This is a genomic window from Sphingopyxis sp. 550A (genome assembly GCF_053569535.1).
Map to the genome: position 1 here is coordinate 4582687 of NZ_CM131615.1, position 89865 is coordinate 4672551.

At 65.8% G+C, this 89865-nt stretch carries 84 protein-coding genes and 2 pseudogenes (1 of these 86 only partly in view); 34 read left to right on the forward strand and 52 right to left on the reverse strand.

What is annotated here, in order from left to right; translation table 11 throughout:
- From ACVENA_RS22190 to ACVENA_RS22215, 6 genes are all read right to left on the reverse strand, one after another.
- Positions 1-11: the 5' portion of an efflux RND transporter permease subunit gene (locus tag ACVENA_RS22190; RefSeq protein WP_016747685.1), read on the reverse strand. Its footprint begins 3061 nt before the window's first position; only the first 11 of its 3072 coding nucleotides appear in the window; it begins with the start codon at positions 9-11; its stop codon lies off the left edge, out of view.
- Between the two features lie 7 nt (positions 12-18).
- The gene (locus ACVENA_RS22195) at positions 19-1131 is read right to left on the reverse strand and encodes an efflux RND transporter periplasmic adaptor subunit (protein WP_016747686.1); all 1113 of its coding nucleotides are present in this window, start codon (positions 1129-1131) and stop codon (positions 19-21) included.
- Between the two features lie 57 nt (positions 1132-1188).
- Positions 1189-2205: a sensor histidine kinase gene (locus ACVENA_RS22200; protein WP_012049899.1), complete on the reverse strand. Its 1017-nt coding sequence runs from the start codon at positions 2203-2205 to the stop codon at positions 1189-1191.
- Entirely contained in the window at positions 2202-2879 is a 678-nt protein-coding gene (locus ACVENA_RS22205; RefSeq protein ID WP_029549116.1) for a winged helix-turn-helix domain-containing protein, read from the reverse strand. The genes ACVENA_RS22200 and ACVENA_RS22205 overlap by 4 nt, the downstream gene beginning before the upstream one ends.
- A gap of 75 nt (positions 2880-2954) precedes the next feature.
- Entirely contained in the window at positions 2955-3644 is a 690-nt protein-coding gene (locus tag ACVENA_RS22210; RefSeq protein ID WP_012049901.1) for a cytochrome b/b6 domain-containing protein, read from the reverse strand.
- Between the two features lie 71 nt (positions 3645-3715).
- Positions 3716-4417 (reverse strand): VIT1/CCC1 transporter family protein, encoded by a 702-nt coding sequence (locus ACVENA_RS22215; protein ID WP_449327089.1) that lies wholly within the window; start codon positions 4415-4417, stop codon positions 3716-3718.
- A gap of 167 nt (positions 4418-4584) precedes the next feature.
- Between ACVENA_RS22215 and ACVENA_RS22220 the strand changes: the two genes are divergently transcribed.
- The gene (locus ACVENA_RS22220) at positions 4585-4974 is read left to right on the forward strand and encodes a hypothetical protein (RefSeq protein WP_146001582.1); all 390 of its coding nucleotides are present in this window, start codon (positions 4585-4587) and stop codon (positions 4972-4974) included.
- Between the two features lie 306 nt (positions 4975-5280).
- Here ACVENA_RS22220 and ACVENA_RS22225 read toward each other — a convergent pair whose 3' ends face one another.
- The 3 genes from ACVENA_RS22225 to ACVENA_RS22235 are packed head-to-tail and all read right to left on the reverse strand — an operon-like array spanning position 5281 to position 8050.
- The gene (locus tag ACVENA_RS22225) at positions 5281-6513 is read right to left on the reverse strand and encodes a TolC family outer membrane protein (protein WP_449327090.1); all 1233 of its coding nucleotides are present in this window, start codon (positions 6511-6513) and stop codon (positions 5281-5283) included.
- Between the two features lie 29 nt (positions 6514-6542).
- The gene (locus ACVENA_RS22230; RefSeq protein ID WP_012049905.1) at positions 6543-6746 is read right to left on the reverse strand and encodes a YgaP family membrane protein; all 204 of its coding nucleotides are present in this window, start codon (positions 6744-6746) and stop codon (positions 6543-6545) included.
- 26 nt (positions 6747-6772) lie between these two features.
- Positions 6773-8050, reverse strand: a complete 1278-nt coding sequence (locus ACVENA_RS22235) for an NAD(P)/FAD-dependent oxidoreductase (protein ID WP_029549117.1) — start codon at positions 8048-8050, stop codon at positions 6773-6775.
- Between the two features lie 82 nt (positions 8051-8132).
- Between ACVENA_RS22235 and ACVENA_RS22240 the strand changes: the two genes are divergently transcribed.
- From ACVENA_RS22240 to ACVENA_RS22265, 6 genes are read left to right on the forward strand one after another with little or no spacing between them, the layout of a single operon-like run.
- Positions 8133-8471 carry a rhodanese-like domain-containing protein gene (locus ACVENA_RS22240; RefSeq protein ID WP_012049907.1) on the forward strand — a complete coding sequence of 113 codons (339 nt, stop codon included), beginning with the start codon at positions 8133-8135 and terminating at the stop codon, positions 8469-8471.
- Positions 8472-8495: 24 nt separating this feature from the next.
- A complete protein-coding gene (locus ACVENA_RS22245; RefSeq protein ID WP_029549118.1) occupies positions 8496-9572 on the forward strand; it encodes an efflux RND transporter periplasmic adaptor subunit in 1077 nt (358 codons plus the stop codon).
- The gene (locus ACVENA_RS22250; protein WP_012049909.1) at positions 9569-12787 is read left to right on the forward strand and encodes an efflux RND transporter permease subunit; all 3219 of its coding nucleotides are present in this window, start codon (positions 9569-9571) and stop codon (positions 12785-12787) included. The genes ACVENA_RS22245 and ACVENA_RS22250 overlap by 4 nt, the downstream gene beginning before the upstream one ends.
- The gene (locus ACVENA_RS22255; protein WP_012049910.1) at positions 12784-13107 is read left to right on the forward strand and encodes an ArsR/SmtB family transcription factor; all 324 of its coding nucleotides are present in this window, start codon (positions 12784-12786) and stop codon (positions 13105-13107) included. Before ACVENA_RS22250 ends, ACVENA_RS22255 begins: the two co-directional genes overlap by 4 nt.
- A gap of 9 nt (positions 13108-13116) precedes the next feature.
- Positions 13117-13728, forward strand: coding sequence for a Tll0287-like domain-containing protein (locus tag ACVENA_RS22260; protein WP_012049911.1), 612 nt, complete (start codon positions 13117-13119; stop codon positions 13726-13728).
- 50 nt (positions 13729-13778) lie between these two features.
- Positions 13779-14489 (forward strand): hypothetical protein, encoded by a 711-nt coding sequence (locus tag ACVENA_RS22265; RefSeq protein ID WP_226948756.1) that lies wholly within the window; start codon positions 13779-13781, stop codon positions 14487-14489.
- Between the two features lie 36 nt (positions 14490-14525).
- Here the strand turns inward: ACVENA_RS22265 and ACVENA_RS22270 are convergent, their stop codons facing one another.
- Positions 14526-14846, reverse strand: coding sequence for a hypothetical protein (locus ACVENA_RS22270; protein ID WP_016747690.1), 321 nt, complete (start codon positions 14844-14846; stop codon positions 14526-14528).
- Positions 14847-14897: 51 nt separating this feature from the next.
- Positions 14898-15317: a ferritin-like domain-containing protein gene (locus ACVENA_RS22275; RefSeq protein ID WP_012049913.1), complete on the reverse strand. Its 420-nt coding sequence runs from the start codon at positions 15315-15317 to the stop codon at positions 14898-14900.
- A 155-nt stretch (positions 15318-15472) separates the two neighbouring features.
- Between ACVENA_RS22275 and ACVENA_RS22280 the strand changes: the two genes are divergently transcribed.
- Positions 15473-16993, forward strand: coding sequence for a catalase (locus tag ACVENA_RS22280; RefSeq protein ID WP_012049914.1), 1521 nt, complete (start codon positions 15473-15475; stop codon positions 16991-16993).
- Between the two features lie 71 nt (positions 16994-17064).
- Here the strand turns inward: ACVENA_RS22280 and ACVENA_RS22285 are convergent, their stop codons facing one another.
- From ACVENA_RS22285 to ACVENA_RS22310, 6 genes are all read right to left on the reverse strand, one after another.
- On the reverse strand, positions 17065-17253 hold the full coding sequence (locus ACVENA_RS22285; protein ID WP_012049915.1) for a YgaP family membrane protein: 189 nt from the start codon (positions 17251-17253) through the stop codon (positions 17065-17067).
- Positions 17254-17333: 80 nt separating this feature from the next.
- Positions 17334-17813, reverse strand: coding sequence for a Dps family protein (locus ACVENA_RS22290; protein ID WP_449327091.1), 480 nt, complete (start codon positions 17811-17813; stop codon positions 17334-17336).
- Between the two features lie 20 nt (positions 17814-17833).
- The gene (locus ACVENA_RS22295; protein ID WP_012049917.1) at positions 17834-18622 is read right to left on the reverse strand and encodes a TlpA disulfide reductase family protein; all 789 of its coding nucleotides are present in this window, start codon (positions 18620-18622) and stop codon (positions 17834-17836) included.
- 11 nt (positions 18623-18633) lie between these two features.
- Complete coding sequence (gene cydX, locus ACVENA_RS22300; protein ID WP_012049918.1) at positions 18634-18744, reverse strand: cytochrome bd-I oxidase subunit CydX; 111 nt, start codon at positions 18742-18744, stop codon at positions 18634-18636.
- 14 nt (positions 18745-18758) lie between these two features.
- Positions 18759-19907 carry a cytochrome d ubiquinol oxidase subunit II gene (cydB, locus tag ACVENA_RS22305; protein WP_012049919.1) on the reverse strand — a complete coding sequence of 383 codons (1149 nt, stop codon included), beginning with the start codon at positions 19905-19907 and terminating at the stop codon, positions 18759-18761.
- A 12-nt stretch (positions 19908-19919) separates the two neighbouring features.
- Positions 19920-21506 carry a cytochrome ubiquinol oxidase subunit I gene (locus tag ACVENA_RS22310; RefSeq protein WP_012049920.1) on the reverse strand — a complete coding sequence of 529 codons (1587 nt, stop codon included), beginning with the start codon at positions 21504-21506 and terminating at the stop codon, positions 19920-19922.
- Between the two features lie 159 nt (positions 21507-21665).
- Here ACVENA_RS22310 and cydD point away from each other — a divergent pair, with 159 nt between their 5' ends.
- Positions 21666-23177, forward strand: coding sequence for a thiol reductant ABC exporter subunit CydD (cydD, locus tag ACVENA_RS22315; RefSeq protein WP_244858135.1), 1512 nt, complete (start codon positions 21666-21668; stop codon positions 23175-23177).
- The gene (locus ACVENA_RS22320; protein WP_012049922.1) at positions 23174-24808 is read left to right on the forward strand and encodes an amino acid ABC transporter ATP-binding/permease protein; all 1635 of its coding nucleotides are present in this window, start codon (positions 23174-23176) and stop codon (positions 24806-24808) included. Before cydD ends, ACVENA_RS22320 begins: the two co-directional genes overlap by 4 nt.
- Here ACVENA_RS22320 and ACVENA_RS22325 read toward each other — a convergent pair.
- The 4 genes from ACVENA_RS22325 to ACVENA_RS22340 all read right to left on the reverse strand — a co-directional run bounded on the left by ACVENA_RS22325 (position 24793) and on the right by ACVENA_RS22340 (position 27853).
- The gene (locus tag ACVENA_RS22325) at positions 24793-26541 is read right to left on the reverse strand and encodes a chloride channel protein (protein ID WP_012049923.1); all 1749 of its coding nucleotides are present in this window, start codon (positions 26539-26541) and stop codon (positions 24793-24795) included. The two genes, ACVENA_RS22320 and ACVENA_RS22325, sit on opposite strands and share 16 nt — an antisense overlap.
- 3 nt (positions 26542-26544) lie before the next feature.
- The gene (locus tag ACVENA_RS22330; protein ID WP_053555252.1) at positions 26545-26739 is read right to left on the reverse strand and encodes a hypothetical protein; all 195 of its coding nucleotides are present in this window, start codon (positions 26737-26739) and stop codon (positions 26545-26547) included.
- A gap of 77 nt (positions 26740-26816) precedes the next feature.
- A complete protein-coding gene (locus tag ACVENA_RS22335; RefSeq protein WP_012049924.1) occupies positions 26817-27191 on the reverse strand; it encodes an ArsR/SmtB family transcription factor in 375 nt (124 codons plus the stop codon).
- Positions 27188-27853 carry a peroxiredoxin gene (locus ACVENA_RS22340; RefSeq protein ID WP_012049925.1) on the reverse strand — a complete coding sequence of 222 codons (666 nt, stop codon included), beginning with the start codon at positions 27851-27853 and terminating at the stop codon, positions 27188-27190. The genes ACVENA_RS22335 and ACVENA_RS22340 overlap by 4 nt, the downstream gene beginning before the upstream one ends.
- Before the next feature lie 106 nt (positions 27854-27959).
- Between ACVENA_RS22340 and trxC the strand changes: the two genes are divergently transcribed.
- The 6 genes from trxC to ACVENA_RS22370 all read left to right on the forward strand — a co-directional run bounded on the left by trxC (position 27960) and on the right by ACVENA_RS22370 (position 32217).
- Positions 27960-28403, forward strand: a complete 444-nt coding sequence (trxC, locus tag ACVENA_RS22345; RefSeq protein WP_012049926.1) for a thioredoxin TrxC — start codon at positions 27960-27962, stop codon at positions 28401-28403.
- 209 nt (positions 28404-28612) lie between these two features.
- Positions 28613-29257 (forward strand): peroxiredoxin, encoded by a 645-nt coding sequence (locus tag ACVENA_RS22350; protein ID WP_012049927.1) that lies wholly within the window; start codon positions 28613-28615, stop codon positions 29255-29257.
- Positions 29258-29337: 80 nt separating this feature from the next.
- Positions 29338-30258 carry an MBL fold metallo-hydrolase gene (locus ACVENA_RS22355; protein ID WP_012049928.1) on the forward strand — a complete coding sequence of 307 codons (921 nt, stop codon included), beginning with the start codon at positions 29338-29340 and terminating at the stop codon, positions 30256-30258.
- 4 nt (positions 30259-30262) lie between these two features.
- Positions 30263-31051 carry a sulfite exporter TauE/SafE family protein gene (locus ACVENA_RS22360; protein WP_012049929.1) on the forward strand — a complete coding sequence of 263 codons (789 nt, stop codon included), beginning with the start codon at positions 30263-30265 and terminating at the stop codon, positions 31049-31051.
- A 29-nt stretch (positions 31052-31080) separates the two neighbouring features.
- Positions 31081-31941 carry a class I SAM-dependent methyltransferase gene (locus tag ACVENA_RS22365; RefSeq protein WP_012049930.1) on the forward strand — a complete coding sequence of 287 codons (861 nt, stop codon included), beginning with the start codon at positions 31081-31083 and terminating at the stop codon, positions 31939-31941.
- A gap of 27 nt (positions 31942-31968) precedes the next feature.
- Positions 31969-32217: a hypothetical protein gene (locus ACVENA_RS22370; RefSeq protein WP_012049931.1), complete on the forward strand. Its 249-nt coding sequence runs from the start codon at positions 31969-31971 to the stop codon at positions 32215-32217.
- Here ACVENA_RS22370 and ACVENA_RS22375 read toward each other — a convergent pair.
- The 5 genes from ACVENA_RS22375 to ACVENA_RS22395 form a co-directional block, all read right to left on the reverse strand.
- Complete coding sequence (locus tag ACVENA_RS22375) at positions 32211-32555, reverse strand: energy transducer TonB family protein (RefSeq protein WP_161628993.1); 345 nt, start codon at positions 32553-32555, stop codon at positions 32211-32213. The genes ACVENA_RS22370 and ACVENA_RS22375 overlap by 7 nt on opposite strands.
- 377 nt (positions 32556-32932) lie before the next feature.
- Complete coding sequence (locus ACVENA_RS22380) at positions 32933-35158, reverse strand: TonB-dependent receptor (RefSeq protein WP_012049934.1); 2226 nt, start codon at positions 35156-35158, stop codon at positions 32933-32935.
- 65 nt (positions 35159-35223) lie between these two features.
- Entirely contained in the window at positions 35224-35622 is a 399-nt protein-coding gene (locus ACVENA_RS22385; protein WP_226948734.1) for a hypothetical protein, read from the reverse strand.
- Between the two features lie 145 nt (positions 35623-35767).
- Positions 35768-37036 (reverse strand): tyrosine-type recombinase/integrase, encoded by a 1269-nt coding sequence (locus tag ACVENA_RS22390; RefSeq protein WP_012049936.1) that lies wholly within the window; start codon positions 37034-37036, stop codon positions 35768-35770.
- A 323-nt stretch (positions 37037-37359) separates the two neighbouring features.
- Positions 37360-38454, reverse strand: coding sequence for a YeiH family protein (locus ACVENA_RS22395; RefSeq protein ID WP_449327092.1), 1095 nt, complete (start codon positions 38452-38454; stop codon positions 37360-37362).
- A gap of 246 nt (positions 38455-38700) precedes the next feature.
- On the opposite strand from ACVENA_RS22395, the gene ACVENA_RS22400 reads away from it, so the two are divergent.
- Positions 38701-39570, forward strand: coding sequence for a LysR substrate-binding domain-containing protein (locus tag ACVENA_RS22400; protein WP_257551577.1), 870 nt, complete (start codon positions 38701-38703; stop codon positions 39568-39570).
- 11 nt (positions 39571-39581) lie between these two features.
- Here ACVENA_RS22400 and ACVENA_RS22405 read toward each other — a convergent pair whose 3' ends face one another.
- From ACVENA_RS22405 to ACVENA_RS22445, 9 genes are all read right to left on the reverse strand, one after another.
- Positions 39582-40985 carry an efflux transporter outer membrane subunit gene (locus tag ACVENA_RS22405; RefSeq protein ID WP_449327093.1) on the reverse strand — a complete coding sequence of 468 codons (1404 nt, stop codon included), beginning with the start codon at positions 40983-40985 and terminating at the stop codon, positions 39582-39584.
- 10 nt (positions 40986-40995) lie between these two features.
- A complete protein-coding gene (locus tag ACVENA_RS22410; protein WP_449327094.1) occupies positions 40996-44178 on the reverse strand; it encodes an efflux RND transporter permease subunit in 3183 nt (1060 codons plus the stop codon).
- 161 nt (positions 44179-44339) lie between these two features.
- Positions 44340-45605, reverse strand: coding sequence for an efflux RND transporter periplasmic adaptor subunit (locus ACVENA_RS22415; RefSeq protein WP_449327095.1), 1266 nt, complete (start codon positions 45603-45605; stop codon positions 44340-44342).
- Between the two features lie 4 nt (positions 45606-45609).
- Complete coding sequence (locus tag ACVENA_RS22420) at positions 45610-46020, reverse strand: hypothetical protein (RefSeq protein ID WP_257547237.1); 411 nt, start codon at positions 46018-46020, stop codon at positions 45610-45612.
- A gap of 365 nt (positions 46021-46385) precedes the next feature.
- Positions 46386-46997: a TetR/AcrR family transcriptional regulator gene (locus tag ACVENA_RS22425; protein WP_257547239.1), complete on the reverse strand. Its 612-nt coding sequence runs from the start codon at positions 46995-46997 to the stop codon at positions 46386-46388.
- Positions 46998-47267: 270 nt separating this feature from the next.
- The gene (locus ACVENA_RS22430) at positions 47268-48728 is read right to left on the reverse strand and encodes a S41 family peptidase (RefSeq protein ID WP_449327096.1); all 1461 of its coding nucleotides are present in this window, start codon (positions 48726-48728) and stop codon (positions 47268-47270) included.
- Between the two features lie 247 nt (positions 48729-48975).
- A complete protein-coding gene (locus tag ACVENA_RS22435) occupies positions 48976-49686 on the reverse strand; it encodes an RlmE family RNA methyltransferase (RefSeq protein ID WP_449327097.1) in 711 nt (236 codons plus the stop codon).
- Positions 49683-50786 (reverse strand): Ppx/GppA phosphatase family protein, encoded by a 1104-nt coding sequence (locus ACVENA_RS22440; protein ID WP_449327098.1) that lies wholly within the window; start codon positions 50784-50786, stop codon positions 49683-49685. The genes ACVENA_RS22435 and ACVENA_RS22440 overlap by 4 nt, the downstream gene beginning before the upstream one ends.
- Before the next feature lie 220 nt (positions 50787-51006).
- Positions 51007-51402 (reverse strand): glycine zipper 2TM domain-containing protein, encoded by a 396-nt coding sequence (locus tag ACVENA_RS22445; protein ID WP_449327099.1) that lies wholly within the window; start codon positions 51400-51402, stop codon positions 51007-51009.
- Between the two features lie 164 nt (positions 51403-51566).
- Between ACVENA_RS22445 and ACVENA_RS22450 the strand changes: the two genes are divergently transcribed.
- Positions 51567-52553 carry an esterase-like activity of phytase family protein gene (locus ACVENA_RS22450; RefSeq protein WP_449327100.1) on the forward strand — a complete coding sequence of 329 codons (987 nt, stop codon included), beginning with the start codon at positions 51567-51569 and terminating at the stop codon, positions 52551-52553.
- Positions 52554-52590: 37 nt separating this feature from the next.
- Here the strand turns inward: ACVENA_RS22450 and rpmB are convergent, their stop codons facing one another.
- Positions 52591-52884 (reverse strand): 50S ribosomal protein L28, encoded by a 294-nt coding sequence (gene rpmB / locus ACVENA_RS22455; protein ID WP_257547249.1) that lies wholly within the window; start codon positions 52882-52884, stop codon positions 52591-52593.
- 128 nt (positions 52885-53012) lie between these two features.
- On the opposite strand from rpmB, the gene tadA reads away from it, so the two are divergent.
- The gene (gene tadA / locus ACVENA_RS22460; RefSeq protein ID WP_449327101.1) at positions 53013-53468 is read left to right on the forward strand and encodes a tRNA adenosine(34) deaminase TadA; all 456 of its coding nucleotides are present in this window, start codon (positions 53013-53015) and stop codon (positions 53466-53468) included.
- Between the two features lie 5 nt (positions 53469-53473).
- Here tadA and ACVENA_RS22465 read toward each other — a convergent pair whose 3' ends face one another.
- Complete coding sequence (locus tag ACVENA_RS22465; RefSeq protein ID WP_449327102.1) at positions 53474-54178, reverse strand: NAD-dependent deacylase; 705 nt, start codon at positions 54176-54178, stop codon at positions 53474-53476.
- Between the two features lie 161 nt (positions 54179-54339).
- Here ACVENA_RS22465 and dapB point away from each other — a divergent pair, with 161 nt between their 5' ends.
- The 4 genes from dapB to ACVENA_RS22485 all read left to right on the forward strand — a co-directional run bounded on the left by dapB (position 54340) and on the right by ACVENA_RS22485 (position 58587).
- Positions 54340-55065 (forward strand): 4-hydroxy-tetrahydrodipicolinate reductase, encoded by a 726-nt coding sequence (gene dapB, locus ACVENA_RS22470; protein ID WP_449327103.1) that lies wholly within the window; start codon positions 54340-54342, stop codon positions 55063-55065.
- A gap of 26 nt (positions 55066-55091) precedes the next feature.
- Positions 55092-56270 carry a M48 family metallopeptidase gene (locus ACVENA_RS22475; protein WP_449327104.1) on the forward strand — a complete coding sequence of 393 codons (1179 nt, stop codon included), beginning with the start codon at positions 55092-55094 and terminating at the stop codon, positions 56268-56270.
- Positions 56267-56923 (forward strand): endonuclease III, encoded by a 657-nt coding sequence (gene nth / locus ACVENA_RS22480; protein ID WP_449327105.1) that lies wholly within the window; start codon positions 56267-56269, stop codon positions 56921-56923. Before ACVENA_RS22475 ends, nth begins: the two co-directional genes overlap by 4 nt.
- A gap of 293 nt (positions 56924-57216) precedes the next feature.
- Positions 57217-58587 carry a M20/M25/M40 family metallo-hydrolase gene (locus tag ACVENA_RS22485; protein WP_449327106.1) on the forward strand — a complete coding sequence of 457 codons (1371 nt, stop codon included), beginning with the start codon at positions 57217-57219 and terminating at the stop codon, positions 58585-58587.
- Positions 58588-58699: 112 nt separating this feature from the next.
- Here ACVENA_RS22485 and ACVENA_RS22490 read toward each other — a convergent pair whose 3' ends face one another.
- The gene (locus ACVENA_RS22490) at positions 58700-59293 is read right to left on the reverse strand and encodes a TetR/AcrR family transcriptional regulator (protein WP_449327107.1); all 594 of its coding nucleotides are present in this window, start codon (positions 59291-59293) and stop codon (positions 58700-58702) included.
- Positions 59294-59326: 33 nt separating this feature from the next.
- Between ACVENA_RS22490 and ACVENA_RS22495 the strand changes: the two genes are divergently transcribed.
- The 3 genes from ACVENA_RS22495 to ACVENA_RS22505 are packed head-to-tail and all read left to right on the forward strand — an operon-like array spanning position 59327 to position 63311.
- On the forward strand, positions 59327-60493 hold the full coding sequence (locus ACVENA_RS22495) for an aromatic ring-hydroxylating oxygenase subunit alpha (RefSeq protein WP_449327108.1): 1167 nt from the start codon (positions 59327-59329) through the stop codon (positions 60491-60493).
- On the forward strand, positions 60490-61710 hold the full coding sequence (locus tag ACVENA_RS22500; protein WP_449327109.1) for an FAD-dependent oxidoreductase: 1221 nt from the start codon (positions 60490-60492) through the stop codon (positions 61708-61710). Before ACVENA_RS22495 ends, ACVENA_RS22500 begins: the two co-directional genes overlap by 4 nt.
- Positions 61707-63311 carry a phytoene desaturase family protein gene (locus ACVENA_RS22505; protein WP_449327110.1) on the forward strand — a complete coding sequence of 535 codons (1605 nt, stop codon included), beginning with the start codon at positions 61707-61709 and terminating at the stop codon, positions 63309-63311. Before ACVENA_RS22500 ends, ACVENA_RS22505 begins: the two co-directional genes overlap by 4 nt.
- On the opposite strand, the gene ACVENA_RS22510 is transcribed toward ACVENA_RS22505, so the two are convergent.
- From ACVENA_RS22510 to ACVENA_RS22535, 6 genes are all read right to left on the reverse strand, one after another.
- Complete coding sequence (locus ACVENA_RS22510) at positions 63273-64583, reverse strand: APC family permease (protein WP_449327111.1); 1311 nt, start codon at positions 64581-64583, stop codon at positions 63273-63275. The genes ACVENA_RS22505 and ACVENA_RS22510 overlap by 39 nt on opposite strands.
- Positions 64584-64587: 4 nt before the next feature.
- Complete coding sequence (locus tag ACVENA_RS22515) at positions 64588-67107, reverse strand: TonB-dependent receptor (protein WP_449327112.1); 2520 nt, start codon at positions 67105-67107, stop codon at positions 64588-64590.
- Between the two features lie 149 nt (positions 67108-67256).
- On the reverse strand, positions 67257-68852 hold the full coding sequence (locus tag ACVENA_RS22520; RefSeq protein ID WP_449327113.1) for a sulfotransferase: 1596 nt from the start codon (positions 68850-68852) through the stop codon (positions 67257-67259).
- 2 nt (positions 68853-68854) lie between these two features.
- Positions 68855-70441: a DsbA family protein gene (locus ACVENA_RS22525; protein ID WP_449327114.1), complete on the reverse strand. Its 1587-nt coding sequence runs from the start codon at positions 70439-70441 to the stop codon at positions 68855-68857.
- Positions 70442-70497: 56 nt separating this feature from the next.
- Positions 70498-71901, reverse strand: a complete 1404-nt coding sequence (locus tag ACVENA_RS22530; RefSeq protein WP_449327115.1) for a M48 family metalloprotease — start codon at positions 71899-71901, stop codon at positions 70498-70500.
- A gap of 216 nt (positions 71902-72117) precedes the next feature.
- Positions 72118-74760 carry an Rne/Rng family ribonuclease gene (locus ACVENA_RS22535; protein ID WP_449327116.1) on the reverse strand — a complete coding sequence of 881 codons (2643 nt, stop codon included), beginning with the start codon at positions 74758-74760 and terminating at the stop codon, positions 72118-72120.
- Between ACVENA_RS22535 and ACVENA_RS22540 the strand changes: the two genes are divergently transcribed.
- The 6 genes and pseudogenes from ACVENA_RS22540 (at position 74747) to ACVENA_RS22565 (ending at position 82014) form a co-directional block, all read left to right on the forward strand.
- Positions 74747-74971, forward strand: a complete 225-nt coding sequence (locus ACVENA_RS22540) for a hypothetical protein (RefSeq protein WP_449327117.1) — start codon at positions 74747-74749, stop codon at positions 74969-74971. The genes ACVENA_RS22535 and ACVENA_RS22540 overlap by 14 nt on opposite strands.
- Positions 74972-75445: 474 nt before the next feature.
- Positions 75446-76333 (forward strand): annotated as a pseudogene (locus tag ACVENA_RS22545) (N-acetylmuramoyl-L-alanine amidase family protein); the annotation flags it as partial.
- A gap of 4 nt (positions 76334-76337) precedes the next feature.
- Positions 76338-77483, forward strand: a complete 1146-nt coding sequence (locus tag ACVENA_RS22550) for a DSD1 family PLP-dependent enzyme (protein WP_449327118.1) — start codon at positions 76338-76340, stop codon at positions 77481-77483.
- A gap of 117 nt (positions 77484-77600) precedes the next feature.
- Positions 77601-80102 carry a penicillin-binding protein 1A gene (locus tag ACVENA_RS22555; protein WP_449327119.1) on the forward strand — a complete coding sequence of 834 codons (2502 nt, stop codon included), beginning with the start codon at positions 77601-77603 and terminating at the stop codon, positions 80100-80102.
- A 62-nt stretch (positions 80103-80164) separates the two neighbouring features.
- Positions 80165-81292: a peptide chain release factor 2 gene (gene prfB, locus ACVENA_RS22560; RefSeq protein WP_449327120.1), complete on the forward strand. Its 1128-nt coding sequence runs from the start codon at positions 80165-80167 to the stop codon at positions 81290-81292.
- Positions 81292-82014 carry a class I SAM-dependent methyltransferase gene (locus tag ACVENA_RS22565; protein WP_257547293.1) on the forward strand — a complete coding sequence of 241 codons (723 nt, stop codon included), beginning with the start codon at positions 81292-81294 and terminating at the stop codon, positions 82012-82014. The genes prfB and ACVENA_RS22565 overlap by 1 nt, the downstream gene beginning before the upstream one ends.
- 31 nt (positions 82015-82045) lie before the next feature.
- Here the strand turns inward: ACVENA_RS22565 and ACVENA_RS22570 are convergent, their stop codons facing one another.
- The 8 genes and pseudogenes from ACVENA_RS22570 to ACVENA_RS22605 all read right to left on the reverse strand — a co-directional run bounded on the left by ACVENA_RS22570 (position 82046) and on the right by ACVENA_RS22605 (position 88028).
- The gene (locus ACVENA_RS22570) at positions 82046-82411 is read right to left on the reverse strand and encodes a DsrE family protein (RefSeq protein WP_449328985.1); all 366 of its coding nucleotides are present in this window, start codon (positions 82409-82411) and stop codon (positions 82046-82048) included.
- On the reverse strand, positions 82399-83148 hold the full coding sequence (locus tag ACVENA_RS22575; protein WP_449327121.1) for a HesA/MoeB/ThiF family protein: 750 nt from the start codon (positions 83146-83148) through the stop codon (positions 82399-82401). The genes ACVENA_RS22570 and ACVENA_RS22575 overlap by 13 nt, the downstream gene beginning before the upstream one ends.
- Before the next feature lie 93 nt (positions 83149-83241).
- A pseudogene (gene dut / locus ACVENA_RS22580) lies at positions 83242-83673 on the reverse strand (dUTP diphosphatase); the annotation flags it as partial.
- Positions 83666-85015 (reverse strand): bifunctional phosphopantothenoylcysteine decarboxylase/phosphopantothenate synthase, encoded by a 1350-nt coding sequence (locus ACVENA_RS22585; RefSeq protein WP_449327122.1) that lies wholly within the window; start codon positions 85013-85015, stop codon positions 83666-83668. The pseudogene dut and the gene ACVENA_RS22585, both read right to left, overlap by 8 nt.
- Positions 85016-85017: 2 nt before the next feature.
- The gene (locus ACVENA_RS22590; RefSeq protein ID WP_257547299.1) at positions 85018-85314 is read right to left on the reverse strand and encodes a CcdB family protein; all 297 of its coding nucleotides are present in this window, start codon (positions 85312-85314) and stop codon (positions 85018-85020) included.
- Positions 85314-85559: a type II toxin-antitoxin system CcdA family antitoxin gene (locus ACVENA_RS22595; protein WP_257547301.1), complete on the reverse strand. Its 246-nt coding sequence runs from the start codon at positions 85557-85559 to the stop codon at positions 85314-85316. The genes ACVENA_RS22590 and ACVENA_RS22595 overlap by 1 nt, the downstream gene beginning before the upstream one ends.
- Before the next feature lie 44 nt (positions 85560-85603).
- Positions 85604-87148 (reverse strand): 2-polyprenylphenol 6-hydroxylase, encoded by a 1545-nt coding sequence (ubiB, locus tag ACVENA_RS22600; RefSeq protein WP_449327123.1) that lies wholly within the window; start codon positions 87146-87148, stop codon positions 85604-85606.
- A gap of 142 nt (positions 87149-87290) precedes the next feature.
- Positions 87291-88028, reverse strand: coding sequence for a class I SAM-dependent methyltransferase (locus ACVENA_RS22605; protein WP_449327124.1), 738 nt, complete (start codon positions 88026-88028; stop codon positions 87291-87293).
- 93 nt (positions 88029-88121) lie between these two features.
- Here ACVENA_RS22605 and mutM point away from each other — a divergent pair, with 93 nt between their 5' ends.
- Together mutM and rpsT are read left to right on the forward strand one after the other, a co-directional pair.
- Positions 88122-88934, forward strand: a complete 813-nt coding sequence (gene mutM, locus ACVENA_RS22610) for a bifunctional DNA-formamidopyrimidine glycosylase/DNA-(apurinic or apyrimidinic site) lyase (RefSeq protein ID WP_449328986.1) — start codon at positions 88122-88124, stop codon at positions 88932-88934.
- A 189-nt stretch (positions 88935-89123) separates the two neighbouring features.
- Positions 89124-89387 carry a 30S ribosomal protein S20 gene (gene rpsT, locus ACVENA_RS22615; RefSeq protein ID WP_257547308.1) on the forward strand — a complete coding sequence of 88 codons (264 nt, stop codon included), beginning with the start codon at positions 89124-89126 and terminating at the stop codon, positions 89385-89387.
- The last annotated feature ends 478 nt before the right edge of the window (positions 89388-89865 follow it).

Consider the following 89865-nt stretch of genomic DNA (forward strand, 5'->3'; position numbering starts at 1 on the left):
GAACGCAGCATGGTGGACCTACTGCGCCGAGGCGAGCGCCTTCAGCGCGCTCGTACCAGAGATCACCACCGGCTCACCTGGGCTGACTCCGGAGAGCAGCACGGTGCGGCCGTTACTGCTCCCCCCGCTTGTGACGGACCGGGCCACGAAGCCGCCGCGCACGGCGACGAACACCGCCGCTTTGCCGCCAATCATGGTGACGGCGGCATCGGGCACGCTCGCCGCGTCCGCTGGCGCGGGGCCAGCGATCACGATGCTGGTGGCCCGGCCCGCGACCATGCCGGGGCCACCGGGGATCTCCGCCTTGAGGCTCGCCGAGCGGGTGGTCGGATCGATCGTCGATCCCACCGCAATGATCCGGCCCACAAGATCGGGAAGCAGCCGCACGCTCATGCCGGGGCGGACTTGTCCAATCAGCCGCTCCGGCAATTGCCCGACCACCTCATAGCGATCCGCCGCGTCGATCACATAGGGCGCGGTGGTGCCGTCGACCGGATTGCCCGCCTGGATCGCGGCACTGGTAACGCGCCCCGCGATGGGGGCGGTGAGCGTATAAGAACCGTTGCCGCCATGGCCATTCACCAGCGCCAGGATGCGCGATTTCTCCGAAACGTCGGCGCGTGCCTCGGCAGCGACGGCATTGGCTTCATCCGCGCGAGCGCCGGCGATGATGCCTTCGCGGCTGAGCTGCGACAATCGCGCCGCATTGGCCTGTGCCACGCCGCTGCGCGCATGGGCCCGGCTGAGATCAGCGCCGATCGTCAGCACGTCGCGGCTCGCGATGATGGCGAGCGGCTGCCCGCGTTTCACGCTGTCACCTTCGACCACGAGGGTTCGCACCACCGTACCAGGAAAGGTTGCCGCCACCGCCACACGGGCATTGGCGGGGGGCTGAATCATCGCGGGTATGGTAGCGAGCGGCGCTTCCTCGGCCGCTGTCGCTGGAGCAATGCGGATTCCCATTTGCGTCGCGCGACGGGCATCCACGGCCAGAACCCCGCTTTCAGACCGGGCAGCGCTCTCCGTCGCCGGGAGGTTCGATCCGTTGGGTCGTGCGGCAAGCCACCACAAGCCAGTCAGGATCAAGGCAAGCGTGGCGCCGCCGGAAAGCAGGATCGTTCGTCTGGACATGACGCCCGGCTAAGGAACGTCCCTGACCGAATCCTGACACGATGCTGACGGGAATGGTCAGGGTTCGGGAAAGCGCAGAGCCAATTCGTGCAAGGTAGGATCGGTCGTGAGCGTACCGCCGTGGGCAGCCATGATCCGCTCGACAATGGCAAGGCCGAGGCCTGCGCCGGTCTTGCTCGCATGATCGGCGCGGCGGTGGCGTTGCACGAGGTCGCTGAGCCGATCCGGCGTCAGTCCCGGCCCCTCATCGCGTACCGCCAATATGGCGCCAGGGCCAACCCGGACCTGGATCGTCCCGCCGACAGGGGTAACGCGCGCGGCATTTTCGATCAGGTTGCGTAGGGCCGCGGCGACCGCCTCGCGGCGGATATTCACGATCGGCGGATGATCGCCGGTATCCAGCTCAATTGTCTTGGCGTCGGCGATGATGCCAGGGGCAACGGCTCCAACGACCTGAGTCGCGATCTCGGTGAGAGGCACCGGCTCCAGCGGCGTCTGGGCCGCCGCAGCAGCATCGATCTGCGCCAGCAGCATGAGCTGGTCGATCAGCCGGCGCATCGAGGCGACATCGTTCTTGAGGCGTGCGGCGTCCTCATGATCGAGCCGGTCGAGTTCGAGCGACAAGAGCGCCAGCGGTGTGCGCAGTTCGTGTGCGACATCGGCCGCGAACGCCTCCTGCCGCATTACGGCGTCATCGAGGCGCACGAGCAGATCATTGACGGCATCGGTGAAGGGCAAGGCCTCGGCAGGCATATGCGAGGCGTCAATCCGAAAACCCCGTTCATGCCCGCGCGCCGCTTCGATCTCGGCGGCGGCTTCCTCCAGAGGCAGGAATGCCTGGCGGATCACTCGTTGCACCATGATGGTGACCGGCACCAGCAGCACGACCAGCGGCAGCGCGACATGCTCCAGCATCTCCTTGATCGCGCGTAGTATCGCTGCTTGCGGATCGAGATGGGTGAAGGTGAAGCTGTAAAAGAACGCGACCGCTGCCAGCAGCAGCACGGTGCCGATTAGACCGATCAGACCCAGTCCGCGCCGCAAACGCCGGGAAACCGATCGGCGCCGCGTCATGCCGGGCCGTCCTTCAGCATATAGCCAACACCCCGAACGGTATGGAGCGTGCCCGGCATCGCCGCCTCGTCCAGCTTGCGGCGCAGACGCGAGACAGCGGCTTCCACTGCATTGGGAGTTACCGGATCGTTGAAGCTGTAGAGGGCGTTTTCAATGACATCGCGATGCACCACTGTTCCCGCCCGGCGCATCAGCAGTTCCAGCAAATCGGCCTCGCGGCGGGAGAGATCGACATTGCGATCCGCGATGCTTGCTGAGCGGCTTGCAGTGTCGAAGCAAAGCGTGCCGACTTCAATGACGGGTTGCGTCCTAACGCCAGGGCGGCGCAGGAGGGCGCGGATGCGCGCGGCGAGTTCATCGACCTCGACCGGCTTGACGACATAGTCGTCCGCACCTGCATCGAGGCCGGTGACGCGATCCTCGAGCGCGCCGCGAGCGGTCTGGATGATCGCGGGCGGCATCTGCTGATATTTGCGACGACCGGCGAGCCAGTCGATGCCGTCGCCATCGGGGAGGCCAAGATCGAGCACGATCGCGTCATATTGCGCGCCGGCCATTGCGTCGTCGGCTTGGGCAAGATCCAGCGCGATGTCGCACACGAAGCCTCGGCGTCGGAGGCCGTCGGCGATCAGTGCCGCCATCCGGTCATTATCTTCGACGACGAGCAGGCGCATGTCTTTTGAGGGCTTTCCCATGTGGGTGATGAAGGTGGGCCATAGCGTCTTCTATCAGGTCATCCCCGCAAGTCGTTAGTCGCGTTCGCCAGGGACGCCATGATGCGCCTCGCGGTGCTGAGGCGAGAAGGCCATCGGCTCCATCTTGAGAATCGCGATACTTGTCAGGACGATCGCCACGACTCCCAGCAGCATCGCAAAGATGCCCGGTGCCCGCGCGTCCTGCGCTCCGGGATGGAGGGCGCGTTTCTTGCGGCCGCCGATCATGGCGCGAACCAGATTCTCGCGGGTAACCGCCGACATCAGCAACACAGCACCGACATGGATGCCGATGAGGGCGAGCAGGCCATAGGCAAGGGCTTCGTGGAGATCCTCGTCCATACCACCTGCCGCGACGGCAATCCCGCTCCATAGAACGACCCCTGTGAGGCCGATAAGAGCGATCACTGCGATCGCGCCCAAGGGATTGTGCCCGATGGCGCGCTCGGGTCGGCCCGCCAGTAGTTCGCGGATGTGCCCGGCGATCGCTGAGGGTCTGATGAAATCCACAAAGCGGGCGTGCTCGCCGCCGACCAAGCCCCAGATCAGTCGGAAAGCGATCAACACCGCCGCGCTCCATCCTGCCACCATGTGCCAGGCCGCGATCGGGCTATCGCTTTCGGACGACAGGAAGGCGATCGTGATTGCCGCAACCAGCAGCCAGTGGAACAGCCGCAGCGGGGCATCCCAAACCTTGAATGTCTCTGCGCGATCAGAATGTGCCATGATGATCACCTTTCCAGGCGATGAGCTAGGAGCATAGGCTGACCGAATCCTGACGACATTTGGCGGGATATCTACACGACCGTTCCGAACAGCCGTCCGATACCGGCGGTCGCCGCCAGCGCCAGCGCCCCCCAGAAGGTGACCCGCAGCACCGATCGCGTGGGCGGCGCGCCTCCGGTCCAGGCCCCAAGCGCACCGAGAATGGCCAGAAACAACAGAGTTGCGACCATCTCGATCGGCACAAGGTTGGCTTGCGGCGCGATGGAGACGAGAAGCAGCGGCATGAGCGCGCCAGCGCTGAAGGTCAGCGCCGAAGTCAAAGCGGCCTGGAGCGGGCGCGCGCTCACCACCTCGGAAATCCCCAGCTCATCGCGCGCGTGGGCGCTTAGCGCATCGTGGGCCATAAGCTGATCAGCGACCTGCAGGGCCAGATTCTCGTCTAACCCGCGCGCGACATAGATGTCTGTCAACTCCTGGCGTTCGAAATCAGGCTGATCGACAAGTTCACCCGTCTCGCGTGCGAGATCGGCCTTCTCCGTATCAGCCTGAGAGCTGACAGAAACATATTCGCCGGCGGCCATCGACATGGCGCCCGCCACCAGCGCGGCGGTGCCCGCCACATAAATGCTGGTCTTGTCGGCTCCAGAAGCCGCGACGCCGACGATCAGGCTCGCGGTAGAGACGATGCCGTCATTGGCGCCCAGCACTGCCGCGCGCAGCCAGCCGATGCGGGACACCGCATGGCGCTCAGGATGGGCTCTCAATCGGCTCATATGCCCCTCATGGAAAGCAGCAACCTCGTCAACCTTTGCTGACAAAACCCTGACGACGAGTATATTGCATCTCTCTCACCCATCTTGGCTTATCGCTCATCTATTTGTTATTTCAGGATGATTATGACGTCCTGCCTCACCCTTTTTCTGGCTGTCTTGGGGGGTGGTTGCCGCAGAAACAGAAGCGCAATCTTGCCGCTGCGGGTGAGGCTCCGGTGGCGCGGCAGAGCAACATAATTCTTGGTCTGGGGCTGTTTGCTCTTTCGTCGCTGCCTTTCGCGCAATTGTTTGCCGCGGCGGGGCTGGCGCGTGTGCGCCTGCTGAATTTTACCGCAGCGTTCTTTGCGGGAGGTCTCGTTTCCTATTCCCTCTACGCAGCAAGCGCCAAGGAGGGGTTGCGCGGAACGAGCCTCGGCGACGCTTTTGCGAGCACGTTGAAAAGCTCATGTGGTATCGCTCTGCAAATCGGGATGATTCTCCTTCTGATACGGTTCATGCAAATTGATTGGAGCCGGTTCCTGCCCAGGACTGCTGATCAGGCTACGTCGAAAACATAGAATTGAACAATGCTCGCCGTTCGTTGCACGAGGACGTAGGTTCTGCCCACGAAACTCAGATTCGATCTTTCTCAAATTGATCGAAGGCTTCGGCGGCCTGTGCGGCATACATGAGGCTGGGACCGGCGCCCATGTAGAGTGCCATCCCCATCGTCTCCATTACCTCGTCGCGAGTGGCGCCCTATTTGACTGCCGTCTTGGCATGGAAAAGCTACACAGCCATTGCAGCGTATTGCCACGGAGATTGCGAGGGCGATGAGCTCCTTTTGGACCAATCCTTGTGCAAAGTGTCTCCCGTGCGAAAATTCAGCGCCCGAGGAGGGCGAGCAGCCGGTAGGCTGCAACGATGCGATCGCCTTGCGCCCGGGCCTCGCTCACGGCGGCCGCGATGGCTTCGCGTTCGGCATCAAGCAGATCGAGCTGCGGCTTCATGCCGACGCGGACCTCATGGCGAACGCTGTCCCGTGCCTGCGCAGCGGCAAGGGCTTGTTGACCAGCGGCGGTTTCGACCAGCACGGCGGATCGAACGCCCTGAAAGGCGCTGATCGTCTGTTCATCGACGGCGGACCGCGCCGCACGCTCGCGCGCATCGGCAGCTCTAACCGCGCTGTCGGTTTCGGTGATCTTCGCCGAGACGCGCCCACCGGAGAATAATTGCCAGCGCGCCCGCACGCCGACCGTGGCGCCGTCGGCACGATAGTCGGGGAAGAACTGGTCGCGGATCGTGGAGCCTTCCGCGAATGCCCCGACCGTGGGCAAGCGTTCCGCTCGCGCGCCTCTCGCGCCAGCGCGCGCGGCCTCCAATGCGGCTTCGGCCTGGGCGAGAGCAGGGTTGTTCGCCCGCGCAATGTCGAGCGCTTCATCGAGCGATCCCGGCATGGCCGGGTTTGCCGGAAGGGGCTGCAAATCCTGCGGCGCCAGGCCGGTCAGATTGGTGAACCGCGCATCGGCCGAGACGGCAACGCCGCGCGCAGCTTCAAGCGCGGCCTGGGCTTCGGCAAGACGGGCCGCGGCCTGGGCGACATCGGTGCTGGGGCTTTCCCCGGCCTTGAAGCGAAGTCGAGCCTGGCGCTGGATCTCCTCCATCTGGCCGACCATCTGTTCGTAGAGCACGACCATGCGGTGCGTGGTCAGCACGTCCCCATAGGCCTGGACCGTCGCGACGACGATTTGGCTTCGCGTCATGCTTTCGCCCGCGTGCGCGGCCTCGCTCCCGGCTTTCGCCTGCGCGATCCCGGCGCTGACCCTGCCGCCCATGAACAAAGGTTGCTCGATGGTGAGCTGCGCAGCGCGGGGGGTGACGTTCGCAGCCGGAAGCCCGAAATAGCCCTGCGGATCGAGGCGGCCATAGCCGATCGTCCCGCTCAGCGTCGCGCTGGGAAGGCCCTGGCCTCTGGCTTCCTTGATCCGGGCATCGGCGGCATCCGCGTCAGCACGGGCCGCTTCTATTTCGGGCGCATGGTTCATGGCGGCCGCGATCGCCTCTTCCAGCGTCGTCGCCTGGGCCGGCATGGCGACGCTCGCGAGCAGGCAGGCCAAGAGGGGGCGGGGGAGCGCCCTCTTGCGGATCATTTGAAGGCGGTCCCCGGACGGACGCCCAGCGCCTTGAATACCATCGCGGCGGGGCAGAAGCCGGTGAAGCTGGCCTGTATCATGTTGAGGCCGGCGAAAGCGGTGAGCGCGATCCACCACGGATGCACGGTCAGCGACAGGACGACACCCAGCAACACGACACATCCGGCGAACGCCATCACGGCACGATCGAGAGTCATCTTTGCACTCCTTCGCTAAATGACGATCAGAAACGCAGCTTGCGGATGCCCATGACGTGCATCGCCAGCTTTTCGTAGAAAGGCTCGCTCTCGCCCTTGCGGACTTTGCGCAGGAAATATTTCTCGAAGCCGATCTTGGCCAAATGGACCCACTTGCCGCTGGATGCCCAATTGACGTTGCGCGGCGGAATCTGGGGCTGGGCGACGAAAGCCACGCCGCCATCGCCGAAGTCGGCAAGGCAGACGGCGTTCCATGTCGCTTCGGCGGTCGGCTCCCTGCCCTCGAGGATCAAAGCGAGGTTGGCGGCGATCGCCGTCACCATGGATTCGATCATGAAGCCGGTCTTGGGCACGCCCACCGGCACCGGGGTCGGTCCGGTCGGCGGAATGGCGACGCAAACACCGAGCGCGAATATTTCCGGAAACGCCGGATTGCGCTGGTGCTTGTCGATGATGATGAAGCCGCGGGGATTAGTCAGCCCCTCGATATTGCTGACCGCGGGAACGCCGCGGAAGGCCGGGAGCATCATCGAATAGCCGAAGGGCAGATCATGCGCCTTCTTGACCGAGCCATCATCGTTCACTTCCTCGACGTGCATGAGGCCGGCGTCGACCTTGGCGACGCGCGCATTGGTGATCCATTTGATATGACGGTCGCGCAGCTCGCTTTCGAGCAGGCTCTTGGTGTCGCCGACGCCATCGAGGCCGAGATGTCCGATATAGGGTTCGGCGGTGACGAAGGTCATCGGCACCTTGTCACGGATCTTGCGCCGGCGCAGCTCGGTGTCGAGGATCAGCGCAAATTCATAGGCCGGGCCGTAGCAGGACGCGCCCTGGACCGCGCCGACGACGATCGGGCCGGGATTTTCCACGAAGGCGTCGAAGGCATCGGCCGCGTCGGCGGCATGTGCGGTCTGACAGACGGAGACGGTATGGCCTTGCGGCCCCAGCCCTTCGATCTCGTTAAAGGCCAGATCGGGGCCGGTCGCGATTACAAGATAATCGTAAGTGATTGATGTTCCGTCATTGAGTTCGAGTCGCTTTTCGCTCGCATGGAGTCGCTTGGCGCCGACCGAGGTAAAGCCGATCTTCTTTTTCGCGAACACCGGGGGGAGATGGACCTGAATCGCCTCCGGCTCGCGCCAGCGCACGGCGACCCACGGATTGGAGGGGATGAAGCTATAGGTATCCGTGTCGGATACGGTCATCACGTCGGCGCGGCCTTTGACGGCGGCCTTGATCTCATAGGAGGCGATCGTGCCTCCCAGACCTGCGCCCAATACCACGATCAACGGCTTGCCCATCTGCGATCCTTCCTCATTCAATGACATTGACTAATATAATCATTACACGTTATATGCAATCCACAAATTGAAAGAGGCAACCATGTTCGGATTCAAGAAACGTGATGCTCACCGCGAGATCGGCCCCGCCGAGCTGGACGCCATGCTGAAGGACGGCAAAGCGCTGCTGATCGACGTGCGCGAGGCCGGCGAGTTTGCGACCGGCCACATCGCAGGCGCAGTAAACATGCCGCTGTCGGGCTTTTCACCTCGTAACATCCCTGATCCCGAAGGACGGACGGTCGTGCTGCAATGCGCGGGCGGGCGGCGTTCCGGGCAGGCGCTCGACCAGTGCGCGCAGGCCCAGAGCGCGATCGACACGCATCTCGCCGGCGGCATCGGCGCATGGAAAGACGCCGGTTTGCCGGTGCTCGGCGGCTAAGGGCGAAAGAGGGGAATGAGCGGCATGATGAGCGGCAGGGGCAAGTGGCTCTGGTTGGCAAGCGCCGCGTTGGCGTTATCGGCGTGCGGCAGTCAGCCGGAGCAGGACGAGGCGTCGGCGACATTGCCCGCAGGCGACATGGTGCGACTCGTCCCCAAGGAGATCGCGGATATGAAGGCAGTTGGTGCGGAGATCGCCACCCGCGACCAGGCCGAAGTCCTCGCCCGCATCCCCGGCATATTGACCTCCCTTTCGGTGCGCGCCGGGGATACGGTGCAGAAGGGCCAGCGCATCGGCATGATCGTCGACTCGCGGCTTGGCTACGAGACGAGCGCCTACGGTGCGCAGGCGGCCGCCGCTCAGGCGGAAGCGGCGCGTGCCAATGCGGACCTCGCGCGCATCCGCGACCTCTACAACAACGGCGTCTATGCGAAGGCGCGTCTGGATCAGGCCGTCGCCGCCGCCCGCGCGGCCGACGCGCAGGTTGCCGCAGCGCGGGCGCAGCAGGGCGCCAGTGCCAGCGTCGCGGGGCAGGGGGCGGTGATCGCCCCGGCAAGCGGGCGTGTGCTGCGCGCCGATATTCCCGCAGGCGCGCCGGTCGCGCCGGGCATGTCGATCGCGACCGTCACCGCAGGCCCGCCCGTCCTACGCTTGATGCTGCCAGAATCCGTTGCCGGACAGATCCGACCCGGCGCGCGCGTGATCGTTGACGATCCAGCATTGAATGATGGCGGACAAAATAATGCAGGGGTGCCTTCTGGGTCGCGCCAGGGCAGCGTGACGCAGGTCTATCCTGCGATCACCGGAGGCCAGGTTCGTGTCGATGCGACGCTGCCTGGCCTCTCAACGCAATTCGTCGGCCGCCGCGTGAGCGCATCGGTCGAGATCGGCACGCGCAAGGCACTGGTGGTGCCGCGCACATTCGTCACCACGCGCTACGGGATAGATCAGGTTCAGGTTGTGAGCGAAGGCAAGCGGCTTAGCATGGTGCCGGTCCAGATCGCGCCGACGGCCGACCCCGCCATGGTCGAGATCTTGAGCGGTGTGTCTGCCGGCGACACGTTGTTCTCCCCCGGCAAGCCCAAGGCTACGCGCCCATGAATCTCGGCATTTCCGGTCGCCTCACCAGGGCCACCATTGCCTCGCCCTTGACGCCGCTGTTTCTCCTCGCGGCGATCGCCGTTGGTCTGCTGGCTCTTCTTTCCATCCCCCGGGAGGAGGAGCCGCAGATCAGCGTGCCGATGGTGGACATTCAGGTGATGGCCCCAGGCCTCTCCGCCGCCGACGCGACCGAACTGGTCGGCATCCCATTGGAGACGATCGTCAAGAGCGTAGATGGCGTGGAGCATGTCTATACGCAGGCGCAAGACGACGGGGTGATGGTGACGGCCCGCTTCCTCGTCGGATCGAACCCCGAGGACGCGGCGATCCGGATCGAGGAAAAGCTGCGCGCCAATTGGGACAGGAAGCCCGTCGGCATCCCCGATCCCAAGGTGACGGTGCGCGGCATCAATGATGTGCCGGCTGTCGTCCTGACCCTTACACCCAAGCCCGGAGCCGCAGGCCAGTGGAACGACGCGAGCCTCTACGAGCTGGCCTTCAAGCTGCGCACCGAGATCGCCAAGGTCGATAATGTCGGCATCAGCTTCCTTGTCGGCGGACGCCCCGAGGAAATCCGCATCGCGCCCGATCCGACGAAGCTGCGCCAATATGGCGTGCCGCTGGGCAGCGTGATCGAGGCCGCGAGCCAGGCCAATCGCAGCTTCCCGCTGGGCAATATCCGCGAGGATGGCAAGGCGGTCGGCGTGACCGCGGGCCGCACGCTGTCGTCGGCGCAGGAAGTGGGATTGCTTACCGTGCGGTCCGGCGCTGGCGCCCCTGTCTATCTGCGCGACGTTGCCAGCGTCACGCAGGGGCCGCGCGAGGATCAGGCCCGCGCGTGGCGCTGGTCGAAGTCGGACAATGGGGCCGAGAACGGCAAATGGCATTCCGCGCCTGCCGTCAGCATCGCTTTCGCCAAGCGGGCCGGGGCCAATGCCGTTGTCGTTTCCGACGCCATCCTTGAGCGCGTCGACAGCCTGAAAGGCAAGCTGATCCCCGATGACGTCACGGTCGCGGTCACGCGCAACTATGGCGAGACGGCGAACGAGAAGGCAAACGAGCTGCTGTTCCATCTGGCGCTGGCGACCGTTTCGATCGTGGTGCTGATCGGCTTCGCGATCGGGTGGCGCGAGGCCGGTGTGACCGCCGTGGTCATCCCGACGACGATCCTGCTCACCATGTTCGCGTCGAACTTGATGGGCTACACGATCAACCGCGTCAGCCTGTTCGCGCTCATCTTCTCCATCGGCATCCTCGTGGACGACGCGATCGTCATGATCGAGAATATCGCCCGCCATTGGGCGATGGACGATGACCGCAGCCGCGCCCAGGCGGCGATCGAGGCGGTGGCCGAAGTCGGCAATCCGACCGTGGTCGCCACCTTGACCGTGGTCGCGGCGCTGCTTCCGATGCTGTTCGTGTCGGGATTGATGGGGCCGTATATGGCGCCGATCCCGGTCAACGCTTCGGCCGCGATGATCTTCTCGTTCTTCGTCGCGGTCGTGATCGCGCCGTGGCTGATGATCCGCTTTGCCCGCAAGACGCTGGCAGCGGGCCACGGCCACGATGAAAGCGGCGGCAAGCTGGGGCAGCTCTATGCCCGCGTCGCGCATCGCGTGATCGACACACGCACGTCCGCGCGCAACTTCCTGATCGGCGTCGGTGTGGCGACGCTGGTCGCCTGTTCGATGTTCTACTTCAAGGCTGTGACCGTGAAGCTACTTCCCTTCGACAACAAGTCGGAGGTTCAGGTGGTGGTCGACATGCCGGAAGGCACCGCGCTCGAAAATACGGGCCGCGTGCTGGAAGACGTTGCCGGCATCGTGCGCGGCCTGCCCGAAGCAACGTCTATGGAGGCCTATGTCGGCACATCGGCGCCGTTCAACTTCAACGGCCTTGTCCGGCACTATTTCCTGCGTTCGCAGCCCGAACAGGGCGACGTCATGGTGACGCTGCTGCCCAAGGGCGAGCGCAGCCGGTCGAGCCACCAGATCGCGCTTGACCTGCGCCAGCGGTTGAAGGCGCTGAAGCTCCCTGAAACCGCGTCGATCAAGGTGGTCGAGACGCCTCCGGGGCCGCCCGTGCTCGCGACCTTGCTCGCCGAGGTCTATGGCCCCGATGCGGCCACGCGCGAAAAAACGGCGACGGAGCTTGAGAAAATTTTCAAATCCGTCCCCTTCATCGTCGACGTCGACAACAGTTTTGGAACGCCGCGGCCCAAGTTGCGTCTCGACATCCAGCGCGACCGCATCGACTATTATGGCCTCTCGCAGCGCCAGATCGCCGACAGCATCGGAATGCTCATGGGGAGCCAGACGGTCGGCTATGCGCCGCGCGGCGATGGCCGCACGCCGCTTCCGATCACCATCGCGCTCGAACAGAAGGACCGGAGCTGGACGCAGGCCTTGTCGAGCACACCCGTCGCGCAAACGCCGGGCGGCCAGCTCATCGACCTGGGCGCGGTCGTCGATGCTCGCACCGAGACGGGAAGCCCCGCCATCTTCCGCCGCGATGGTCGCTATGCCGACATGGTGACGGCCGAGCTTGCCGGGGCCTATGAAGCGCCGATCTACGGCATGTTGGCCGTCGATCGCGCCGTGGACGACCATGATTGGGCGGCCCAGGGGCTGGTGAAGCCGCAAATCCGCCTCAATGGGCAACCCGAGGATGAAAGCGTGCCGTCGATGCTCTGGGACGGCGAATGGGAGATCACCTGGGTCACATTCCGCGACATGGGCGGGGCCTTCATGGTCGCCTTGCTGGGGATCTACATACTCGTCGTCGCGCAGTTCAGGAGCTTCCGCCTGCCGCTGGTCATCTTGACTCCGGTGCCGCTGACCCTTGTCGGCATCGTCATCGGGCATATGCTGTTCCGCGCGCCGTTCACCGCGACGTCGATGATCGGCTTCATCGCGCTCGCCGGCATCATCGTGCGAAACTCTATCCTGCTGGTCGACTTCATCAGGCATTCGGCAACGCCCGACAAATCCCTGCGCGATGTCCTGCTCGAAGCGGGAACGATCCGGTTCAAGCCGATCGTCCTCACCGCCGCCGCGGCAATGATCGGCGCGGCCGTCATCCTGACCGACCCGATCTTTCAGGGGCTCGCTATTTCGCTGCTGTTCGGCCTTGCGTCCTCGACGCTGCTGACCGTGCTGGTTATTCCGGCCATTTACATTGTGCTCCGAGATGATGGGAAGCCTGCAACCAGATGATGCCGCTCGATACGCCCTTCGCGCTCCTCGCTCAGCACGCCGCCCAAGCGGCGAGCGTGCTGAAGCTGCTCGCCAATGAACAGCGCTTGCTGATTCTGTGCCGGTTGACGCAGGGTGAATTTGCCGTTGGGCAGATGGTGGAGCTGTGCGAGCAATCGCAGTCCAGCGTTTCGCAGCACCTTGGAAAGCTGCGTGAAGGTGGCCTAGTCAAGACCCGCCGAGACGGCACGACCATCTACTACAGCCTTGCCGACGAGGACGTTCGCAAGCTGATCGACATGCTGTGCGACCGCTTCGGGCCGGCTGCTGGGCAGTCCTGAGAAATCCCGATGCGCCGCGTGGTCCTTCCGTTGCTCTCTGGTCTGGCGTTATCGGCCTGTGCGCCGCACGAGCTGGGTGACGATCGGGCAAGGATGGCCGAGGAAGCGCAAGCACGATCCGAGATCCTGGCCGATCGTTTCCAGAAGGAATTGCTGAGCGCGCTTACGGCCGCGATGGCGGCCGAGGGGCCGCAAGGTGCTATCGGCGTCTGTTCGAGCATCGCCCCGGCACTTGCGGCGCAGCTCTCGGAGGAAAGTGGAGCGAGTGTGCGACGCACCGCGCTCAAGACCCGCAACCCCGCCGCCAAGGCCGATGCGGCGGAGCAGCGCGTCATGGCGAGCTGGGCCGCCGCGCCGATCGACGATGAAGGTCGACCCAAGCGCTGGACGGCACGGGAGGGCGGCGAATATCGTTATATGCGCGCCATACCCACCATGCCGATGTGCCTTGCCTGTCATGGCGAAAACATCGCGCCCGAAGTGACGGCGGCGATCCGCGCGCATTATCCCGAAGATCAGGCAACGGGCTTTGCACCGGGCCAGCTTCGCGGAGCCTTTTCGATTCGGTGGGAGGATGCCGCCCTGGCGCGCGCGATCAGGAACGGGGGTGGAGGCCAATGAGGTCAGGCGCTCTTGTCCGTCTGTCGGCGCTTATCCTTGCCGGCCTTCCCGTGACGGCCGCGGCCGAACCGACCGATCTTGTCATTCGCGTCATCAGCGAAGGCGGCAAATTCGTCGGCACGTCGATGGGCGGGGCCGAGATCATCCTCCGCGACGTGCGAAGCGGCGAAGTGCTCGCACACGGCCGCACGGCGGGATCGACCGGCGACACGGCCCGGATCATGACGGGAGGCCCGCGCGGCACGCCGCTTGCCGACGAGGCATCGGCCGCCTTCAGGACGCGGATCGACATCGACGAACCGAGGTTGGTCGAAGTCGTGGCTTATGGCCCGCTCGCACAGCCACAGGCAGCGGTGCGCGTCACCGCCCAGCGCTGGATCGTGCCGGGACGACCCGCGACGCAGGGCGATGGTTGGGTTCTCGAACTGCCCGGCCTCGTGGTCGATCTTGTCGAACCGGCTGCGCACCAGCGCGGCGGCGTAGGCGCGAGCGTGCGGCTCGCGGCCAACGTCGCCTTGATGTGCGGTTGTCCGATCGAGCCTGGCGGTATCTGGGATGCGGCGCGCTATGACGTGCGGGCCACTATCCGGCACGACGGTCGGCCCGCCGGCGAGGTCCGCCTGTCCTATGGCGGCCGAACCGGCTATTTCACCGGCGCATTCCCTGCTGACATGGCTGGCGCCTATGCCGTTACCGTGACGGCCATCGACACCAAGACCGGCGCGACCGGCGTCGACGCGAGCAGTATCCTCGTTCCCTGATCCCGCCGATCCGACGCCACCACCGGCCAGCGAGGCTCACTTCCAGTCGGTAAGTGCTTCGAGCCTGTCAAAGTCGATCCCGCCATGCCAGTCCCCTCGGGTCTGACGCCAGCAGCAGTATCCAAGGAAAAACTCTTCGCGCGTCTCGAATAGAAAATGTGCCCAACTGATACTCAGAACGTCTTCTGACATTTCGCCAAACGCACCGCCAAGGGCCAGGTCGCCCCAATGCGCCAGTTCCGGATATAGGACACGGAGCTTCGCGATTTCGGCGCGGGTTTCGTCGGAATACTCGCCGGGGTCTGTTTCATGCCCGGGCCGCACAAAGATCGACGCATCAAAAACAAACTTGGTCACACTTCATTCCTTCAGGCCCTCGCTCTCGACGCTACGAGGAGCTTCCTTGTATCACACGCGGCCTCGATCTTGTTCGCGTTCCAGGCATCGCTTGAACGCCGGAAGGTGGCGCTCGCGCGAGGCGGCTTGCAGATTTTCCATGACCTGTCGCGCGGCAGGATCGTCGATCATTGGAATCAGCCGATCGTAGAGCGCTATATTTTCGATCTCGCCTTCGACGGCGCTTTCGCAAGCCTCTTTCAACGTCGCCGGCGCCGATACCTTTCCGGTCCACGGATTTGGCGGAACGGTCAGCCCAAGGCGCCGGAGCTGGCGTTCGAGCGCCGAAGCGTGGCGTTGTTCGGCCTCAATGATGTTGGAGAAGGGCCGCACCGGGCCGAACTTGTCGATTACGGCCGCATAGCTCGCCTCTGCCTTCCGCTCATCATCGAGCGCATCGAGCAGGATCTTCGCCAGCTCTATCGAAGCCATCGCCTTGTCCTTTCTGCCGTTGGAGATTCGGGCGTCAGTCTATCATGCTTACACAATTATTCTATATTTGTATTGAGGCTTGGCCGATTCAGCGTATGATTGATTGTTCGCAGGGAGTCGGCGGACGGCGGCCCTGCCGGAGAGGGAGAGCAGCCATGCCAGATACCAAGAATGCTACCGGATCGACGATGAGCACCGGCGCGCCGGCGCCAAGCGACCGCAATTCCCTGACCATCGGGGCCGATGGCCCGATCCTCTTGCACGACGTCCATTTCCTTGAGCAGATGGCGCACTTCAACCGCGAGAAGGTTCCTGAGCGCCAGCCCCACGCCAAGGGATCGGGCGCCTTCGGTGTGCTCGAGACGACCGAGGACGTATCCGCCTATACGCACGCGGCTCTGTTCCAGAAGGGCGCTTCGACTGAAATGCTCGCGCGCTTCTCGACCGTCGCGGGCGAGGCGGGCAGTCCCGACACCTGGCGCGACGTGCGCGGTTTCAGCCTTAAATTCTACACCAGCGAGGGCAATTACGATCTCGTCGGCAATAACACGCCGGTCTTCTTCATCCGCGACACTATGAAGTTTCCGCACTTCATCCGCAGCCAGAAGCGCCTTCCCGATTGTGGGCTGCGCGACAACCATATGCAATGGGACTTCTGGACGCTGAACCCGGAATCGGCCCACCAAGTCACCTATCTCATGGGCGACCGCGGTCTGCCGCGCACCTGGCGCAACATGAACGGATACGGCTCGCATACCTATATGTGGATCAACGCCCAGGGCGAGAAATTCTGGGTCAAGTATCACTTCATCAGCAATCAGGGCACGGCCGAGTTCACCAATGCCGAAGCCGCGACGATGGCCGGCGCCGATGCCGACTATCACCGCCGCGATCTATTCGAGGCGATCGCGCGCGGCGATCATCCGAGCTGGACGCTGTTCGTGCAGGCGATGCCCTATGCCGAAGCAAAGACCTACCGGATCAACCCGTTCGATCTCACCAAAACCTGGTCGCACAAGGATTATCCGCTCATCAAGGTCGGCACGATGACCTTGAATCGGAATCCCGATAATTTCTTCGCGCAGATCGAGCAGGCGGCCTTCTCGCCGGGGAACACGGTGCCGGGCATCGGCCTTTCGCCGGACAAGATGCTGCTGGGCCGCGCGTTCGCTTACAATGACGCGCAGCGTAACCGGATCGGGACGAACTTCCACCAGCTCCCCGTCAACCAGCCCAAGGTGCCGGTGAATACCTATATGTTCGATGGGCAGATGGCCTATCAGCACAGCGGCAATGCCCCTGTCTATGCGCCCAACAGCGGCGGACGGAGCTGGGCCGACGAAACCGGCCCTGCTGCCGATGGCTGGGAAACCGATGGCGACATGGTGCGGCAGGCCTACACGCTTCGGCCCGACGATGACGATTTCACGCAGCCCGGCATCTTGGTGCGTGAAGTCTTCAATGACGCGCAACGCGATCGGCTCGTGGAGACGGTCGCCGGCAGCTTGCTGGGCGGTGTCCGCTCGCCGGTGCTCGAACGCGCCATCGACTATTGGAAAAGCGTCGATGCCGATGTGGGCCGCCGCATCGAGGAATGCGTGCGCGCTGGCGCAGCTCCTGCGCCCGCGCAAGGAATGGGCGAGGGCTCCGAGCAACACGCCGCCCCGGTGTCCTGATCCAGCGAAAGCCCTGGCCGCTCGTATCGTGGCGGCCAGGGTTTCATTTCATGCGATGAGGACCGTTTTTGTCAGCGTCTCGGGCAAGTGTTGATGCCGAGCAACGAATAGATCGGGCACATGCCCACAAGCCCGGTCAGCAACGGAACGACGCCGATCCACCCCCACGCAGAGCGTGGCCCGACGAATACCAGCGCGATCAGAACAAGGCCGACGATCACCCTCAACAGTCGGTCTATGGTGCCTTCATTTCGGGACATTCCAATTCCTCCTTCTCATTGCGGGAGATCGGGTGCGGCCGCGATCGTGCGCGCGGTCACGCCCTGTCGCCCATTCCGCCTCAGTCTTCGAGCAGGGCGCGGAGCATCCAGGCGGTTTGCTCATGCTGCGCGATTCTCCGGGTAAGCAGATCCGCGGTCGGCTCGTCGCTCGCCTTTTCGACCAGCGGGAACAGGGCGCGCGCCGTGCGGGCCGCCGCTTCGTGGCCCTTGGCGAGAATATCCACCATGTCGAGCGCCTTGGGCGGAGATTCCGGCGCGTCAGGCAGGGAGCTGAGCTTGGCGAACTGCGCATAGGAACCCGGTGCGGGCTGACCCAGCGAGCGGATACGTTCGGCGATCGGGTCGATCGCGTTCCACAGCTCGGTATATTGCGTCATGAACATGGTATGGAGGCTGTTGAACATCGTCCCCGTCACGTTCCAGTGGAAGTTGTGGGACGTCAGATAGAGGGTGTAGGTGTCCGCCAGCAGGCGGCTCAGGCCTTCGGAGATCGCAATCCGATCTTCCTCGCCGATCCCGATATTCACTTGTCTGGTCATGGGTTTCTCCTTGGTCAAAATTAATCCAGTTCCCGCAATCCCGCGAGCAGGGCGGCGCGGGAGATTTCGCCAACATGCAGCTCACGAATGACGCCCTTGCTGTCGACGAACAGCGTCGCGGGAAGACCCGCGGACCCGATCGCGGCGGCGGCGCTTTGATCGCTATCCAAGAGGATATGCGCCGAGGTCAGGCGTTGGCCGTCCAGCCAGGTCCGCACCTTCGTCGCGTCCTCGCCCTGGTTGGCGAGCAGGATCGGCACAGGCGAGCGCGCGGCCTCTTCGATCAGCATAGGCATCTCGCGCCGGCAGGGCGGGCACCAGCTCGCCCAGAGATTGATGACGAACGGCTTGCCCTTCCGATCGTCGAGCGCGCTTGCTTCGCCTGCAAGCGAGTGGAGGACCAAGCCTTGCGGCAATGGCCTCTGCGAAGAGGCGAGGAACAGCGACGTGGCGATGAGCGCGGCCGCGGCGCTGCCAACGAAGGCCATGCCCGTAGGGAACAGCGCGGGCGATCGGCGCAGCGACAGCACCAGCGAAATCGCGGCGGCCGCCAGACCCGCGAGAGGGAAGAAACCGCCTTGCCAGACATAGAATATGCTCAGAGGCTCGACCGCAAAGGCGGACCAGTTCTGGCCCACAAACCCCGCGCGGGCGGCGACGAGGCCGACGAGCAGGGCGCGCCATGCGGCCTTATCGCTGTCCTTGCCATGGCGACGGCCGATCCAGCTCGCCGCCGCCATGAAGGCAACAATTCCGAGGACCGCGAACAGCCGCTCCAACGCCAGCGCGAGAGGGCCGACGCTAATCATCAGATCGACCTTCAGGCGGCCGCGTCGTCATCGGGGTCGGAATGAAATTCGTGCCACATGCCGTTGAGGATGCCGAAGCCGACGGCGAGGCCGACACCCAATACCCAACTGAAATACCACATCGGAGTCATCCCTATCAGTAGAAGTCGGGGTTGGTGTCGACGTCGCGCAGCGTGATGCGGCCGAACAGCACCTTATAGACCCAAGCCGTATAGATGAGCACGATCGGCAGGAACACGACCGTCACCGCCAGCATGATGAACAGCGTCACATGGCTGGACGAGGCGTTCCACACCGTTAGGCTCGAGGCCGGGTCGATCGAGCTGGGCAGGATGAACGGAAACATCGACAGGCCCACCGTCGCGATGATGCCCACGGCACCGAGCGACGAGCCGCCGAACGCCAGCGCCTCGCGGCCCTTGCGGATGCCGATCCATGCCAGCAGCGGCCCCACGAAACCGAGGATCGGTGCGATCAGCATCCACGGATATGCCCGGTAATTATCGAGCCACGCCCCCGGCGCCGCAACCGTTCCCGACAGCAGCGGGTTGGAGGGACCGAGCGGATTGGCCCCATGCGTCAGGCGGAAGCCATAGCCCATGGTGGCGATCATCACTCCGCCGAGCGCGAACAGCAGGATCGAGGCACCCGCCGCGACCTGTCCAAAGGTGCGGGCGCGATCGTGGACTGCGCCGCGTTCGATCTTGATCGCGAGCCAGCTCGCGCCGTGCAGCACGATCATCGCTACCGAGAGCAGCCCGGCGACCAGCGAGAACGGATGGAACAGGCCGAGCAGGCTCCCCTCATAGAAAGAGCGCAGATCGGTATCGAGGCGGAAGGGGATGCCGGTCAGCACGTTGCCGACCGCGACCCCGAACACCAGCGCGGGAACGAACCCGCCCACGAACAGCGCCCAATCCCAGCGCGAGCGCCAGGCCGCATCGGGTTTCTTCGAGCGATATTTGAACCCCACGGGCCGCAGGATGAGCGCGGCGAGGACGAGGAACATGGCGAGGTAGAAGCCGGAGAAGCTGACCGCATAGACGAATGGCCAGGCCGCGAAGATCGCACCGCCGCCGAGGATGAACCACACCTGGTTCCCCTCCCACGTCGCGCCGATCGAGTTGATGACCATGCGGCGTTCGGCATCGGTCTTGGCGACGAACGGCAGGAGGGCGGCGGTGCCGAGATCGAAGCCGTCCGTCAGGGTGAAGCCGATCAGGAGGACACCCATCAGGAGCCACCAGATCACTCGGAGCGTTTCATAGTCGATGGGAGGTGCCATGACCTGTTCTCCTTATTCGGCAGGAATGGGCGCGTAGCCGTTCGGCGACGCTGGTGCCGGCGCAGGCGCGCGATGCTCGTCAGGCCCCTTGCGGATCGCCGCGATCATCAGGCGGACTTCGATCACGGCGAGGGCGCCATAGAGCAGCGTGAAGCCGACGATCGTCGTCCAGAGCTGCGCGACGGTCAGGCTCGAGGCGGCGAGGAAGGTCGGCAGCACGCCGTCGATCGCCCAGGGCTGGCGGCCGATTTCGGCCAAAATCCAGCCAAATTCGATCGCGATCCACGGCAAGGGCATGATCCAGACCGCCGCGCGCATGAAGGTGCGGCAGAACCCGTTGTCGCAGCCGAAGCGCCGCACCGACGCCATCCAGAAGGCGGCAGCGAAGAAGGCGATGAAGAAGAAGCCGATGCCAGCCATCACGCGGAAGACCCAGAACATGACCGGGACATTGGGCACGGTCGACCATGCGGCCTTCTCGATTTGCTCAGGCGTCGCCTGTCGCGGATCGGCAACGAAGCGCTTGAGCAGCAGGGCATAGCCGAGATCGGCCTTGGCTTCCTCGAACTGCGCTCGCGCGGCCATGTCGTTCTGATTGACCTTCAGCCGCTCCACCGCGTCATAGGCCTTGATGCCATGTTCGATGCGACCTTGCGCCTTGGCGACCAGCTCGAAAATGCCGGAGACTTCGCCCGTCAGGCTGCGCGTGGAGATCAGGCCCAATACATAGGGGATCTTCACTTCATAGCGGGTTTCGCGCCCTTCCAGGCTTGGGATGCCGAAGATCGCGATACCCGCAGGAGCCGGCTCAGTGTGCCACATGGCTTCGAGCGAAGCGAGTTTCATCTTCTGGTTGTCGGTGAGGGCATAGCCGCTCTCGTCACCCAGCACGACGACCGACAGCGAGGAGGCAAGGCCGAAGGCGGCCGCCACGGTGAAGCTGCGCTTTGCGACGGCGACCCACTTGCCCTTGAGCAGATACCAGGCCGAAATGCCGAGCACGAAGATCGAGGCGCAGACGTAGCCGGCGCTGACCGTATGCACGAATTTGGCCTGTGCGACGGGGTTGAACAGCACCGCCATGAAGTCGGAGACTTCCATCCGCATCGTCGCGGGATTGAAGCGGGCGCCGGTCGGATGTTGCATCCAGCCATTGGCGATCAGAATCCACAGCGCCGAGAGGTTCGATCCCAGGGCGACCATGAAGGTGGTGAAGAGGTGGGCCTGTTTGGACAATTTGTCCCACCCGAAGAACATGAGGCCGACGAAGGTCGCTTCGAGGAAGAAGGCCATCAGCCCTTCGATAGCGAGCGGCGCGCCGAAGATGTCGCCGACATAGTGGGAATAATAGGACCAGTTGGTGCCGAACTGGAATTCCATCGTGATGCCGGTGGCGACGCCGAGCACGAAATTGATGCCGAACAGCTTGCCCCAGAAGCGCGTGACGGTGCGCCAGATCTCCCGGCCCGTCATCACATAGATGCTCTCCATGATGACCAGCATGAAGGAGAGGCCAAGGGTCAACGGGACGAATAGAAAGTGGTAGAGTGCCGTCAGCGCGAATTGCAGCCGGGAGAGTTCGATCACGGCCATGTCCATGGCAAGACTCCTTGCATTCCGGCCCGGCTTCCATGGTTGCCTTGAGTCGGTTGAAAAGATTATGATTAGCCATTACTCGTAACTGAGTATATGAGCAACCAATTTGATCGACAGGGCGCGGCCCTTTTCTGGACCGCCGATAGCGGCGCGGCAATCCTTATGGCGGGCGCGCTTGCTGCCGGTGTGGCGGCGGCCGCGCGCGGCGATCATGGCAATGTGCTGGTCGCCGTCGCCGGATTGATCGCAGCCAGCTTGCTTCGCGCCGCGATACAGATCGGTGCAACCGACGCCGGCGAGATCGGGGCAGTCTGCGCCAAGACGAGCTGGAGGAACCGGGTCTATCCCCGAATCCTTGTCGCGGCGCCGGGAGATCGCCGGATGCTGGGCGAGGCGGTAGCCGATGCTGTCGACCGGATCGAAGACCTGGGCGGCTTCCATGCCCGCTTCCAGCCTCTCCGCCGCGCGGCGGTCCTGTCGCCCCTCGTCATTGCGGTTGCCGCCGCGTTCGGAAGCTGGGTAGCCGGTGCGATCATGCTTGCGACGCTCATGCCGTTCGCGCTTGGCATGGCGCTCGCCGGTAGCGCGGCCGCCCGCGCCGCTGCCCGCCAGCTCGACGCATTGAGCCGCCTGTCCGGTCTGTTCGTCGACCGCGTGCGTGCGCTCCCGGTGATCGTCGGGTTCGGCGCGCAGGACCGCATCGGCCGCCATCTTGCCGACGCCACCCGCGAGGTGGCGACCCGCACGGTCGACGTGCTGAAGATCGCTTTCGTCTCGAGCGCCATCATCGAATTCTTTGCCGCGCTGTCGGTGGCGCTGGTCGCGCTCTATTGCGGCTTCAACCTGCTGGGCATCCTGCCTTTCCCCGCACCTGAGACGCTGACCCTTGGACAAGCCCTGTTCGTCCTCGTCCTCGCGCCCGAATTCTACCTCCCCATGCGCCGCCTCGCAGCCGCCTATCATGACAAGCAGGTCGGAGAGGCCGCGGTCGAACGCCTGGAAAAGATCGCTCCCCCGTCCCCGGCTTCCTCCCCTCGCGCGATCGAGGCTCCGCCCGCGCTGCGCTTCGACGGCGTGGTCATCGACTATGGCGAGACGGCTATCGGTCCGTTCACGCTGGACGTCGCGGCAGGCACCACTTTCGCGCTGCGCGGAGCTACCGGCATCGGCAAGTCCAGCCTGCTGCACGCGCTGCTAGGGCTTGCGCCCATCGGCAGGGGACGGATTCTCATCGACGGCCGAGACGCGGCAACCGTCGCGCTTCCCGGCCATATAGGCTGGGCGGGACAATCGGTCGCGTTCATCCCCGGAACGCTCGCCGACAACATCCGCCTTGCGCGCCCGGAGGCCGACGACTCCGAAGTTGAAGCTGCTGCCCGTTCTGCCGGGCTTGGACCGATGATCGAGGCGCGCGGGCAAGGCATGTCCCTGCCGCTCGACCACCGTGGATCGGGTCTGTCGGGAGGCGAGCGCCGCCGCGTCGGCGTCGCAAGAGTGCTTCTGAAAGACGCGCCGCTCTGGCTGCTCGACGAACCGACGGCGGATCTCGATGCGAGGTCGGCGGCTGACATTGCCGGGATATTGGCTTCGGCCGCCACGGGCCGCACGGTCCTCATGGTGACGCACAGCGCCGAGCTGGCCGCGATCGCCGATAGCGAAATGGTGCTGGCATGAGCCGCGCGGATATGGACCGGCTACTGGCCGAAGCCATCGCCCCCGAGCGCCGCGCTTTCCGCATCGCCGGCGCGCTCGCCGCCGCCGCGACGATCGCCGCGGTCCTGCTGCTGGGCCTGTCGGGATGGTTCATCACCGGCGCCGCGCTTGCCGGCCTTGGCGGGGTGCTGGCTGCGCAGGGCTTCAACTATCTCGTGCCGAGCGCGATGATCCGGCTGCTCGCGATCGTCCGGACGACGGCGCGCTATGGCGAACGCCTTTATGGCCATCGCGCAGCCTTGATGGCGCTCGCCACGGTCCGCGCGCGCCTGTTCGACCGCATCCTGTCGGTGCGCGACGTGCGGGCCGTATCAGCGGGCGATACCGTGACCCGGCTCGTGCAGGACATCGGCGCGCTCGAAGACAGCCTTGTCCGCAGGCCCGCGCTTCCCGCCGCCCTTGCCGGCGCGGTGATCGGCCTCGTCCTCGCATGGCTTGCCAGTCCCTGGGCCAGCCTTGCCTTGCTGGCGCTGATCGCCGGCCTCGCCTTGTGGGCGAATCTGGCGACGCCCCGTTTGCTCACGATCGCCGCCACTGACATTGCGGCGGCGCTGGCGCGATTGAAGGTTGGCATGGTCGATTATGCGTCGGCCTCGCCCGAAATCCTGGCCTATGACCTGGCCCCGGCGATCGAGCGGAGCCTTGCCGTCGAGACGGCCGAACTGGACCGGGCACGGCGCCGTTTCGCGCGCGGCGAAGCGGTCATCGACGCCGGGCTGACCCTTGGCGGGGGTATCGCGATGGGCGCGGTCCTCGCGATCTCCAACGCCCCTTTGCCCATGACGGTGCTCGCCGTGCTGGCATCGGCGGGCGCGATCGAGACCTTGTCAGGCTATATTCGGGGTGTGTCGCGGGGCGCGCTGGTGACGGCCGCCCTCGCGCGATTGGAGGACATGGCGGGGCCGCATAGTGCTCCCATCCCGGCGAAGAGTGCATCCGGGCCGATCGGGCGGAGCATCGCCCTGGATCGAGGTGGTGTGCATGTGCGGCTCGAATCTGGCGAGCGCCTGGGGATTGCTGGACAATCCGGCAGCGGCAAGACCAGCCTGCTCGAAACGCTGGCAGGCATTCGTCCGCCGGATCGGAATTCAGGCATTTGCCTTGATGGTCAGCCTATCGAGGCGCTGCCGCCTGAGACGGTGCGAGCGGCCTTCGCGCTCTCGCCGCAGGATGCGCAGCTCCTGTCGGGAACAGTGCGTGACAATCTGCGTGTCGCCCGCTCTGGCCTCAGCGATAAACAGCTTTGGGCAGCGCTGGAAGTGGCCTGCCTCGCGGTTGACGTCCGCACCATGCCGCACGGGCTTGACCAATGGGTCGGAGATGGCGGCGCGCGCCTGTCGGGCGGGCAACTCAAACGATTGTCGATCGCGCGCGCGGTCCTCGCGGCGAAGCCGTGGCTGTTGCTCGACGAGCCGAGCGAAGGCCTCGACATGGTGACGGAAGCGCGGCTTGCACGCCGGCTCGACACCTGGCTTCGCGATACCGGAACCGGCCTTGTCGTCGTGAGCCACAGGGGAGCGTTGCTGGCGCTTGCCGGCAAGGATGACGGGTCGATCCTTGAGATCGGCGGCTCAAGTCAATCCTCGCCGTAGAGTTCGCGCTGCGCCCGATCCAGCTCGTCGGCATAGCGTTTGCGGACATAGCGTTCAGTCAGCATTCCCACGATCCGGCCCTGAGCATCGACCACGGCAAGATCGTCGGCCGCGCTGCTGTCGAACAGCTCCATGATCGGCACGATCGACATATCCGGCGAAAGCGTGACATCCTTGAGGATTGCGAAGTCGGACACCGGCCTTTCGGTCTGCGCCGGATCGGCGAAGGCCGCCGCCGTGGGAACGAGGCCCGCATAGTGACCCTGTTCGTCCTGAAGCAGCACGCGGCTTGTCGAACCGAGCGGGAAATGCTCGCGAAATGCCTTGACCGGCATCGCCGGCGACGCGGTGGCGGGCGCGGTCCGCATCATGCGCCGCGCGGTGAGCGTTCGCATCCAGCCAATATCGCGCGCGCTGCGAACCACCTCGCCACGCAGATGCAGGCGCCAGGTGGAGAAGGAATAGCCGAACCGCTCGCGGACTAGCGTGCTCGAACAGAGCGCGGCCGTCAGCACGACCGCCGTGATCTCGAAATCATGCGTGGCTTCGAGAACGAGGAAGGACATGGTCATCGGGCCACCGACGACCGCGGCCGCCAGCGCGGCCATGCCGACCAGCGAAGCATCCATCGGCGACAGGGGAATGCCATCGGGGACGAACGCCCACAGGCGCGCGAATATCTGTCCCAGCACCGCGCCGAGAAATAGCGAGGCGAAGAACAGACCGCCCCTAAAGCCGAAGCCGAGGGAGACGATCGACGCGAGCGACTTGAGCGCGAAGATCAGGATCAAGGCGCCCAGCGCGATATTGCCGGCGATGGTCAGGTGCAACGCGCCGTGACCTGCCGACAAGACATGCGGTGTCGTGAGCGCGAGCGGGATCAGGATAGCGCCGCCCAGAGCGGGCCGCAGCCATTCGGGAATCGCGGTGCGCCGAACCCCCGCTTCCGCGAGCGAGACGAGCCGCATGATGGCGATGCCGAGCAGGGCCGCGATCAGCCCCAGCCCTGCGTAGAGGATATAGTTCGCGGCCGAGAGATGCTGGCTGCTTTGCGCCGCGATCAGATAGGGGGTTGCGCCCAGCGTCCTGGCGGTGATGACCGCGGAAATCGTCGCAGCCACGACAGGGGCGATGCTTGCCGGGGTATAGGCGCCGATAACGATCTCGAAAGCATAGAAGGCGCCGGTCAGCGGCGCGCCGAAGGCGGCCCCGATCGCTGCGCCCGATCCGGCGCCGACCAGCACACGCAGATCGCCGCGCCTCAGATTGAGCCATTGTCCGATCAGCGAGGCGATGCCGCCCCCGGCCTGCGCATAGGCGGCTTCGAGGCCGACCGATGCACCAAAGCTGTTCGAGATCAGCGTTTGTCCGCAGACCATCGTGGTATCGCGCAGGGGAATCCGCCCGCCATGAAGCGCGTTGGCTTCCACGACGTCGATCGAGGTGCGTTTCTTGCGGCGTGTGAACAGCACCAGCGCACCCAGCACCAGGCCGCCGATCGGCAGCGCCAGCAAGCGAGCGGGCGAAATCGAGACGAGGCCGCTCAACCGGAGGTCCGTGCCGAGGCCGTAGAGCAGCGATTGCATGATCCAGGCGGCTTTGCCCAGAAGCGAGGCCAACAAGCCGGCAAGGATACCGACGCCGACCGAAAGCAGGATCAGGCTGGCTTCGCTGGACCGGAACAGCCGCCGCGCCGCCGATACGAGGGCGGTCGCCCGTATCAGACCAGCCACGGATCAGGGCGTCCAGCTTGGAGCGTCGCTCGCCGGGAAAGACTCTATGCCCGCTTCCTCGACCGGATCGAGCGGTGCGGCTTCCTTGGGCTTGCCGCTCTTCCCGGTGTTGCCCGCACCGGGCTTCTTGCGGCCCGCTTTGGGCGGTTTCTCTTTTGGATCGTCAGGCTTTGCGCCCTTGCCGGAATCCTGCGTCATCCTGCGTCTCCTATGATGGCCGGTGTCCGGGGACGAAGCGGCCGATCCGATGTCCCCAGCCTATCAATGACGCGCGATCACAAGATCCGGGCGAAGGTTGCAGCCGATCCCCGTGCGCGCGACCCCGCGCCTTTCACGCCGGGCTGCACGTCCTTCGCGGAAATGCCCGACAAGGCGCAGAGCAGCTTTGCCGTGCTTTCCAGCGCATCCGGCGCGAGGCTGTAGAAGACCAGCTTAGCATCGCGGCGCGTCTGCACCAGCTCCGCTTTGCGCAGGATGGCAAGCTGTTGCGACAGGCCCGGTTGGCCGATGCCGGTCATGGTTTCGAGTTCACCGACTGACTTCTCGCCATTCTCGAGCAGCGTCCGCATGAGCTTTAGCCGCACGTCATGCCCGAGCGCCTTCAGAATGTCGGTGATCGCATCGAGTTCGCTATCGGTGAATGTCGTCACTTGCCTGCCTTTTTGTGCTTGTCGGGCCGCGTCCGGTGGAACCAGCAGGCATCGCCAGCCGCATCGAGCGCGGAATCCTGATCCTGATAGGGCGGGAGCAGCACGTCATCGCCAGGGCGCCAGCCTTCGGGCGTGACCACATTGTCGCTGTCGACCATTTGTAGCGCGGCGACGACGCGCAGCAGCTCCTCTACCGAGCGGCCAATAGTGGCGGGATAGCAGAGCTTGGCGCGAACGATGCCGTCGGGGTCGATGAAGAAGGTCGCACGGAGCGTCGCCGCGTCGGGCGCATCGTCGGCGATCATTCCGTAAGCACGGCCGATGACCATCGAGGGATCTTCGACTATCGGAAAACCAACCGTGACACCGAAATGCTCATGGATCGCCCGTATCCATCCGAGGTGCGAATAGAGGCTGTCGACCGAGATCGCGACAAGCGCGCAGTTGAGCGCTTTGAACCGCTCCCCGGCGCGCGAGAGCGCGACGAATTCACTGGTGCAGACGGGCGTGAAGTCCGCAGGGTGGGAGAACAGCAACACCCAGCGGCCGCGATAGTCGGACAGGCTCATTTCGCCCAGGGTCGTGCGCGCCTGAAAATTGGGCGCGGCATCGCCGATCTGGACCGGCGAACAGACGCCACTCTCATTTGCGCTGGGATTCAAATTTCCTACTCCTGAAGGGAGGCAAGTCTTGAACCCCCTTTCTTACACGGTTACATCATGCGGGTAAACGATTAAGCAGCGATAGCGTTCCATAGGAGATGTCCGCATGTCCGAGTCCCAGCTTGTGGTTTGCCCGGTCTGTGCGAGCATCAACCGGGTTCCGGCTGCGAAGATCGGCGCTGCGCCCAATTGCGGGCGATGCTCGATGCCGCTGTTCCAGGGCCAGCCTGTCGATGTCGATGCCACCGCCTTCGACCGCCATGTGGGGCGCGGAAGTCTGCCTGTTCTCGTGGATTTCTGGGCGAGCTGGTGCGGGCCGTGCCGCGCGATGGCCCCGGCGTTCAAGGCGGCCGCCGCCGAACTGGAACCGCATGTCCGTCTGCTGAAGGTCGATACCGAGGCCGAGCAGGGCATATCGGGGCGCTACCGCATCCAGTCGATCCCGACGCTGATACTCTTCAAGGGCGGCCGCGAGATCGCACGTCAGGCCGGGGCGATGGACCGCGCCCGACTCGTCGCATGGGTAAGACAGGCTCTCGCCGCCGCCTGATTCGGGCCGCGATCACCCTATAAATTAGATTAAATGATGCTTTGAAGCGTTTGCGCGCCCGCTTTTGCGCGCCGCGAATCCGGCCTTTGCCGCCGCTTTCGGAAAAGATTGAAAAATCCGATCAGAGGAATTAGGTTTATCGTGTTCTCACGATTAATAGAAATGTGTATCTAATGTCTGTCGCCCACTCACTCACAGGAGACGATAAAATGACAGACGTGGCCGCCCCCTCCATGCCCCGGATCAACGAACCGGCGCCGGCCTTCAAGGCAAAGACCACCCACGGCGAACGCTCGCTCGACGATTACAAGGGTAAGTGGCTGGTCCTCTTCTCCCACCCCGCGGACTTCACCCCGGTCTGCACGACCGAGTTCATGGGCTTCGCGAAGGCGGCCGATCGCTTCAAGGCGCTCAATTGCGAGCTGCTGGGCCTCTCCATCGACTCCGTGCATTCGCACATCGCCTGGATGCGCAGCATCGAGGAGAAGTTCGGCGTCGAGATCACCTTCCCGATCATCGACGACCTGTCGATGAACGTCGCCAGGGCCTTCGGCATGATCCATCCCGGCGCGTCGGACACCTCCGCCGTGCGGGCGACCTTCCTGATCGACCCCGAAGGCGTCATCCGGGCAATGGTCTATTACCCGATGTCGAACGGCCGCTCGGTCGACGAGTTCGTCCGCCTGCTGACCGCGCTTCAGACGTCCGACGCGAACAAGGTCGCGACGCCCGAAAACTGGCAGCCCGGTGAACCCGTGATCGTGCCGCCGCCCGCGACCGCCGAGGCCGCCAAGGCGCGCAAGGACGAGGGCTACGACTACACCGACTGGTATTTCAGCAAGAAGACACTCTGAGCCGGTCGGGCCGGCTTCGCGCGCCCCTCCCCCTTAGCGCGAAGCCGGCACACCCGCTTATCGAATGAAAGGACAAGGCCATGACCGATCCGCAAATCCGTGAAGCCGCCCGCATTGTCGAGGCCGCGAGCAATGCGCGGCCCGCGGTCATCCGCAGCTTCTTCGACGAGGACACGTTCACCGTGACCCACGTCATCTCCGATCCCGCGACCGCCAAGGCTGCGATCATCGACAGCGTGCTCGATTTCGAGCCGGCTTCGGGGCGCACGTCCTTCGCGTCGGCTGACAAGGTGATCGACTATATCCATAGCGAAGGTCTTGAGGTCGAATGGCTGCTCGAGACGCACGCTCATGCCGACCATCTCTCAGCCGCGCCCTATCTTCAGGAGAAGTTGGGAGGCACGCTCGCGATCGGCCGTCATATCCTCACGGTGCAGGAGGTGTTCGGCAAGATCTTCAACGAGGGCACGCGTTTCGCCCGCGACGGCTCGCAGTTCGACCGCCTGTTCGATGACGGCGACCGCTTCAAGGTCGGGTCGATCGAGGCGATCGCGTTGCATGTTCCCGGCCACACCCCCGCCGACATGACCTATGTGATCGGCGATGCGGCGTTCATCGGCGACACGCTGTTCATGCCCGACTATGGCACGGCCCGCGCGGACTTCCCCGGTGGAGACGCCCGCACGCTTTTCCGGTCCATCCGGCGCCTGCTCTCGCTGCCCGATCAGACGGGCTTGCATCTCTGCCACGACTACAAGGCCCCTGGGCGCGACACCTATGCCTGGGAGACGTCGGTGGGAGAGGAGCGCGAACATAATGTCCATGTCCGCGATGGAGTGAGCGAGGACCAGTTCGTGGCCATGCGCGAGACGCGGGACGCGACGCTCGGAATGCCCCGGCTGATCCTGCCGTCCATTCAGGTCAACATGCGCGGCGGTCACATGCCGGAGCCGGAAGACAACGGCACCAGCTATCTGAAGCTCCCGGTCAACACGCTGTAAGGCCATGACGCTCGAACCTGTCCAATATCTGCTCGGAGCCGGATCGGGTTCGCTCGTCGGCTTCACGCTCGGCCTCGTGGGGGGCGGCGGGTCGATCCTCGCCGTCCCCCTCATGGTCTATCTCGTCGGCGTCGCCTCGCCCCATGTCGCGATCGGCACCAGCGCGCTCGCGGTTGCCGCCAATGCCGGCGCCAATCTCGTTCCCCATGCCCGTCAGCGCACGATCAAGTGGCGCTGCGCGGGCATGTTCGCCGCCGCCGGCGTCGCGGGGGCCTATGCCGGATCGACGCTCGGCAAGGCCTTCGACGGCCAGAAGCTGCTGTTCCTGTTCGCGCTGTTGATGATCCTGGTCGGCGCACTCATGCTGAAGAAGCGCGGCGATCCCGGCAATCCCGATGTCCAGTGCCGCCGTGAGAACGCGCCCAAGGTGATTGGCTATGGCAGCGCCACCGGCCTGTTCTCCGGTTTCTTCGGCATCGGCGGGGGCTTCCTGATCGTTCCGGGGCTGATGGCTTCGACGGGGATGCCGATGCGCAATGCCGTCGGATCGTCGTTGGTCGCGGTAACGGCCTTCGGTCTTACGGCCGCGCTCAACTATGCCTTTTCCGGGCTGGTCGATTGGGGACTTGCCGCGGTGTTCATCGGCGGCGGCATCGTCGGCGGTATCGCCGGCGCAGCACTTTCGCACCGGCTGTCGGGTCACAAGGGCGCGCTCAATACGATCTTCGCCCTGCTGATCTTCGTGGTCGCCGCCTACATGCTGTGGCGCAGCGCGGCCGCAATCTGGAACTGATTTTTCGCAACTATGATGGGAGGACTTTGATGGACGATGCTGGCGAGAATCTGGACAGCCTTGCCGCGCATGATTGGGCAGGCCAGGCAGGCACGCGCTGGCTCGCCCAGCTCGACCGTTTCGAGGGCATGATCGAGCCGATCGGCAAGGCGCTGCTCGCCCAGGCCGCCTATACCGCCAGCGAAACGGTGGTCGACGTTGGGTGCGGCGGAGGCTGGACGACCCGGCAGATCGCCGCGGCCGTCGGGAATACCGGATTTGCGCTGGGCCTCGACATATCGGCCGATCTCGTGGCGGCCGCGAGCGAACGGGCAACGCGCGCAGGCCTCGCCAATATCCGCTTCGAGCAAGGCGATGCGGCGATAGCCATGCCGGAGGAAGCGCCGTTCGATCGGCTGTTCTCGCGCTTCGGCTCGATGTTCTTCGCCCAGCCATACCCTGCCTTCGCCAATCTGCGCCGGATGCTCCGCGAAGGCGGGCGGCTCGACATTGCGGTCTGGGCGCCGGTCGCCGAGAATCCCTGGCAGCGCAGCATCATGGGAGTCATCAGCGAGCAAATCGACTTGCCGACGCCTCAGCCGCGTGCGCCGGGGCCATTCGCGCTGGCCGAACAGGACTATGTGATCGACCTTCTGCAAAGCGCGGGATTCTCCGACATCAAGTTCGATGTCTGGACCGGCGATCAGCGCATTGGCGGACCCGGCAGCGATGCCGAGAGCGCCGCGCGTTTCGTGCTGGACGGAATGCACATCGGCGATCTCGTTCGGCCGAGCGGCGCAGAGGTGCGTGAGGCCATTCAGCGGGATCTTGCCGCGCTGTTCGAGCGCAACCGCGACGATGACGGCGTTCGCATGGGCGCCAAGGCCTGGCTGGTAAGCGCCAGCGCGTGATCGGCATATCTGGGGGAGGACGACATAATGGATAGAAAGAAACTGTCGCTGCGACTGAAAGCGGGCGACGCGGGCAATGAGGCAATCCTGACCGATGAAATCATGACCGCGCAGGCGCTTCTCGAAGAACATGGGCCGCGAGCCGGACAAGTGCTTGTCGACGAAGCACAGGCCGCCATCAAGGCCGGGGACGACAGCCGCGTATCCTATCTGGAAAGGGTGCGTGTCGCCATGTTGACGATCGAGGACGTGCCGCCCGCTCAGCGCCCTCAATGAAAGCTGAAGGGGATCGTGAAGACGAGCTGGTCCCCTTCCACCGTCGCGGGAGGCGGTGGAAAGGGACCAGCATTGCGGACCGTCCGGAGCGCTAAACGATCCAGCGCCGCGTTTCCGCTGGATGCCGCAAGCTCGACGGAAATCAGTTCGCCGGCACGACCGACGGCAAAGCGCACCATGGCGACGCCGGACAGGTTTAGCCCCCTGGGCTTGCGCGCTGAAATTCGTGCCCAGAGCTGACCCTGATAGGACGCGAGCACGCTTTCGGCTTTGCTGTCAGGGGCCGGCGCAGGATCGACGGCAAAATTGGTCCGCGAAGGCCCGTCGATTGAAGGCATCAAGGGCGTCGGTGGCGACGTCGATGACAGCGGGGCACCCACCGGCGAAGGCGCTGGGGCGGCCGCCTGCTTCCTCGTTTGCGCTGAAGCGATTGCCATTCCAGATTGCGGATCGGGCGGCCGCTTGATCTCACGCGGCCGAGAAGGCGGCACAGTGGGAGGCGGCGGCGTTGGCGTGAACAGTGTGAAGCTGCTCTCTTCCCGGCGCGACACCGACGACACCAAGCCTGAAAGATTGGCGTCCAGAGCTACCAGCAAAGCCAGGCAGCACGTTGCAGCAGCCAGACCCGCGCCCAAACGCTGCGACAAGGCGGGGGACAGGCCATCGCCTGTCCCCCGCCCCTGCATCAAGGATTTTCGTTCCGAACGCATTGTCGTCAGAACGAGATCGTGACGCCTGCGTTGACCGACCGCCCCCGGCCCGGGACCGGGCGAAGAACGCCGGTCGCCTTCAGATCCCCGAGCGACATCCCGCCGAGCGGAGCATAATAGGCCGCGTCGAACAGATTGTCCGCGCCGAGCGTCAATCGCACATTGTCGATGCGATAGGCCAACTGGACGTCAAGCAGCGCATAGCTTCCCGTTCGCGGCTCATTGCGGGTCGGATCGACACGATCCTTCTCGCCGACGACGGTCAGGTCAATCCGGGTTTCCAGTCCGCCGATCCTATGTTCCAGCCCCAGCGCCGCGTTGAACGGCATCTGGTGATAGAGCGGTCCATGGTCCGCCAGGTTCTCGCCATGCAACCAACTCGCGCGCGCGGTCAGTCGTGCGCTCCCTGCCGATGAGGACGACCAGAGCGGGACGGCGGCCGACAGGTCGATGCCATAAATCTCCGCCTTCTGGTTGGCGAATTGCAATTGATCGAAAGCGGTCGGTCTGCCCGCCGTGTCGGTAAAGTCCGCCAGCTTCACGGCGTCGATATAGTCGTCAACATGAGTGAAATAAGGCGCGATCTTCAGCGACCAGCCATCCTTGCCGCCGCCATGAACCGACAGAGCGGCGCTCAGCGTATCCGCCTTTTCCGGGCGAAGCGCGAGGTTGCCGACATAGCCATTCCCGTCCCCGAACCACCCGATCATCCGGCTCGCCATGCCGCCGCGGCCCCAGCTATACCGTTCGTAGATATTCGGCGAACGCACCTTCCGGGCATAGCCGAACTCGATTTCCGCATGAGGCGACAGCGCATATCGAGCAAGCAACGTGCCGCTCCAATTGCTATCGTGCCGCTTGCGGTCGGCTGCATTGAACGCGGCGGCCGCCATCACGTCGGCCATCTGCATCATTCCGGTGCCGTAGGGCGCGACCGTCCCCGTATTCATCCAGACCTGATCGTTGCGGATGCCGGCGACCAGCGTGAACCCGCGATCCCAGCTCTTTTCCCATTCGAGGAATGTGCCGAGACGATCGCGCTTCCCCCCGTTGACGTTGATGAAAGCATTCGGCCCCATCATCATGTTTCCCGCGACGGGCGGCCAGAAATCGTTGAGCCACTGGTGTTGGAATTCATTGCCGAGACGCAGCGTTCCGGCACCGCCCAGCAGGATTTCGGCCTGGACCGCGTATCCGGCGCTATGGACTTCGGTGTTCATCGGCATTCCGCCAGTAGCCGTCCCACCCTTATCGGCGAGAAAGTTCATGGCATGGTCGGTGTCGCGCCAACTCGCCCGCACATCGAGATTGCCCCAATCGAAGACGCCTGCATAGTGCCCGTTCAGGAACCAGGACTTGTTGGACGTCATGTCCATATATTGGTTGGGAAACCCCTCGTAGGGCGCGAAATGATAGCCGCCCTTCAGCTCGACCAAGCCGCTGCCGACCTGCGCGGCCAGGCTCAGGCTGTGATCGGTCTTTGCATATTCGCTCGATCGCACGATGCCCAGCGATCCACCGCCCTTGAAATTGTCGGCCTGGGTATAGGAGCCGTTATAGGTCAGGCTGATCTTGTCGCTCGCGGCCGTCATTGAAAGCGAACCGCCGAAGCCATCGCCATTGCTGCGATAGAAGGCCGAGATTTCACCTGTCAGCAGCGTATCGCCCTGTTTCGCGAAGCGGGGCGGAGCGCTCTCGACGCGGATGATCCCGCCGATGCTGTCGCCGCCATAGCTGACCGGCGAGACGCCCGTAATGACGTCGATCGCACCCACGGTCTGCGGATCGGTATAGGACAGGGGCGGATTCATATCGTTCGGGCAGGCCGAGGCGATCGCCACGCCGTCGACGAGCACGGTCAGGCGCTGCGCCTCCAAGCCGCGGATCACCGGCAGGGTCGAAAAGCCCCCGGCGCCGAAGCCGCTGACACCTGGCACGCTTTGAAGAATGGCGGCAGTATCACTCGAGCCGGCCTGAAGGTTGCGGAGGCGAGATGAGGAGATCCTTTCGCCCGATCCCGTCGACGGCGCTTCGCTGGCCGAGTCCACATCGACCTCCGGCAGCACAATGCCATCCTGTGCAAAGGCCGGCGAGAGCGGGCAGCAGGCCAGCGCTGCGACGAAGGCGGGGGCAGCAATATCGCGTGCCAGGCGGGTCTTGAAAGCGGTAGCGCCGGCAGAAGCACGCGCCACAGGTGCCGCGCGCCGCGCGGCAAAATGCAAATTCGTCATGTCGGAATCCTGATTCACATGGGACGCCCGATTGGGCGCCGTTCAACGCGGAAATGTTGAGTGAATCAGGCGGAGGGTGGCCCAATCGCGGGCGGGCGAAGATAGATACCGCGCCAGAGGACTATACGCGGCGGAAGGCGGAAACCCGTCGCGATGATGAAAGCGATCGCGATCGCCAGCAGAAGCGCGTCGGTCGCCGCGAGTGTGGGCGAGGACAGTCCGGAGAAGGCGCAGGGCGCTTCCGCCTTTTTGTGCTCCCCATGGTCATGTTCGCCGGTCTTGCCCGGCAGCTCCAAGACGATCGTCTGCGGCCCTTGACCCGAGCAGAGCTGGACGAGGATCACACCATTCGAGGCGACCGGCATGAAACCCGCGGGCACCAGGGCTTTTACGATCAGCGTGGCGCCCAGAAGCAACGCGCACAGCCAATGATGCCGGCCAAGGAATTTGCGGGTCTCAGTCACGTCGCGTCGTCTATGCTGATATTGCCACTATGTCGAGAATACGACACGCTGAAAAGTTTAACGGCCATGTTCGTCGGATTGCAGCGGCTGTCATTTGATGGCATCGACACATGCCCTTTGCCCGGGTCGAGCGGCTCACCGAAGTTCATGCCGCAAGCTGGAGTTGTGTCGATTTAGCCGCGCCCTCCGCAAGCAGCCGTTCGATCTCGTCGGACGTTCGCCGCACGGCGAGCTTGAGCGCCTCGTCGATGTGGATGTAGTCTTGGGTGACGTTCTGCGAGGCATGGCCAAGCATGGCGCGGATCGTCAGCTCCGAGAAACCGAGATCGCCCGCCACGCTGCCGAAGGTGTGGCGCAGCGTGTGCGGCGTAATGCCCTCTATCCCCGCCAGCTTGGCAACGCGCTGGAGGCAGGCGCTGACTGCGGTGAATGGCCCCCGCCCGACTTCCGAGGGGAAAGCGTGCGGATTGCCCACGATCACCGGCTGGCTCTCGACGGCCTTGACGGCCGCAGGGCCGATCGCACGAATCTGCGCGCCGCCCTTGGTGTCGGGGAATGCCACATAGCCGCCGGCTCCATTGACCCAGGCTCGGTGCATCGCTTGGCCTTCCTCACGGCGGTATCCGGTCAGCAAGAGCGTGCGCAGCACGCCGAGGGCGACAGGGTTCTCGCCATTGCGCTCCGCATAGGCCATCGCCTTGCCCATCAACACTATCTCGGCGACGTTCAGGCGCCGGGTCTTCTTCTTACCGGCCAGCTTCTTCGCTCCCTGCGTCGGGTGAGCGTCCAGCAGGCCCTTATGCTTCGCATGCCCGATGATGGCCTGGAGCGTGCCGACGCAGCGCGCCGCCACACCGGCGCCGCCGGTCGCCATGCCGCCCCGGCCGCCGCTGCGCGGCTTCGCCGTCTTCCCGTCCTTCACATCGGTCTGCATCTGCTCGACATCAGCGATCGTCAGATGCTTGACGATCCGCTTGCCCAGGAGCGGCTTGATATGCGTCTTGATGCGGCTCTCATCCATGTCGAGCGACGATTTCTTGATCGGCAGGTTCTTGCGGCCGAGGATATTGCCCGCCCGAGCCTCGGTCAGATACCAGTCGCACATCTCCTCGACCGTCATTCCCTTGCGCGCCTGGCGAACCTCATCGGCGGGGTCTTCGCCGCCGATCACGGCCGCCAGCTTGAGCTTGGCCTGGTCGCGTGCCTGATCGACCGTCAGCACGCCATAGCGCGCGATATTGATGCGGCGCTTGATGCCCTCGGCGTTGCGATACTGGACGATGAACGTCTTGAGGCCGGACGGCAGCACGCGCACGCCGAAGCCTTTCAGCTCGGTATCCCAAAGCACGGTCTGCTTTTTCGACGGCGGCACGAGCGCATCGACCGCGCGCTTGGTCAGCTTGCTGGTTGGCATCGTGATCCTCCAGTTGGAGACAAAGCCCGACGGAAGGGGTATTGTCTCCAAATTGTCTCCATGCGGCGCCCAATTGCGTCCAGCAGCAGGATACGATAGGAGAGGTTAAGTATCAAGAACTGTTGAAGAAATCGTAGTATGGCGTAGCCTTGGAAAGCATGGAAAGGCCGCTTATCGAAGTTGCCAAGGTTGGGGTCGAGGGTTCGAATCCCTTCGCCCGCTCCAGTTAATCAGAAATCGACGAAAGCTAAAAAGGCCCCGGCCTTTGGCGACTGCGCTGTTGTCATGCTGGATCGGCGCGTACCGCGTGGTTATTGGCCCGATCAGCCGAGATGGAGCATCGTGACCAGCGCAAAGCTGATCGCCCCGAGCACCAGCAGCGACAGCACCACCGCTGCCGTCACGCGCCCGCCCGCCTTGGCGACGGTGCGGACATCGACGCCGAGGCCAAGCGCCGCCATCGACACCACGGTCAGCAGCGTCGCGGCGGCGGCGATCGGCGCCAGCGCCGCTTGCGGGATCAGCTCGAGCGAGCGCGCGGCGATCATGCCCAGAAATCCGAGGATGAACCACGGCACCAGATGATGGATCGGCGGGCGGTTGGCTTTCGGGCGTTCGGTAGTTGCGAGCCGATCGGGCTCGGCGCCATCCTCGCAAAGATGCGGGGCGAGGATCGAAAGGATCAGGCAGACCGGGCCGAGCATCAGCACGCGGACCAGCTTGACCAGCGTGCCCATCTGGATTGCCGTCGCGCCCATCGGCGTGGCGGCGGCGATGACCTGGGGCACTGCATAGACGGTGAGCCCGGCGAACGCGCCATATTGGAGTTCGCCAAGGCGTAGCGCCAGCCCGAGCAGCGGCAGGCCCAGTACGACCCCGACGCCGAGCACCGCCGTGAAGGCGATCGCCGCCGCGACGTCGTCGCTGTCGGCGCCGATCACCGGAGCGACCGCTGCGATCGCCGAATTGCCGCAGATCGAATTGCCGCACGCGACCAGCGTCGCCATCCGCCTGGGCAGGCCGAGCAGCCGCCCGATCGCGAAGCTCGCGCCGATCGCAAGGAAGACGGTGGCGGCGATGCCGATCAGCAGCGCCGGACCCGCGGCGAGGATCGTCGCGGCGCTGACCGATGCGCCGAGCAGAACCACGGCGATTTCGAGCAGCAATTTGGCGCTGAAATCGATTCCCGGAAGCCAGCGAGCGGGCGGCGTCCAGATGGAGCGGATCGCAGTGCCGATCAGGATCGCGAGCACCAGCGCTTCCAGCCAGACCTCGCCGAACAATCGCTGCTCGATGCCGGCCAGCGCGAAAGCGACGCCGGTGACGCCCAGGCAGAGCGCCAGCCCGGGAACGATCCGTTCGATCCTGGCGGTGCGGGGTCTGCGAATTGCGGTGGTCGGAAGGGGAACGGTCGCCATGACGGCTTCTTTCTGAAAGGCAGGCGGTGGATCGCCCTCGATGCCTTCGCTATCGGCCGCTTTTCCGGTCGCCTCCAACGCAAGTTGCTGCTCGTTTCGATCGCCTGCGCTTGTTGATCGCGTTCACGCCAATCAATCGATTTTAATTGTTGGAATGACCGATATATTCGCTTGGACAGATTGAATGGTGCGGCGCATCCTGCGCGCGAAGGAGACGATCATGCGCGCCTCGATGGCACCGATCCCATGACGCTCGAGCAGCTCCGCATCTTCGTCGGGGTCGCGGAGCGCGAGCATATGACGCGCGCGGCGGAGGCGCTCCACATCACCCAGTCGGCGGTCAGCGCGGCGATCAAGACGCTGGAGGAGCGGCACAATGTCCCGCTGTTCCACCGCATCGGGCGGCGGATCGAACTGACCGACGCGGGCCGGCTGTTCCTGGTCGAGGCGCGCGCTGTGCTCGGCCGCGCCGCGAGCGCCGAGCGCACGCTGGCCGAGTTCGGCGGGTTGGAGCGCGGCACGCTGACGCTCGTCGCCAGCCAGACGATCGCCGGCTATTGGCTGCCCCCGTTCCTCGCGCGGTTTCGCCGACGCTACCCCGGAATCGCCGTCACGCTGTCGATCGGCAACAGCGAGCAGGCGGCGGATCGGGTGCGCGAGGGCAGCGCCGAGCTTGGCTTTGTCGAGGGGTTGATCGACGATCCGGCGCTGGCGCGCTGGACGGTCGGCCACGACGATCTTGCGCTGGTCGGCTCCGAAGCCGCGCCGGGCGGCGCCGACAGGGATTGGCTGGTTTCGGTCCCCTGGGTGCTGCGCGAGGAAGGGTCGGGCACGCGTTCGACCTTCGAGGCTGCGCTCGCCCCGCTCGGCCTGACGCTCGCCGACCTCGACGTGATCCTCACCCTGCCGTCGAACGAGGCGGTCCGCTCGGCGGTCAGCGCGGGGGCGGGCCATACGCTGATCTCGACGCTGGTCGTCGAGCCCTTGCTGCGCGCCGGACGAATCCAGCGCACCGCTTTCGACCTCGAACCGCGCCCCTTCTATGGTCTGCGCCACAAGGAACGCTATCGCGGCAAGGCGGGCGACGCGCTGCTCGCGATGATCGAGCGCGGATAGCGGCAACCGGCTCAGCTTTTCGTCCACCGTCCGCCAAGCGCCCGGAACAGGTCGACCTGCGCATCGGCGATGCGCGCGTCGGCGAGCGCCAGCGAGGCTTCGGTTTCGGCGAAGCTGCGTTCGGCGTCGAGCGCGGCGAGTCCGTCGATCGCGCCTTCGCGCTGCTGCGCGCGCGTGATCTTCACCGCCGTCGCGGCCTGATCGCGCGCCGCCTGCAGCGCCGTTCGCCGGTCGAGCTGGTGCGCATAGGCGGAGAGTGCGGTTTCGGCTTCCTCAAGCGCGCGCAGCACCGTGCCGTCGAACTGGGCGAGCGATGCCTGCGTGTCGGCCTCCGCCCCCGCGATCCGCGCCCGCGCGCCTTCCTGGTTGAGGAAATTCCAGTTGATCAGCGGGCCGAGCAGCCAGCGCAGCGGCCCGCCGCCGAACAGATCGCCGAGGCCGCTGCTCGTCTGGCCGACCGACCCGCCGAGCGTGATCTTCGGATAGAGGTCGGCCGTCGCGACGCCGATGCGCGCGGTCGACGCCGCAAGACGGCGCTCGGCGGCAGCAACGTCGGGACGTCGCGCGAGCAGCGCGGCACCGTCGCCGACCGGGATCGGCTGGTCGAGCCGCAACGTCGTCGTGCGTGCGGCGGCGACCGGCGGCAGGTCGGCGGGCGCGCGGCCGGTCAGCGTCGCGAGACGGAACAGCGCGGCGTCGCGTTCGGCGGCAATTGCGGGAATGTCGGCGCTGCGCTGGTCGCGCAGCGCCGCGATGCGCGCGGTATCGAGCCTGGTCGTCAGCCCGACCTCGGCGCGGCGCGCGGTGAGCGCCACCGACTGGTCGAGCAAGGCGACGATGCGCGTCGCGACGCCCAGCCGCTCGGCGGCCGAGGCGGCGTCGGCATAGGCGCGCGCGGTTTCGGCAGCGACGGTGACGCGCACCGCATCGGCATCGGCCTCTGCGGCGCCGAGGTCACCGCGCGCGGCCTCGACCCCTCGCGAGACGCGGCCGAACAGGTCGACCTCGTAGCCGACGGTAAGGCCGTCATCGACCTGCCAGCCGGTGCGGTCGGCCCCCGGCGGCACCTGTCCTTCGCTGACGCGGCCATAGGTCGCCGCGGCGCTGAAGTCGGTCGACGGCAGGCGGTCGCCGCGCACTTCGCGTAAGGCTGCCCGGGCCTTGGCGATGCGGGCGACGGCAACGCGGACGTCGGTGTTCGCGGCGAGCGCGTCGGCGACGAGCCCGTCGAGCACGGGGTCCTTGTAGAGCCGCCACCATTCGGCGTCCGCGGGAGCGGTGCTCGTCACCCCCGCCCTGGTCGAGAGGAAGGGGCCGGACGACGCCGCAGGGGGAGCGGGGCGGGCGTAGTCCGGCCCGACCGCGCACGCGGCAAGCGTGAGCGCGGATAGGGTTGTCATCAGAAGATTACGCATGGCTTTCTCCTTATTCGGCCGGCTGCGGCGCGGGTTCGTGCGAACCGCCGCGGTGGCGCAGCGCCGCGATACGGTCGCCGAGCGCGCGGCAGACGACATAGAAGGTGGGGGTGAAGAGCAGGCCGAAGGCGGTGACCCCGATCATCCCGAAGAAGACCGCGGTGCCGAGGGCCTGCCGCAGTTCCGCCCCGGCGCCGCTCGCGATCAGCAGCGGCACCGCGCCGAGGATGAAGGCGAAGCTGGTCATCAGGATCGGGCGCAGGCGATCGCGCGCGGCGCGCACCGCGGCCTCGACCGGCGACAGCCCGTCCTGTTCTTCGGCCTGCCTGGCGAATTCGACGATCAGGATCGCATTCTTCGCCGCGAGCGCGATGAGGACGACGAGCCCGATCTGCGTCAGGACATTATTGTCCATTCCGCGCAGATTCACGCCGACCATCGCCGCGAACAGGCACATCGGCACGATCAGGATGATCGACAGCGGCAGCGTCAGGCTCTCATACTGCGCGGCGAGCACGAGGAAGACGAACACGACCGCCAGCGCGAAGACGAGCGCCGCCGTGCTGCCTGCCGCCTTCTGCTGAAAGGCGATGCCGGTCCATTCGGTGCCATATCCTGCGGGCAGGGTGTCGGCGCCCAGCTTCTCCATCGTCGTCAGCGACGCGCCCGACGAATATCCCGGCGCGGTGTCGCCATCGACCTCGACCGCGGGATAGAGGTTATAGCGGACGACGCGGTACGGACCGGTCTTGTCCTTGAAGGTCGCGACCGACCCGATCGGCACCATCTCACCCGTGTTCGAGCGCGTCTGGAGGTTGGCGATATCGGCGACCGACTGGCGGAAGGGCGCATCGGCCTGCGCGGTAACGCGGTAGGTGCGACCGAGCAGGTTGAAATCGTTGACGAACGCCGATCCCAGATAGACCTGCAGCGTCTCGAATACGCGCTCGGGCGGCACGCCGAGGAGGTTCGCCTTCGCCCGGTCGATGTCGGCATAGACGCGCGGGCTTCCCGTATCGAAGAAGGTGAAGACTTGCGCCAGACCCGGCGTTTCGTTCGCTTTGCCGATCAGCTTGCCCGATTCCTCGGCCAGCTTCTGGTATCCGTGGCCGCCGCGATCCTGCACCATCATCCGATATCCGCCGGCCGAGCCGATGCCCTGAATCAGCGGCGGCGGAATCACGATCACGCGCGCTTCGGTGATGTCGGCGACGTCGGCGCGCGCTTCGTCCATGATCTCGTCGAAGCTGACGCCGAGCTTTTTGCGCTCCTCGAAGCTCTTGAGCGGAAAGTAAGCCGCGGCGGCGTTCGGGGCGAGCGTCTGCGACGGCCCGTCGAAGCCCGCGAGCATCACCGATCCGAGAATGCCCTTGTTCGGCAGGATACGCGCGGCAACCTTGCGGAGCGCAGCGTCGGTGCGCTCGACCGAGGCCCCCGGCGGCAATTGCACGACCGCGAGGAAATAGCCCTGATCCTGCGCCGGGATGAAGCCGGTCGGGGTTGCCCAGAACAGGCCCATGGTCGCGGCGATCAGCCCGCCATAGGCGATCATCATCCGCTTCGGCTGGCGGACCAGCCGCGCCGTGAGCGATGCATAAGCCGTGCTCATCTTCTCGAACGCTTCGTTGAAGGCGTCACCGGCACGGGCCGCGAGTTCGCGGAGGCGTGAGGGCTTTTCGGGTTCGGCGTGCGGCTTCAGCAGGATGGCGGCCAGCGCGGGCGACAGGGTGAGCGAGACGATCAGCGAGATGATCGTCGCGGTCGAGATCGTCACCGCGAACTGCCGATAGAAGGCGCCCGACAACCCGGTCAGGAACAGGGTGGGGACGAACACCGCGCACAGCACGAGGACGATCGCGACGAGCGCGCCCGACACTTCGTCCATCGATGTCTGCGCCGCTTTCAGCGCCGACAGCCCGCGTTCGAGGTTTCGCTCGACATTCTCGACCACGACGATCGCATCGTCGACGACGATGCCGATCGCGAGCACGAGCCCGAAGAGCGACAGGCTGTTGAGGCTGTAGCCGAGCCCCGCGAGCACCGCGAAGGTGCCGACGAGCGAGATCGGAATCGCGACGATCGGGATCACCGCGGCGCGCCATTTCTGCAGGAAGACCAGGATGACGATCACCACGAGGACCATCGCTTCCAGCAACGTGTCCTTCACCGCGTCGATCGACTGCTCGATGAACTTGGTGGGGTTGTAGATGACGCGATATTCGAGGCCCTTGGGAAAGCTCTTCGATGCCGCCGCCATCTCGGTCTCGATCGCCTTTGCGGCTTCGAGCGCGTTCGAGCCCGGACGCTGGAACGCCGCGAGAATCACCGTCGGGTCGCCCGAGAGATAGGTGTTGCTGTTGTAGTCGGACGCGCCGAGTTCGACGCGGGCGACGTCGGCGACGCGCACCTGCCGCCCGTCGGCATCGGTGCGGATCACGACGTCGGCGAACTGCTGCGGGTCGGCGAGGCGGCCCTGCGTTTCGACATTGAGCTGATAGGCGTTGCCGTTCGCATAGGGTGGCTGGCCGAGCGATCCCGCCGCGACCTGCACATTCTGTGCGCGCAGCGCCGCGACGATTTCGCCTGCCGTCAGGTTCAGCGAAGCGGCGCGGGTCGGGTCGATCCACACGCGCATCGCATAGTCGCGCGCGCCGAACAGGCGGACATCGCCGACGCCGTCGATGCGGCTGAGCCGGTCCTTGAGCTGGGTCAGCGCATAGTTGGAAAGATAGGAACGATCGAGCGACTTGTCGGGCGAGACGAGGTTCACGACCATCAGAAAGTCAGGCGAGGTCTTGCGTGTCACGACGCCAAGCCGCTGCACCGCTTCGGGCAAGCGCGGCACCGCGATCGCGACGCGGTTCTGCACCAGCACCTGTGCGGCGTCGAGGTCGGTGCCGATCTTGAAGGTCACGGTGATCGTCACCGCGCCGTCGCCGGTCGACTGGCTCGACTGATAGAGCATGTTGTCGACGCCGTTGATTTCCTGCTCGATCGGCGTCGCCACCGTCTCGGCGACGGTCTCGGCCGACGCGCCGGGATAGCTGGCGGTGACCGTGACCGTCGGCGGGACGATGTCGGGATATTGCGAGACGGGCAGCGACCAATAGGCGATCGCGCCGACGAGGGTGATGATCACCGCGATGACCGCGGCAAAGATCGGACGGATGATGAAGAAGCGCGAAAGACGCATGACCGGCTCCCCGGACTGGAGGATCGAAATTGTGGTTTCAATTCGCCCCCTCCCGCTTGCGGGAGGGGTAGCGAGACTTGCGGGCTGCCCGCTAGTCGCAGCGGGGAGGGCGGTTACAGGCCCTCCCCAAACCCCTCCCTGAAGGGAGGGGCTTCAAGGCGTTACCGCGCGAAGGTGGCCTCACCGACCAGCGCCTCACTCGGCGGCGCGGCGGCCTCCGCGACCGGCGTAATCCTGCCCGCGCGCGTCTGCACCTTCGTGCCCGGCTGCGCGAGCTGGGTGCCGGTGATCACGACGCGGTCGGCCGGCGCGATACCGCCGCGCACGACGCGCAGCCCGTCGACGACCGGGCCGAGCCGGACCTCGCGCGCCGCGACCTGACCATCCTTGCCGACCACCAGCAAAGTCTTGCGCGCCTGGTCGGTCTGCACCGCCGCGTCGGGGACGAGCAGCGCGCGTTCGCTGGCGCCGCTCGCCAGCCGCATGTTGCCGAACATGCCCGGCGACAGGAACAGGTCGGGATTGGCGATCACCGCGCGGCCGCGGATCGTCCCCGATCGCGGATCGATGCCATTGTCGGTGAAGTCGAGCTTTCCGGTGCGGCTGTAGTCGGCCTCGTCCTGCAGCTTGATCTGCACCTCGGTCCCCTTGGCGCCCGCTTCCTCGGCGCGCTTCGCCTTCAGGAACAGGCCTTCCGAGCCGTTGAAGCTGAAATAAATGGGGTCGAGCGCGTTGATCGTCGTCAGCAGGCTGCCGGCGCTGCCTTCGCCCGCGGCGACGAGATTGCCCGCATCGACGCGGCGATCGGAGATGCGTCCGCTGATCGGTGCGCGCACCTGCGTAAACTCCATGTCGAGCGCGCGCGAGCGCACCCGCGCATCGGCGGCCGCGAGCGCGGCCGACGCCGCGCGCAGCCTGGCGCCGAGCTGGTCGAGGTCGCTTTGCGACACCGCATCGTCGGCGACGAGCCGGTTGGCGCGCGCGAGGTTGGTCTCAGCGAGCGCCAGATCGCTGCGCGCGCTCGCCGCCTCGGCGCGTGCCTCGGCGAGCGCGGCGGCGAAGGGGCGCGGGTCGATGGTGAAGAGAAGCTGGCCCTTGCGGACGATCTGACCGTCGGTGAAATGGACGCCGACGAGCTGGCCCGAGACGCGCGGGCGCACTTCGACGGCCTGGCTTGCCTCGAAGCGGCCGACATAATCGTCCCATTCGTCGATGTCGCGGACCAGCGGCGCCGCGACGGTGACAACCGGGATCGGCGGCGCGGCGTTGGCCGGCGCCTCGCGGTGGGTCAGGCCCCAGCCGCCAGCGAGAGCGAGCGCGACCGGCAGGCCGATCTGCAGGGTCCGGCGCCAGCGGCGCGGGGGCTGGGTCGGGGCGAGGGCGGCGTTCGCCGTCTCCTCACCCCGGATCGGGGAGAGCATGTTCATGGGTCTACTTTCGGAAGAGGCGGGCGACGTGGACTTCGGCGACGCGCTTGCCCAGCAGTTCATAATGATCGGTGCTGAAACCCGCGGCGAAGAAGGCCTTGAGTTCGGCCTTCGGCACCGAATAGCTGTGATGCCAGGTCAGCACCGCCATCCGGCGCAGCGCTTCGAGCCGCGGATCGGCGAGGCGGCGGTTCACCGCGTCGCCAAAGATCCGCCCGAGCCATTTTGCGACCCGGCCGGGCTCGCGCAGGCTCGATGGCCGGTCGTGACGGGCAAGCATCACGACCGACCATTCCAGCGCCGAAAAGCCTGCGGGACTATCGGCTTTCGGCGCTGCGGGGGAAAATGTGGGGGAGAAGGCAGATGCCGGCGCGATGGCGGCGGCGACTCCGTCGGTCAGGGCAAGATAGGCCATGGTCGGTCCTCCGTGGATATTTGCCGGGCGCAAGGGGGCTCACGCCCCGGAACGCTTGCGCCCGGCGAGGGGAGAGTCTGGATGCAGGAAGCCGTTCCCCCGTCATCGACGGCGGTGTGCGATCCTGCGAAACATGTCTGTCTGGGTTGGCCCGGGATCAGGCCGGCACAGCAGGAGCGGAGTGCATCCGCGCTTCTTGTGGCGCGGTGGTCATTCCGACCATCTGTACCACACGGTATATAAACCCGGCGTTCATCTTGTCAAGGAGTTTTATACCGGCCGGTATCGAAAAATTCGGTAGCCCTGTTTCGGCCGCCCCCTGTCGATCCCCGATCAGGCCCGGGATGCGAGGCAAAAGACCGTCTTCAGGCGCTGGGCCAGAGCGCCAGGCTGGTGTCGACCAGTCGCTCGAGCTCGTCCATCGTCGCGCCCGCGCCGGCCTGAACCGAAATGCCCTGCAGCAGGGCGTAGAGAAGGCTGGTCAGCCCCTGCGCGTCGACATGCGCGGGCAGGTCGCCCTCGGCCTTCGCGCGCTCGAAACGCTCGACCAGTGCGCGCTGCGACGAGGCACGGCGCCCCAGTACGTCGGCCTTGATCGACTCGGCTTCGGGGCTGCAGGCGAGCGAACTCAAAATACCCATGCATCCTTTGGGATCGGTGGTTCCCGCGTGCGTCATCAGCGCGCCGTGAAGATAATATTCGGCGACCTTGCGCGCGGTCGGCTGGTCGAGTGCGGCGCGCGTATATTCCAGCTTTTCGGTCTCGTAGAGGTCGAGCGCCTTGTGAAACAGCGCTTCCTTGTTGCCGAAAGCGGCATAGAGGCTGGGCTTGGTGATCCCCATCGCCTCGGTCAGGTCGGCCATCGACGCGCCGTCATAGCCCTTCGCCCAGAAGACGTGGAGGGCTTCGGCCAGTGCCTTGTCGACACAGAATTCGCGCGGGCGCCCCTTGACCGGGGTAGCGATGTCACTTTCCATAACGAGCGGTATATAATCGATCGGGCCGGAAAGTCTAGGGGTAGCGGTTCGGCTGGGTTCTGGGGGCAGTGTCCGCAAGCGACCGATTGCGGCCGCTCCTCTCCCCTCCCGCAGGCGGGAGGGGCTGGGGGTGGGCAGCGACGTTGCATCTGCCCACCCCGCTGCGACTAACGAACAAAGTTCGTAAGTCTCGCTGCCCCTCCCGCTTGCGGGAGGGGAAGCATGCGTTGCCCTAAAACGGCCGCTCTCCACCCCAAAACCGACGTTTCGTCAGAACAGCCCCGGCAACTCCCGCTGCGCCGCGCGCGGCTTTGCGGGCGTCAGCATCTCGGGCTCGGCGGCCATCCGGACGCTGCGGCTTTGCGCGGAGGCACCAGCCGGGGCCTGGGCGATGTGCGTCGTGCAGCTTCCCCCCGCCAGGAAATCGATCGCGGCGCGCACCGAGGCTTCGCGCGGATCGCCAAGCGGCAGGGACAGGTCGTCGTCCGCCGCGCAGCTGTTGCTGATCTTCGGCGCCAGCCCGTCGAAATAGTCGCCGCTGCTCGCCGCATTGCCGGTCGCGAAGGCGATCACGCGCATCCGCTCGTCGCATTCGCTCTTGTCGAGCGCGATCTGCCCGACGGGCTTGCCATAGGTGTTGCTGCCGACCAGCGTCATATTGGTGCCGAGGTAGGGCAGCATCCCGTTGATGACGAGTTCGCTCGCCGAGGCGGTCGATCCGGTGCCGATGAAGGCGATGCGCGCCGGTGCGATCGCCTGAGGCTGGGCGGTGAAGAAATGGCGCGTGTTGTTCTCCGATTTCGACGAGCGGAAATTGGTCTGCGAGAACAGGTCGCTGGCGGCCCGGTTGCGGCCGAGCAGGTCGCCGAACAGCTCGGCGGTGGCGACGAGCCCGCCGCCATTGTAGCGCAGATCGATGACGACGTCGGTCACCCCCTGGTTGCGGAAATTCAGGAAGGCGGCGCGAAGCTGCGGGTCGGCCGAACTGATGAAGCTGCGCAGGTTCACATAGCCGTAAGCGTGCCCGCCCTCGCTGATGATTTTCGCGCCGTAGCGGTCGGAAATCGGGTCGAGATCGTAATCGGCCTTGGTCACCGACACGTCGCGGGTTCCGCCGCCGGGTTCGACGATCCGCAGGATGCGGGTCACGCCGGGGTCGCTCGGCCCCAGCGCGTCGGTGATCCCCTGCGTGCCTTCGCTGGCGACGATGGTCGAGATGGCGCGAATGTTCGACGCATTCGTTCCGATCCCCACGATTTGCGTGCCGCGATCGATTCCCGCCGCCAGCGCCGGGGCGTTTTCATAGGCCTCGGCGATGACCACGCGCTGGGTCGTCGGATCATAGGCGAGCCGGACGCCGAAGCCCGCGCTCGATCCGTTGGTGAAGAAAGCCTCCTCCTCGGCGATCGAGGTGACATAGGTGAAATAGCGGTCCTTGTTCAGCGCCCGCGCCGGTGCGACGAGCGCGTCGATATAGGTCTGGACGTCGGCGAAGTTCGCGGGATTGACGTTCGTCGCGACATCGCCGGGGAAGAGATACCATTCGTCGATCACCGCCTTGGCAAAGCTCTGGCGCGCGCTGAGGCCGCAGCTTGCGGTGGGTGTCGGGGTCGGCGTGGGGGTCGGGGTGACGGTGACCGGCCCGCCGCCACCGCCGCCGCTCGACCCTCCGCCGCCGCATGACGCGAGCAGCAACGAGAGGACGGTCAGCGATGCAATCCCGCTACGCATGTGATTTCCCCCGATAATCGATGGACCTCCGATGATAGCGGCGACGGGCGGAATTGGAAGGGATGAAGGGGGCTGTGTCGATCCTCCCCGGTACGGGGAGGGGGACCATGCGAAGCATGGTGGAGGGGCACCCTCGGTTTACGCTTCGATCCAGAAAAGGCGCGCCATGACCCACCTGCCCTTCCACCACCTTCGGTGGTCCCCCTCCCCGTGCCGGGGAGGAGCGGCGACGGCCGCCGTCCGCCCGTCAGTCCGCGTCGCCGTCTTCCTCGCGCCGCCCCTTGAACCCCTGCGCGATCACATAAAGTTCGGGCGACCCCTTGCGGCTTGCGGGCGGTTTGGCGTGCTTTACGGTGGTGAAATTCTGTTTGAGGACGGTCAGCAGTTCGCGGTCGGCGCCGCCTGCGAACACTTTCGCGACGAAAGCGCCGCCGGGTTGCAGGGTCTGCACCGCGAAATCGGCCGCGGTCTCGGCAAGCCCGATGGTGCGCAGATGATCGGTCTGCGGATGGCCGACAGTGTTCGCCGCCATGTCCGAAATGACGAGATCGGGGGCGCTGCCCAGCGCCTCGATCAGCGCGTCGGGGGCGGCGTCGTCCATGAAATCCATTTCGAGGATCGCGACGCCCTCGATCGGCTCGCAGGCGAGCAGGTCGATTCCGGCGACGCGCGCGCGCGGATTGGCCTTGCGCACGACCTGCGACCAGCCGCCCGGAGTGATCCCCAGGTCGACCACCGCGCGCGCTTTCCTGAGCAGGCCGAATTTCTCGTCGAGCTCGATCAGCTTGAAGGCGGCACGCGAGCGATAGCCCTCGGCCTGCGCGCGACGGACATAGGGATCGTTGAGCTGGCGCTGGAGCCAGCGGGTCGACGAGGCGGTGCGCTTGCGCGCGGTCTTGACCCGCACATGCAGGCCGCCGCGTCCGCCGCCGCTCTTGCCGCCCTTGCCACCGCTCATTTGCGATGCTCGCGCCGGGTAACCGGAATGTCGCGGCCCTGCATCGCCAGCGTGCGCAAGATGCCTTCGCGGATGCCGCGGTCGGCGACGCCGACACGCGCGGCGGGCCACAGGTCGATGATGCTCTCCAGAATTGCGCAGCCCGCGACCACCAGGTCGGCGCGTTCGCGTCCGATGCAGGCAATCTCGGCGCGCGCGTCGAGGCTCGCCTCGGCGAGGCGGCGGCTGATGTCGCGCATCGCGGTCGCGGGAACGGTGATCCCGTCGACCGCGCGCCGGTCGTAGCGCGGCAGCTCGAGAAAGACGCTGGCGAGCGTCGTCACCGTGCCGCTGGTGCCGAGCAGGCGCAGCGGCAGGTTCGCGAAGCGTTCGGCGCGGTCCGCGAAGGCGGCGAAGGCGCTGCGGGTCACTTCGCGCATCCGGGCATAACTTGCCTGCCGCGCGGCCAGGCTGTCCTCGCCCGGCGCGGCATGTTCGGTCAGCGACACGACCCCCCATGGCACGCTGATCCAGTCGTGGATCTTCACATCATGATCCGACACGTCGACATGCATCAACTCGGTCGAGCCGCCGCCGATGTCGAAGATCAGCGCCGGTCCTTCGCCGGGTTCCATCAGATTGTGGCAGCCGAGCGCGGCGAGTCGCGCCTCTTCGGCGGCCGAGATGATGTCGAGAACGATGCCCGTCTCGCGCCGGACGCGCGCCGCGAGCTCGGTGCCGTTCACCGCGCGGCGGCACGCCTCGGTCGCGACCGCGCGCGACAGGGTGACGTGGCGGCGGCGCAGCTTGTCGGCGCAGATGGCGAGCGCGGCAACGGTGCGGTCCATTGCGGCCTCGCTGATCCGTCCGGTCGCGTGCAATCCTTCGCCCAGCCGGACGATCCGCGAAAAAGCGTCGATCACGACGAGTTCGCCCTCGTGCGGGCGCGCGATCAGCAACCGGCAATTGTTGGTGCCAAGGTCGATCGCGGCATAGCTGCGGGGCCGTACGACCGGCACGGGGCGGGGCGGAAGCTCCCCTTTCTGTCTTCGGCTCGCCGGTGGGCCCATCTTCGAACCCGGCCGCGGCGATCGCCCTGAAGGCGCTGCCATTTGCCGCATGGCTATGTTGACCTGTCTCTGACTCACGCATCCGCCAATTTGCGGACGTGCACTTGCGCGCGAACCTAGGCCCCGGCGGACGCGATGGCAACCCCGCCCACCGACAGCAAAGCCCCGTCCGGCGCGGGCCGGACGGGGCGAAGGGGGGAGAGTCTTTTATTGGGGGTCGGGTCTGCCTTGATGGTGGCAGCCGTCATTCCCCTTTAAGGGGTCGGGCCCTTTAACGGCGGCAGCCGTCGTTGCCCTTGTCGATGGCGCGGCCGGCGATGGCGCCAACGGCGCCGCCGATGATCGTGCCGACGGTGCGGTCGCCGCGACCGGCGATCTCGTGACCCGCCAGGCCGCCGGCGATCGCGCCGATGATCGTGCCGCCGGTGCCGTTGTCGCACTGGCGATAATTGCGATAGTTGCGGCGGTCGTTGCCACGGTAATCGCGGCGGTCGTAATTCCGATAGTCGCGGCGGTCATAGCGGCGGTTGTCGCGATTGTAGCGCGCGTCATAGCTCGAATAGCCGTCGCGGCTGTAATAGCCGTTCTGCGCCGCGGCGGGCGTCGCAAGGCCCAGCGTCGCGGTGGACATCAGGGCGGCGATCGAGAGGGTCACCATCTTTTTCATCGTCGTTCTCCTTCTTTCGTCGTCAGGCCCTTGGGGTCTTTGGATCGATGATGCCCTTCTGCCCGATTCGCTTTGAGTGAAGCCTGAACATCGCTGTCGGCTGCCGTTCATCTTGGGGGGGAGGCATCTTGCCGGGCCCGGCCGCGCGTCCTATCGCCGCGCCGATGCGCCGTCTCCTGCCCGCCGCCCTGATCTTCCTCGCGCTCGGGCCCGTGCCCGGCACGCGGCACTATCGTCCGCCGGTCGATCTCACCTCGCAGCAGATCACCGCGCGCCCGCTCCGTTATCCCGCGGGGGAGGCGGGTATGCTCCGCTTCGTGCGCGGTTGGCGCCTCGTCAGCCCGAACGACGCGTTCGGCGGATTTTCGGCGCTCGCGATCCTCGGTCCCGATCGGTTCCAGCTTGCGGCCGACAATGGCTATTGGGCACGGCTGACGCTCCCCGCCGACGGCGCGGTATCGGATGCGCGCATCGGCATGTTTCCGCCCGGCTCCGGCCCGACACAGCGCAAGTCGCAGCGCGACGTCGAATCGATGGCATTCGATCCCGCGAGCGGCAAAAGCTGGGTGGCGCTCGAGGGGCTCAACCAGGTCTGGCGGCTCGACCCGGCGCTGGAGCGCATCGAATCGCGCGCGCGCCTGCCGCGGCCGCGCTGGCCGGTCAACCGCGGTCCCGAGGCGATGGTCCGCCTCGCGGACGGGCGCACCGTCATTTTTTCCGAAGACGCCGATGACGATCCGCGCGGCCGGGAGGCGCTGCTCTTTACCGGCGATCCCGCCGAGCCCGGGACGAAGGCGGTTCGCTTCTTCTATGATTCGGAAGGGAAGGGACTGGTCAGCGACGCTGCGCCGCTCCCCGACGGGCGCATCCTGCTCGTCCACCGTCGGCTCGGGTTCGATCCTGTCTTCACGACGATCCTCGGCGTCGTCGATCCCGCCGCGATCCGGCCGGGTGCGCGGCTGACCTCGCGGACGATCGGCCGCGTGCCGGTGGCGCTCGCCGACAATTACGAAGGCGCGGCGATCGAACGCCGCGGCGGGCGCACCTTCCTGTGGCTCGTCTCGGACAATAATTTCAACGGCTGGCAGCGCAGCCTGCTCGTCGAGTTCGAGCTTGTCGGCCTGCCGGACAGCAAAAAGGCGGCGCCGTAAACCGGGCCGCCTTCTGCAACAGGAATGCGGTGGAAGCTCAGGCGGCCTTTTCGGCCAGCTTCTTCGCGACATCCTTCTTGACCTTGCGGGCGTTCGCCGAAAGCTGGTCGTCGCCGGCCTTGAGCAGCCAGTTGTCGAGGCCGCCATTATGCTCGACCGTGCGCAGGCCGTGGGTCGACACGCGCAGCTTCACGCCCTTGCCGAGGGCGTCCGACAGCAAGGTCACATTCTGCAGATTGGGCAGAAAGGTGCGCTTGGTCTTGTTGTTGGCGTGGCTGACATTGTGGCCAACCTGGCGGCCCTTGCCGGTCAGTTCGCAAATGCGCGACATGATCTTCTTCCTCGAATCAATGGGCGGCGTCCGGGGTGGGCCAGAAGGCACCGAAAGGACCGGATGGGCCGGGAAAGGCGCGCGCTTATCGGCTTGCCGGAGATTCGTCAAGCGAATAGGGCGCTTTTATGCCCTCGTTCCCGCTCCCCGAACCGATGCGCCGCGCGCTCGATCTCGCCCGCATCGCCGCGGAATGGGGCGAAGTGCCGGTCGGCGCGGTGATCGTCAAGGACGGGCAAGTCGTCGCCGAAGGCCACAACCGCCCGCGCGAATCGCACGACCCGACGGCGCACGCCGAAATCGTCGCGATTCGCGCCGCGGCGGCGAAGCTCGGCAACGAACGCCTCGACGGCTGCGACCTCTATGTCACCCTCGAACCCTGCGCGATGTGCGCGGGCGCGATCGCCCACGCGCGAATCGCGCGCCTCTATTACGGCGCCGACGATCCCAAGGGCGGCGCGATCGCCCACGGCCCGCGCCTCTTCGCGCAGCCGACGGTGCACCACCGGCCCGAAATCTACGACGCGATCGGCGCGAGTGAGGCGGCGGAGTTGCTGAAGGATTTCTTCGCCGCGCGGCGCTGAACGGGTCAGCCCTTCAGCATCGCCTCCACCCACGCCGGCACCAGCGCCGTCGCCGGCCCCTGCCGCGCTTCGTCGAACCAGTGGCTCCCCTCGCTCGGCTCCATATTGAGTTCGAGCGTCCGCGCGCCCGATGCGCGCGCCTCGCGGACGAAGCCCGCGGCGGGATAGACCGCGCCCGATGTGCCGATCGACACGAACAGGTCGGCGCGATTGATGGCGTGATAGATTTCGTCCATCCGGTACGGCATCTCGCCGAACCAGACGATGTCGGGGCGCAGACTTCCCGCGGCCTGGCACGCCGGACAGGCGGGACGATCGAGCAATGCTCCGGCCCACGGCATCCGTGCGTCGCAGATCGTGCACCAGGCGTTCAGATGCTCGCCGTGCATGTGGATCAGCCGCTTCGCCCCCGCGCGCTCGTGCAAGTCGTCGACATTCTGGGTGACGATCAGCAACTCGCCCGGCCACTCGGCGTCGAGCCGCGCCAGCGCATGATGCGCCGCGTTCGGTTCCTTCGTCTGGATCGCCGCGCGCCGATCGTCATAGAAGCGCAGTACCAGGTCGGGATTCCGCGCGAAGGCTTCGGGCGTCGCGACATCCTCGACGCGATGCTGTTCCCACAGGCCCCCGGCGTCGCGGAAGGTGTCGATGCCGCTCTCGGCCGACACGCCCGCGCCGGTCAGGATCACGATATTCTGGATGGTCTTCATGGGCCCTCTCTATCGGGCCGCATCGACAGCTTCATCCCTTTTTCGTCACCCGGCGAAGGCCGGGATCTCGACCTCACTTATAACCACGGATGATGACCAGCGCATCTCGACTTCGCGCGACCCGAGGGGCTAAGGGGAGAATGGATAGGGGACAGCGAGTCATGACCAGCATCGGCATTATCGGCAGCGAAGGGCGGATGGGCGTCGCACTCGCCGCCGCAATTTCGGAAGCCGGGCAGCGCAGTTGCGGCATCGACAAGGGCGGCAATATCGTCCGGCTCGCTTCCGATGCCGACGTTCTCGTCGATTTCTCCTCACCCGTCGCGCTCGAGGCGACGCTCGACGCCTGCGTCGCTGCCAAGACCCCGATCGTGATCGGCACCACCGGGCTCGAGGAGCGCCATCATTATCTGATCGACGATGCCGCGAAGGACATCGCGGTGCTCCAGACCGGCAACACCTCGCTCGGCGTCACGTTGCTCGCGCATCTGGTGCGCGAGGCGGCGTCGCGGCTCGATGCCGACTGGGATATCGAGATCGTCGAGATGCACCACCGGAACAAGGTCGACGCGCCGAGCGGCACCGCGCTGCTGCTCGGGCAGGCGGCCGCCGAGGGGCGGGGGATCGACCTTGCGAAATGCTCCGAACGCGGCCGCGACGGCGTCACCGGCGCGCGCGGCCACGGCAAGATCGGCTTCGCGAGCCTGCGCGGCGGCACCGTCGCGGGCGACCATGACGTGATCTTTGCGGGGCCGGAGGAGATGATCACCCTCGGCCACCGCGCTGAGAACCGGATGATCTTCGCGCGCGGCGCGGTGAAGGCGGCGCTGTGGCTGGTCCGCCAGAAGCCGGGGCGCTACACGATGCCGCAGGTGCTCGGGCTCTGAACCCGGCGAACATGGGGGAAAGACAGATGGCGTTCGATCCGGCGGCGGCGACCAAAGCTTATATCGACGGCCTCGGCCCGGCGGCGCTCGCCAAGGCGGAAGCCTATACGACCGGCAACGAATGGCTGCTGCTCTGGGGTCTCGTCGTCTCGGCGGTCGTCACCTTTCTCTTCGTCCGCTTGCGCATCCTCGACCGGATCGACGCGCGGCTCGCGAAGCGCGGCTGGGCGCTGCGGACGTGGATGCTCTGCGCTGCTTTCTTCCTGCTCTCGACGATCCTCACCCTGCCGTGGGACATCTACACCGGCTGGGGGCGCGAAACTGCCTATGGCCGCACCAGCCAGCCGCTCGGCGACTGGCTCGGCCAGTCGGCGATCTCGACGCTGCTCACCGCGGTGCTGGGCGGTCTCTTCTTCCTCGGCGTCTATGCGCTGATCCGCCGCACCGGGCGGCGCTGGTGGATCTGGTCGGGCGGACTCGCCGCCGCCGCGATCGCGGCCTTCCTGCTCGTCTCGCCGATCCTGATCGAGCCCCTGTTCAACGATTACAAGCCCGTCCCCGCCGGGCCGGTGCGCGATGCGCTCGTCGAGATGGCGGCAAAGGCCGACATCCCCGCCGACCGCATCTACATGTTCGACGGATCGCGCCAGTCGAACAATTTCACCGCCAATGTTTCGGGAATCGGTCATTCGGCGCGGATCGCCATTTCGGACGTTGCGCTCGGCAAGGCCTCGCTCGACGAGGTGCGCGCGGTGACGGGGCACGAGATCGGCCATTATGTGCTTGGTCATATCTGGCGGATGGTGTTCGTTTTCGCGGGGCTCGCGATCCTGCTCTTCTTCGCCGCCGACCGGCTCTTTCCGCGCCTTGCGCGCTGGTTCGGCAGCGACGCGGCCATCGGCGACCCGCGCGGCTTTCCGGTCCTGATCTTCTTCCTCTCGCTCTTCGGTCTCGTCACCCTGCCGCTCACCAACACGCTGATCCGCGTCGACGAGAGCGAGGCTGATCATTATTCGCTGAAGACCGAGAACCGGCCCGACGCGCTTGCGACCGCGCTCGTCAAGACCGCCGAATATCGCAGCCCGCGTCCCGGCGCGGTCGAAGAGATCATCTTCTACGACCATCCGTCGGTCGAACGCCGCGTGCGCGCGGCGATGGAGTGGAAGGCGGCGCATCCGCCGGCGAACGCACCCGCGCCGCAATGAAGAAGGCCGACATCTTCGAATTCTACCGCCGCCTCGCCGAGCTCAACCCGAGCCCGGAGACCGAGCTTCAATTCGGCAACACCTACCAGCTTCTCGTTGCGGTCGTGCTGTCGGCGCAGGCGACCGATGTCGGGGTGAACAAGGCGACACGAAAGCTGTTTCAGGAGGTGAAGACGCCGCAGCAGATGCTCGACCTCGGCGAGGACGGGTTCAAGCAGCACATCAAGACGATCGGACTGTTCAACGCCAAGGCGAAGAATGTCATCGCATTGAGCGAAATCCTTGTGCGCGACCATGGCGGCGAAGTACCCGCTAACCGCGACACGCTCGTCGAGCTCCCGGGGGTGGGGCGCAAGACCGCCAATGTCGTGATGAACTGCGCCTTCGGGGCGGAGACCTTCGCGGTCGACACCCATATCTTTCGTGTCGGCAACCGCACCGGCCTCGCGCCCGGCAAGACGGTGCTCGCGGTCGAGAAGAAGCTCGAAAAGGAAACCCCGGCGCCTTTCCGCGTCGGCGCGCACCACTGGCTGATCCTTCACGGCCGCTACATCTGCAAGGCGCGCACCCCCGAATGCTGGCGCTGCCCGGTGATCGACCTCTGCCGCTACAAGCCCAAGACCCCGGCGCCGAAGGCGAAAAAGGCGGCGTGATCTCGCTCTTTTTCGGCATTCCCGTCCCTTCCTTCGTCATTCCCGCGAAAGCGGGAACCCAGTGTGGGGTTAGCCGACGCACGCTCTGGGTCCCCGCTTTCGCGGGGATGACAAAGTTAGGAGATGCGGAAATATGAAGTTCCGTTCGCCTGAGCCCTTCGACTGCCTTGCATGCGCTCAGGAGAGCCTTGTCGAAGCGTCGTTCTTCCTTCAGCATGGTGAAAGAAAAAGGACAGGGCTTCGACAGGCTCAGCCCGAACGGATCGAAACAGAGTGTAAAAGGGGTCGATAATATGCGTTTAGCTGCTGCTTTTCTTGCTTCCGCTGCCATGCTGGCCGCGGTGCCCGTTCACGCCAAGCCCGCCGATACCGCGACGGCGAAGAAGATCCTCATGGACAGCGTCGCGATCCCGACGGTCGAGGGGCGCGGCAAGGTGCCTGAGCTTGCGGCCTATTATGCAGGCGTGCTCAAGGCCGCAGGCTATAGCGACGCCGATATCGAGATCACCCCGATCGGCGAGACCGCGACCTTCGCCGCGACCCTGCAGGGCACGACCAAGGCCAAACCGATCCTGCTGCTCGGCCATATGGACGTCGTCGAGGCCGACCCCAAGGACTGGACCCGCGATCCGTTCGTGCCGGTCGAGGAGAATGGCTATATCTTCGGCCGCGGGTCGGAGGACAACAAGTTCGATGTCGCGATGATGGTCGCGACGATGGCCGAGCTCAAGAAGGAGGGTTTCAAGCCGAAGCGCTCGATCATCCTGCTGCTTTCGGGCGACGAGGAAACGGCGATGACGACGACGCGCGCGCTTGCGGCCAAATATAAGGACGCCGAATTTGCCTTGAACGGCGATGGCGGCGGCGGGCTGATCGGCGAGGACGGCAAGGCGAAATATTACGGGCTGCAGGCGGGTGAGAAAACCTACGCCGACTATGTGCTCGAAGTGACCAACCCCGGCGGCCACAGCTCGCGTCCCGGCGCGGTCAACGCGATCGTCGAACTGTCCGAAGCGCTCGCCAAGGTCGGCGCCTATCGCTTCACGCCGCAGCAGAACGAACTGACCAAGGTCGGAATGCCGATCGTCGCCGATCAGGTCGGCGGCGACATCGGCGCGGCGCTGAAAGCCTTTGCTGCCGATCCGACCGACGCCAAGGCGATCGCGACGATCCGTGCCGATCCCGAATATGTCGGCCAGATCGGCACGACCTGCGTTCCCACGCTGGTCAAGGGCGGCCACGCCGAAAATGCGCTGCCGCAGCGCGCGACCGCGAACATCAACTGCCGCATCTTCCCGGGCGTCAGCATCGAGACGGTGCGCGCCGAGCTCGAGAAGGTGATCGGCGATCCCGCGGTCAAGGTGAACACCGACCCCGACGCTACCGCGAGCGACGCCTCGCCGCTGCGCCCCGACGTGGTGGCGGCGGTCACCAGGACGGTTCATGCGCGCTTCCCCGGCCTGCCGATCATCCCGTCGATGAGCGCGGGCGCGACCGACAGCCTCCATTTCCGAGCCGTCGGCGTGCCGAGCTACGGTGTCGCGGGGTTGTTCAGCAAGGCGAGCGACAGTTTCGCGCACGGCCTCAACGAACGCGCGCCGGTCGCCGCCATCCCCGGCGCCCTCGCGCATTGGGACAGTTTGCTGCGCGACCTGTCGAAATAGGTGTCGTGCCCCTGCGAAGGCGGGGGCCCATCACCGGATGTCGCGTTCAAACCAGCCGTTCGCAGAGGCCGCATGGGCAGGAGATGGGCCCCTGCCTTCGCAGGGGCACGGGCTAGGGTAGTAACGCCACCACCGCGCGCTCGATCATCGCGACCGCCGCCTCGGCGCCGAAGCTTGTCGAGTCGAGCGAGAGTTCGAGCCACAGCCCGTCGACCATCGCGGTCAGCAGGACCGCGAGCCGCCCGGCGTCGGCGGCGCCGCATGCGGTCAGCAGATTGGCCAGTCGTTCGCGATAGCCCGCGTAACTTTCCGCGTGAATCGCCGCCATCCGCGCGTCGCTCCGCGCGAGCGCCCAGAAGGCGGTCCAGGCGCCGAGCAGTTCGGGATCGGTCACCGGCGGGCGGAAGCTCGCGGTGAGATAGGCGGTCAAGCGGTCACGGGGATCGTTGCCTGCCTCCGCGACGGCGGCGGCGAAAATCGCGTCCATCCGGTCGCTCGTCGCCTGATAGGTCGCCGCGACCAGATCGTCGATGCCGTCGAAATAATGGCGCAGCAGCCCCGGCGATACGCCCGCTTTGGCGCAGATCGCGCGGACATTCGTCCCTGCGAGCCCCTGTTCGGCCAGCACCGCCGCGGTCGCCTCGATCAGGCCCGTCCGGCGGGCATCGGCGCTTTCGCGCGTAAAGGCTTGGCGAGCGGCGGTCATATTGTTATACATATGTATAACAAGGAACGGACCATGGCAACTGCACCCCTTCGCGATTCGAATCCCGACCCGCTCGACGGCTGGTCGCTTCCGGCCTGGACCTACAGCGATCCCGAATTCCACGCGGCCGAAATGGACCGCATCTTCCGCCCGAGCTGGCAGGTCGTCTGCCACGACAGCGACATCCCCAACGCCGGCGACTGGCACAGCATCGACTTTTGCGGCGAAAGCGTGATCCTGGTGCGCGGCGCAGACCATATCGTGCGCGCTTTCACCAACGTCTGCCGCCATCGCGGTTCGCGCCTCGTCGACGGTGCGGCGGGCTGCGCGAAGAAGCTCGTTTGCCCCTATCACGCCTGGACCTATGAACTTGACGGCCGGCTGATCGGCGTTCCCGATTCGGCGAGCTATCCGACGCTCGACAAGGGCAAGGCGGGGCTCGTCCCGGTCGGGCTCGAACAATGGCGCGGCTTCTGGTTCGTGCGGCTCGACGATGACGGCGGGCCGTCGGTCGCGGCGATGATGGCGCCCTATGAGGCGATGATCGCCCCCTATCGCTTCGAGGAACTCGGCGCCCTCGGCCGCGTCACGCTGCGCCCGCGCGCCGTGAACTGGAAGAATGTCGGCGACAATTATTCGGACGGCCTCCACATCCCCGTCGCGCACCCCGGCCTCACCCGCCTGTTCGGCAAGAGTTACGGGGTCGAGGCCGAGGCCGGGGTCGACCGCATGTGGGGCGACCTGATCGACCGACCCTCGGCGAACTGGTCCGAACTCATGTATCAGCGCCTGCTGCCGCCGGTGCCGCACCTTCCGCAAGCGAATCAGCGCCACTGGCTTTATTTCAAACTGTGGCCGAACATCGCCTTCGACATCTATCCCGATCAGGTCGATTTCATGCAGTGGCTGCCGACCGGGCCGACAAGCTGTCTGATCCGCGAAATCTCCTATGTCCTTCCCGATGCGCGGCGCGAAATGAAAGTGGCACGCTATCTGAACTGGCGCATCAATCGCCAGGTCAATGCCGAGGATACGGCGCTGATCACGCGCGTGCAGCAGGGGATGCAGTCGAAAAGCTTCACCATGGGGCCGCTCAGCGACAAGGAGGTCTGCCTTAGGCATTTCTGTTCGCGGATGCGCGCGATCATCCCCGAGGCGCGGCTGGAGCAGGCGCCGGTCGCAGGGTGGAGTCGCCGGTGAGCACCGCCGCGCCCGTTGTCATCGTCGGCGGCGGACCCGCCGGCATGGTCGCGGGGCTGCTCTTCGCGCGCGCCGGCGTGCGCGTCACCATACTCGAAAAGCACAAGGATTTCCTCCGCGATTTCCGCGGCGACACGGTGCATCCTTCGACGCTCGAACTGTTCCACGAGATCGGCCTGCTCGACGCGCTGCTGAAGGAACCGCACGCCGCGATCGACACCATGACGCTGAACCTGCTCGGCGGGCGCTACACGGTCGCGACGATGAAGCATCTGCCGGTCGCCGCGCCGTTCGTCGCGATGATGCCGCAATGGGATCTGCTCGATTTCATCGCGGGGGAAGGGCGGCGCTATCCGACCTTCGACCTCCGCATGTCGACCGAGGCCATCGGACTGACCCATGACGCCGGTGGTCGCGTCAGCGGGGTGACGCTCGCGAATGGCGACGTGCTTTCCGCGCGGCTCGTCATTGCCGCCGACGGGCGCCGGTCGGTACTGCGCGAAGCCGCCGAGCTGCCGCTCGACGATCTCGGCGCGCCGATGGACGTGCTCTGGTTCCGCGTCCCCGTTCCTGCGGGCATGGACATGGCGGAGGTCGCGCTCGGCACGATCGACAAGGGCGGGATGGTCGTCGCCATCCCGCGCGGCGATTATTGGCAATGCGCGCGGATCATCGAGAAGGGCGGCTTCCCGCCTATCGAGGCGCGCGGCATCGCGGCCTTCCGCGATGAGATCGTCGCCATCGTCCCCGGCCTCGCTGCGGGTATCGAGGCGATCCGCAGCTTCGACGACGTCAAATTGCTGTCGGTCGCGCTCGACCGGCTGACGCGCTGGTCGCGCCCGGGCCTGCTCGCGATCGGCGACGCGGCGCACGCGATGTCGCCGGTCGGCGGCGTCGGCATCAACCTCGCGGTGCAGGATGCGGTCGCCGCCGCGAATATCCTCGCGGCGTCGCTTGCGGCCGGAGCCGATCCCGACCCCTTGCTCGCGCAGGTGCAGGCGCGCCGCTGGAAACCGACGACCCGGATGCAGGCGCTGCAGCGCTTCGCCCATTTGCGCGTCATCGAACCGATGCTGCGCGGCGCGATCGATCATGTCCCGCTCGCCGTCCGCCTGCTCGACCGCATTCCGCTGCTCCGCCGCATTCCGGGCCGCATCCTCGGCCTCGGCTTCGGTCGTCAGCATGTCCAATCCCCGCTTGCGAAAGACTTTTCATGACCAAAGCCTATGACGCGCTGATCATCGGCGCCGGCCACAACGGCCTCGTCTGCGCCTTTTATCTCGCGAAGGCAGGACTGAAGGTGCGTATCGTCGAGGCGCGCGACGTCGTCGGCGGTGCTGCGGTGACCGAGGAATTCGCGCCGGGGTTTCGCAATTCGGTCGCGAGCTACACCGTCAGCTTGCTCCAGCCGAAGGTGATCGCCGACATGAAGCTCGCCGATCACGGCTATCGCGTCATCGAGCGGCCCATCAGCAATTTCCTGCCGCAGGAGGATGGAACCTATCTGAAACTCGGCGGCGGGCTCGACCGCACGCAGGCCGAATTCCGCAAGTTCAGCGCGCGCGATGCCGAGGTGCTGCCCCAATATTACGACGCGCTCGAAAATGTCGCCGAACTGCTCCGCGACCTTGCGCTGCGCGTGCCGCCAAATGTCGGCGAGGGCCTGCGCACGCTTCTCGACGGCGCGCGGCAAGGGCGGCGCTTCGCGGGCCTCAGCCTCGAACAGCAGCGCGACGTGCTCGACCTGTTCACCAAATCGGCGCGGACGATGCTCGATAACTGGTTCGAAAGCGAGGCGGTCAAGGCCGCGTTCGGCTTCGACGCGGTGGTCGGCAATTATGCCAGCCCCGACACGCCGGGCAGTGCCTACGTGCTCCTCCATCACGTCTTCGGCGAGGTGAACGGCAAGAAGGGCGCGTGGGGCCACAGCGTCGGCGGCATGGGCCGGATCACCGAGATCATGGCGAAGGTGTGCCGCGACATGGGCGTCGAGATCAGCCTCGAAAGCCCGGTCGCCAAAGTGCTCGTCGATGGAAACAGGGCGGTCGGCGTCAAACTCGTCGGCGGCGAGGAGATTGCCGCGGCGCGGGTGATCGCCAATGTCGGACCGAAGTTGCTCTACGAACGGATGATGGATGCGGCTGATCTGCCGCAGGATTTTCAGCGCCGCATCAAGGGTTTCAAGGCAGGCAGCGGCACCTTCCGGATGAATGTCGCGCTCAGCGAACTTCCCAAATTCACCTGTCTTCCGGAACCCGGCGAGCATCACCAGTCGGGGATCATCCTCGCGCCGACGCTCGATTATATGGACCGGGCCTTCCTCGACGCGAAGCAGCACGGCTGGTCGAAGGCGCCGATCGTCGAGATGCTGATCCCCTCGACCGTCGACGACAGCCTCGCGCCGCCGGGTGCCCATGTCGCCAGCCTCTTCTGCCAGCAGTTCGCGCCCGAATTGCCCGATGGGCGGGACTGGGACGACGAAGAGGAAGCCGCCGCCGATTGCATCATCGACACGGTCGAGAAGCACGCGCCGGGCTTCCGCGCCAGCATCGTCGGCCAGACGCGCCTTTCGCCCAAGGGGCTCGAACGCAAGTTCGGCCTGGTCGGCGGCGACATCATGCACGGCAATATGAGCCTCGACCAGCTTTGGGCCGCGCGGCCGGTGCTCGGCAACGGCGGCTATCGCGGGCCGGTGAAGGGTCTTTATATGTGCGGTGCGGGCACGCATCCGGGCGGCGGCGTCACCGGCGCGCCGGGGCATAATGCGGCTGAGGTCATTCTACGCGACCGGGGCTTCTTCGCGCCCCGCTGGCGCTGAGGCGCGCCCGAGCCAATAGAGCGGCAGGCCTACGAGCATCAGCGCGATGCTCCACAGCACCGCCTCCCGCCCCGCGCCCCACATCGCCCACAGCGCATAGGCGCCGCCCAGCACGACAAAGGGCAGCGCGATGCGATAGCGTGCCGCCGCGACGGCACAGGCGAGGTAGAGCCACAGGGTCGCACAGGTCGACAGCAGCGCCATGAAGGCGAACAGGCCGCCCATCGACCGGCTGCTGTTCGCGAAGACGAGCAGGCTGGCGAGGCAGCTCGACACGATCAGAGCGCGAACCGGGGTGCCGCGGGCGTCGGCAGCGCCGAACCAGGCGGGCATCAGCCGCCGCCGCGCCATGTCGCGCGGGACCTCGCCCTGCACGAGCACCCAGCCGTTGAGCGCCCCGACCGCGCTGATCGCCGCGAAGACGGTGACCAGCGCGGCGGGCCCCGCGGCCCAATAATGTTCGACGAACAGCGCGAAGGGCGCGGGCGACGCCGCGACCTCGTCCGCGGGCAGCATCAGCGCGATCCCCGAACAGACGGTCAGGTAGAAAAGACCGGTGAGCAGCGCGCCGATCACCGTCGCGCGCGGAATGGTGACCTCGGGCCGGTCGATCTTGTCGCCGGCGGCGCACGCCGCCTCGAACCCCACCATCGCCCAGAGCGCGAGCGCGGCGGCAGTGCCGGTCGCGCCGAGGCTGAGCCCTTCGGCGGGGAAAGGCGCGAAGGCGTGGGCACCCTCGGCGGCCGTGCGCATCGCGATCAGCACCGCGACGACGATCAGCGGGGCCAGCTTCAGCACCGTCGTGGCAAGCTGGAACGCGCCCGCCGCGCGCACGCCGAAGAGGTTGATCAAGGTGACGAACCAGATGGTGAGCGCGGCGGACAGGCCGGGGTGCTTGCCGATCACAGGCCAAAAGGCCGAGGCATAGCTGACCGCGCCCAGCGAAATGGTGACGAGCCCGGTCCATACCGAAACCCAGAAGGAAAAGCCGATCAGCGATCCCGCGAGCGGCCCCAGCGCCTCCTCGATCATCGGCGCGATTCCGCGCGCTTGACCCAGATGTCCGGCGAGCTTCGCGAGCACGATCGCGAGGCACAGCGCGCCGCCGATGGTGACGATCCACCCCGCGACGGCGTTCCAGCCATAGGGGGCAAGCTGTGCCGGAAGCAGGAACACCCCCGAACCGATCATATTGCCCATGACCAGGGCGATGCACATCGGGAGGCCGAGCTTGCCGCCCGGCCCCTCCTGATGTGTGGCGATATCGGTCACCTGATCAGAACTTGGCGCCCAGCCGCGCCCCGATCGTCTGGGGCTGGTTCACCAATATCTGCACCCGGCCGTCGCACTGGCCGCAGTTGGAGAAGCGCGACAGTTCGGCGCGCTCGTCGAACGCGTTCTGGAGGAACAGTTCGAAGCTGTAATTGCTCCAGTCGAAACCGAGCGCGAAATCGACCGTGGTCGATCCCCGGATTCGCCCGAGCGCGTTCGCCGTCGGGACGCGGATATCCGGCGTGGCCGAACTGCGATGCGCGATCACCGACTGGAAGTGCATTTCGCCCGGCCCGACCGGGAATTGATAGCGCAGCGTCGCATTGCCGTTGAACTTCGGCGTCACCGGCAGCCGCGTGCCCTTCGCCGCGGCGATCGAATTGCCCGGGTCGGTGCATTGATAGGTCGGGTCGTCGATCTCGCACAGATTGTTGCGGGTCCTGGCGTCGGTATAGGAGGCGGCGGCGGCGATCGTCAGCCCTTCGACCGGCCGGATGTTGACGTCGGCCTCGATCCCCTTGATCCGCGCGTTCGGACCGTTGTGGATCTCGGTAAAGCTGTTCTCGCCGAGGAAGGAGAATTGGAAGCGCTTCCAGTCCTGCAGATAGACGGCGGCGTTGAGCCGGACCATTCCGCCCGCCAGCGTGGTCTTGAGCCCCAATTCGTAATTGGTCAGGAAGTCGGCGGCATAGGGCGCGATCGTCCCGCGCCGATTGATCCCGCCGGGCCGGAAACCGCGCGACCAGGTCGCATAGGCGAGGATATCCTCGCTCGGTTTCCACGTCAGGTTCAGGCGGTGCGTGAAGCCGGTGTCCTTGGTGCGCTTGGGGACCAGCTTGCCGTTCACATAATCGGCGAGGTTGGTGCAAGGGCTGCCCTCCACCGTCGCCGGCAGCAGCGTCCCGTCCGGATTGTCGCGCAATATCTCCCCGGTCGTCGTGTAGCAGCCGGCGACGCCCGTCCGCGAACTGGCCGCGCCATTATAGGGCGGGCCATCGGGATTGCGGCCGAAGCCGAAGAAGCCGATCAGGCTGTTGTCATATTTATAATAGCGCCCGCCGCCGGTCAGCGTGACGGTTGGCGTGATGTCGAAGCTCGCTTCGCCGAAGACCGCATAATCCTTGTCGACGCGTTTCTGTTCGGTCAACCACAGCGTTCCGGGATGGCCGTTGACCGACAGCGCGTCGGCGAGGCCCGGAATGATGTAATCCTGGTGGATATGGTTGCTCTGGCGCTGGTAGAAGAGTCCGGCGACGACGCGGAAGCGCTCGTCCTGCGGTGACGCGATGCGCAGTTCCTGGCTCATCTTGCGGAAATGGTCGGTGCCGATGATATATTGCCGGGGGTCGATGGTGTTGCCGGCATTGTCCTGAAGATAGAAGCATCCCCGAAGGCCGCTGCACACGAAATCGCCTTCGTAGGTGTAGTTCGCGTAAAGCTGGTCATAGGCTTCGGCATAATCGGTATAATCGTTGATCTGATAGGCCTTGCGGTCGAGATAGGCGCCCGCATAGGTGATGTCGAAATTGCCGATCTTGCCTTCGATCGTCAGCGCCGCCTGGATGAACTTGTCGGTGCGCTTGTCGGGGTAGAAGCGCTGGACCTGGAGGTCGCCGACCTTGGGGTCCTGATAGAAAGTGCCGTGGCTCGTCTGCTTCTGATAGAGCAGGGTCGGGGTGACCGTCCAATTGTCGTCGAGATCGACCTTCAGCGCGGCGCGCCCGCCATAGACTTCGGCGTCGTTGAAATTCTTTTCGACGAACGCGTTGTTGTTGACGGTGATGCCCGGCTGGTTGCCGACCAGATTCCCGCCTTCATCGAGGATCGGCGCGCCGAGGAAGCTGCGCGTTCCCGGCACATTGTCGATATAACCGGCGTCCTTCTGATACCAGCCGACGAAGCGCACCGCCGCCATCGGGCTGATCGGCGCATTGAGCATGCCTTCGAGCCGGCCGCCCATGCCGCCATGCTTGATGCTGTTGATCTCGCCATCGACGCGGCCCTCGAAGGCCGAGGGATCGGGCTTGTTGGTGATGATGCGAATCGTGCCCGCCTGCGACGAGGCGCCATAGAGCGTGCCTTGCGGCCCCGCGAGCGATTCGATGCGCGCGATGTCATAGATATGGACATCGAGCGTGCCGCCGATCGTCGTCACCGGCTGTTCGTCGAGATAGACGCCGACGCTGGGCAGCGAGCCCGAATGATTGCCGTCGCCGCCGCTCGCGACGCCGCGCATATAGACGGTGGTGACGCCCGGCTGGCTCGACTGGAAGGAAACGCTCGGCAGGAGCTTGGAAAAATCCTGGAAATTCGCGACGTTGAGCTGGTCGAGCTTCTTGGTCCCCAGCGCCTGGATGCTGATCGGAACGTCCTGAAGATTTTCCTCGCGCTTCTGCGCGGTGACGACGATCTCGTCGCCATAATCGGTCTTCGAGGCCTCCTGTGCCCAGGCCGTTCCCGATGTCAGGATCGTCGAGGACAGTGAAGCCAGCAGCAGCGCGCGGCGTGAAACATGGACCCGCATAGAAAAGCCCCCCTCTTTGCCCGTTTGTCGCCGTTTGTGCGGCGCGGGAAAGAGGGTGTCGCAACATGGGGGGGATCGTCAATCGGGCATGTGAAATCGGCTCCGCGCGGCGGCGGATTCGCGGTCACTATGACAAAATTGCAACAGGCTCAGGCGGACGCCGGATAATGTGCCAGAACCGGCCCCAGCGCCTCGACCAGCGGCCCCAGCCACGGTTCCATCGCGCGCCACTGGTCCACACCGTCGCGGTTGATAGGCCGCCGCACCTGTTCGGAACTCGCGGTGCGCACCGCGCGGTCGCTCTTGTGGAAATCGAGGCAGGACGGCTCGAACGGCAACCCGAGATAGGTCAGCATCGCGCGCACTTCTCCTTCCAGATCGGCGATCACCCCTTCGTGGAAGACGCGGTGGACATGCCCGGGCAGCACCCGGTCGATATGATCCATCAGATCGACATAGTCGGCATAATAGCGCCCCATATCGGACAGGCTGTAGCTGAACGCCTGCCCGCGCGCGAAATGCTGTTTGAAATTGGAGAAGCAGCAATCCATCGGATGGCGGCGCGCGTCGATGATCTTCGCGTTCGGCAGGATCAGCCGGATGAAGCCGGTGTGCAGCCAGTTGTTCGGCAGCTTGTCGATATAGAGGGGTTTGTCGCTTTTGCGCTGGACCTGCGTCTCGCGCAGATATTGTTCGCCCAGTTCGCGGGCCTGATCGGCCGTTAGCCCGGCAATCCCGCCCATATTGCGCGCTTTCGCATATAGTTTGGGGATATCGGGCAGTTCCATCGTGCCCTCGACCATCGAATGGCTCGACAAAATCTGCTCGATCAGCGTCGAGCCCGCGCGCGGCATACCGACGATGAAGATCGGATCGGGCGCATCGGCGCCATGACCCCCGCGCGCTGCGAAGAAATCCGGCGTGTAGAGCGCCTTGGCATGATCGACCGCGGCCCGCGTCTGGTCGGCGTCATAGTCGAGCAGCGTCCGCCGCAGCGCGTTGCCTTGGTCATAATGGGCAAAGGCCGGTTCGGGCTGCTGTCGCTGTTCATATGCCCTGCCCAGCGCGAAATGCAGGTGAAAGCGATCTTCGGCGGTGATGTCGCCGCGATCCAGCGCCGCCTCCATCGCCGACAGGTCGGTGTCGTCGAAGCGCAGCGTTTTCAGATTGGCGAGGCTCCACCACACTTCGCCGAGTGCAGGGTGAAGCGCGAGCGCCCGGCGATAGGCGGCCACCGCGTCGGCCTGGCGCCCGACGGTCTTGAGCATATGGCCATAGGACATCCAGATTTTCGGTTGCTTGCCGGCGCTTTGCAGCACCTGCTCATACAGTTCGAGCGCTTCGTCGAACTCGCCGACGCGGCCCAGCGCGGCGGCTTTCAGATTGGCGTTGCCGGGATTACCCGGATCGACCTGCTGCAGCGCATTGAGCTCGGCGATCGCCTCGGCCGACCGCCCCTGGCGATGCAGGACCGTCGCGAGGTTCGACCGCGCCGCGAGAAAGTCGGGCGCCAGTTCGAGCGCCCGGCGCAGCAGCGTCTCGGCATCGCGATAGCGTTCGATCCGTGCCGCGAGCTCGGCAAGCATCCGGATCGCGGCGACATCGAACGGATCGCGCTTCAGATGCGCCTTCAACACCGGCTCGGCATCGTGGAGCCGCCCCTCGACCAGCGCCAGCGCCGCTGCCATCAGTTCGGGATTGCGGACCCCGCGCGCGATCGATGCCTGCGCCCGGTCCGTCTTCATCCTCAATCTTTCTTCCGCGCCTTGGCGATCGCCTGGCGGAGCGCGTCATAGCCGACCTGGCCCTGGAAGAGCTGGTCGCCGACGATCCACGTCGGGGTGGCGTTGAGTTGAAGCTGGGTCGCGAGCGCAAGGTTCGAATCGATCTCGCGCTGGAACAGCGCCTCGTTCGCGGTCGCGTCGGCGCTGCCATCGGTGACGACGCCCGCCTTCTGCGCCGCCGCGGCGATCGCCGACGGGTCGAGCGAGGAGGCGGCGAACATCGCGTGGTGGAAGGCGTCATATTTGCCCTGCCGCGCGGCGGCGAGCGCCATGATCGCGGCGTCGCGGCTCTGCGGCGAGATGATCGGCAGTTCGCGGAACACGACCTTCAGGCGCTTGTTCTCGCGGATCAGCCGATCGACGTCGGGCACGCTCGCGCGGCAGAAACCGCAGGCATAGTCGGTGAAAACGACCAGCGTGACGTCGCCGTCGGCATTGCCCGCCCATGCGCCGGCATAGGGCTTTTCGAGTGCGGGACGCACCGCATCGACCGCCTTCGCCATTTCCTTGTTCCGCTGCGCCTCGAAGGCTTCGGGGATCATCTCGGGGTGCGCGCGGATATAGTCGGCGACGATGGTTTCCACTTCGCTCTTGCTCATTCCGCCGCCGAAGCGACCGCCGAGCCAGAAGACGGCGCCGAGCAAAAGCAGGGTGCCAAGCGCCATCGCCCAGAGCGGCGCAGGGAGGGCGTTTCCGGACGCCGCGGCGCGCGGCACGGGGCGATGCGGCATACGGTCGTCGGGTTCGGGGCCGGAGATCGAGGGCGGCGGCGTCGCGGCGGCGGCCTTTGCCCTGGCGGGTTTTGCGGGCGGCGGCGCGGCGGCGGCAACCGCCTCGCCGGTGAAGAGCGGCAGGTCGGGCGCGGCCGCTTCGGCGACGCCTGCTTCGGCCTCTTCGCGCGCGAGTAGCTGTTCGAGGCCCGAGGGCGGCGGTCCGGCCTCTTCGCGCGGCGTGGGGCGCAATTTGGTCGCGGCTTCGCCGATCTGTTCGCGCAGGCTCTCGCTGCCCGCCTTGGCGACATGGCTGATCCCGGCCCTGGTCTTGCCCGCAACCTCGCCGATGCCGCGCCCGGCTTCGCTCGACAGTCTGGCGACCTTGTCGCCGAGCGCTATCTTGTCCCAGGTTTCGCCGCTCGCTTTTGCCGCGGCGCGGCCTGCTTTCGCCGATCCGCGCCCGATGGCGCTTGCGGTGCGCGCCGTCAGTGCGCCCGTCCTTGCGGCCAGTTCGCGCGAGCGGCGCGGGATTTCCATCGCCTCGACGCGCGCGGGAATGTCGGCGCGTTCGCCGACCCCGATCGTCCAGTCGGCGAAGGCTTCGGCGCCGTCCCTGACGCGGTCCCAGAGCCTTGCGGCACCTGCCTTGATCGCTTCGGGTTTCACCAGCGGCGCTTGCGGCTTTTCGGTGGCCTTGTAGCGCGCGAGGTCGATTCCGATGGGCGGCTCGTCCTTGGGCTTGGCCAAGCCTTCATCGCGCGCGGGGGCCGACGCTTCGGGCGTCGGGGCCGGGTCGCGCAGCCACGGCTGGTAATAATCGTCTTTCTTTTCGGTCACTTGTCGCCCTTGTGCATCGCTCGCGACGATGCGTCCCTATCGTATCTAGTTTGAATCTAGCGCTTTTTGCGCTCGCGTTCCACCTCGGCGCGCGACACCAGTGCAATATCCTGTGCGCGAATCCAGTCGGCCGACCCTTCGGGCAAACCCTGCATCGCCGTTTCGGCATTACGCAGCGCAAGCCCGGACTGTCCACCTTCCAGATTATAGCGTTCGGCCGAAGCGAGCGCGGCGCGCGCCTGATCGCCCTTGTTCGCATAGACGATGCCGAGCTGATACCAGGCGAAAGGATTTTGATTGTCGAGCGCGACTGCGGTCTTCAGCACCTTCTCCGCCTCGGCGAAATTGGCGGGATCCTCGGTCGCGATCAGTGCATGGCCGAGGGTCGCGGCGATCAGCGGCTGCGAGCGCGAATTGGCGACCGCCTCGCGCAGCGGCGGGATCGCATCCCTGGGCCGCCCCGATTCGAGCAGCACCTGTCCCTCGAGCTCGAGGAAATAGGGGTCGTGTGGATCGGTCTTGAGCAGTCCCTCGACCTCGCCGAGCGCCTTGTCGGGATAGGCGCTCTTGTGCCAGGCATAGGCACGGGCATAGCGCGCCGGGATGCTGGTGTCGGTCTCGGGATATTTGCGCAGGGTTCGGTCGGGATCGGCGATATAGCCCGACAGCTTCGCCTTGATGCGCTGGAAGCGCGCCTCGATCTTCGGGTCGGCGGGCTTGTCCCACGCGGGATCGACGACATAGACCTCGCGCAGCGTCTGGATGCGGTCGCCCGACATCGGGTGGGTGCGGCCATAGGCCTGCTCGTCGTCCTGCTTGACGCCATAGCGGAACTCGAGATTCTGCAGCTTCTTGAAAAAGGCGAGGCTGCCGCGGCCGCTGATTCCGGCCTTCGACAGATATTGCGCGCCCGCGGCGTCGGCGGTCGCTTCCTGGGTGCGGCTGAAGGCCAGATATTTGCCGAGTGCCGCCTGCTGGCCCGCCATCATGATGCCCATGCCGGCGTCGCCACCACCCGCGGCGATCGCCGCGGCGCCGAGCAGCAGGCTGAGCAGCGAGATTCCGGTCGCCGTCTTGGCGCCTTCGCTCGCGCGAATCGCGTGACCGCCCATGATATGGCCGAGTTCGTGTGCGAGCACGCCCTGCACTTCCTCCGCGCTGTCGGCGGTTTCGATCAATCCGCTGAAGACATAGATGTCCTGGCTGCCCGCGACGAAGGCGTTGATGCTGCGGTCGCCGAGCAGATGGACCTGCACTTGTCCGGGACGCAGCCCCGCCGCAACGAGCAGCGGATCCATCATGTCCTGGAACAGCGCCTCGGTCTCGGCATCGCGCAGGATCGACTGCGCCGCCGCGGGGCGCGCCGAAATCGCGATCATCGCGACGATCGTCAGCAGAAGGCGAAAAAGCGCGCGCCATCCTTGCGCGTGGAGCGCGCTGTGGGGGGAAAGGGCGGTCATCGCCGCCTCTCTCGCGCCGCGCGTCTGAACCTCGACTGAAGTCATGGAGGCTTATTGGGGCGCGAGGTGCGCAGGTGCAAGCTATGAGATTGCGGTTATGCGATCAGTTGCGCGACAGCGCAGTCCATTTCCCTCATCATTCCCGATTTTGCGGGAATGATGGACATATTTCGTCTCCGCGAGGGGAAGCATCCCTTCCCCTCGCGGAAAATCGGTTCAGTTCCCGAAGGTGCGCTGCCACCAGCCGCGACGGGGTTCGCCGTCGGGGGCGTCCTCATCGGCACCCGCTTCGGCGGCCACCGGCTCGGCGGGCGCTTCAGCCGGAACCGGTTCGGCGTCGCCGGCCGCGGCAGGCTCCAGCGCGGCTTCGGGCGCCGGCTCGGCTTTCTTCCGGGCGCGGCTCGCGCGCTTCTTCGGCGCGGGCTTTTCGGCTTCGGCTTCGGCTTCGGGAGCGGGTTCGGCGGCGGGCGCCTCGACCGTTTCGGCTGCTTCCGCGGCCTCGGCTTCGGCGGCAAGCGCGGCCTTGGTCTTGCGCGGCGCGCGCTTGCGCTTCGGCTTTTCCTCGGCCGCCGGCGCTTCCTCGGCGACAGGTTCGGCAACGGCTTCGGCTTCCGCCGGCGCGGCCTCTTCGGTCGCGACCGTTTCGGCTTCGGTCTCCGTCCCCTCTTCGGCCTTCTTGCGGCCGCGTCCGCCACGCCGGCGACGCGGTTTCGCTTCGGCTTCCTCGGTTTCGGCGGTTTCGGCCTCTACCGGCGCAGCCTCTTCGGCAGGTGCCTCCTCGGCATCGGCGTCGTCGCCAGCCTCGGCGTCGGGAATTTCATTGCCTTCCTCGTCGCGGCGACCGCGCCGGCCGCGACGGCGGCGGCGGCGGCGTTTACGGCCTTCGCCGTCGCCCTCGTCTCCGCCGTCCTGGCGTTCGTGGCGAGCCGGACGGGCCTCGGCCTCTTCCTCGGCGGCTTCATCCTCGTCCTCTTCGACGAAGTCGTCTTCCTCGTCCTCGATCTCGACGATCGGGGCGAAGCTGCGGCGCTGGACCGGCGGCGGACCGCCGACCTCGACCGCCATCCGCGCGCCTTCGGTCTCGCCGTCGGGGAGGATTTCGACGCTGACGCCGTAGAGCTCTTCGATCTCGCGCAGTTCGCGGCGCTTTTCGTTGAGAAGATAGAAGGTCGCTTCCTGGCTCGCGCGCAGGATGATCTTGCTGCCCTTGCCGCGCGCGGCTTCCTCTTCGATCAGGCGCAGCGCGCTGAGGCCCGCCGACGAAGCGGTGCGGACGAGGCCGGTGCCTTCGCAATGCGGGCAGGGGCGCGTCGATGCTTCGAGCACCCCGGTGCGCAGCCGCTGGCGGCTCATCTCCATCAGGCCGAAGCCGGAGATACGGCCGACCTGGATGCGCGCGCGGTCATTCTTGAGCGCGTCCTTCATCGCGCGCTCGACCTTGCGGACGTTCGAGCCGTGATCCATGTCGATGAAATCGATGACGATCAGCCCCGCCATGTCGCGCAGGCGAAGCTGGCGCGCGATTTCGTGCGCCGCCTCAAGGTTGGTGCTGAGCGCGGTCTGCTCGATATTATGTTCGCGCGTCGAGCGGCCCGAGTTGATGTCGATCGACACCAAAGCCTCGGTCGGGTTGATCACCAGATAGCCGCCCGATTTCAGTTGCACGACGGGATTGAGCATCCCCGCGAGCTGATCCTCGACGCCGTAGCGCTGATAGAGCGACACGGGGTCGGCATATTGCTTCACGCGCCGCGCGTGGCTCGGCATCAGCAGCTTCATGAACTGCTTCGCGGCCTTGTATCCCTCGTCGCCCTCGACGAGCACTTCCTCGATATCCTTGTGATAGATGTCGCGGATCGCGCGCTTGACGAGGTCGCTGTCCGAATGGATCAGCGCCGGCGCGCTCGACCCCAGCGTCTTGTCGCGAATCTCGTCCCACAGGCGCGCGAGATAGTCGAAGTCGCGCTTGATCTCGACCTTGGTGCGGCTCATCCCCGCGGTGCGGACGATGCAGCCCATCGTCGGCGGCAGGCCCATCTCGTCGATCATCGCCTTCAGCTTGCGGCGATCGGCGCCGTTCGAAATCTTGCGGCTGATTCCGCCGCCGTGCATCGTGTTGGGCATCAGCACGCAATAGCGGCCGGCAAGCGACAGATAGGTGGTCAGCGCCGCGCCCTTGTTGCCGCGCTCCTCCTTGACGACCTGCACCAGCATCACCTGGCGGCGACGGATGACGTCCTGAATCTTGTAGCGGCGGCGCAGCGACATGCGGCTTTCGCCGTCCTCATCGTCGCCGCGACGGCTGCGTCCGCGACCCCGGCCGCCTCCCTTGCGACTGTCGCGCCCGCGACGCTTGCGGTCGCCGCGATCATCCTTGCCCTCTTCGGCGCCCTCTTCGCTTTCTTCGGCGTCACCATTTTCGGCGCCCTCTTCCTCGTCGCCATCGGCGTCTTCGCCGATGGTTTCGGGGGTGGGGGCGTCGCCATTGTCGTCGTCATGATATTCGACGTCAGCGACATCGCCTTCGAGCTCGTCGAGGTCCTCCTCGGCGCGCAGCGCGGCCTCGGCGGCATGTTCGGCCTCTTCGCGCAGCAGCGCGTCGCGGTCTTCCTTCGGAATCTGGTAATAGTCGGGGTGGATTTCGCTGAAGGCCAGGAAGCCGTGGCGGTTGCCGCCATATTCGACGAACGCCGCCTGCAGCGACGGTTCGACGCGGGTTACCTTGGCCAGATAGATATTGCCCTTGAGCTGCTTGTGCTCGGCGGACTCGAAATCAAACTCCTCGATGCGGTTTCCCTTGGTGACGGCGACCCGGGTTTCTTCCCGGTGCCGCGCGTCGATCAACATGCGCGTGGTCATTATTATTACTCCAGGCGCGCCGCAGCGCGCCAAACAAAAAGGCCGCGACCATCCGGGACGGACGGCGGCGGTCGCTAAGGTTCAAAGAAAAGATGGGGTTCAAAGAAAAGATGACGTTATTGCCGTGCGCGGCTTGCGTCCGGTCCTGGACGCGCATGCGGTCTCCGGCCGCGACAAGCGCAGGGGCAAAAGCGCCTGCGTCGCGATCTGAAGAGGGCATGGCAAGCCTCATGCGGCATCAACCTGGTTACTTGGGTGAGCGGAGAGGTCGATCGACATTCCAAGGGGAAGGTCGCACCGGCCGCCCGATCATCCGGGTGGACTGACGGACGTGCGTTCTTCCCCACGTGCCCGGCACCGGGGCGGCCTCGATCCGCGATTCGCGCGGGCCGGGCCTTCCCCTCAAAAGGCCGGACGGCGCCGGGAAGGACACCGTCAGTGTGGGGGGTGCTAGCATCGGCATGCGCCCACGGCAACCTCGCCACCGCACAAAGATGGGAATATGTCACCCTATTGCAACCATCACGCGCCTTTCGCGAACGGTTAACCGCTGTTTGACAGGATAGGCCTAATAAGGGATTCACCGTGTTTCACGGCCGAGGGCTTCATGGTTTCGAACAGACGCTGGATCATTTCATGGTCGCGACGCGGCGGTCGGGCGGCCGCGCTGGGGTTCGCTTTCGCGAGCCTGTCGTCGCCGATGGCGCAATCGGCTGATGCCTTCCGGCACAGCACCGGGCTGGAGCGCGTCTCGCGGCCCGATATCGCCCGGTATCGCGCCGAGCGCCCGAAAAAGCGCTACAGCGTCACCGTTCCGATCGGCAAGCCGAAGCCCGCGCTGCCGCTTCCCGCGATCGAGGGACCTGCCGACCCGCGCCTGCCGCTCGTGGTGATCGACGCGGGGCATGGCGGGCACGATCCCGGCGCGATCTCGCCGCACGGCGGCCAGCGCGAGAAAGACATCACGCTCGCGCTCGCCAAGGCGATCCGCGATGCACTGGTCGCGCAGGGCCGCGTGCGCGTTGCGCTGACCCGCGCCGACGACCGCTTTCTGGTGCTCGAGGAGCGCTACGGCATCGCACGGCGGCTGAAGGCCGATCTCTTCCTTTCGATCCACGCCGATGCCGCCGCGAACGAACAGGCGCACGGCGCCTCGGTCTATACGCTGTCCGAGGTCGCATCGGACCGCGAGGCGGCGCGGCTCGCAGCGCGTGAGAACAAGGCGAACATCATCAATGGCGTCGACCTCGGCGCGCATGGCAGCGCGGTGTCTTCGATCCTGCTCGATCTCACGCAGCGCGAGACGATGAACACCGCGTCGGATTTCGCGCGCCTGCTCCAGCGCGAGGCGTCGGACGAAGTCGATTTTCGCACCACCGCGCATCGCTTCGCGTCGTTCGTGGTGTTGAAGGCGCCCGACACGCCGTCGATCCTGTTCGAGACCGGCTTCGTATCGAACAAGGCGGACGCCGAATTCCTCTCGTCGAAGGCGGGGCAGCAGAAGATTGCGCGCGGGGTGCGCGATGCGGTGCAGATTCATTTCGCGCGCCGGATCGCGGCGACGGGACGCTGACGACATGAGCGACGACCTTGGCCTTCATGCGCCTCTGATCGGCCGGCAGGGCTCGCGCGCCGACCTCAACACGCCGGTGCTGGTGCTCGACGTTGCGGCGCTCGACCGCAATATCGCGGCGATGGCTGCACACGCGGCCGGTCACGGCGTCGGCCTGCGCCCGCATGCCAAGACGCACAAGAGCGTCGATATCGCGAAGCGCCAGATCGATGCCGGGGCGCTCGGCGTCTGCTGCGCGAAGATCGGCGAGGCCGAGGTGCTGGCCGAAGGCGGTATCGCGGGTATTCTCATTACCTCGCCGGTCGCCGCGCCGCGCGCGATCGAACGGCTCGCCGCGCTCGCGGCGCGTGCCGACGGGCTGATGGCGGTCGTCGACCATCCCGCCGTCGCCGAACGCATCGACGTGGCGCTGGAAACCGCAGGCGCGACGCTCGACATCGTGATCGACATCGATCCGGGCATCCGGCGTACCGGGGTCGCGTCGGCTGAGGCGGCGGTCGATCTCGCGCGCGAGATCGCGGCGCTGCCGCGCCTTCGCTATCGCGGCGTCCAATATTATTGCGGATCGCAGCAGCATATCGAGGATTATGCCGAACGCCGCGCCGCGATCACCGAGCGCACCGATTATCTGAAAAGCGTGATCGCGGCGCTTGCCGATGCAGGCTTCGCGCCCGAAATCGTTACCGGATCGGGCACCGGCACGCACCGGATCGACCTCGACCTCGGCGTCTTTACCGAGCTTCAGGCGGGATCCTATGTCTTTATGGACAAGCAATATCTCGATTGCGATTTGACAGGTGCCGGCGATGCTCCGTTCGAGGTCGCGCTCGGCGTCGATGCGCGCGTCGTCAGCGCCAATCATTCGGGACTTGTCACGATCGACGCCGGGTTCAAGTCGCTGTCGACCGACGGCGGGGTCGCGGTTGTCCGGCGCGGCGCGCCCGAGGATGCGCGCTTCGCCTTCATGGGTGACGAGCATTCGGTGCTGATCGCTTCCGGTATCGGAGACCGGCTCGCGCCGGGCGATCCGGTGACGCTGACGGTTCCGCACTGCGACCCGACGGTGAATCTCTACGACCATTATCATGTCGTGTCGGGCGATACGCTGGTCGCGATCTGGCCGGTGAGCGCGCGCGGGCGGGCGCGTTGATCTTCTACTGACGTCGGAAGGGGCCGGTGCCGCCGAGCCAAAGCGCAGCCCGCCGCAACCCCGCTTCCCTTTCGCGCGCGCAGCCTTTAGAGGCTTGGCCCTATGCCGTCCGAGACCATGTCCCATTTCCGCTACCGCCTGCGCCGCGACGGCAATGCGGCCATATCCTGGTTTCGCGAGATGTGGCTGCGCCGCTGGTTCCGCTGGCTCGGCTATCTGGCCGGTGCGGGGCTGCTGGCGCTGATCCTCGGCTGGGTCGTCTTCGCGCGCAACCTGCCGTCGGTCGACCAGCTTCGCGATTACGAGCCGCCGCTGCCGACGATGGTCCGCGATGCCGAGGGCAAGCCGGTCCACAGCTATGCGCGCGAACGGCGCGTCCAGCTCGAATATAGCGAGTATCCGCCGCTCCTCGTCCGCGCCTATCTGGCCGCCGAGGATCGCACCTTCTTCGAACATGGCGGGATCGACTATCCCGGTATCGTCAGCGCGATCATCACCAATCTGACGAACAGCGGCCGTCCGATCGGTGCTTCGACGATCACCCAGCAGGTGGCGAAGAACCTGCTCCTGACCAACGAAGTCAGCTATACCCGCAAGATCCGCGAGGCGATCCTCGCCAAGCGCATCGAGGCGGCGCTGACCAAGGAGCAGATCCTCGAACTTTATCTGAACGAGATTCCGCTCGGCCGCCGCAGTTTCGGCGTGCAGGCGGCGGCGCGCGCCTATTTCGACAAGGATGTCGATCAGCTCGCGCTCCACGAAATGGCTTTCCTCGCCATCTTGCCGAAGGCGCCCGAAACCTATGGCCGCGCGCGCAATGCCGGCAAGGCGATGGCGCGGCGCAATTTCGTCCTTTCGGAAATGTTCCGCAACGGCTGGATCACCGCCGCGCAGCGCGACGCCGCGCAGGCGATGCCGCTCGGCCTCTCCGAAACGGGCAACAAGGCGGTCGCGCAAGTCGGTGGCTATTATATGGAAGAGGTGCGCCGCCAGCTCATCGACCAGTTCGGCGAGACTCCCGACGACGGCCCGCTGTCGGTCTATGGCGGCGGCCTGTGGGTTCGCACCGCCTATGACGGCAAGATGCAGGATGCGGCGACGAGCGCCTTGCGCAAGGGGCTCCAGCGATATGACGCCGGCAAGGGCTGGTCGGGACCGATCGCGCGGATCGATGTCGACGATCAGTGGCAGAGCCGTCTCGCGTCGAGTTTCATCGGCATCGACTATGACAATTGGCGGGTTGCGGCGGTGCTGTCGAAATCGGCCGGCGGCGCGCGGATCGGCTTTGCGAACGGCGATACCGGCACGCTTCCGGCAGGCGCAGCCGCGCTCGGTTATCGCAAGACCGGCGGCAGTGCCTTTTCGGCGATGCGCCCCGGCGACCTGATCGCGGTCAAGGCGACGGCGCCCGGCGTCTACCAGCTTCGCAACATTCCCGAAGTGTCGGGCGGCATGGTCGTCGAAAGCCCGCATTCGGGTCGCATCTATGCGATGCAGGGCGGCTTCGACGTGCGCCTGTCGCCGTTCAACCGCGCGACGCAGGCCGAACGCCAGCCGGGATCGACGATCAAGCCCTTCGTCTATGCGACCGCGCTCGACAACGGCATGACCCCGGCGACGATGATCGTCGACGGCCCCTTCTGCGTCTATCAGGGTGCGAACCTTGGCAACAAATGTTTCCGCAACTTCGGCGGCGGCGGTGGATCGGGCGAGCATACGATGCGCTGGGGCCTCGAACAGTCGCGCAACCTGATGACCGTGCGCACCGCGAGCCAGATCGGGATGGAACCGATCGTCGAGACGATCAAGACGATGGGCATCGGCAAGCACGAACCCTATCTGTCGACTGCGCTCGGCGCCGGGACGACGACGGTCGAGCGGATGACCAACGCCTTTTCGATGCTCGCGAACCACGGCCGCGAATTGAAACCGCGGCTGATCGACTATGCGCAGGACCGGCGCGGCAAGGTGATCTTTCCGAAGAACTGGCGTCCGTGCGATGGCTGTAATGCCAAGGATTGGGACGGGCGGCCGATGCCGCGGTTCGCGCCGTCGGGCAAGCAACTCATGGATCCGCTGACCGCCTATCAGGTCGTCCACATGCTCGAAGGCGTCGTCCAGCGCGGCACCGCGGTGCGGCTGCGCGATCTCGGCGTGCCGCTGTTCGGCAAGACCGGGACGACCACCGGACCGAATGACGTCTGGTTCGTGGGCGGTTCGCCCGACGTCGTCGCCGGCGTCTATATCGGCTTCGACAAGCCGCGGAGCATGGGCGGCTATGCGCAGGGCGGCAGCTTTGCGGCGCCGATCTTCAAGGATTTCTTCCTCGGCGCCTTGGCGGACGCGCCCCCGGTGCCGTTCACGGCGCCGAAGGGCATTCGTATGGTGCGCATTGACCGCCAGTCGGGCCGCCGCGTCTATGGAAGCTGGCCGGGCACCGATCCGAAAGCAGCGATCATCTGGGAGGCTTTCAAGCCCGAAAGCGAGCCGCGAAGGACCATCCGCGAAGAGGAAATCAAGCCGGTCAAGACGCCGAAACGCCAAGATACACCCGTCCAGCAGGGCAATGGTCGGCGCACCGACGCCGACTTCCTCGACGATCGCGGCGGGATCATCTGACGCTTGTCTATGGCGCGCCAGCCTTTATGGCCGGTGCCAACCGAATTTCAGGAGCTAAGACCATGCGCGCCGAAGCGCAGGATCATGTCGATACGATCAATGCCGCGCTGGCGCTGCTGCGCCGGTTCCTCGATTGGGACCGCGCCCTGCGCCGGCTCGACGAACTCAACGCGAAGGTCGAGGATCCGACGCTGTGGGATAGCCCCAAGGCGGCGCAGGAGGTCATGCGCGAACGCCGCCGTCTCGACGAGGCGATTACCGCGACGCGCGCGATCGAAAAGGAGATGGCCGACACCGTCGAGCTGATCGAGCTTGCCGAGATGGAAGGCGACGAGGCGCTCGTCGATGATGCCGTCGCCAGCCTTGCGGCGCTCGCCGCCCGCGCCGAGGATGACAAGATCAAGGCGCTGCTCGCCGGCGAAGCCGACAGCTACGACTGCTATATCGAGGTTCATGCCGGTGCCGGCGGCACCGAAAGCCAGGACTGGGCCGAGATGCTCCAGCGCATGTACAGCCGCTGGGCCGAAAAGCGCGGCATGAAGGTCGAACTGATCGAATATCAGGCGGGCGATCAGGCGGGGATCAAGTCGGCGACGATGCTGGTCAAGGGCGAGAACGCCTATGGCTATGCCAAGACCGAAAGCGGCGTCCACCGCCTCGTCCGCATCTCGCCCTACGACAGCTCGGCGCGTCGTCACACCAGCTTCTCGTCGGTGTGGGTCTATCCGGTGATCGACGACAATATCGAGATCGAGATCAAGGAAAGCGACCTCAAGATCGACACCTATCGCGCCTCGGGCGCGGGCGGGCAGCACGTCAACACCACCGATTCGGCGGTGCGCATCACCCATATGCCCACCGGCATCGTCGTGGCGTCGCAGATCGACCGCTCGCAGCACAAGAACCGCGCGACCGCGATGGGAATGCTGAAAGCGCGCCTGTACGAAGCGGAGCTGCAGAAGCGCGAGGCCGAAGCATCGGGCGAATATCAGGCGAAGACCGAGATCGGCTGGGGCCACCAGATTCGATCCTATGTCCTCCAACCCTATCAGCTCGTGAAGGATTTGCGCACCGGCGTGACCTCGACCGCGCCCGGCGACGTGCTCGACGGCGCGCTCGATCCGTTCATGGCGGCGGCGCTGTCGCAGAAGGTGACGGGCGAAAAGGTCGAGGTGGAGGATATCGACTGATGATCCGCCGCGCGGCCTTGCTTGCCGCGCTGGCGGCGCTGTCGCTCGGCGGCTGCGACAATCCGTGGAGCAGCGACAGCGACCGCCCCGAGACCGCGCGCGAGTTTCCGCCCGCCGACCGGCCGGTTGCGCCGATCACCTCGACCAAATGGTCGACCGAGGAAGCGCGCGACCGCGTCAACGAGGCCGACGACATCATGGATTCGGCCGACGTCCGCCCCGGCATGACCGTCGCCGACATCGGCGCGGGTGACGGCTATTATACGGTGCGCCTGGCGCCGCGGGTCGGCGCCACGGGCCGGGTCCTCGCGCAGGACATCCAGCCCGAGGTGATCGAGCGCCTTGCCGACCGCGTCGCGCGCGAGCGACTCGACAATGTCTCGCTGAAACTCGGCGCGGTCGACGATCCGCGGCTGCCCGCGGGCAGCTTCGACCGCGTCTTCATGGTCCATATGTATCACGAGATCGGCGAGCCCTACGCCTTCCTGTGGCGGCTGCGTCCGGCGCTTCGCAAGGGCGGGCAGGTGATCGTCGTCGACGGCGACCGTCCGATCGCGCAGCACGGCACGCCCTTCCGCCTGCTCGTTTGCGAGTTCGAGGCGGTGGGCTACAAGCTCGTCTCCTATGACGACAAGGCGCACGCCGGGGGCTATCTCGCGCGCTTCGTCCCCTACGGCAAGCGGCCTGCGCCCGACGCGATCACCGTCTGCAAGAATCCGTGACCATAACGCCGCCTTCGCGGGGTGACGGCATTTAATAAACGACCAGCTGGTCTTCGGCGCCCGCCTCGCTCAGAAAGCTCACCAGCCCGCCCGCACGGATATCCGGCACCAACTCGCTCGCCCTCATGCCGGCAAGCGCCATGCCCGACTGGCAGACGACCAGCCGCACGCCCATTGCCATCGCCTCGGCGATCAGCGACGCGAGGTCGGGCTGGCCGGCGGCCCGGCGCGCGGGGTCGCCGTCGAACGAAACGGGGGCGCGGAGCAATGCCGCGGCCTCGCCTTGCAGAAAGACTCGCGTGGGGCGCCCCAGCGCGCTCGCCGCGGCCGCGGTTTCGAGCGCGGCATAGAAGCGGCCGCCGTCGGCGGTAGCGGCGATAAGGCTCAGCCCCCGCATATCGGGCACTCCGGTTCCTTGGCGATCGCGACCTCCCGCCAGCGTCGGTCGAGCATGTCGAGGATCGTCAGCCGGCCCGTCAGCGTCCGGCCCCAGCCGGTGAGCGCGCGCACTGCTTCGAGCGCCGCCATCGTCCCGACCATGCCCGCGAGCGCGCCCATCACCCCCTGCTCGGCGCAATTGATGCCGGGACGGTCGGGATCGTCGCCGACGAGGCAGGCATAGCAGGGGCTGTCGGCGCGCCAGCCTTCGTAAAGCGCGACCTGTCCCTCGAAGGCACCGATCGCGGCGGAGAGCAGGGGGATATGCAGCGCGACTGCGGCCGCGTTGACCGCGAGCCGGGTCGCGAAATTGTCGCAACCGTCGAGGATCAGGCCGGCGCCCGCGAGTAGCGCCTCGGCGTTGCCTGCATCGATCCGTTCCGCCATCACCACCGCTTCGACATGCGGGTTGATCTGCCGCGCGGCATCGGCCGCGATCTCGGCCTTCAGCGCGCCGAGGCCGGCGTCGGTGAAGAGCGGCTGGCGCTGGAGATTCGACAGCTCGATCCGGTCATGGTCGATGATCGTCAGCTTGCCGACGCCCGCTGCGGCCAGATAGGTGATCGCCGGACATCCGATCCCGCCCGCGCCGATAATGGCGACATGGGCTCCCTTCAGCTTCGCCTGCCCCGCGCCGCCGAAGGCGGGCAGGATGATCTGGCGCGCGTAGCGGTCGAGTTCGGCGTCGCTGAGCAAGGGCTATTCGCCCGGCTGGCGCATCTTCATCGCCGCGAGCGAGCCGACATTCTCGGGGATATTGTCGTCCTCGATGGCTTCGTCGCTGGCGACCCCGGTGGAGCCGAAGCCGCCCGTCCCGCGCGCGGTTTCGTCGAGCGTCTCGACCTCGGCGAAGGTGGCGCGCTGAACCGGGGCGGGGACGAGCTGTGCGATGCGGTCGCCGCGGGCGATCTCGAAATTATCGTCGGACAGGTTGGCGAGGATCACCTTCACCTCGCCGCGATAGTCGCTGTCGATCGTCCCCGGCGTGTTGAGGCAGGTGATGCCGTGCTTGAGCGCAAGGCCCGACCGCGGACGCACCTGCACTTCATAGCCGGGCGGGATCGCCATCGCGAAGCCGGTCGCGACCGCGTGGCGCGCGCCGGGGCGCAAGGTCAGCGTCTCGGCCGCGACGACGTCCATCCCAGCTGCGCCGTCGCTGGCATAGGCAGGCAGGGGCAGTCCGCCGCCGTTCGGCAGGCGCTGGATCGCGATTTCAATCATCGGAAGCGGGCAGGTGGGCGTCGAGCTCATCGGCGATCTTTTCCATCAATTTGCGGGCGACAGCATGCTTCGGCAGCCGGTCCCAACTGTCCACGCCAGCCGTGCTGACGATATGCACGCGGTTCGTCTCGCCGCCCATCGGGTCGGCGGAAACATCGTTGGCGACGATCCAGTCGCAGCCCTTGCGCGCGAGCTTCGCTTCGGCGTGCGCGATCACATCGTTGGTCTCGGCGGCGAAGCCGATCAGCAGCGGCGGGCGCCGCGGGCTTTTCGCAAGGCCGGCGAGAATGTCGGGATTCTCGGCCAGTGCGAGCGGCGGGACCGCGCCGCTGCCATCCTTCTTGATCTTCTGAGCTGCAGTATCGGCGGCGCGCCAGTCGGCGACGGCGGCGACCATGATCGCGGCATCGACGGGCAGGCCCGCCTCGACCTCGGCCGCCATCTCGCGCGCGGTCTCGACATCGACACGGATCACGCCCGGCGGGGTCGGCAGCGGCACCGGGCCGGCGATCAGTAGTACCTCGGCGCCCGCCTCGGCGGCCGCTGCTGCGATCGCGAAACCCTGTTTTCCGCTCGACCGGTTGGCGATGTAGCGCACCGGGTCGATCGGCTCGTGCGTCGGCCCCGCGGTAATCAGGATGCGGCGGCCGAACAGGGGGCGATGGTTTGCGGGCGCGAAGTCGGGCTGGCCGTCGATGTCCCCCTCCCGCTTGCGGGAGGGGTTAGGGGAGGGCGTGTCCGTGGGGTTGCCGCTTGCCAACGAAACAGGCCCTCCCCCGGCCCCTCCCGCAAGCGGGAGGGGAGAAGAAAGCGCCTTGTCGATTGCATCCCTGATCGCCTGCGGTTCGGGAAGCCGTCCCGGCCCATATTCGCCGCATGCCATTTCGCCCTCGTCGGGTTCCATCACGGTGATGCCGTCCCCGCGCAGCGTCGCGACGTTGCGCCGCGTTGCCGGATGCAGCCACATGCGGACGTTCATCGCGGGTGCTGCGAGCACGGGCTTGTCGGTCGCGAGCAGCAGCGTCGTCGCCAGATCGTCGGCGATGCCTGCCGTCATCTTCGCGAGCAGGTCGGCGGTCGCGGGCGCGACGACGACGAGGTCGGCCTCGCGGCTGAGCTGGATATGCCCCATCTCGACCTCGTCTTTCAGGTCGAAAAGATTTGTATAGACTTTATTCTCGCTGAGCGCGGCGAGCGTCAGCGGGGTCACGAACTGCTCGCCCGCGCGCGTCAGCACGCAGCGCACGACATAGCCCGACTTGCGAAGCAACCGGACGAGTTCGATGCTCTTGTAGGCGGCGATGCCGCCGCCGATGATGAGCAGGATGCGCTTGGCCGCCATCGTCATACTCCCGTCAGCAGCATATCCATCGCGTTCAATATGTCGTAGCGCCGGTCGGTCAGCGACGCGACGCGCAAACCGAGTTCCTTTGCATCAATGGCCGATGCCAATTGCGTCGCCATGATATGGCGCTGGCCGTCGATTTCGAAAAGCGGATGAAGGCGCGACAGCTTCTGCGCGGTTTGCGTCGGGACCAGCGGAACGACGAAGCGCGTGTCGAAATGACCGAGGAGATCACTCTGGCAATCGAGCAACAGTTCGTTTCCATCGCGGCTTCTGTAAACATCGAACTGCGGCATCAGAACAGCCGGTATTTGGCAAGCGGCAGCCCATGTTTGCGCGTATAATCGTTCCAGCTTTCGATCGCGGCGCGATTTTCTTCCTTCCACACGGCTTCGCGTGCCTTCTTCACCTCGGCGGCAAGACCGGCCTGACAGGCTTCGCTGACGTTGAGGCCCAGCCTTTTCGCCTCTTCGACCAGGTCGGCGCTCAGCGAGACATTGGTGGCCTTCTTGGGGCCTTCGAATCGGGCGGGACGGTTCATCGCCATTCTCCTTGCGCATATGATATGCGCATCGGTCTTTCGAATCAACCGAACCAGTTGAACGCGGCCGCTCCCGCCGCCGCGCCGACAAGCGCCGTCAGTGCATGACGCCACCAGACGCGCTTCTCACCCTTTTCCCACATCAGCGCGACGTCGGGCAGCGGCGGTGCGGGCGGTGCGCCGCCGGGCTTCGGCAATTGCGCGTCGAGGCGGCGGATGATGTCGGGGATCAGCGCCAGCGTCTTGCCCTGTTCGCGCAGGCCGTCGGCGAGCGCGGCCTCGGGGCCCAGTTCGTCGCGAATCCATTCGCGCACGAAGGGGCCGGAGACGTCCCACATGTTGATCTTCGGATCGAGCATCGTCGCCACGCCCTCGACCATCACCATCGTCTTTTGCAGCAGCAGCAGGTGCGGCTGCGTCTGCATGTCGAAATCGCGGGTGATCGCGAACAGCCCATCGAGCATCTGGCCGACCGAAAGCTCGCTCACCGGCTTGCCGCGCATCGGCTCGCCAACCGCGCGCAGCGCTGTCGCGAATTCCTCGACGCTGTGATAGTCGGGGACATATTGCGCCTCGAAGTGAATCTCGGCGACGCGGCGGTAATTGCCGGTGGTGAGGCCATAGAGGATTTCCGCGAGCCAGTAGCGCGCCTGCCGGTTGATGCGCCCCATGATGCCGAAATCGACCGCGACGATCGTGCCGTCGCCTTTCACGAACAAATTGCCCTGGTGCATGTCGGCGTGGAAAAAACCCTCGGCGATCGCCTGGCGGAGGAAGGCGTTGACGAGGTGCGCCGCCAGTTTCTCCATGTCGTGCCCCGCGGCGATCAACTGGTCGCGGTGCGAAATCTTGATGCCGTCGATCCAGTCGAGCGTCATCACCCGGCTCGCGGTGCGGTCCCAGTCGATCGCGGGCACCTCATAGGTCGGCACCCCGACCATCGCGTCGGCGAGTTCGGAGGCCGAGGCCGCCTCGCGGCGCAGGTCGAGTTCGCGCAGCGTCCAGCGGCGGAAATTGGCGATCACCTGTCGCGGGCGGAGGCGCGAGGCTTCGCCGCCAAAAGCTTCGAGATGCGCCGCCGCCCATTCATAGGTTTCGATGTCGCGCGCGAACTGCTTGTCGATGCCGGGGCGACGGACCTTGACCGCGACCTTGCGGCCGTCGGTCGTCACCGCGCGATGGACCTGCGCGATCGAGGCCGAGCCGACGGGTTCGGGGTCGAATTCGGCGTAGAGGCTTTCGAGCGGTGCCTCGAAGGTCTGCTCGATCTCGGCCCTGATACGCTCGAAGCCGACCGGGGCGAGCGCGTCCTGCAGGGTGAGCAGATTGCGCGCCGCTTCCTCGCCGACGAGGTCGGGGCGCGTCGCGAGCGTCTGGCCGAGCTTGACCGCGGCGGGACCGATCGCCTGAAAGGCCGCGGCATAATCGGGTATCCTCGGCTGGATCGTGCCGAAGCGCGCGAGGCGGCACAGGCGTTTCACGCCCGGCGGTGTCTGCGGCGCACTCTCGATCCCGCGCAGCGCCCCGTGGCGCGCGAGGATACGGCCCCATTTCAGCAGGCGGAAGATATGGGTGACGGGGCGGGTCACTTTCTCTCCCCTCCCGCAGGCGGGAGGGGCTGGGGGTGGGCAGCAACGGTGCGGACGGCCCACCCCGCTGCGACTAGCGAACAAGTTCGCAAGTCTCGCTGCCCCTCCCGCTTGCGGGAGGGGATAAATAGTGCGGTCACGCTCACGCTTTCCACCCGCTGTGGATCGCGACGAGGCCGCCCAAGATCGGTTCGACCTTGACTGCGGTAAAGCCTGCCTCGCGGATCATCCGCGCAAATTCGGGCATCGGCGGGAAACGGCGGATCGATTCGATCAGATAGCGATAGCTGTCCTCGTCCTGCGCGATCAGCTTGCCGAGCTTGGGCACCAGATGGTGCGAATAAGCGTCGTAGGCCTGCGCGAAGCCGGGCCATTCGTTGGTCGAGAATTCGAGGCAGAAGAAGCGCCCGCCATAGTGCAGCACGCGGTGTGCTTCGCTGAGCGCGGCCGGAATGTCGGTGACGTTGCGGATGCCGAAAGCGATCGTATAGGCGTCGAAGAACTGATCGGGGAAGGAGAGCTTCTCGGCATTCTGCTCGGACCAGACGAGGCTGTCGATGCCGCGCTCGGTCGCTCGCTCCATGCCGACGCCCAGCATGTCGGGATTGATGTCGGCGACGGTGATGCTCGCGCCCGACCGCTCCATGCGAAAAGCGATGTCGCCGGTGCCGCCGGCCATGTCGAGGATCGCTTCGCCGCTGCGCGGTTTCACGCGGCGCACGAAGCGGTCCTTCCAGAGGCGGTGCATCCCGCCCGACATCGCGTCGTTCATGATGTCGTATTTGCGCGCGACACGGCTGAACACTTCGCCGACCATCGCAGTCTTCTCGCCCGCGGGAACCTGTTCATAGCCGAAGCTGACGGTGTCGGGAGTGGCCATGGATCGCGCGCCTTTTGCGGGGAGAGATAAAGTCGAAAGGCCTTTAGCCGGGCCTTGCCGCCCGCGCAAATGGCGCGTAGCCCGATGCGCGATATGCCCGAACTTCCCGAAGTCGAAACCACCGTCCGCGGCCTTGCTCCCTTCCTCGAAAGGCAAAGGCTGACGGCGGTCACCACCTTCCGCCCCGACCTTCGCCGCCCCTTTCCCGCCGATCTCGCGCAGCGGCTCACCGGCGCGACCGTCACCACCCTGTCGCGCCGCGCCAAATATGGCATCGTGTCGACCGACCGCGACGATCATATGATCTTCCACCTCGGCATGTCGGGGCGCTGGCGGACCGAGGGCGGCGAGGCGGGGAAGCACGACCATCTGCTGCTCGAAACCGGCGCGGGGCACCGGCTGTTCCTTCACGATCCACGGCGATTCGGGTCGGTCGACCTGGTGAACGGCGATCCGCTGGCGCTGTTCCCGGCGTTCGTGACCTTGGGCCCCGAGCCTTTGTCCGACGATTTCGATGCTGCCTGTCTGGCACGGGCGCTGGCCGGTCGGCGCGCGCCGATCAAGGCGATGCTGCTCGACCAGACGGTCGTTGCGGGGCTCGGCAACATCTATGTCTGCGAAGCGCTCAACATGGCGAAGATTTCGCCGCTGAAGCCCGCGGCCGATGTGTCGCGCGCGAAATTCGCGGCGCTGGTGCCCGCGATCAAGGCGGTGTTGACCGCCGCGATCGCCGCGGGCGGATCGACCTTGCGCGATTTCCTGAGTCCCGAGGGCGACCTCGGCTATTTCGCGAAGGACTGGCGCGTCTATGGGCGCGAGGGCGAGCCATGCGAATGCGGCGGGACGATCGCGCGCGTCGTGCAGAGTGGGCGATCGACCTTCTTTTGCCCGAAATGCCAGCGTTGAGGGGCCTTTGTGCCGCAATAGGCATTGACCGGACAGCCCTTCGTGGCTATGGGCGCACCCTTCGAGCAGGGTCCGGTCGTCCGGAACCGGCCGCATCCGGACATTGATTCGCCGCACCTCGCGCGATTCGGCTGCTCCGATGAGGCTGTGCTCCGACCATGTTGACCGTTTGAAAGACTAGAGGAATTTATGGCCAATACGCCGCAGGCAAAGAAGCGCATCCGTCGCAACCAGGCGCGCGCTACCGTGAACAAGAATCGCGTTTCGCGCATCCGCACGCTGGTGAAGAAGGTCGAGGCGGCCGTCGCTTCGGGCGACAAGGACGCCGCGGCGACCGCGCTGAAGGCTGCGCAGCCCGAAATGGCGCGCGGCGTCGCCAAGGGCGTGCTCCACAAGAATACGGTTGCCCGCAAATATTCGCGCCTGACCAAGAGCGTGAACGCGATCGCCTGATCGATCGTCCCGAAAGGGTACAAAAATGCCCGCCGGCCCGATGCCGGCGGGCATTTTTTTGTGCGTCCGTTCGTGACGCCGTGATGGCAGTTGTGTTGCAGCGCGGTAAGTGACGGATTTGCTGCGATTCGCTGCTGTCATAATTGGCGTCACAAATAAGATTTTGAAAAATATAGGGAAATTGTAGTTCCGACGCGATTCCGACCCCCCTTGCGAGTCAAGATTTTTATTTCAGTATTTTTACACCCGCCGGGCTTGATCGACTCGCGCCGCCTTGCCTAGACAGGGGGAGTCATCGGCCTTCGCTGGTGGCCGTCACATCGACATGATTCGTGCTCTTTCGGACTGCGTGTCCGGGACGGAATGTTTGCGTCCTGACGCAGGCAGCGACGAATTTGCGTGTGACCGGCCGCGCGAGGAACCGAACGGGGGCAGCGAGGGGCGGCACGGCGTGATACAAGGCGGGGATCGGCATGGC

Bases quoted from the DNA above. Each gene is read 5' to 3' on its own strand.
- ACVENA_RS22195 (WP_016747686.1), bottom strand. From the start codon at position 1,131: ATGTCCAGACGAACGATCCTGCTTTCCGGCGGCGCCACGCTTGCCTTG.
- ACVENA_RS22200 (WP_012049899.1), bottom strand. From the start codon at position 2,205: ATGACGCGGCGCCGATCGGTTTCCCGGCGTTTGCGGCGCGGACTGGGT.
- ACVENA_RS22205 (WP_029549116.1), bottom strand. From the start codon at position 2,879: ATGCGCCTGCTCGTCGTCGAAGATAATGACCGGATGGCGGCACTGATC.
- ACVENA_RS22210 (WP_012049901.1), bottom strand. From the start codon at position 3,644: ATGGCACATTCTGATCGCGCAGAGACATTCAAGGTTTGGGATGCCCCG.
- ACVENA_RS22215 (WP_449327089.1), bottom strand. From the start codon at position 4,417: ATGAGCCGATTGAGAGCCCATCCTGAGCGCCATGCGGTGTCCCGCATC.
- ACVENA_RS22230 (WP_012049905.1), bottom strand. From the start codon at position 6,746: ATGACTCTCGATCGTGCCGTGATGGCGTTCGCCGGATGTGTCGTGTTG.
- ACVENA_RS22235 (WP_029549117.1), bottom strand. From the start codon at position 8,050: ATGGGCAAGCCGTTGATCGTGGTATTGGGCGCAGGTCTGGGAGGCACG.
- ACVENA_RS22240 (WP_012049907.1), top strand. From the start codon at position 8,133: ATGTTCGGATTCAAGAAACGTGATGCTCACCGCGAGATCGGCCCCGCC.
- ACVENA_RS22245 (WP_029549118.1), top strand. From the start codon at position 8,496: ATGATGAGCGGCAGGGGCAAGTGGCTCTGGTTGGCAAGCGCCGCGTTG.
- ACVENA_RS22250 (WP_012049909.1), top strand. From the start codon at position 9,569: ATGAATCTCGGCATTTCCGGTCGCCTCACCAGGGCCACCATTGCCTCG.
- ACVENA_RS22255 (WP_012049910.1), top strand. From the start codon at position 12,784: ATGATGCCGCTCGATACGCCCTTCGCGCTCCTCGCTCAGCACGCCGCC.
- ACVENA_RS22260 (WP_012049911.1), top strand. From the start codon at position 13,117: ATGCGCCGCGTGGTCCTTCCGTTGCTCTCTGGTCTGGCGTTATCGGCC.
- ACVENA_RS22275 (WP_012049913.1), bottom strand. From the start codon at position 15,317: ATGGCTTCGATAGAGCTGGCGAAGATCCTGCTCGATGCGCTCGATGAT.
- ACVENA_RS22280 (WP_012049914.1), top strand. From the start codon at position 15,473: ATGCCAGATACCAAGAATGCTACCGGATCGACGATGAGCACCGGCGCG.
- ACVENA_RS22285 (WP_012049915.1), bottom strand. From the start codon at position 17,253: ATGTCCCGAAATGAAGGCACCATAGACCGACTGTTGAGGGTGATCGTC.
- ACVENA_RS22290 (WP_449327091.1), bottom strand. From the start codon at position 17,813: ATGACCAGACAAGTGAATATCGGGATCGGCGAGGAAGATCGGATTGCG.
- ACVENA_RS22295 (WP_012049917.1), bottom strand. From the start codon at position 18,622: ATGATTAGCGTCGGCCCTCTCGCGCTGGCGTTGGAGCGGCTGTTCGCG.
- cydX (WP_012049918.1), bottom strand. From the start codon at position 18,744: ATGTGGTATTTCAGTTGGGTATTGGGTGTCGGCCTCGCCGTCGGCTTC.
- cydB (WP_012049919.1), bottom strand. From the start codon at position 19,907: ATGGCACCTCCCATCGACTATGAAACGCTCCGAGTGATCTGGTGGCTC.
- ACVENA_RS22310 (WP_012049920.1), bottom strand. From the start codon at position 21,506: ATGGACATGGCCGTGATCGAACTCTCCCGGCTGCAATTCGCGCTGACG.
- cydD (WP_244858135.1), top strand. From the start codon at position 21,666: ATGGCGGGCGCGCTTGCTGCCGGTGTGGCGGCGGCCGCGCGCGGCGAT.
- ACVENA_RS22320 (WP_012049922.1), top strand. From the start codon at position 23,174: ATGAGCCGCGCGGATATGGACCGGCTACTGGCCGAAGCCATCGCCCCC.
- ACVENA_RS22330 (WP_053555252.1), bottom strand. From the start codon at position 26,739: ATGACGCAGGATTCCGGCAAGGGCGCAAAGCCTGACGATCCAAAAGAG.
- trxC (WP_012049926.1), top strand. From the start codon at position 27,960: ATGTCCGAGTCCCAGCTTGTGGTTTGCCCGGTCTGTGCGAGCATCAAC.
- ACVENA_RS22350 (WP_012049927.1), top strand. From the start codon at position 28,613: ATGACAGACGTGGCCGCCCCCTCCATGCCCCGGATCAACGAACCGGCG.
- ACVENA_RS22355 (WP_012049928.1), top strand. From the start codon at position 29,338: ATGACCGATCCGCAAATCCGTGAAGCCGCCCGCATTGTCGAGGCCGCG.
- ACVENA_RS22360 (WP_012049929.1), top strand. From the start codon at position 30,263: ATGACGCTCGAACCTGTCCAATATCTGCTCGGAGCCGGATCGGGTTCG.
- ACVENA_RS22365 (WP_012049930.1), top strand. From the start codon at position 31,081: ATGGACGATGCTGGCGAGAATCTGGACAGCCTTGCCGCGCATGATTGG.
- ACVENA_RS22370 (WP_012049931.1), top strand. From the start codon at position 31,969: ATGGATAGAAAGAAACTGTCGCTGCGACTGAAAGCGGGCGACGCGGGC.
- ACVENA_RS22375 (WP_161628993.1), bottom strand. From the start codon at position 32,555: ATGCCTTCAATCGACGGGCCTTCGCGGACCAATTTTGCCGTCGATCCT.
- ACVENA_RS22380 (WP_012049934.1), bottom strand. From the start codon at position 35,158: ATGACGAATTTGCATTTTGCCGCGCGGCGCGCGGCACCTGTGGCGCGT.
- ACVENA_RS22390 (WP_012049936.1), bottom strand. From the start codon at position 37,036: ATGCCAACCAGCAAGCTGACCAAGCGCGCGGTCGATGCGCTCGTGCCG.
- ACVENA_RS22395 (WP_449327092.1), bottom strand. From the start codon at position 38,454: ATGGCGACCGTTCCCCTTCCGACCACCGCAATTCGCAGACCCCGCACC.
- ACVENA_RS22400 (WP_257551577.1), top strand. From the start codon at position 38,701: ATGACGCTCGAGCAGCTCCGCATCTTCGTCGGGGTCGCGGAGCGCGAG.
- ACVENA_RS22405 (WP_449327093.1), bottom strand. From the start codon at position 40,985: ATGCGTAATCTTCTGATGACAACCCTATCCGCGCTCACGCTTGCCGCG.
- ACVENA_RS22410 (WP_449327094.1), bottom strand. From the start codon at position 44,178: ATGCGTCTTTCGCGCTTCTTCATCATCCGTCCGATCTTTGCCGCGGTC.
- ACVENA_RS22415 (WP_449327095.1), bottom strand. From the start codon at position 45,605: ATGAACATGCTCTCCCCGATCCGGGGTGAGGAGACGGCGAACGCCGCC.
- ACVENA_RS22420 (WP_257547237.1), bottom strand. From the start codon at position 46,020: ATGGCCTATCTTGCCCTGACCGACGGAGTCGCCGCCGCCATCGCGCCG.
- ACVENA_RS22425 (WP_257547239.1), bottom strand. From the start codon at position 46,997: ATGGAAAGTGACATCGCTACCCCGGTCAAGGGGCGCCCGCGCGAATTC.
- ACVENA_RS22430 (WP_449327096.1), bottom strand. From the start codon at position 48,728: ATGCGTAGCGGGATTGCATCGCTGACCGTCCTCTCGTTGCTGCTCGCG.
- ACVENA_RS22435 (WP_449327097.1), bottom strand. From the start codon at position 49,686: ATGAGCGGTGGCAAGGGCGGCAAGAGCGGCGGCGGACGCGGCGGCCTG.
- ACVENA_RS22440 (WP_449327098.1), bottom strand. From the start codon at position 50,786: ATGCGGCAAATGGCAGCGCCTTCAGGGCGATCGCCGCGGCCGGGTTCG.
- ACVENA_RS22445 (WP_449327099.1), bottom strand. From the start codon at position 51,402: ATGAAAAAGATGGTGACCCTCTCGATCGCCGCCCTGATGTCCACCGCG.
- ACVENA_RS22450 (WP_449327100.1), top strand. From the start codon at position 51,567: ATGCGCCGTCTCCTGCCCGCCGCCCTGATCTTCCTCGCGCTCGGGCCC.
- rpmB (WP_257547249.1), bottom strand. From the start codon at position 52,884: ATGTCGCGCATTTGCGAACTGACCGGCAAGGGCCGCCAGGTTGGCCAC.
- tadA (WP_449327101.1), top strand. From the start codon at position 53,013: ATGCCCTCGTTCCCGCTCCCCGAACCGATGCGCCGCGCGCTCGATCTC.
- ACVENA_RS22465 (WP_449327102.1), bottom strand. From the start codon at position 54,178: ATGAAGACCATCCAGAATATCGTGATCCTGACCGGCGCGGGCGTGTCG.
- dapB (WP_449327103.1), top strand. From the start codon at position 54,340: ATGACCAGCATCGGCATTATCGGCAGCGAAGGGCGGATGGGCGTCGCA.
- ACVENA_RS22475 (WP_449327104.1), top strand. From the start codon at position 55,092: ATGGCGTTCGATCCGGCGGCGGCGACCAAAGCTTATATCGACGGCCTC.
- nth (WP_449327105.1), top strand. From the start codon at position 56,267: ATGAAGAAGGCCGACATCTTCGAATTCTACCGCCGCCTCGCCGAGCTC.
- ACVENA_RS22485 (WP_449327106.1), top strand. From the start codon at position 57,217: ATGCGTTTAGCTGCTGCTTTTCTTGCTTCCGCTGCCATGCTGGCCGCG.
- ACVENA_RS22490 (WP_449327107.1), bottom strand. From the start codon at position 59,293: ATGACCGCCGCTCGCCAAGCCTTTACGCGCGAAAGCGCCGATGCCCGC.
- ACVENA_RS22495 (WP_449327108.1), top strand. From the start codon at position 59,327: ATGGCAACTGCACCCCTTCGCGATTCGAATCCCGACCCGCTCGACGGC.
- ACVENA_RS22505 (WP_449327110.1), top strand. From the start codon at position 61,707: ATGACCAAAGCCTATGACGCGCTGATCATCGGCGCCGGCCACAACGGC.
- ACVENA_RS22515 (WP_449327112.1), bottom strand. From the start codon at position 67,107: ATGCGGGTCCATGTTTCACGCCGCGCGCTGCTGCTGGCTTCACTGTCC.
- ACVENA_RS22520 (WP_449327113.1), bottom strand. From the start codon at position 68,852: ATGAAGACGGACCGGGCGCAGGCATCGATCGCGCGCGGGGTCCGCAAT.
- ACVENA_RS22530 (WP_449327115.1), bottom strand. From the start codon at position 71,901: ATGACCGCCCTTTCCCCCCACAGCGCGCTCCACGCGCAAGGATGGCGC.
- ACVENA_RS22540 (WP_449327117.1), top strand. From the start codon at position 74,747: ATGCGCGTGGTCATTATTATTACTCCAGGCGCGCCGCAGCGCGCCAAA.
- ACVENA_RS22535 (WP_449327116.1), bottom strand. From the start codon at position 74,760: ATGACCACGCGCATGTTGATCGACGCGCGGCACCGGGAAGAAACCCGG.
- ACVENA_RS22550 (WP_449327118.1), top strand. From the start codon at position 76,338: ATGAGCGACGACCTTGGCCTTCATGCGCCTCTGATCGGCCGGCAGGGC.
- ACVENA_RS22555 (WP_449327119.1), top strand. From the start codon at position 77,601: ATGTCCCATTTCCGCTACCGCCTGCGCCGCGACGGCAATGCGGCCATA.
- prfB (WP_449327120.1), top strand. From the start codon at position 80,165: ATGCGCGCCGAAGCGCAGGATCATGTCGATACGATCAATGCCGCGCTG.
- ACVENA_RS22565 (WP_257547293.1), top strand. From the start codon at position 81,292: ATGATCCGCCGCGCGGCCTTGCTTGCCGCGCTGGCGGCGCTGTCGCTC.
- ACVENA_RS22570 (WP_449328985.1), bottom strand. From the start codon at position 82,411: ATGCGGGGGCTGAGCCTTATCGCCGCTACCGCCGACGGCGGCCGCTTC.
- ACVENA_RS22585 (WP_449327122.1), bottom strand. From the start codon at position 85,015: ATGGCGGCCAAGCGCATCCTGCTCATCATCGGCGGCGGCATCGCCGCC.
- ACVENA_RS22590 (WP_257547299.1), bottom strand. From the start codon at position 85,314: ATGCCGCAGTTCGATGTTTACAGAAGCCGCGATGGAAACGAACTGTTG.
- ACVENA_RS22595 (WP_257547301.1), bottom strand. From the start codon at position 85,559: ATGAACCGTCCCGCCCGATTCGAAGGCCCCAAGAAGGCCACCAATGTC.
- ACVENA_RS22605 (WP_449327124.1), bottom strand. From the start codon at position 88,028: ATGGCCACTCCCGACACCGTCAGCTTCGGCTATGAACAGGTTCCCGCG.
- mutM (WP_449328986.1), top strand. From the start codon at position 88,122: ATGCCCGAACTTCCCGAAGTCGAAACCACCGTCCGCGGCCTTGCTCCC.
- rpsT (WP_257547308.1), top strand. From the start codon at position 89,124: ATGGCCAATACGCCGCAGGCAAAGAAGCGCATCCGTCGCAACCAGGCG.